This is a genomic window from Streptomyces sp. NPDC000348, assembly GCF_042898795.1.
Taxonomy (GTDB): Bacteria; Actinomycetota; Actinomycetes; order Streptomycetales; family Streptomycetaceae; genus Streptomyces.
In genome coordinates, this window is sequence record NZ_JBIAZD010000003.1 from 200,038 (window position 1) to 313,384 (window position 113,347).

102 protein-coding genes, 3 tRNA genes and 1 pseudogene (1 of these 106 cut by a window edge) are annotated in these 113,347 nt (G+C 71.7%); 58 read left to right on the forward strand and 48 right to left on the reverse strand.

All coding sequences use genetic code 11. The features are described 5' to 3' along the window. Positions 1-228 precede the first annotated feature (228 nt). From dnaN to ACFY3N_RS07820, 9 genes are all read left to right on the forward strand, one after another. A complete protein-coding gene (gene dnaN, locus ACFY3N_RS07780) occupies positions 229-1,359 on the forward strand; it encodes a DNA polymerase III subunit beta (protein WP_030857039.1) in 1,131 nt (376 codons plus the stop codon). Positions 1,360-1,500: 141 nt separating this feature from the next. Beyond that, a complete protein-coding gene (gene gnd / locus ACFY3N_RS07785; RefSeq protein ID WP_390815729.1) occupies positions 1,501-2,376 on the forward strand; it encodes a phosphogluconate dehydrogenase (NAD(+)-dependent, decarboxylating) in 876 nt (291 codons plus the stop codon). Between the two features lie 73 nt (positions 2,377-2,449). After that, positions 2,450-3,571 carry a DNA replication/repair protein RecF gene (recF, locus tag ACFY3N_RS07790; RefSeq protein ID WP_390815730.1) on the forward strand — a complete coding sequence of 374 codons (1,122 nt, stop codon included), beginning with the start codon at positions 2,450-2,452 and terminating at the stop codon, positions 3,569-3,571. Further along, positions 3,568-4,110, forward strand: a complete 543-nt coding sequence (locus ACFY3N_RS07795; RefSeq protein ID WP_390815731.1) for a DUF721 domain-containing protein — start codon at positions 3,568-3,570, stop codon at positions 4,108-4,110. Before recF ends, ACFY3N_RS07795 begins: the two co-directional genes overlap by 4 nt. A 432-nt stretch (positions 4,111-4,542) precedes the next feature. Continuing rightward, complete coding sequence (gene gyrB / locus ACFY3N_RS07800) at positions 4,543-6,603, forward strand: DNA topoisomerase (ATP-hydrolyzing) subunit B (protein WP_390815732.1); 2,061 nt, start codon at positions 4,543-4,545, stop codon at positions 6,601-6,603. A gap of 42 nt (positions 6,604-6,645) precedes the next feature. Next, complete coding sequence (gyrA, locus tag ACFY3N_RS07805; RefSeq protein WP_390815733.1) at positions 6,646-9,240, forward strand: DNA gyrase subunit A; 2,595 nt, start codon at positions 6,646-6,648, stop codon at positions 9,238-9,240. A 17-nt stretch (positions 9,241-9,257) separates the two neighbouring features. Further along, positions 9,258-9,998: a DUF3566 domain-containing protein gene (locus tag ACFY3N_RS07810; RefSeq protein WP_390815734.1), complete on the forward strand. Its 741-nt coding sequence runs from the start codon at positions 9,258-9,260 to the stop codon at positions 9,996-9,998. Positions 9,999-10,119: 121 nt separating this feature from the next. Further along, positions 10,120-10,196: transfer RNA gene (locus tag ACFY3N_RS07815), tRNA-Ile, on the forward strand. A gap of 260 nt (positions 10,197-10,456) precedes the next feature. Next, a complete protein-coding gene (locus tag ACFY3N_RS07820) occupies positions 10,457-10,813 on the forward strand; it encodes a DUF1330 domain-containing protein (RefSeq protein ID WP_390815735.1) in 357 nt (118 codons plus the stop codon). Between the two features lie 281 nt (positions 10,814-11,094). Here ACFY3N_RS07820 and ACFY3N_RS07825 read toward each other — a convergent pair whose 3' ends face one another. After that, positions 11,095-11,463: a DUF6344 domain-containing protein gene (locus ACFY3N_RS07825; protein WP_390815736.1), complete on the reverse strand. Its 369-nt coding sequence runs from the start codon at positions 11,461-11,463 to the stop codon at positions 11,095-11,097. 338 nt (positions 11,464-11,801) lie between these two features. On the opposite strand from ACFY3N_RS07825, the gene ACFY3N_RS07830 reads away from it, so the two are divergent. After that, positions 11,802-11,930, forward strand: coding sequence for a DLW-39 family protein (locus tag ACFY3N_RS07830; RefSeq protein ID WP_003999697.1), 129 nt, complete (start codon positions 11,802-11,804; stop codon positions 11,928-11,930). 138 nt (positions 11,931-12,068) lie between these two features. Further along, complete coding sequence (locus ACFY3N_RS07835) at positions 12,069-13,409, forward strand: hypothetical protein (protein ID WP_390815737.1); 1,341 nt, start codon at positions 12,069-12,071, stop codon at positions 13,407-13,409. A gap of 37 nt (positions 13,410-13,446) precedes the next feature. Here ACFY3N_RS07835 and ACFY3N_RS07840 read toward each other — a convergent pair whose 3' ends face one another. Further along, a complete protein-coding gene (locus ACFY3N_RS07840; protein ID WP_390815738.1) occupies positions 13,447-14,991 on the reverse strand; it encodes a protein kinase in 1,545 nt (514 codons plus the stop codon). A gap of 83 nt (positions 14,992-15,074) precedes the next feature. Further along, on the reverse strand, positions 15,075-15,623 hold the full coding sequence (locus tag ACFY3N_RS07845) for a helix-turn-helix domain-containing protein (protein ID WP_390815739.1): 549 nt from the start codon (positions 15,621-15,623) through the stop codon (positions 15,075-15,077). A 182-nt stretch (positions 15,624-15,805) separates the two neighbouring features. Between ACFY3N_RS07845 and ACFY3N_RS07850 the strand changes: the two genes are divergently transcribed. Further along, a tRNA-Ala gene (locus ACFY3N_RS07850) sits at positions 15,806-15,878 on the forward strand. 124 nt (positions 15,879-16,002) lie between these two features. Here the strand turns inward: ACFY3N_RS07850 and ACFY3N_RS07855 are convergent. Beyond that, positions 16,003-16,704, reverse strand: a complete 702-nt coding sequence (locus ACFY3N_RS07855; protein WP_390815740.1) for a DUF5324 family protein — start codon at positions 16,702-16,704, stop codon at positions 16,003-16,005. 339 nt (positions 16,705-17,043) lie between these two features. Between ACFY3N_RS07855 and ACFY3N_RS07860 the strand changes: the two genes are divergently transcribed. Then, positions 17,044-17,571: a peptidylprolyl isomerase gene (locus tag ACFY3N_RS07860; protein ID WP_390815741.1), complete on the forward strand. Its 528-nt coding sequence runs from the start codon at positions 17,044-17,046 to the stop codon at positions 17,569-17,571. A 104-nt stretch (positions 17,572-17,675) separates the two neighbouring features. Continuing rightward, complete coding sequence (locus tag ACFY3N_RS07865; protein WP_390815742.1) at positions 17,676-18,563, forward strand: rhomboid family intramembrane serine protease; 888 nt, start codon at positions 17,676-17,678, stop codon at positions 18,561-18,563. Positions 18,564-18,841: 278 nt separating this feature from the next. Here the strand turns inward: ACFY3N_RS07865 and crgA are convergent, their stop codons facing one another. Then, on the reverse strand, positions 18,842-19,096 hold the full coding sequence (crgA, locus tag ACFY3N_RS07870; protein WP_053635432.1) for a cell division protein CrgA: 255 nt from the start codon (positions 19,094-19,096) through the stop codon (positions 18,842-18,844). A 141-nt stretch (positions 19,097-19,237) separates the two neighbouring features. Between crgA and ACFY3N_RS07875 the strand changes: the two genes are divergently transcribed. From ACFY3N_RS07875 to ACFY3N_RS07895, 5 genes are all read left to right on the forward strand, one after another. Beyond that, the gene (locus tag ACFY3N_RS07875; RefSeq protein WP_390815743.1) at positions 19,238-20,017 is read left to right on the forward strand and encodes a DUF881 domain-containing protein; all 780 of its coding nucleotides are present in this window, start codon (positions 19,238-19,240) and stop codon (positions 20,015-20,017) included. A 197-nt stretch (positions 20,018-20,214) separates the two neighbouring features. Next, on the forward strand, positions 20,215-20,376 hold the full coding sequence (locus ACFY3N_RS07880; protein WP_040906698.1) for a hypothetical protein: 162 nt from the start codon (positions 20,215-20,217) through the stop codon (positions 20,374-20,376). After that, a complete protein-coding gene (locus ACFY3N_RS07885) occupies positions 20,373-21,047 on the forward strand; it encodes an aminodeoxychorismate/anthranilate synthase component II (protein ID WP_390815744.1) in 675 nt (224 codons plus the stop codon). The genes ACFY3N_RS07880 and ACFY3N_RS07885 overlap by 4 nt, the downstream gene beginning before the upstream one ends. Further along, positions 21,044-22,171: a class E sortase gene (locus ACFY3N_RS07890; RefSeq protein ID WP_390815745.1), complete on the forward strand. Its 1,128-nt coding sequence runs from the start codon at positions 21,044-21,046 to the stop codon at positions 22,169-22,171. Before ACFY3N_RS07885 ends, ACFY3N_RS07890 begins: the two co-directional genes overlap by 4 nt. A 13-nt stretch (positions 22,172-22,184) precedes the next feature. Then, positions 22,185-22,943 carry a class E sortase gene (locus ACFY3N_RS07895; RefSeq protein WP_390815746.1) on the forward strand — a complete coding sequence of 253 codons (759 nt, stop codon included), beginning with the start codon at positions 22,185-22,187 and terminating at the stop codon, positions 22,941-22,943. Between the two features lie 90 nt (positions 22,944-23,033). Here ACFY3N_RS07895 and ACFY3N_RS07900 read toward each other — a convergent pair whose 3' ends face one another. The 7 genes from ACFY3N_RS07900 to ACFY3N_RS07930 form a co-directional block, all read right to left on the reverse strand. Next, complete coding sequence (locus tag ACFY3N_RS07900; RefSeq protein WP_390815747.1) at positions 23,034-24,074, reverse strand: restriction endonuclease; 1,041 nt, start codon at positions 24,072-24,074, stop codon at positions 23,034-23,036. A 183-nt stretch (positions 24,075-24,257) separates the two neighbouring features. Next, positions 24,258-26,261 carry a Stk1 family PASTA domain-containing Ser/Thr kinase gene (gene pknB, locus ACFY3N_RS07905; protein WP_390815748.1) on the reverse strand — a complete coding sequence of 668 codons (2,004 nt, stop codon included), beginning with the start codon at positions 26,259-26,261 and terminating at the stop codon, positions 24,258-24,260. Positions 26,262-26,429: 168 nt separating this feature from the next. Further along, positions 26,430-27,905 (reverse strand): peptidoglycan D,D-transpeptidase FtsI family protein, encoded by a 1,476-nt coding sequence (locus ACFY3N_RS07910; protein ID WP_390815749.1) that lies wholly within the window; start codon positions 27,903-27,905, stop codon positions 26,430-26,432. Further along, positions 27,902-29,338 carry an FtsW/RodA/SpoVE family cell cycle protein gene (locus tag ACFY3N_RS07915; protein WP_390815750.1) on the reverse strand — a complete coding sequence of 479 codons (1,437 nt, stop codon included), beginning with the start codon at positions 29,336-29,338 and terminating at the stop codon, positions 27,902-27,904. Before ACFY3N_RS07915 ends, ACFY3N_RS07910 begins: the two co-directional genes overlap by 4 nt. A gap of 27 nt (positions 29,339-29,365) precedes the next feature. Further along, a complete protein-coding gene (locus ACFY3N_RS07920; protein ID WP_390815751.1) occupies positions 29,366-30,910 on the reverse strand; it encodes a Stp1/IreP family PP2C-type Ser/Thr phosphatase in 1,545 nt (514 codons plus the stop codon). Positions 30,911-31,051: 141 nt separating this feature from the next. Continuing rightward, a complete protein-coding gene (locus ACFY3N_RS07925) occupies positions 31,052-31,561 on the reverse strand; it encodes an FHA domain-containing protein (protein WP_390815752.1) in 510 nt (169 codons plus the stop codon). A 10-nt stretch (positions 31,562-31,571) separates the two neighbouring features. Next, complete coding sequence (locus ACFY3N_RS07930) at positions 31,572-32,408, reverse strand: FhaA domain-containing protein (RefSeq protein WP_390815753.1); 837 nt, start codon at positions 32,406-32,408, stop codon at positions 31,572-31,574. Between the two features lie 497 nt (positions 32,409-32,905). Between ACFY3N_RS07930 and ACFY3N_RS07935 the strand changes: the two genes are divergently transcribed. Next, a tRNA-Leu gene (locus ACFY3N_RS07935) sits at positions 32,906-32,989 on the forward strand. Positions 32,990-33,229: 240 nt separating this feature from the next. On the opposite strand, the gene ACFY3N_RS07940 is transcribed toward ACFY3N_RS07935, so the two are convergent. Together ACFY3N_RS07940 and ACFY3N_RS07945 are read right to left on the reverse strand one after the other, a co-directional pair. After that, positions 33,230-35,674 carry an FtsX-like permease family protein gene (locus ACFY3N_RS07940; protein WP_390815754.1) on the reverse strand — a complete coding sequence of 815 codons (2,445 nt, stop codon included), beginning with the start codon at positions 35,672-35,674 and terminating at the stop codon, positions 33,230-33,232. Beyond that, on the reverse strand, positions 35,668-36,414 hold the full coding sequence (locus tag ACFY3N_RS07945; protein ID WP_390815755.1) for an ABC transporter ATP-binding protein: 747 nt from the start codon (positions 36,412-36,414) through the stop codon (positions 35,668-35,670). Before ACFY3N_RS07945 ends, ACFY3N_RS07940 begins: the two co-directional genes overlap by 7 nt. A 180-nt stretch (positions 36,415-36,594) precedes the next feature. Here ACFY3N_RS07945 and ACFY3N_RS07950 point away from each other — a divergent pair, with 180 nt between their 5' ends. Then, a complete protein-coding gene (locus tag ACFY3N_RS07950) occupies positions 36,595-37,878 on the forward strand; it encodes a sensor histidine kinase (RefSeq protein WP_390815756.1) in 1,284 nt (427 codons plus the stop codon). A gap of 23 nt (positions 37,879-37,901) precedes the next feature. Continuing rightward, the gene (locus ACFY3N_RS07955) at positions 37,902-38,534 is read left to right on the forward strand and encodes a response regulator (RefSeq protein WP_390816056.1); all 633 of its coding nucleotides are present in this window, start codon (positions 37,902-37,904) and stop codon (positions 38,532-38,534) included. Here the strand turns inward: ACFY3N_RS07955 and ACFY3N_RS07960 are convergent. Then, entirely contained in the window at positions 38,519-39,487 is a 969-nt protein-coding gene (locus ACFY3N_RS07960; RefSeq protein WP_390815757.1) for an NAD-dependent epimerase/dehydratase family protein, read from the reverse strand. The genes ACFY3N_RS07955 and ACFY3N_RS07960 overlap by 16 nt on opposite strands. Further along, entirely contained in the window at positions 39,484-40,443 is a 960-nt protein-coding gene (locus tag ACFY3N_RS07965; protein ID WP_390815758.1) for a ScbA/BarX family gamma-butyrolactone biosynthesis protein, read from the reverse strand. Before ACFY3N_RS07965 ends, ACFY3N_RS07960 begins: the two co-directional genes overlap by 4 nt. Positions 40,444-40,697: 254 nt before the next feature. On the opposite strand from ACFY3N_RS07965, the gene ACFY3N_RS07970 reads away from it, so the two are divergent. The 4 genes from ACFY3N_RS07970 to ACFY3N_RS07985 all read left to right on the forward strand — a co-directional run bounded on the left by ACFY3N_RS07970 (position 40,698) and on the right by ACFY3N_RS07985 (position 44,257). After that, positions 40,698-41,354 carry a ScbR family autoregulator-binding transcription factor gene (locus ACFY3N_RS07970; RefSeq protein WP_390815759.1) on the forward strand — a complete coding sequence of 219 codons (657 nt, stop codon included), beginning with the start codon at positions 40,698-40,700 and terminating at the stop codon, positions 41,352-41,354. 151 nt (positions 41,355-41,505) lie between these two features. Continuing rightward, on the forward strand, positions 41,506-42,945 hold the full coding sequence (locus ACFY3N_RS07975; RefSeq protein ID WP_390815760.1) for a DUF2252 domain-containing protein: 1,440 nt from the start codon (positions 41,506-41,508) through the stop codon (positions 42,943-42,945). A 90-nt stretch (positions 42,946-43,035) separates the two neighbouring features. Beyond that, entirely contained in the window at positions 43,036-43,875 is an 840-nt protein-coding gene (locus tag ACFY3N_RS07980) for a hypothetical protein (RefSeq protein WP_390815761.1), read from the forward strand. A 52-nt stretch (positions 43,876-43,927) separates the two neighbouring features. Further along, positions 43,928-44,257, forward strand: a complete 330-nt coding sequence (locus ACFY3N_RS07985) for a rhodanese-like domain-containing protein (RefSeq protein WP_390816057.1) — start codon at positions 43,928-43,930, stop codon at positions 44,255-44,257. A gap of 55 nt (positions 44,258-44,312) precedes the next feature. Here ACFY3N_RS07985 and paaE read toward each other — a convergent pair whose 3' ends face one another. From paaE to paaA, 5 genes are read right to left on the reverse strand one after another with little or no spacing between them, the layout of a single operon-like run. After that, positions 44,313-45,371 carry a 1,2-phenylacetyl-CoA epoxidase subunit PaaE gene (gene paaE, locus ACFY3N_RS07990; RefSeq protein WP_390815762.1) on the reverse strand — a complete coding sequence of 353 codons (1,059 nt, stop codon included), beginning with the start codon at positions 45,369-45,371 and terminating at the stop codon, positions 44,313-44,315. Continuing rightward, positions 45,371-45,913, reverse strand: coding sequence for a 1,2-phenylacetyl-CoA epoxidase subunit PaaD (gene paaD, locus ACFY3N_RS07995; protein ID WP_390815763.1), 543 nt, complete (start codon positions 45,911-45,913; stop codon positions 45,371-45,373). The genes paaE and paaD overlap by 1 nt, the downstream gene beginning before the upstream one ends. Continuing rightward, positions 45,907-46,644 carry a 1,2-phenylacetyl-CoA epoxidase subunit PaaC gene (paaC, locus tag ACFY3N_RS08000; RefSeq protein WP_390815764.1) on the reverse strand — a complete coding sequence of 246 codons (738 nt, stop codon included), beginning with the start codon at positions 46,642-46,644 and terminating at the stop codon, positions 45,907-45,909. The genes paaD and paaC overlap by 7 nt, the downstream gene beginning before the upstream one ends. After that, positions 46,641-46,928 (reverse strand): 1,2-phenylacetyl-CoA epoxidase subunit PaaB, encoded by a 288-nt coding sequence (paaB, locus tag ACFY3N_RS08005; protein ID WP_030820009.1) that lies wholly within the window; start codon positions 46,926-46,928, stop codon positions 46,641-46,643. The genes paaC and paaB overlap by 4 nt, the downstream gene beginning before the upstream one ends. Continuing rightward, on the reverse strand, positions 46,925-47,932 hold the full coding sequence (paaA, locus tag ACFY3N_RS08010; RefSeq protein WP_390815765.1) for a 1,2-phenylacetyl-CoA epoxidase subunit PaaA: 1,008 nt from the start codon (positions 47,930-47,932) through the stop codon (positions 46,925-46,927). Before paaA ends, paaB begins: the two co-directional genes overlap by 4 nt. A 301-nt stretch (positions 47,933-48,233) precedes the next feature. On the opposite strand from paaA, the gene ACFY3N_RS08015 reads away from it, so the two are divergent. Genes ACFY3N_RS08015 through ACFY3N_RS08025 form a run of 3 tightly spaced genes read left to right on the forward strand, consistent with a single transcriptional unit; the run spans position 48,234 to position 51,086 of the window. Then, positions 48,234-49,070, forward strand: coding sequence for a DUF5819 family protein (locus tag ACFY3N_RS08015; RefSeq protein ID WP_390815766.1), 837 nt, complete (start codon positions 48,234-48,236; stop codon positions 49,068-49,070). Further along, positions 49,067-50,296, forward strand: coding sequence for an HTTM domain-containing protein (locus tag ACFY3N_RS08020; RefSeq protein WP_390815767.1), 1,230 nt, complete (start codon positions 49,067-49,069; stop codon positions 50,294-50,296). Before ACFY3N_RS08015 ends, ACFY3N_RS08020 begins: the two co-directional genes overlap by 4 nt. Positions 50,297-50,306: 10 nt before the next feature. Beyond that, a complete protein-coding gene (locus ACFY3N_RS08025; protein ID WP_390815768.1) occupies positions 50,307-51,086 on the forward strand; it encodes a TrmH family RNA methyltransferase in 780 nt (259 codons plus the stop codon). A gap of 172 nt (positions 51,087-51,258) precedes the next feature. Here the strand turns inward: ACFY3N_RS08025 and paaN are convergent, their stop codons facing one another. Next, the gene (paaN, locus tag ACFY3N_RS08030; RefSeq protein ID WP_390815769.1) at positions 51,259-52,950 is read right to left on the reverse strand and encodes a phenylacetic acid degradation protein PaaN; all 1,692 of its coding nucleotides are present in this window, start codon (positions 52,948-52,950) and stop codon (positions 51,259-51,261) included. Between the two features lie 161 nt (positions 52,951-53,111). Between paaN and ACFY3N_RS08035 the strand changes: the two genes are divergently transcribed. Both ACFY3N_RS08035 and ACFY3N_RS08040 read left to right on the forward strand, forming a co-directional pair. Next, positions 53,112-54,626: a 3-hydroxyacyl-CoA dehydrogenase gene (locus ACFY3N_RS08035; protein ID WP_390815770.1), complete on the forward strand. Its 1,515-nt coding sequence runs from the start codon at positions 53,112-53,114 to the stop codon at positions 54,624-54,626. Continuing rightward, entirely contained in the window at positions 54,623-55,213 is a 591-nt protein-coding gene (locus tag ACFY3N_RS08040; RefSeq protein ID WP_390815771.1) for a TetR/AcrR family transcriptional regulator, read from the forward strand. Before ACFY3N_RS08035 ends, ACFY3N_RS08040 begins: the two co-directional genes overlap by 4 nt. Positions 55,214-55,221: 8 nt before the next feature. Here ACFY3N_RS08040 and ACFY3N_RS08045 read toward each other — a convergent pair whose 3' ends face one another. After that, complete coding sequence (locus ACFY3N_RS08045; protein WP_390816058.1) at positions 55,222-55,707, reverse strand: Lrp/AsnC family transcriptional regulator; 486 nt, start codon at positions 55,705-55,707, stop codon at positions 55,222-55,224. Positions 55,708-55,890: 183 nt separating this feature from the next. On the opposite strand from ACFY3N_RS08045, the gene pdhA (ACFY3N_RS08050) reads away from it, so the two are divergent. The 6 genes from pdhA (ACFY3N_RS08050) to ACFY3N_RS08075 all read left to right on the forward strand — a co-directional run bounded on the left by pdhA (ACFY3N_RS08050) (position 55,891) and on the right by ACFY3N_RS08075 (position 63,018). After that, positions 55,891-57,030, forward strand: coding sequence for a pyruvate dehydrogenase (acetyl-transferring) E1 component subunit alpha (gene pdhA / locus ACFY3N_RS08050; protein ID WP_390815772.1), 1,140 nt, complete (start codon positions 55,891-55,893; stop codon positions 57,028-57,030). Next, positions 57,030-58,034, forward strand: coding sequence for an alpha-ketoacid dehydrogenase subunit beta (locus ACFY3N_RS08055; RefSeq protein WP_390815773.1), 1,005 nt, complete (start codon positions 57,030-57,032; stop codon positions 58,032-58,034). Before pdhA (ACFY3N_RS08050) ends, ACFY3N_RS08055 begins: the two co-directional genes overlap by 1 nt. After that, positions 58,034-59,479, forward strand: a complete 1,446-nt coding sequence (locus ACFY3N_RS08060; RefSeq protein WP_390815774.1) for a dihydrolipoamide acetyltransferase family protein — start codon at positions 58,034-58,036, stop codon at positions 59,477-59,479. Before ACFY3N_RS08055 ends, ACFY3N_RS08060 begins: the two co-directional genes overlap by 1 nt. Before the next feature lie 85 nt (positions 59,480-59,564). Continuing rightward, entirely contained in the window at positions 59,565-60,575 is a 1,011-nt protein-coding gene (locus tag ACFY3N_RS08065; protein ID WP_390815775.1) for an NTP transferase domain-containing protein, read from the forward strand. Further along, positions 60,575-61,927 carry a molybdopterin molybdotransferase MoeA gene (locus ACFY3N_RS08070; protein ID WP_390815776.1) on the forward strand — a complete coding sequence of 451 codons (1,353 nt, stop codon included), beginning with the start codon at positions 60,575-60,577 and terminating at the stop codon, positions 61,925-61,927. Before ACFY3N_RS08065 ends, ACFY3N_RS08070 begins: the two co-directional genes overlap by 1 nt. Further along, positions 61,924-63,018, forward strand: coding sequence for a potassium channel family protein (locus ACFY3N_RS08075; protein ID WP_390815777.1), 1,095 nt, complete (start codon positions 61,924-61,926; stop codon positions 63,016-63,018). The genes ACFY3N_RS08070 and ACFY3N_RS08075 overlap by 4 nt, the downstream gene beginning before the upstream one ends. Before the next feature lie 30 nt (positions 63,019-63,048). Here ACFY3N_RS08075 and ACFY3N_RS08080 read toward each other — a convergent pair whose 3' ends face one another. Both ACFY3N_RS08080 and ACFY3N_RS08085 read right to left on the reverse strand, forming a co-directional pair. Further along, positions 63,049-63,897: an ABC transporter permease gene (locus tag ACFY3N_RS08080; RefSeq protein WP_390815778.1), complete on the reverse strand. Its 849-nt coding sequence runs from the start codon at positions 63,895-63,897 to the stop codon at positions 63,049-63,051. Further along, on the reverse strand, positions 63,894-64,916 hold the full coding sequence (locus tag ACFY3N_RS08085; RefSeq protein WP_390815779.1) for an ATP-binding cassette domain-containing protein: 1,023 nt from the start codon (positions 64,914-64,916) through the stop codon (positions 63,894-63,896). Before ACFY3N_RS08085 ends, ACFY3N_RS08080 begins: the two co-directional genes overlap by 4 nt. 177 nt (positions 64,917-65,093) lie before the next feature. Between ACFY3N_RS08085 and ACFY3N_RS08090 the strand changes: the two genes are divergently transcribed. Next, positions 65,094-66,077 (forward strand): NAD(P)H-quinone oxidoreductase, encoded by a 984-nt coding sequence (locus ACFY3N_RS08090; protein ID WP_390815780.1) that lies wholly within the window; start codon positions 65,094-65,096, stop codon positions 66,075-66,077. A gap of 134 nt (positions 66,078-66,211) precedes the next feature. Here ACFY3N_RS08090 and ACFY3N_RS08095 read toward each other — a convergent pair whose 3' ends face one another. Further along, complete coding sequence (locus tag ACFY3N_RS08095) at positions 66,212-66,523, reverse strand: hypothetical protein (RefSeq protein WP_390815781.1); 312 nt, start codon at positions 66,521-66,523, stop codon at positions 66,212-66,214. A 578-nt stretch (positions 66,524-67,101) separates the two neighbouring features. Between ACFY3N_RS08095 and ACFY3N_RS08100 the strand changes: the two genes are divergently transcribed. After that, positions 67,102-67,647, forward strand: coding sequence for a bacterial proteasome activator family protein (locus ACFY3N_RS08100; protein WP_390815782.1), 546 nt, complete (start codon positions 67,102-67,104; stop codon positions 67,645-67,647). Between the two features lie 116 nt (positions 67,648-67,763). Here ACFY3N_RS08100 and ACFY3N_RS08105 read toward each other — a convergent pair whose 3' ends face one another. Beyond that, positions 67,764-69,404 carry a protein kinase gene (locus tag ACFY3N_RS08105; protein ID WP_390815783.1) on the reverse strand — a complete coding sequence of 547 codons (1,641 nt, stop codon included), beginning with the start codon at positions 69,402-69,404 and terminating at the stop codon, positions 67,764-67,766. Between the two features lie 346 nt (positions 69,405-69,750). Here ACFY3N_RS08105 and ACFY3N_RS08110 point away from each other — a divergent pair, with 346 nt between their 5' ends. The 4 genes from ACFY3N_RS08110 to ACFY3N_RS08125 all read left to right on the forward strand — a co-directional run bounded on the left by ACFY3N_RS08110 (position 69,751) and on the right by ACFY3N_RS08125 (position 75,369). Further along, the gene (locus tag ACFY3N_RS08110; protein WP_390815784.1) at positions 69,751-71,388 is read left to right on the forward strand and encodes a protein kinase; all 1,638 of its coding nucleotides are present in this window, start codon (positions 69,751-69,753) and stop codon (positions 71,386-71,388) included. A gap of 352 nt (positions 71,389-71,740) precedes the next feature. Next, positions 71,741-72,967, forward strand: a complete 1,227-nt coding sequence (pdhA, locus tag ACFY3N_RS08115) for a pyruvate dehydrogenase (acetyl-transferring) E1 component subunit alpha (RefSeq protein WP_390815785.1) — start codon at positions 71,741-71,743, stop codon at positions 72,965-72,967. A 1-nt stretch (position 72,968) separates the two neighbouring features. After that, a complete protein-coding gene (locus ACFY3N_RS08120) occupies positions 72,969-73,961 on the forward strand; it encodes an alpha-ketoacid dehydrogenase subunit beta (protein ID WP_390815786.1) in 993 nt (330 codons plus the stop codon). Positions 73,962-73,971: 10 nt separating this feature from the next. Next, positions 73,972-75,369 (forward strand): dihydrolipoamide acetyltransferase family protein, encoded by a 1,398-nt coding sequence (locus ACFY3N_RS08125; RefSeq protein WP_390815787.1) that lies wholly within the window; start codon positions 73,972-73,974, stop codon positions 75,367-75,369. A 79-nt stretch (positions 75,370-75,448) separates the two neighbouring features. On the opposite strand, the gene ACFY3N_RS08130 is transcribed toward ACFY3N_RS08125, so the two are convergent. Together ACFY3N_RS08130 and ACFY3N_RS08135 are read right to left on the reverse strand one after the other, a co-directional pair. Next, positions 75,449-76,447 carry a BRO family protein gene (locus ACFY3N_RS08130; RefSeq protein WP_390815788.1) on the reverse strand — a complete coding sequence of 333 codons (999 nt, stop codon included), beginning with the start codon at positions 76,445-76,447 and terminating at the stop codon, positions 75,449-75,451. A gap of 311 nt (positions 76,448-76,758) precedes the next feature. Continuing rightward, the gene (locus tag ACFY3N_RS08135; RefSeq protein WP_390815789.1) at positions 76,759-77,658 is read right to left on the reverse strand and encodes a D-alanyl-D-alanine carboxypeptidase family protein; all 900 of its coding nucleotides are present in this window, start codon (positions 77,656-77,658) and stop codon (positions 76,759-76,761) included. 194 nt (positions 77,659-77,852) lie between these two features. Here ACFY3N_RS08135 and ACFY3N_RS08140 point away from each other — a divergent pair, with 194 nt between their 5' ends. Both ACFY3N_RS08140 and ACFY3N_RS08145 read left to right on the forward strand, forming a co-directional pair. After that, positions 77,853-78,506, forward strand: coding sequence for a GntR family transcriptional regulator (locus ACFY3N_RS08140; protein ID WP_390815790.1), 654 nt, complete (start codon positions 77,853-77,855; stop codon positions 78,504-78,506). After that, entirely contained in the window at positions 78,503-79,795 is a 1,293-nt protein-coding gene (locus tag ACFY3N_RS08145; protein ID WP_390815791.1) for a nitrate/nitrite transporter, read from the forward strand. Before ACFY3N_RS08140 ends, ACFY3N_RS08145 begins: the two co-directional genes overlap by 4 nt. 163 nt (positions 79,796-79,958) lie before the next feature. Here the strand turns inward: ACFY3N_RS08145 and ACFY3N_RS08150 are convergent, their stop codons facing one another. Next, entirely contained in the window at positions 79,959-80,783 is an 825-nt protein-coding gene (locus ACFY3N_RS08150) for a maleylpyruvate isomerase family mycothiol-dependent enzyme (protein ID WP_390815792.1), read from the reverse strand. Positions 80,784-80,966: 183 nt separating this feature from the next. On the opposite strand from ACFY3N_RS08150, the gene ACFY3N_RS08155 reads away from it, so the two are divergent. Further along, complete coding sequence (locus ACFY3N_RS08155) at positions 80,967-81,761, forward strand: carbon-nitrogen family hydrolase (RefSeq protein WP_390815793.1); 795 nt, start codon at positions 80,967-80,969, stop codon at positions 81,759-81,761. Between the two features lie 112 nt (positions 81,762-81,873). On the opposite strand, the gene ACFY3N_RS08160 is transcribed toward ACFY3N_RS08155, so the two are convergent. The 4 genes from ACFY3N_RS08160 to ACFY3N_RS08175 form a co-directional block, all read right to left on the reverse strand. Further along, on the reverse strand, positions 81,874-82,368 hold the full coding sequence (locus ACFY3N_RS08160; protein ID WP_390815794.1) for an LURP-one-related/scramblase family protein: 495 nt from the start codon (positions 82,366-82,368) through the stop codon (positions 81,874-81,876). Between the two features lie 125 nt (positions 82,369-82,493). Continuing rightward, a complete protein-coding gene (locus ACFY3N_RS08165; RefSeq protein WP_030215226.1) occupies positions 82,494-82,745 on the reverse strand; it encodes a DUF6458 family protein in 252 nt (83 codons plus the stop codon). Positions 82,746-82,826: 81 nt separating this feature from the next. Next, positions 82,827-84,125 carry a M18 family aminopeptidase gene (locus ACFY3N_RS08170; RefSeq protein WP_390815795.1) on the reverse strand — a complete coding sequence of 433 codons (1,299 nt, stop codon included), beginning with the start codon at positions 84,123-84,125 and terminating at the stop codon, positions 82,827-82,829. 118 nt (positions 84,126-84,243) lie between these two features. Then, positions 84,244-86,070: an acyl-CoA dehydrogenase gene (locus tag ACFY3N_RS08175; RefSeq protein WP_390816059.1), complete on the reverse strand. Its 1,827-nt coding sequence runs from the start codon at positions 86,068-86,070 to the stop codon at positions 84,244-84,246. A 163-nt stretch (positions 86,071-86,233) separates the two neighbouring features. Here ACFY3N_RS08175 and ACFY3N_RS08180 point away from each other — a divergent pair, with 163 nt between their 5' ends. The 3 genes from ACFY3N_RS08180 (at position 86,234) to ACFY3N_RS08190 (ending at position 88,196) form a co-directional block, all read left to right on the forward strand. Continuing rightward, positions 86,234-86,698, forward strand: a complete 465-nt coding sequence (locus tag ACFY3N_RS08180) for an SseB family protein (protein WP_390816060.1) — start codon at positions 86,234-86,236, stop codon at positions 86,696-86,698. Positions 86,699-86,836: 138 nt separating this feature from the next. After that, a complete protein-coding gene (locus ACFY3N_RS08185; RefSeq protein WP_390815796.1) occupies positions 86,837-87,829 on the forward strand; it encodes a pirin family protein in 993 nt (330 codons plus the stop codon). A 91-nt stretch (positions 87,830-87,920) separates the two neighbouring features. Next, entirely contained in the window at positions 87,921-88,196 is a 276-nt protein-coding gene (locus tag ACFY3N_RS08190) for a hypothetical protein (RefSeq protein ID WP_390815797.1), read from the forward strand. 20 nt (positions 88,197-88,216) lie between these two features. On the opposite strand, the gene ACFY3N_RS08195 is transcribed toward ACFY3N_RS08190, so the two are convergent. Further along, positions 88,217-90,340 (reverse strand): SpoIIE family protein phosphatase, encoded by a 2,124-nt coding sequence (locus ACFY3N_RS08195; protein ID WP_390815798.1) that lies wholly within the window; start codon positions 90,338-90,340, stop codon positions 88,217-88,219. Positions 90,341-90,485: 145 nt separating this feature from the next. Between ACFY3N_RS08195 and aspS the strand changes: the two genes are divergently transcribed. Then, the gene (gene aspS / locus ACFY3N_RS08200) at positions 90,486-92,249 is read left to right on the forward strand and encodes an aspartate--tRNA ligase (protein WP_390815799.1); all 1,764 of its coding nucleotides are present in this window, start codon (positions 90,486-90,488) and stop codon (positions 92,247-92,249) included. Positions 92,250-92,339: 90 nt separating this feature from the next. On the opposite strand, the gene ACFY3N_RS08205 is transcribed toward aspS, so the two are convergent. After that, positions 92,340-93,827: a polysaccharide pyruvyl transferase family protein gene (locus ACFY3N_RS08205; protein ID WP_390815800.1), complete on the reverse strand. Its 1,488-nt coding sequence runs from the start codon at positions 93,825-93,827 to the stop codon at positions 92,340-92,342. A gap of 166 nt (positions 93,828-93,993) precedes the next feature. After that, positions 93,994-94,359 carry a PH domain-containing protein gene (locus tag ACFY3N_RS08210; protein WP_217127308.1) on the reverse strand — a complete coding sequence of 122 codons (366 nt, stop codon included), beginning with the start codon at positions 94,357-94,359 and terminating at the stop codon, positions 93,994-93,996. 305 nt (positions 94,360-94,664) lie between these two features. On the opposite strand from ACFY3N_RS08210, the gene ACFY3N_RS08215 reads away from it, so the two are divergent. Further along, complete coding sequence (locus tag ACFY3N_RS08215) at positions 94,665-96,008, forward strand: polysaccharide lyase family 1 protein (protein ID WP_390815801.1); 1,344 nt, start codon at positions 94,665-94,667, stop codon at positions 96,006-96,008. A 188-nt stretch (positions 96,009-96,196) separates the two neighbouring features. On the opposite strand, the pseudogene ACFY3N_RS08220 reads toward ACFY3N_RS08215, so the two are convergent. The 5 genes and pseudogenes from ACFY3N_RS08220 to ACFY3N_RS08240 form a co-directional block, all read right to left on the reverse strand. Beyond that, positions 96,197-96,562, reverse strand: a pseudogene (locus ACFY3N_RS08220) (hypothetical protein); the annotation flags it as partial. Then, a complete protein-coding gene (locus tag ACFY3N_RS08225; protein ID WP_390815802.1) occupies positions 96,556-96,813 on the reverse strand; it encodes a hypothetical protein in 258 nt (85 codons plus the stop codon). The gene ACFY3N_RS08225 and the pseudogene ACFY3N_RS08220, both read right to left, overlap by 7 nt. After that, positions 96,810-97,157, reverse strand: coding sequence for a hypothetical protein (locus ACFY3N_RS08230; protein ID WP_390815803.1), 348 nt, complete (start codon positions 97,155-97,157; stop codon positions 96,810-96,812). Before ACFY3N_RS08230 ends, ACFY3N_RS08225 begins: the two co-directional genes overlap by 4 nt. A gap of 89 nt (positions 97,158-97,246) precedes the next feature. Beyond that, on the reverse strand, positions 97,247-98,206 hold the full coding sequence (locus ACFY3N_RS08235) for a helix-turn-helix domain-containing protein (protein WP_390815804.1): 960 nt from the start codon (positions 98,204-98,206) through the stop codon (positions 97,247-97,249). A gap of 291 nt (positions 98,207-98,497) precedes the next feature. Continuing rightward, positions 98,498-98,929 (reverse strand): ATP-binding protein, encoded by a 432-nt coding sequence (locus ACFY3N_RS08240; RefSeq protein WP_390815805.1) that lies wholly within the window; start codon positions 98,927-98,929, stop codon positions 98,498-98,500. A 157-nt stretch (positions 98,930-99,086) separates the two neighbouring features. On the opposite strand from ACFY3N_RS08240, the gene ACFY3N_RS08245 reads away from it, so the two are divergent. Both ACFY3N_RS08245 and ACFY3N_RS08250 read left to right on the forward strand, forming a co-directional pair. After that, complete coding sequence (locus ACFY3N_RS08245; RefSeq protein WP_390815806.1) at positions 99,087-99,968, forward strand: helix-turn-helix domain-containing protein; 882 nt, start codon at positions 99,087-99,089, stop codon at positions 99,966-99,968. Beyond that, a complete protein-coding gene (locus tag ACFY3N_RS08250; RefSeq protein WP_390815807.1) occupies positions 99,965-100,174 on the forward strand; it encodes a DUF397 domain-containing protein in 210 nt (69 codons plus the stop codon). The genes ACFY3N_RS08245 and ACFY3N_RS08250 overlap by 4 nt, the downstream gene beginning before the upstream one ends. A gap of 67 nt (positions 100,175-100,241) precedes the next feature. Here the strand turns inward: ACFY3N_RS08250 and metG are convergent, their stop codons facing one another. Both metG and ACFY3N_RS08260 read right to left on the reverse strand, forming a co-directional pair. Continuing rightward, complete coding sequence (metG, locus tag ACFY3N_RS08255) at positions 100,242-101,858, reverse strand: methionine--tRNA ligase (protein ID WP_390815808.1); 1,617 nt, start codon at positions 101,856-101,858, stop codon at positions 100,242-100,244. Positions 101,859-101,957: 99 nt separating this feature from the next. Beyond that, positions 101,958-103,883: a VWA domain-containing protein gene (locus tag ACFY3N_RS08260; RefSeq protein WP_390815809.1), complete on the reverse strand. Its 1,926-nt coding sequence runs from the start codon at positions 103,881-103,883 to the stop codon at positions 101,958-101,960. Between the two features lie 253 nt (positions 103,884-104,136). Between ACFY3N_RS08260 and ACFY3N_RS08265 the strand changes: the two genes are divergently transcribed. Continuing rightward, a complete protein-coding gene (locus tag ACFY3N_RS08265) occupies positions 104,137-106,212 on the forward strand; it encodes a PhoX family protein (protein ID WP_390815810.1) in 2,076 nt (691 codons plus the stop codon). Positions 106,213-106,343: 131 nt separating this feature from the next. Here the strand turns inward: ACFY3N_RS08265 and ACFY3N_RS08270 are convergent, their stop codons facing one another. Next, complete coding sequence (locus ACFY3N_RS08270; protein ID WP_390815811.1) at positions 106,344-107,255, reverse strand: hypothetical protein; 912 nt, start codon at positions 107,253-107,255, stop codon at positions 106,344-106,346. A gap of 222 nt (positions 107,256-107,477) precedes the next feature. Beyond that, positions 107,478-107,921, reverse strand: a complete 444-nt coding sequence (locus ACFY3N_RS08275; protein ID WP_390815812.1) for a hypothetical protein — start codon at positions 107,919-107,921, stop codon at positions 107,478-107,480. Between the two features lie 190 nt (positions 107,922-108,111). Here ACFY3N_RS08275 and ACFY3N_RS08280 point away from each other — a divergent pair, with 190 nt between their 5' ends. Together ACFY3N_RS08280 and ACFY3N_RS08285 are read left to right on the forward strand one after the other, a co-directional pair. Continuing rightward, positions 108,112-109,242: a PP2C family protein-serine/threonine phosphatase gene (locus ACFY3N_RS08280; protein WP_390816061.1), complete on the forward strand. Its 1,131-nt coding sequence runs from the start codon at positions 108,112-108,114 to the stop codon at positions 109,240-109,242. 62 nt (positions 109,243-109,304) lie between these two features. Next, the gene (locus ACFY3N_RS08285) at positions 109,305-110,384 is read left to right on the forward strand and encodes a hypothetical protein (protein WP_390815813.1); all 1,080 of its coding nucleotides are present in this window, start codon (positions 109,305-109,307) and stop codon (positions 110,382-110,384) included. A 298-nt stretch (positions 110,385-110,682) separates the two neighbouring features. Here the strand turns inward: ACFY3N_RS08285 and ACFY3N_RS08290 are convergent, their stop codons facing one another. Continuing rightward, a complete protein-coding gene (locus tag ACFY3N_RS08290; RefSeq protein ID WP_390815814.1) occupies positions 110,683-110,847 on the reverse strand; it encodes a hypothetical protein in 165 nt (54 codons plus the stop codon). A 97-nt stretch (positions 110,848-110,944) separates the two neighbouring features. Here ACFY3N_RS08290 and ACFY3N_RS08295 point away from each other — a divergent pair, with 97 nt between their 5' ends. Then, on the forward strand, positions 110,945-112,288 hold the full coding sequence (locus ACFY3N_RS08295) for a helix-turn-helix domain-containing protein (RefSeq protein WP_390815815.1): 1,344 nt from the start codon (positions 110,945-110,947) through the stop codon (positions 112,286-112,288). A gap of 68 nt (positions 112,289-112,356) precedes the next feature. Next, positions 112,357-113,097, forward strand: coding sequence for a GAF domain-containing protein (locus tag ACFY3N_RS08300; protein ID WP_390815816.1), 741 nt, complete (start codon positions 112,357-112,359; stop codon positions 113,095-113,097). 121 nt (positions 113,098-113,218) lie between these two features. On the opposite strand, the gene ACFY3N_RS08305 is transcribed toward ACFY3N_RS08300, so the two are convergent. Then, a protein-coding gene (locus tag ACFY3N_RS08305; RefSeq protein WP_390815817.1) for a hypothetical protein crosses the window boundary here: on the reverse strand, positions 113,219-113,347 show its 3' end. Its footprint extends 684 nt past the window's final position; only the last 129 of its 813 coding nucleotides appear in the window; the start codon falls outside the window, past its right edge; the stop codon is at positions 113,219-113,221.

The following is a 113,347-nucleotide window of genomic DNA, read 5'->3' on the forward strand; positions in this document are numbered from 1 at the left end:
CCAACTAGAGAGAGCGAGGAATTCGTTTCGAAGGGGGCCCTGTGCACAACTCGCTGTCTCGGCCCCGACCGCCACTCGGCACGACTTGACCCCGAGGGGCACCTACTGTCAGTGCGGTGCGTCAGACTGGTCACCGGTGTCCTTCCCCTCCCAGGGGCTGACGACACCGAGTCAGACGACGAAGCCAGGCAGGGCGAGAAGCGCCGGCAACAGCAGGAGGCGGCAACAGTGAAGATCCGGGTGGAACGCGACGTACTCGCGGAGGCAGTGGCCTGGGCGGCGCGCAGCCTCCCGGCCCGTCCGCCGGCCCCTGTCCTCGCCGGCCTGCTCCTGAAGGCCGAGGACGGCCAGCTGAGCCTGTCCAGCTTCGACTACGAGGTCTCCGCGCGGGTGTCGGTGGAGGCGGAGGTCGAGGAGGAGGGCACGGTCCTCGTCTCGGGCCGTCTGCTGGCCGACATCTCCCGCGCCCTCCCCAACCGGCCGGTGGAGATTTCCACAGACGGTGTACGGGCGACGGTGGTGTGCGGCTCCTCGCGGTTCACCCTCCACACACTGCCTGTGGAGGAGTACCCGGCCCTGCCGCAGATGCCGAACGCGACGGGCACGGTCCCCGGCGAGGTCTTCGCCTCCGCCGTGCAGCAGGTCGCCATCGCGGCCGGCCGTGACGACACGCTGCCCGTCCTCACCGGTGTGCGCATCGAGATCGAGGGCGACACCGTCACGCTGGCCTCCACCGACCGCTACCGCTTCGCGGTCCGCGAGTTCCTGTGGAAGCCGGAGAACCCGGAGGTCTCCGCGGTCGCCCTGGTGCCCGCCAAGACGCTCCAGGACACCGCCAAGGCGCTGACCAGCGGTGACCAGGTGATCCTGGCGCTGTCCGGCTCGGGTGCGGGCGAGGGTCTGATCGGTTTCGAGGGTGCCGGCCGCCGTACCACCACGCGCCTGCTGGAGGGTGACCTCCCGAAGTACCGGACGCTGTTCCCGACCGAGTTCAACAGCGTCGCCGTGATCGAGACCGCCCCCTTCGTGGAGGCCGTCAAGCGCGTGGCCCTGGTCGCCGAGCGCAACACCCCGGTGCGGCTGAGCTTCGAGCAGGGCGTGCTCATCCTGGAGGCCGGTTCCAGCGACGACGCACAGGCTGTGGAAAGGGTCGACGCCCAGCTGGAGGGCGACGACATCTCGATCGCCTTCAACCCGACGTTCCTGCTGGACGGTCTGAGCGCCATCGACTCACCGGTGGCCCAGCTGTCCTTCACCACGTCGACCAAGCCGGCGCTGCTCAGCGGCCGTCCGGCGGTGGACGCCGAGGCGGACGATGCCTACAAGTACCTGATCATGCCGGTGCGGCTCAGCGGCTGAGTGCCGTCCCGAGCGAAGTCACAGGTGAGGGCTGCGTATGAGCGCGTATGCCCACAGATGTGCACGCGCGTCCGGGTTTAGGCTCGGACGTCGGCACGTACGTGCCGACACGCCACGTCGTATACCTAAGGATCACAACTGATGGAGCTCGGTCTCGTCGGCCTCGGCAAGATGGGTGGCAACATGCGCGAGCGGATTCGCCGCGCGGGTCACACCGTCTTCGGATACGACCGCAACCCGGACCTCGCCGATGTCCACAGTCTGCAGGAGCTGGTGGACAAGCTCAGCGGCCCCCGTGTGGTGTGGGTGATGGTTCCGGCGGGCGAGCCGACCCAGTCCACGATCGACGAGCTGGCCGAGTTGCTCGAGCCGGGTGACGTCGTCGTGGACGGCGGCAACTCCCGCTGGACGGACGACGAGAAGCACGCCGGGGAGCTGGCGGCCAAGGGCATAGGCTTCGTCGACTGCGGTGTCTCGGGCGGCGTCTGGGGCCTGGAGAACGGTTACGCGCTGATGTACGGCGGCGACGCGGAGAACGTCGCCAAGGTGCAGCCGGTGTTCGACGCGCTCAAGCCGGAGGGCGACTTCGGCTCGGTGCACGCGGGGAAGGTCGGCGCGGGCCACTTCGCGAAGATGGTCCACAACGGCATCGAGTACGCCATGATGCAGGCCTACGCCGAGGGCTGGGAGCTGCTGGAGAAGGTCGACTCGGTGACGGACGTCCGGGAGGTGTTCCGCTCCTGGCAGGAGGGCACGGTCATCCGCTCCTGGCTGCTCGACCTGGCGGTGAACGCCCTGGACGAGGACGAACACCTCGAGGGGCTCCGGGGTTTTGCACAGGACTCCGGTGAGGGACGCTGGACCGTGGAGGCCGCCATCGACAACGCGGTCCCGCTGCCGGCGATCACCGCCTCGCTGTTCGCGCGGTTCGCCTCGCGCCAGGAGGACTCGCCGCAGATGAAGATGATCGCGGCGCTGCGGAACCAGTTCGGCGGCCACGCGGTCGAGAAGAAGTAGTCCACAGGGCACGTCCCGTATCCACAGGACCGTACGGCGGTCCGCAACGCCGGGGGAGGTCGGCGGAACGACCATGCACGTCACGCATCTGTCGCTGGCCGACTTCCGGTCCTACTCCCGGGTCGAGGTCCCGCTCGACCCGGGGGTGACGGCCTTCGTCGGGCCCAACGGGCAGGGCAAGACGAACCTGGTCGAGGCGGTCGGTTACCTCGCCACCCTGGGCAGTCACCGGGTCTCCTCCGATGCCCCGCTGGTCCGTATGGGTGCCGACCGTGCGATCGTCCGGGCCCAGGTGCGGCAGGGCGAGCGGCAGCAGCTGGTCGAGCTGGAGCTGAACCCGGGCCGCGCCAACCGTGCCCGTATCAACAGGTCCTCGCAGGTCAGGCCCCGGGACGTGCTGGGGATCGTCCGTACGGTGCTGTTCGCGCCCGAGGACCTGGCCCTGGTCAAGGGTGATCCCGGTGAGCGGCGCCGGTTCCTGGACGAGCTGATCACCGCGCGCTCCCCGCGCATGGCCGGTGTCCGCTCCGACTACGACCGGGTGCTCAAGCAGCGCAACACCCTGCTGAAGTCGGCCGCGCTGGCGCGCCGGCACGGTGGCCGCACTCTGGACCTGTCCACGCTCGACGTGTGGGACCAGCACCTGGCGCGTGCGGGTGCGGAGCTCCTGGCGCAGCGACTGGATCTGATCGGGGCGCTCCAGCCGCTGGCCGACAAGGCGTACGAGCAGCTGGCGCCCGGTGGCGGGCCGATCGCCCTGGAGTACAGGCCGTCCGCGCCGGGTGAGGCCCATACGCGCGAGGGTCTGTTCGAGCAGTTGACGGCGGCCCTGGCGGAGGCGCGCAAGCCGGAGATCGAGCGGGGTGTCACCCTGGTCGGTCCGCACCGTGACGACCTGCTGCTCAAGCTGGGCCAACTGCCCGCCAAGGGGTATGCCTCCCACGGCGAGTCCTGGTCGTACGCGCTGGCGTTGCGTCTGGCCTCCTACGACCTGCTGCGGGCGGAGGGGAACGAGCCGGTGCTGGTGCTCGACGACGTCTTCGCCGAGCTGGACGCGCGGCGGCGTGAGCGTCTGGCCGAGCTGGTGGCGCCCGGTGAGCAGGTCCTGGTGACCGCGGCGGTCGACGACGACGTGCCCCATGTGCTGGCGGGTGCGCGGTTCGCCGTGGCCGGGGGGACGGTGGAGCGCGTATGAGCGGGCCGGACACGCCTGCGGGGGGTGCCGGGCAGGCTCCTGAGCCGTCCGGTGTCGACCTCGCGCGTGTGGCGTTGCGCGCGGCCAGGGAGGCGGCGCGCGCGCGTGGGGACGCGGCGCAGCAGCGGAAGCAGGCGCGGCGCGGTGGTCTGCGTTCCGGCGCGCGGGCCGACCGGCGTGATCCGATGGCGCTCGGTCCGGCGATCAGCCGGTTGCTCTCCGAGCGTGGCTGGGAGGCCCCGGCCGCGGTGGGCGGGGTGATGGGGCGTTGGCCCGAGATCGTCGGTGGGGACGTGGCCAAGCACTGTGAGCCGGAGCGGTACGACGAGGACGAGCGGGTGCTGGTCGTGCGCTGCGACTCCACGGCGTGGGCGACGAATCTGCGGTTGCTCGCGCCGACTCTGGTGGCGCGTCTGAACGAGGACCTCGGGCACGGCACGGTGCGGTTGATCAAGGTGGTCGGTCCTGGTGGTCCCGCCCGTCGTTTCGGGCCCCTGCGGGCTCCCGGGAGCACGGGTCCGGGGGACACGTACGGGTGATCCGGCGTCCGTTCCGGGCCCTTCAGCCGTACGTGATGGACATCACAATCTCGGTCTCGGCGGTGCCGTTCCGCCGTCGGTGCCCGTTTCGTCGTGGCACCGCACACGGTTGCGAATCGCCACCTGACTCCTAAGTAGCCAAGGGTTGACGGCCGGAAGCGCTGAGTGCCCTCGTGGGGCTCTTGGAGCCCCCATCCGCATATCGGGAGTCGGACGAGACCGGTTGAGGGCGGCACATGCGGACTCAGGTACCCGCAAACCCCCATCGATGTCAGTGCTACCGGTAGAATGGAAGACAATCCCGCCCCGAACGTGGGGACCGCCCGGGAAAAGCTGAGCAACGCTGATCAAGGCTTACCAACGCAACATGCCGCAGCCGCTCCGGCAACCTGCCGACGAGCCCGGCTCGTGCTGTGCCAGAAAGGGCGCTTCGTGGCCGATTCCGGCAACCCCAACGAGAACATCCCGTCCACCGACACCGGCGTCAGTGACGCGGCGAGCACCTCGGCCGGCGAGGCCGCCGCGTCGTACGACGCGAGCGCCATCACCGTCCTCGAGGGCCTGGACGCGGTCCGTAAGCGACCCGGTATGTACATCGGGTCGACCGGCGAGCGGGGACTGCACCACCTCGTGCAGGAGGTCGTCGACAACTCGGTCGACGAGGCGCTGGCCGGTCACGCGGACACCATCGACGTTACGATCCTGGCGGACGGCGGCGTCCGCGTCGTGGACAACGGCCGCGGCATCCCGGTGGGCATCGTCCCCTCCGAGGGCAAGCCCGCCGTCGAGGTCGTCCTGACCGTGCTGCACGCGGGCGGCAAGTTCGGCGGCGGCGGCTACGCGGTCTCCGGCGGTCTGCACGGCGTGGGCGTCTCCGTGGTCAACGCGCTGTCGACGCGGGTCGCCGTCGAGGTCAAGACCGACGGCCACCGCTGGACGCAGGACTACAAGCTGGGTGTCCCCACCGCGCCCCTCGCCAAGCACGAGGCCACCGAGGAGACCGGGACGTCGGTCACCTTCTGGGCCGACGGCGACATCTTCGAGACCACCGAGTACTCCTTCGAGACGCTCTCCCGGCGCTTCCAGGAGATGGCGTTCCTCAACAAGGGGCTGAGGATCAACCTCGCCGACGAGCGTGAGTCGGCGAAGGCGACCGCCGGTGCGGACGAGGCGGGCGAGGACGAGAAGTACGAGGTCAAGGCCGTCTCGTACCACTACGAGGGCGGCATCGTCGACTTCGTGAAGTACCTCAACTCCCGCAAGGGAGAGGTGGTGCACCCCACCGTGATCGACCTGGAGGCCGAGGACAAGGACAGGCACCTGTCCCTCGAGGTCGCGATGCAGTGGAACGGCGGCTACACCGAGGGCGTGTACTCCTTCGCCAACATCATCCACACGCACGAGGGCGGTACGCACGAAGAGGGCTTCCGTGCGGCGCTCACCTCGCTCATCAACAAGTACGCGCGGGACAAGAAGCTGCTGCGCGACAAGGACGACAACCTCACGGGTGACGACATCCGCGAGGGTCTGACCGCGATCATCTCGGTCAAGCTGAGCGAGCCGCAGTTCGAGGGCCAGACCAAGACCAAGCTGGGCAACACCGAGGTGAAGACCTTCGTCCAGAAGGTCGTCTACGAGCACCTCAACGACTGGCTGGACCGCAATCCCAACGAGGCCGCGGACATCATCCGCAAGGGCATCGCGGCGGCCACCGCGCGTGTGGCGGCCCGCAAGGCGCGCGACCTGACCCGTCGCAAGGGCCTGCTGGAGTCGGCGTCGCTGCCGGGCAAGCTGTCCGACTGCCAGTCGAACGACCCCACCAAGTGCGAGATCTTCATCGTCGAGGGTGACTCCGCCGGCGGTTCGGCCAAGTCCGGCCGCAACCCGCAGTACCAGGCGATTCTCCCGATCCGCGGCAAGATCCTCAACGTCGAGAAGGCGCGCATCGACCGGATCCTGCAGAACCAGGAGATCCAGGCGATGATCTCCGCGTTCGGCACGGGTGTGCACGAGGACTTCGACATCGAGAAGCTCCGCTATCACAAGATCATCCTCATGGCGGACGCCGACGTCGACGGCCAGCACATCAACACGCTGCTGCTGACGTTCCTGTTCCGCTTCATGCGGCCGCTGGTCGAGGCCGGGCACGTGTACCTGTCCCGTCCGCCGCTCTACAAGATCAAGTGGGGCAGGGACGACTTCGAGTACGCGTACTCCGACCGCGAACGCGACGCGCTGATCGAGATGGGCCGCAACGCCGGCAAGCGCATCCGCGAGGACTCCGTGCAGCGCTTCAAGGGTCTCGGTGAGATGAACGCCGAGGAGCTGCGCGTCACCACGATGGACCAGGAGCACCGGGTCCTCGGCCAGGTCACCCTGGACGACGCCGCCCAGGCCGACGACCTGTTCTCGGTCCTCATGGGCGAGGACGTCGAAGCCCGCCGCGCGTTCATCCAGCGCAACGCCAAGGACGTCCGCTTCCTCGACATCTGAGTCGGTCTCAGCTGACCGCACCAGGAAGGATTTTCACCAGCAATGACCGACGAGAACACTCCTGTGACGGCGCCCGAGGGTGACGCCCCGGCCATGCGCGTCGAGCCCGTCGGGCTCGAGACGGAGATGCAGCGCTCCTACCTCGACTACGCGATGTCCGTCATCGTCTCGCGTGCGCTGCCGGACGTCCGTGACGGACTCAAGCCCGTGCACCGCCGCGTGCTGTACGCGATGTACGACGGCGGCTACCGCCCCGAGCGGGGCTTCTACAAGTGCGCCCGCGTCGTCGGCGACGTCATGGGCAACTACCACCCGCACGGCGACACCTCCATCTACGACGCCCTGGTGCGCCTCGCCCAGCCCTGGTCGATGCGGATGCCGCTCGTCGACTCCAACGGCAACTTCGGCTCGCCGGGCAACGACCCGGCGGCGGCCATGCGGTACACCGAGTCCAAGATGGCGCCGCTGGCGATGGAGATGGTCCGCGACATCGACGAGGAGACCGTCGACTTCACGGACAACTACGACGGCCGGTCCCAGGAGCCGACCGTCCTGCCGGCCCGTTTCCCGAACCTGCTGATCAACGGCTCGGCCGGCATCGCGGTCGGCATGGCGACCAACATCCCGCCGCACAACCTGCGCGAGGTCGCGGCCGGCGCCCAGTGGTACCTGGAGAACTTCGAGTCCTCGCACGAGGAGCTGCTGGACGCGCTCATCGAGCGCATCAAGGGCCCCGACTTCCCGACCGGCGCCCTCGTGGTCGGCCGCAAGGGCATCGAGGAGGCGTACCGCACGGGCCGCGGCTCGATCACCATGCGCGCGGTGGTCGAGGTCGAGGAGATCCAGAACCGCCAGTGCCTGGTGGTCACGGAGCTGCCGTACCAGACCAACCCCGACAACCTCGCGCAGAAGATCGCCGACCTGGTGAAGGACGGCAAGATCGGCGGCATCGCGGACGTCCGCGACGAGACGTCGTCCCGGACCGGCCAGCGCCTGGTCATCGTGCTGAAGCGGGACGCGGTCGCCAAGGTCGTCCTGAACAACCTCTACAAGCACACCGAGCTGCAGTCGAACTTCGGTGCCAACATGCTGGCGCTGGTCGACGGCGTGCCGCGCACGCTCTCGCTGGACGCGTTCATCCGGCACTGGGTGAACCACCAGATCGAGGTCATCGTCCGCCGTACGCGCTTCAGGCTGCGCAAGGCCGAGGAGCGGGCGCACATCCTGCGCGGCCTGCTGAAGGCCCTGGACGCCATCGACGAGGTCATCGCGCTGATCCGGCGCAGTGACACCGTGGAGATCGCGCGCGGGGGCCTGATGGACCTCCTGGAGATCGACGACATCCAGGCCAACGCCATCCTCGAGATGCAGCTGCGCCGGCTGGCCGCCCTGGAGCGCCAGAAGATCGTCCAGGAGCACGACGAACTCCAGGAGAAGATCAACGAGTACAACGAGATCCTCGCCTCCCCGGTCCGCCAGCGCGGCATCGTCAGCCAGGAGCTGGCCGCGCTCGTCGAGAAGTACGGCGACGACCGCAAGACGAAGCTGATCCCCTACGAGGGCGACATGTCCATCGAGGACCTGATCGCCGAAGAGGACATCGTCGTCACGGTCACGCGCGGCGGCTACATCAAGCGCACCAAGACCGACGACTACCGGGCCCAGAAGCGCGGCGGCAAGGGGGTGCGCGGCACGAAGCTCAAGGAAGACGACATCGTCAACCACTTCTTCGTGTCCACCACCCACCACTGGCTGCTGTTCTTCACCAACAAGGGCCGGGTCTACCGGGTGAAGGCCTACGAGCTGCCCGACGCCGGCCGGGACGCGCGCGGGCAGCACGTGGCGAACCTGCTGGCCTTCCAGCCGGACGAGACGATCGCCCAGATCCGCGCGATCCGCGACTACGAGGCGGTGCCCTACCTGGTCCTGGCCACCAAGGCGGGCCTGGTGAAGAAGACGCCGCTGAAGGACTACGACTCCCCGCGCTCGGGCGGTGTGATCGCGATCAACCTGCGGGAGCAGGAGGACGGTTCCGACGACGAACTGATCGGCGCCGAACTCGTCTCGGCCGACGACGATCTGCTGCTGATCAGCAAGAAGGCGCAGTCGATCAGGTTCACGGCGACCGACGACACGCTCCGTCCCATGGGCCGTGCGACCTCGGGTGTCAAGGGCATGAGTTTCCGCGAGGGGGACGAGCTGCTCTCGATGAATGTTGTTCGACCCGGTACGTTCGTGTTCACTGCCACAGACGGCGGGTACGCGAAGCGGACCGCCGTCGACGAGTACCGCGTCCAGGGTCGCGGCGGCCTCGGCATCAAGGCTGCCAAGATCGTCGAGGACCGCGGCACCCTCGTCGGCGCGCTGGTGGTCGAGGAGACCGACGAGATTCTCGCCATCACGCTGTCAGGTGGTGTGATTCGTACGCGAGTCAACGAGATCAGGGAAACCGGCCGTGACACCATGGGCGTCCAACTGATCAATCTGGGCAAGCGCGATGCCGTGGTCGGCATCGCCCGTAACGCCGAGGCTGGACGCGAGGCGGAGGAAGTCGACGGCGACGTGGCCGTGGACGAGACCGCCGACGGGGCTGCGTCCGCCGGCACGGACGAGGGTGAGGCGCCCTCGTCCGAGTAGCACGAGGAGTGAGCAGCGTGAGCGGAGCCACGGGCGCCGGACCGGCCGGTACCAGCAGGGGGACGGACGGCGGCGGCCGTGGCTCCGCCGCGCGGGCAGCGGACCCGCAGACGACCAATCTCAAAGCGATCAAGGTGCCCGCCAAGGACACGTCCTCGTCCGACCGGCGGGGATCCCAGGGGGGAACCGTGACGGACACCCGAGGCCCGCAGCAGGCCGCGCCCGACCAGGGCGCCGCTCAGTCGGCCTCACCGCTGCCGGGGGAACGGCAGTCGCAGCAGTCGGGCCCGTACCACCCGCCGCAGGCCTACTCTGCGGAGTCCGGTGCGGCGGCCGGCCGGACCGGCGCGGTACGGCGCCCCCGCACGGGGGCGAGCACCACCCCGCGCGTGCGCAAGGCACGTCTGCGGGTGTCGAAGGCCGACCCGTGGTCGGTGATGAAGGTCAGCTTCCTGCTCTCCATCGCGCTCGGCATCTGCACGATCGTCGCGTCCGCGGTGCTGTGGATGGTCATGGACGCCATGGGCGTGTTCTCGACGGTCGGCGGCACGATCTCCGAGGCGACCGGTTCCAACGAGTCGAACGGCTTCGACCTCCAGTCGTTCCTGTCGCTGCCCAACGTCCTGATGTTCACGACGATCATCGCGGTCATCGACGTCGTCCTGGCGACGGCGCTGGCGACGCTCGGCGCGTTCATCTACAACCTCTCCGCGGGGTTCGTGGGCGGTGTCGAGCTGACGCTGGCCGAGGACGAGTGAGCTGCTCACAGCGGTTTCCCCGCCTGCTCCGGCGGCCTCGCGGCAACCGATTTTGGGACTGCCCCGGTCGTGCGCTAATCTTCAGGAGTCAGCGCGCGGGACACACCCCGCAAAGCGCGGCGGGGCTATAGCTCAGTTGGTTAGAGCGCATCCCTGATAAGGATGAGGCCACAGGTTCAAATCCTGTTAGCCCCACCAGCGTGAAGAACCCCCGGTCTCCATGGCCGGGGGTTCTTCATGTCCACGGCTGATATCAGCCGACGCGCACGCCGACCGCGGGTCCGTGGCCGGCGCGCGCGGGGTGCTTCCATCCCGTCCACCGCCGGCCCGGGCGGAGCCGGGCGGGCACGGCTCCTGGCGTCGCGTCCCGTCCGGCGCTTACCTCGAAGGTAATCGCGATGTACGGGGAGCGTGGCTACGTTCGAGTGGTCGTACCGAAGCGAACGAAGGAAGCGGACGTGCCCGCATATGGCTTTGCGCACCTACGTGATCGCCGTCACCACCCGGACATCCTCGAGTACCTGGAACGCATCCAGGACACCCTGGACCCGTTCCACGGCCGCTTCCTGGTGCACGGCCCACCGGATGAGGTGGTGGAGGGAAGCTGGCCGGGCAGCATGGTGCTGATCGGGTTTCCTGGTCTGGCCGAGGCCCGCGCCTGGTACGCGTCCCCCGCGTACCAGGGGATCCTGCGGCTGCGGACCGACCACATCGAGGGAGACGTCGTGTTGGTGGAGGGCGTGGGCCCTGGATACGACCCGGGTGAACGTGCGGCGAAACTCCGGGCGGAGACGACCGGGGAGCAGGCCCGGTAAGCCGCGCGGGCTTCGCCGACGGCGAGGCACGGCAGGGTGACGAAGACGGACCCGAGCGCTGCCATGGCCGCCCCGGTCCATCCGTCCGCCCCGCAGGGGGAGGACTGCAGCATCCGGCGCAGGGGCTGACGTCCGCGCCCTGCCGTGGACAACGAAGAGGACCCCGGTCGGATGTCGACCGGGGCCCTCCGGTGTCGGCTCGGGCCGTGGTGCTGTACGCAAGTTCGCCAGGACTCGGGAAAGCGGCGACGGCACGAGGAAGGGCGGGAAAGGTCCCGCGATCAGCGCTGGAGGGGGATGCGGCCGGTGACGGGTTCCGCGTGGGTGGACTCCGTGTCGTCGGAGCAGTCCGCGGAGTCGGACTCCGCCGTCGTGTCCGAGAGGGGACGGTGCCGGCAGCTGGGAGACTTGCCGTGGGCCTCGGCGTGGATGCGCTGTTTCATCGTCGGGGGCAGGGCCTTGATCAGCGACCAGGACCAGAGAGGTGCCGTCGGCGCCGAGATGTTCGGGGCGCTGTCGCTGTTGCGCGTCTCGTCGGTCTGCGGTACGGCCGCGGAGGCGGTCGTGGTGATGAGTCCGAGCGCCGTGCACAGCGCGAGGAAGGCGGTGACGATGGCGTTCCACAGCTTCATGACCTTGTTCCGGGCCATGGCCCCTCACTTTCGGGTTGGGCGATTTGCGTACTTTCCTCATGATGTGTATGGGGCTCGCGAAGTGGTGGACCGACGCCCGTGGCGCGCGGATGTTCAGATGAACACCACACGGATGGGTGCATAAGCGGCGAAAAGATTCCAAAGTGGCGGAGAAGTCTTCAAAGTGACCGTCCGTGCGGGCGTGGTCACCCTCCGGCCGGATCACCGCACCCCGCTCCTACTGCGCCGCGCGGGAGGGCAGTTGAAGGGGCGACGCAGGTCACCGATCGGTATCGACCGGTGTGTATAGTCGGGCGGCAGAGGTCCCCTACGTCAAGGAAAGACGAGGTCGCGCGGTGAAGAAGCTTCTCCTGGTCGCACTGGCCGCCATCGGCGGGCTCCTCGTGTACCGCCAGATCCAGGCGGATCGCGCCGAGCAGGATCTGTGGACGGAGGCGACTGACTCCGTGCCCACGGGTTCGTGAGTACCGACATCCGACGCTGAACAGACCCCGGCCGCCCACGCGGTCGGGGTTTTGTGTGGAGCGGGTACGTGTCGGCGGGCCCCGTCCGCGGGCAGGATGGGCGCGGTGCGACGTCCGGGCGACGACGAGGGGTGGCGCGTGAGGGGACGGTGGGGTACGGCCCGGGCCGGGCACGGCGGGCCCCCGGCCGGCGGACGCGCGGGCGTGGTGACGCTCGCCTCCGTGATGGCGCTGGGACTGGCCGGCGTGCTGCCGGGGCGGGCGGCCGTCGCGGACGAGGCCGCCGAAGGCACCGGGACCTACGCCTTCGCCGAGGACGCGCGGAGGATCGACGGCACCGCGAGCACCGCGGACGCCCTGGAACTGGAGCCCGGCCACACCTACCGGAGCACCCTCCCGGCGAGCGGCGCGGTCCACTACCGCCTCGAACTCGACGGCACCACGAGCACCTACGCCTCCGCCACCGCCGTCCCCCCGGCCGGCCGCACCGCCTCCGTCATCGACGGGGTGAAGGTGTCCGTGCAGGACGGCGAGGGCCGCTCCTGCGACGTGGACACGGCGAGCTTCGGCGCCGCCGGCAGCCCGCATCCGGTCGCCGCGTGGGCCATGCGGGAGATCTCCCCCAGGAGGTCCCTCTGCCAGGAGGCCGGTACGTACTACCTGAGCGTCGAACGCGTCGACCCGGACGGGGAGGGCTCCTCCCCCGGCCCCTGGGAGACGGAGCTCACCGTGGTGTCGGAGCCCCCTCTGGAGCGGGCCGGCGCGACGACCGCGCCGAAGGAGTGGAACTCCGCCCCGCCCCAGCCCCTCACGGGGAAGCCCGAACGGCGCTCCGGCGGCGCGGGCTTCACCCGGGCCGCCCCCGTCGGCCAGGGAGTCTGGCGGGACGACATCCGCCCCGGCCAGACACTCTTCTACAAGGTCCCCGTCGACTGGGGCCGGCAGCTCTACGCCACCGCCGAACTGGGCAGTTCGGCCACGGGCGGCAGCGGCTACGCCGCCGCCGCGCTGGACCTGGACCTCTACAACCCCGTACGCGGTCACGTCGTGGACGTCGGCGTCGGCTACGACGGCGGCCCGAAGGCGGAGAGCCTCGCGCCCCTCCCGCCGGTCGCGTACGTCAACCGGCACGCCGTCGGCCGCCAGACCGGGGCGATGCGGTTCGCCGGCTCCTACTACCTCGTCGCGCACCTCTCGGCCGCGGTGGCGGACGACTTCGGCGACGGACCCGTTCCGCTGACCCTGCGGGTGCGGCTGAGCGGCACGGCGCAGGACGGGCCCGGATACGCGGGGGAGTCCGTGCCGCCGGACGTCTTCACGGTCACGGGGGCGGACCGGGAGGCGGCGGCCGAGGGCGAGGCCACCGGCGACGACACCGCCTTCCGGGCGCTCGCGGTGGGCGGCATCGGCACGGGCACCGCGCTGCTGGCGGGGCTCGGGGTGTGGACGCTGGCGGCCCGGCGGCGGGCCGCGCCGTGAGCCGTGGGCGTTCCGTGGACGGCGCGGGCAGCGGCGCTCAGACGCGCGTGAGGGCCCAGAACCCCACGGCGTAGCAGGCCAGGGCCAGGAGCAGCAAGGGAACGACCACCCGCGCCGGAGGGCCGGGGCGGCGGCTGCGCCGACGGTGGCTCCGAGGGGCGGTGGACCCGTGCCGCGACAGTGCCTCGCTCGGAGGCGGAGCCTGAGCGGCCCGGGCGGTGTATTCCGCGGTGGAGGCGTCGGGATACGCGGTCGGCCGTGGCAGGGGGGCCCGCAGCCGATGCGTGGGGTCGTGGGGGGAGAGGTGGGGGACGGGGCCGGCCGCCCGGTGCTGCACCGGCGCACGGGGGGCCTGTTCCGGGGGTGGCGGAGGGTGCACGGGGGAGGAGGTGATCATGGTTCGGGGCGGAGGCAGGGGGAAGCTTCCGGTGTCCGACATACCGGGCGACCGCGGGGAGGCGCCGGACGCGGGGCCCGGACGCGGATCGGCGGGTACGAGGCCCCCACCCCCCTCCGGGGGTGCGCCGAGCGCCCTCGAGTCGGTTCCGGCACTGACGTCCGCCGCCGTGGCCGCCCGGACGGATCCGGGGCCGGGCGTGCTGGCGGAGGCGCCCGCACCACCCGCCTCCCGGCCGGATCCGGTGCCGGGCGAAGAACCCCGCTCCTCCTCCGGAGCCGTACGCCCCACGCCCGGAGCCCGCTTCAGCGGACCGTCCGCGGCGAACCCCGGGGGCAGAGGCCCCAGTTGGTCGAAGATCTCGATCAGTTCGTCGTCGGGGCCGGGCTCCGGAAGAAGCTCCGCGGCAGCCGCGAGCGCCTTCCGCGCCCCCGTGGCCGTGCGGAACCGCGCCTGCGGATCCGGCTGGAGCAGCGAGGCCACCACCTGCCACAGCGGCTCGGGGATGCCCTGGGGCGCGCCGGGCGTCCCGTGCTCGGCGAAGTACTGGACGAGGGCCTTGGCGTCCGGTTTGGCGCCCTCCAGCAGGTACAGCGCCACCAGGCCCACGGCGAAGAGGTCTGCGGGGAAGTCCGGCTCCGAGCCCATCAGCTGCTCCGGCGCGAGATAACCCGGTGTGCCCACCACCAGGTTGGTCTCGGTCAGCCGGGGCTCACCCAGCCGCATCGCGATGCCGAAGTCCGACAGCCGCAGCCGCGGCCTGCCCGTGCCGGTGGCCTCCAGGAGCACGTTGGCGGGCTTGATGTCCCGGTGCACGACGTCCTCCGCGTGCACCGCGGCGAGCCCGGCCAGCAGCTGGTCGAGCAGGGTGCAGACGAAGGCCGGCGGCAGCGGACCGTAGTCGCCGACCAGGTGAACCAGCGAACCGCCGGTGACCAGGTCCATGGTGAACAGGACCTTGTCGTCGTCGGCAGCCCAGCTGGTGGGCGCCAGGACATGGGGATGATCGATCCGCAGCGCCTGCTCGCGCACGAAACGGAGCAGGGAGTGGGCGTCGCTCTGCAGCAGGACCTTGGCGGCCACATAACGGCGGCGGCGATGGTCCCAGGCGCGCCAGACGGCACCGACACCCCCGCGCCCGATCGGATCGACCAGTTCGTACCGGCCGGCGAAGACCTCACCCATCGCTGTGCGTCGCCCCTCCCCTGCGGTGTCCCCCGTCTTCCGCGCCCCGGCGGCTGAACCCCCTTCGGCCGCCGGGCGGGGAATCAGTTCTGGTGGGACTGGTAGTGCGTGACCGCGTCGGAGGTGCGGCCCGCGCCGTAGACCCGGAGGAACTCTGCCAGTTCGGGGTGCGTGGGGGCGAGGGTGTCGGCGGCGTCGATGATGTCGCCGGCGGCGGCCACCGAGCGCAGCAGGGACTGGATCTCACGGACCACCCGCTTGACCGTGGGCGCTCCCGAACCGCTCGTCGTCTGCGTGGTGTTGCTGAGCACCGAGCCCCCCTGCGACTTCTTGATCTCGTCCATGCGCTCGGTCGCCTCGGCCGCGCTCACACTGCCGTCCGCGACCTGCCCCGCCAGGTCCTGCAGCAGCTGCACCCGCTGCACCACAGCGGGATTTCCGATCTTCGCCCGCTGGCCGCTCATCAGCTGCGACAGCATCGGCGCGGACAGCCCCAGCACTCCCGCGAGACGAGCCTGGTTGAGGCCCAGATCGTCTATCAGCCTGCGGAAGAGCGCCCCCAGCGGCTCCCCGTACCAGTTCCGCTGCAGTTCCCGCGCTCTCGCGGTGGCTTCCTGCTGTGCGGCGTCCATTGCGTCTCCCCATCGCTTCCCCAAGAACCGCGGTTCGCTGTAGCGAACCACGTCCGAGCATCTTACGGAGAGTGGTCGGCCACGGGGACCCCCAATCTTTTTGCGGAATCCCCGGGGGGACCCGGTACTCTGGTCTCGGGCGCCCACCGGGATGCAGTTCTCGCAGGTGGACGCTTTCCTCCGGGGCCTTAGCTCAGTTGGTAGAGCGCTGTCTTTGCATGGCAGATGTCAGGGGTTCGACTCCCCTAGGCTCCACATTCGGACCCCTCTCACCTGCGGAAACGCGGTGGGAGGGGTCCCTTGTTTCACGTGAAACGGCGCGGTGGGGCAGGAGACGCCCAAGTCTCCTGCCCCACCGCGCCGTTGGCGCCCTCGCGCCTCAGCTCTGGTCGTCGCGCCGGGCGGTCTCCTCGGCCTCCTTGGCCTCGACCTCCGGGTCGAGCGTGGCACCGCTGCTGCCGTCCACCGACGTCAGTTTCGCCGACCCCGACGACACATCCGTCGCGGCCGGCGGCTCCACCAGCCAGTCCGGGTTGGCCTGCTTGTCCCACCACTTCCAGACAGCGAAGGCGCCCCCTGCCACGGCACCCAGAATCAGGACCGTCCTCGCGGCACGGCCGGCCCTCGCCCGCCGCTGCTGCTTGCGGACCAGCTTCTGGATCTGTCGCGCCGAAACCTGGCCGCGCAGCGCGGCCAGCGCGGCCGCGCCACGGGCCGTCGCCTCGTCCCGCGCGGGACCGGCGGCGGCCACCGCCTGCTCGATCATCGGACGGGAGTAGTCCGCCGCCTGCCGGGCGACCTTGCGGGTGCGGTCGGCCGCCTGGTGGGCGGCCTGGTCGACCTTCGGCGGCACATGCGTCCGGGCCTGCTCCAGATACGGCTGCACACGGGCGCCGTACTGGACTCGGGCGTGGCCGGCGGCCTGCGTCACCACGGGCGTGAGCCGTACGCGGGCCTCCTGTGCGTAGTGCGCGGCCCTGACCTTGGCCGTGTCGGCGTAGGGCGCCACCACTTCCGCGGCGTGCAGCACGCTGTCCTTCGCCGAACCGGTCGCGGCGCGCACGCTGTCGATGCGGGTCACGGGTTCCTCCTCCTCGGTGGCGTACGGTATTTCGACTTTCCACCCTTTTACGGATCATGCCTGCCGGGTCGCCACGCGGCATGCGTGGACGAGCATCCGGGTGCCTGTGAACGTGATCGATGGTGTTATCGGATGTGATGGCGGATGAATTCGGGGCAACGGGAGCTTGTCGTCGACAATGCCACGGATCGCCGCCTCGCGCCCCCGGCACAGGACCACTCACCCGGTTTTCCGCAGGCGGAACGGCCCGGTCACCCCTCTGTGAACGGGCGCCGGGCGACTGCGCGCCCCGTCCGTGCGAGGATCAGGGAGTCACGGAAAGACAACGGAAGGCACATCGTGGCTGAGCAGCTCAACGCCACCCTGAAGACCAATCACGGCGACATCCAGGTCCGGCTCTTCCCGAACCAGGCGCCGATCACGGTCAAGAACTTCGTCGAGCTCGCCAAGGGCGAGCGGGAGTGGACCCACCCGCAGACCGGTGCGAAGACCACGGACAAGCTCTACGACGGCACGGTCTTCCACCGGGTGATCAGCGGCTTCATGATCCAGGGCGGAGACCCGCTGGGCAACGGCACCGGCGGTCCCGGCTACCAGTTCGAGGACGAGTTCCACCCGGACCTGCGCTTCGACAAGCCCTACCTGCTGGCCATGGCCAACGCGGGCCCGGGCACCAACGGCTCGCAGTTCTTCATCACCGTCGCCCCGACGGCCTGGCTGAACCGCAAGCACACCATCTTCGGCGAGGTCACCGACGCCGCCAGCCAGAAGGTCATCGACGCCATCGCGTCCGCGCCGACCAACCCGCGCACCGACCGCCCGGTGAACGACGTCGTGATCGAGTCGGTCGAGATCCACGAGGGCTGAGCACCCCGCCCCCGGAGTGCGAAAGCCCGCGAAGGGAACCAATCGCCCCGCCCATCCGTAAGGATGGGCGGGGCGGGGCTTTTCCACACGACCTAGGGGATCCCATGGACGACCAGGCTTCCGGCAGCCCGCAGGACGCCCAGCGCGTCCCCGTCTGCTACCGCCACCCGGACCGCGAGACCGGAATCCGCTGCACCCGGTGCGAGCGCCCGATCTGCCCCGAGTGCATGGTCGACGCCTCGGTCGGGTTCCAGTGCCCGGAATGCGTCCGTAGCGGTTCCGGCACGGGACACGCGCCCACGGCCTCCGTGCCCCGCACGATCGCCGGTGGAACCGTCGCCGCGGACCCCCGCCTGCTGACCAAGATCCTCCTCGGGATCAACCTCGCGGTGTTCATCGCCGTACGGGCCCGGCCGTCCCTGCTGGACCCCCTCGTGCTGGTCGGCGTCTGGCCGCCGGCACCGTTCACGCCCACCGAGGGGGTGGCCGAGGGCGAGTGGTACCGCATGGTCACCTCGATGTTCACGCACGAGGAGATCTGGCACATCGCCTTCAACATGCTCGGCCTGTGGTGGCTCGGCGGCCCGCTGGAGCAGGCCCTGGGGCGCGCTCGCTATCTCGCGCTCTATCTGATCTCCGGCCTCGCGGGCAGCGCGCTGACGTATCTGCTGGCCGCGGGGAGCACGGCCTCGCTCGGCGCGTCCGGCGCGATCTTCGGCCTCTTCGGTGCGACCGCCGTACTGATGCGCCGGCTCAACTACGACATGCGTCCGGTCGTCGCCCTGCTCGTGATCAACGTGATCATCACGTTCGGCTGGGGCAACATCGCCTGGCAGGCCCACATCGGAGGGCTCGTCGCCGGTGTCGTGATCGGGTACGCCATGGTGCACGCCCCGCGGGAGCGGCGGGCGCTGGTGCAGTACGGGACGTGTGCGCTGGTGCTCACCGTGATCGTCCTGATGACCCTGCTGAGGACGGCTCAGCTCACCTGACCACAGGGTTTGTCCACAGTCGGTGGCGGATCTTGTGCACAGGGTGCGGTAAGGGCCGTGCATCGGGTGATCGACCGGCGTCTTCGCAGGTCAGGATGCCGGCGAACAGATTTTCGGTTACCGGTATTTCTGTCACACCGGTGTCAACGTCCCGAAAGTTATCCACAGATCGAGTCTCCTATCCACATGTGGACAAGTGCTGTGGATAACTCAGGGGACAACCCTGCCCAGAGCTGTGGAACAGCTCTGGGCAGGGGAAGCTCACCGCGTGGCGAGCGTTACTTCCACTGGGTGGAGACGCCGAATCCGGCGGCGATGAACCCGAAGCCCACCACGATGTTCCAGTTGCCCAGGGCGTCGATGGGCAGCGATCCGTCGGTGACGTAGAAGACGACGATCCAGGCCAGCCCGATGAGGAACAGGGCCAGCATCACCGGCGCGACCCAGGCGCGATTGGTCAGCTTGATCGCGGTCGTCTGCTTCGCCGGCGGCGGCGTGTAGTCGGCCTTCTTGCGGATACGTGACTTCGGCACGAGGGTCTCTCCTGTCGATGCGCTGCGTGGCCGCGCAGGGAACTGGGTCGGGCTCGGAGCAGCGTACAAGGGGACTCTGAGCGCTCCCCCGGGCGTCCGTTAGCGTAGTGCTTCCGCGGCGCCGAAGGAGATAAGGGTACGTTGAGCAATTCTGCCGACTTTCCCGGGAAGGAATCCAGTCCTGCCCGCGGACGCCGTCCGAGGCCCGTGCGGATCCTCACCGCGGGCGTCTTCGCGCTGGCGGGACTCATCTTCTTCACCAGCTTCGACACGGCCAAGGGCACCAACATCCGCACGGACGACTCGCTGTTGAAGCTCTCCGACCTGATCCACGAGCGCAGCCGCAAGAACGGCGAGCTGGAGGAGGCCAACGGAGCGTTGCGCGATGACGTGGAATCCCTCGCCGAGCGTGACGACGGCAGCACCAAGGCGGAGGACGACAAGCTCGCCGATCTGGAGGAACGCGCCGGCACACAGAAGCTCGAGGGCGAGGCGATCACGGTCACCCTCGACGACGCGCCGCCGGACGCCACCGCCAAGCTCCCCGGCTATCCCGAGCCGCAGCCTGACTACCTGGTCATCCACCAGCAGGACCTGCAGGCCGTGGTGAACGCGATGTGGCAGGGCGGCGCCGAGGGCATCAAGGTCATGGACCAGCGGCTGATCTCCACCAGCGCGGTGCGCTGTGTGGGCAACACCCTGATCCTGCAGGGCCGCGTCTACTCGCCGCCGTACAAGATCACGGCGGTCGGTGACCCCGAGAAGCTGAAGAAGGCGCTCAGCGCTTCGCCGGCGATCCAGAACTACATGGTGTACGTCAACGTCTACGGGCTGGGCTGGCAGGTCGAGGACAACGGGACCGTGACCCTGCCCGGCTACTCGGGCACGGTGGACCTGCACCACGCGAAGCCCGTGGAGTAGCGGCCCGTCCCGGTTTCACGTGGAACATGCCCGGACATCGAGGTGATCGGCCCCGAGCCACGTACTCGTGGGTGCACGAGGCCGGGTCCGTCCTGTTCCCGCACAGCCCGCGGAGGCCGGGAAAACGGGGGCGTCGCGCCGTTAGTCTGTTGGCGTACGGCGTGGGTCTGGTGCCGTGGTACGACGGAAGGGACGGCATGTACAGCTGGATCTGGCGGCATCTGCCGGGCAACGGATGGGTGCGGGCGCTCCTCTCACTGGTGCTGATCACCGCCGTGGTCTACGTCCTCTTCCAGTACGTCTTTCCCTGGGCCGAGCCGCTGCTGCCCTTCAACGATGTGACGGTGGACAACCAGTGAGCACGCGCATTCTCGTCGTCGACAACTACGACAGCTTCGTCTTCAACCTGGTCCAGTACCTGTACCAGCTGGGTGCCGAGTGCGAGGTCCTGCGCAACGACGAGGTGTCGACGGCGCATGTGCGTGGGAGCACCTCCCGCTCGGGCGGAGCCGAGAGTGGGGGAGGCTTCGACGGGGTGCTGCTGTCCCCGGGGCCCGGTACTCCCGAGGAGGCCGGCGTCTGTGTGGACATGGTGCGGCACTGCGCGTCCACCGGGGTGCCGGTCTTCGGTGTCTGCCTCGGCATGCAGTCGATGCAGGTGGCGTACGGCGGGGTCGTGGGCCGTGCGCCCGAGTTGCTGCACGGCAAGACGTCGCCGGTGGAGCACGGGGGCAAGGGCGTCTTCGCGGGCCTGCCCTCCCCGTTCACGGCGACCCGCTACCACTCGCTGGCCGCCGAACCGGCCACGGTGCCGGCGGAGCTGGAGGTCACGGCCAGGACGCCGGACGGCATAGTGATGGGGCTGAGGCACCGTGAACTCCCGGTCGAAGGCGTGCAGTTCCATCCCGAGTCGGTGCTGACCGAGCACGGCCACCGGATGCTGGCCAACTGGCTGGTGGAGTGCGGCGACGAGAGCGCGGTGGCGAGGTCGGCGGGGCTCGCCCCGGTGGTGGGCAGGTCCTCGGCGTGACCGCGCTGCGCCCCGAGCGCGAGTCCGGCGCCGGCGCCTACGGGGGCGCCGGCGAACAGGGCACCCCGTACGGCGGGCAGCCGTACGGGGCGCCGGGTGCGTACGGGGACGGCCGGCACGACGACACGACGTCCGGCTCCGGTGGCGGTGCCTTCGGGAGCACCGCGTATCTGCCGCCGGTCGACGAGGAGACGGTGGCGCTGCGGATCCCCGAGCCGCCGGAGCGAACGGCGCGTGAGGAGCCCGCGTCGGCTCCTTTAGGAGCGTCGGGCGGGCGGGCGGCCCGCAGGAAGGCCGCCAGGAAGCGTCACGGGCGCCGTGGAGGCTCTCACAAGGCCGCGGAGGGCCCCGGTGCGGACACAGTCCGGGACGGGACTCCAGGGGCGTCTGAAGGGGCGTCACGGGCGCCGCTGTCGAGGGTGGAGGCGCGTCGGCAGGCGCGGGCGCGCAAGGCGAGTCCGGCGGTCGTCGCGAGCCGGGCGATCGGCGAGGTGTTCATCACCTGCGGTGTGCTCATGCTGCTGTTCGTCACCTACCAGCTGTGGTGGACGAACGTGCGGGCGCAGGCTCAGGCCGGCAAGGAGGCCAGCGACCTCCAGGACGACTGGGCGAGCGGCGAGCGCAAGCCGGGGGCGTTCGAGCCGGGGCAGGGCTTCGCGCTGCTGCACATCCCCAAGCTGAACGTGGTGGTGCCGATCGCGGAGGGCATCAGCAGCAAGAGGGTGCTCGACCGCGGCATGGTGGGGCACTACGCGGAGGGCGCGCTGAAGACGGCGATGCCGGACGCGAAGACCGGGAACTTCGGGCTCGCGGGCCATCGCAACACGCACGGGGAACCGTTCCGGTACATCAACCGGCTGGAGCCGGGCGACCCGATCGTGGTGGAGACGCAGGACGAGTACTTCGTCTACAAGACGGCGTCGATGCTGCCGGTGACACCGCCGAGCAATGTGAGCGTCCTCGAACCGGTGCCGAAGGGCTCGGGCTTCACCGGGCCCGGCCGCTACATCACGCTGACCACGTGCACGCCGGAGTTCACCAGCAAGTACCGCTTGATCGTCTGGGGCAAGATGGTCGAGGAACGGCCGCGCAGCAAGGGCAAGCCGGATGCGCTCGTCAGTTAAGGGCAGAGGGAACGTGGCATCCACCACCGACGACACCGCAGAACACGCCGACGCGCCCGCGTCCTCGTCCCCTCCGGGGCGCCGCCGTCCGGGGCCGGTGGCGATGGTCGTCAGCTTCTTCGGGGAACTCCTCATCACCGCGGGCCTGGTGCTCGCCCTGTTCGTCGTCTACTCGCTGTGGTGGACGAACGTCGTCGCCGACCGCGCGGCGGGCCGGCAGGCGGACAAGGTCCGCGACTCCTGGTCCCGGGGGGCCGACGGCGGCGACGGCCCCGTCTCCTACGACAGCGGGAACGGCATCGGCTTCCTGCACGTGCCCGCGATGAGCGGTGACGAGATCCTCGTCGAGAAGGGCACGTCGATGAAGGTCCTCAACGACGGCGTCGCCGGCTACTACACCGACCCCGTGAAGGCGACCCTGCCGACCTCCGGCAAGAAGGGCAACTTCTCCCTCGCCGCCCACCGGGACGGGCACGGCGCGAAGTTCCACGGCATCCACAAGATCGAGAAGGGCGACCCGATCGTCTTCGAGACGAAGGACACGTGGTACGTCTACGAGGTCTACGGCATCCTCCCCGAGACCTCGAAGTACAACGTCGACGTCCTCGGGAAGATCCCGAAGGAGTCCGGCAGGAAGAAGGCCGGCCACTACATCACGCTGACCACCTGCACCCCGGTGTACACCAGCACGTACCGGTACATCGTGTGGGGCGAACTGGTCCGCACGGAGAAGGTGGACGAGGAGCGGACACCGCCGGAGGAACTGCGCTGAGTCCCCCTGCCGAGGGGGGCGATTGCCTACCATGGCGAAGGCCCGAAGCCGCAACTTGCTCTTGCGGCTTCGGGCCTTCTGCTCATGGGCCTAGCGCAGCGCCTTCAGCCGTGACCCGGCGCTCCACGCCTCCAGTTCCTCACGGTTCACGGTGAGGACCCCGCTCAGGTCGGCGATCGCCTGTGCCTCGTGGCTGAAGGAGGACGTGGTGACGAACAGGGCGACGTCGACGCGTTCGACGGCTCGTGCGGCTCCGGCGAACCTCTGCATGTCCGAGCTCGGCACGTGGCGGTGGCCCGCCCGGTTCTTGCACTGGACGGCGACGGTGCGGCCGTCGGCCGTGCGCGCGGTGATGTCGATCCCCCGGTCGACGTGGGCCTGTCGTACGACGACGTCGCTGCAGCCGTCCCGGCGCAACAGATCGGCGACGTGACGTTCGAACGCCTGCCAGGTCATGGCCGCGATGGAATCCCTGACCCGGTCTGCCGGGCGCCCTTCCTCCAGACCGCTGATCCGGCGGTGGTGCCGGCACAGCCTGCGCTCGACGTCCTCGATGTCCTCGCGGAGCGCGACGAGTTCGCGGCGGTGTTCACCGGATGCGGCGATCAGGGCGTTGAACATCGGCACGACGGTCTTGCCGAGGATGTGGGTGATGCGCCGGTCGATGCGCTCGTCGAGTGAGTCGAGTGCTGTGGAGGACGAGTTTTCCACAGGCTGTGTACGCGCCAGGTACTCCATGTCGAGCAGATAGGTGCGTACCTGACGGGCGACATGGCTGTCGCGGAGGAGCATGGCGACGTTGAGGACGGCTCGCCGGGAGTAGAGGGTGAGGCTCGACCGGGGCTGTGGATAACCGCCGGGAAAGAGTGACAGGATGTCACGCTTAAATTGTGCGAGCTCAGGGCCTTGGAGTGTCCTCATTCCACTGCAGGACAGTTCCTCGCGATGTCGCGCCTTGAGTTGACGGATCGCCTCGGTGGTGACGCCGAAGTACGCCGCCACCATCGCCGTCGTCACATGCATCCCGTCCGGCAGCAGTGACAAGGCCTTGACCTTGTCGAGTACGTCCGTGCGGTCCAGCACGCTGCTGCGTAGCGTCTGTGATTCCAGCAGTACGGATTCCGTGATCACCTTCTGCCCCTTCGATCTTGGTGCCCGGGGCAGAACCCGGATGCCCCACCCCACCCGGTCAACGAGTGGTGAAAGGCGAAGACACGAACGGAGCAAGGACGCATGTGCGGGGCGGGTGACGACGGGAGCCCCGGCACCCTCCGGAGAGGGTGCCGGGGCTCCCGTCGTGCGGGGTGCCGCGCGTCAGTCGTCGTCGCGGCCGCCGGTGAGGCCGCCGAAGATGCCGCCGTTGTCGCCCCCGTTGTCGCCGCCGCCCTGGGCCACGGTGACCAGGCTGACCGCCGTGCCCTTGTCGACCGGGTTGCCCTGGCCGGGGCTGGACGCGACGACCCTGCTGTTGTCGTCCTGGGAGCCGGCGATGTTGCCGACCACGAGTCCGGCCTGCTCGATCATCTTCCGCGCGTCCTTGAGGGTCGCGTTGTTGACGTTCGGGACCGCGACCTGCTGGTTCTCCTTGGCCTTGCCGATCTGGATGGTCACCTGCGAGTTCTTGGCGAGCTGGGTGCCCTGCTGGGGGTCGGTTCCGATGACCTTCCCGACCAGGTTCTGGTTGTCCGTCTCCACCTCGACGCAGTTGCCGACGAGCCCGTTGGCGGTCATCTGTGCCACGGCCTCGTCACAGGTCCTGTTGGTGACGTCGGGCACGGTGGACTTGTCCGCCTCCTTGGCGACGGTGAGGGTGATGGTGCTGCCCTTCTCCTGCTCCGTGTCGCCCTCGGGGTCCTGTCCGATGACCACGCCGGGGGTCTGGTCGGACACCTCCGTCTCCTGCTCGACCGTGAAGCCCTTCTCCTCGAGCTGGGACTTGGCCTTCTCGTAGGTGAGACCCTGCACGTCGGGCACGGTCACCTTCGGCGCCCCGGTGGAGACCGTCAGGTTGACGGTGGAGTCCTTGTCGACCTTGGTGCCCGCCGCGGGGTCCTGGGAGCAGATCTTGCCCTTGCTCTGGTCCTCGCAGGGCTCCTCTTTGAAGGTGAGCTTCAAGTCGCCGTTGACGGCCAGTTGTTCGGCGTCCGCTTTGGTCTCACCGACGAAGTTCGGGGTCGCGACCATGTCGTTGTCCACGCCGCCGCTGCCGCTGATGGCCCAGCGGCCGATCAGGATCGCGCCGATGAGGACCAGGACACCCGCCACGACCAGCAATATCGTCGAGGTGTTGTTCTTCTTCGGCTGGCGGCGCCGGCTCTGGCGGTCGTCGTAGCCGAAGCCGCCGTCGTCCGGGTTCATGGGCGGCAGCATCGAGGTGGCCGCCCCGGGGCCGGCGTCCGAGCGCAGTGCCGTCGTCGGCTGGTCGTCGGGGTAGCCGCCGTAGCCGACCGCGCCCAGTGCGGCGGTCGCGGCGACGGGCTGGCCGTCGAGGCAGGCCTCGATGTCGGCGCGCATCTCGTCGGCCGACTGGTACCGGTAGTCGGGGTCCTTGACCAGCGCCTTCAGCACGATCGCGTCCATCTCGGGCGTGATCTCGGGGTCGAAGACGCTCGGCGGCTGCGGTTCCTCCCGTACGTGCTGGTAGGCGACCGCGACCGGGGAGTCGCCCACGAAGGGCGGCCGGACGGTCAGCAGCTCGTACAGCAGGCAGCCGGTGGAGTACAGGTCGGAGCGCGCGTCGACCTGCTCGCCCTTGGCCTGCTCCGGCGAGAGGTACTGCGCGGTACCGATGACGGCCGAGGTCTGGGTCATCGTCATGCCGGAGTCGCCCATCGCGCGGGCGATGCCGAAGTCCATGACCTTGACCTGGCCGTTGCGCGTCAGCATGACGTTGGCCGGCTTGATGTCGCGGTGGACGATGCCGGCCCGGTGGGAGTACTCCAGGGCCTGGAGGATGCCGATGGTCATCTCCAGCGTCCGCTCCGGCAGCAGCTTGCGGCCGCTGTGCAGGAGTTCGCGGAGGGTGGAGCCGTCGACGTACTCCATGACGATGTACGGGATGGAGACCCCGTCGATGTAGTCCTCGCCCGTGTCGTAGACCGCGACGATCGCGGGATGGTTGAGCGAGGCGGCCGACTGGGCCTCCCGGCGGAACCGGGCCTGGAAGGACGGGTCGCGCGCGAGATCCGCGCGCAGCGTCTTCACCGCCACCTGGCGCCCGAGCCTGGTGTCATGCGCGTGGTAAACCTCCGCCATGCCACCACGGCCGAGCACCGGGCCCAGCTCGTACCGGCCGCCGAGGCGACGCGGCTCTTCCATAGCTACTACCAGCCCTCTCCGTCGGTCCCGGGCGGCACACGCGTGCCGCCGGAGGCTGCCGTCCGGGCCTACCGTACCCGGCTCTTTTTGTGTGACTTGGCCAAGTGCGTCAGCCGATACGGGACCGGTACCGCAACGTGCACCGATGTGAAGCAGACGTGACCGGGGTCACTGCTTGCCCTTGACGACCGCCTCCATCACGCTCTTGGCGATCGGTGCGGCGAGGCCACCGCCGGAGATGTCGTCGCGCACGGCGTTCTCGTCCTCGATCACGACCGCGACGGCGACCGGCGAGCTGCCGTCGCTGTTCTTGGCGTAGGAGATGAACCATGCGTAGGGGTTCTTGCTGTTGTTCTCACCGTGCTGGGCGGTGCCGGTCTTGCCGCCGACGGTGACGCCGGGGATCTGCGCGTTGGCTCCCGTGCCGTCGTTGACGACCGTCTCCATCATCGACTGGAGGGTCTGGGCGGTCTTCGCCGACATCGGCCGGCTCATCTCCTCCGGGTCCGTCTTCTCGATGGTGTCGAGGCTGGGGGCCTGGAGTTCGTCGACCATGTACGGCTTCATCAGGGTGCCGTTGTTGGCGACGGCCGCGGAGACCATGGCCATCTGCAGCGGGGTGGCGGCGGTGTTGAACTGGCCGATGGAGGAGAGCGCGACCTCGGAGGGGGCCATGTCCTCGGAGAACACCGAGGCGCTGGCGCGGACCGGGGTGAACTGCTCCTCGGTGAAGCCGAACTTCTTGGCCATCTCGAGCATCTTCTCGTTGCCGAGGTCGGAGCCGACCTTGCCGAAGACGGTGTTGCAGGACACCCGCAGCGCCTCCCGGAGGGAGACATCCTTGCACTGGATGCTGCCCTCGTTCTTCAGCTCGGTGGTGGTGCCGGGCATGGTCCACGGCTGCGGGGAGTCGGTCTTCTGGTCCGCGTCCTCGTAGAGCCCGTTCTCGAGCGCGGCGGCCGCGGTGAGGACCTTGAAGGTGGAGCCGGGCGGGTAGACCTCGCGCAGTGCCCGGTTGAGCATCGGGTCGTCGGGGTTGTTCTTCTTCTGGAGCTTCTTCCACGCCTCGGCGTCGGTGTCGAGGCTGTCACCGGCGATCGTGGACGGGTCGTACGACGGGAAGGAGGCCAGCGCGAGGATCTTGCCGGTGGACGGTTCGATCGCGACGACGGAGCCCTTGCCGCCCTGCTTCTTCAGGCCCTGGTAGGCGGCCTTCTGCGCGGCGCCGTCGAGGGTGGTGACGACGTTGCCGCCTTCCTTGTTCTTGCCCGTGAGCATGTCGAGCGTGTTGCGGAAGAAGAGGCGGTCGTCGTTGCCGGTGAGGATGCCGTCCTCGATGGACTCCAGCTGGTTGGCGCCGAAGGCCTGGGAGACGAAGCCGGTGACCGGCGCCCACATGGCGCCGTCCTTGTAGGTGCGCTTGTACTTGAAGTCGCCCTTGGTGGTGGTGTGTCCGGTGATCGGCTCGCCGTCGACGATGATGTCGCCGCGCGGGGACGCGTAGCGTTCGATGGCGACCCGGCGGTTGTGCTCGTCGGTTCTCAGCTCGTCGGCCTGGACGTACTGCAGCCAGTTGTCCCGGACGAGCAGGGTGAGGATGAGCAGGCCACAGAAGATCGCGATCCGGCGCAGGGGCTTGTTCACGGGCGGACCACCTGGGTCATCTCGGCGTCGGGGTTGGTGGCGGGCGCGGGAGCCGGGCGGCGTGCCGTGTCGCTGATCCTGAGCAGGATGCCGATCAGCGCCCAGTTGGCGATGACGGAGGAACCGCCGTACGCCAGGAACGGCATCGTCATACCGGTCAGCGGGATCAGGCCCATGACGCCGCCGGCGACGACGAAGACCTGGAGCGCGAAGGCGCCGGACAGGCCGATGGCGAGCAGCTTGCCGAACGGGTCGCGGGCGGCGAGGGCGGTGCGCACGCCGCGCTCCACGATCAGTGCGTACAGCAGCAGCAGCGCCATCAGGCCGGCCAGGCCCAGCTCCTCGCCGAAGGTGGCGAGGATGAAGTCGGAGTTGGCGGCGAACCGGATGAGCTCGGAGTGGCCCTGGCCCCAGCCGGTGCCGAGGGTGCCGCCGGAGCCGAAGGCCCACAGGGCCTGCATGGCCTGCTCGGAGTGGCCGGCGACGCCCGCGCGGGAGAGCGTGTACTCCTTCATCGGGTCGAGCCAGGCGTCGACGCGCTGCTGGATGTGCGGTTCGAAGCTGGCGACGCCGACGGCGCCGACGGCGGACATCAGCAGACCGAAGACGATCCAGCTGGTCCGCTCGGTGGCGACGTACAGCATGATCACGAACATGCCGAAGAACAGCAGCGAGGTGCCGAGGTCGGTCTCGAAGACCAGGATGAGGATCGAGACCATCCAGACGACCAGGATGGGGCCGAGGTCGCGGCCGCGCGGCAGGTAGAGGCCCATGAAGCGGCGGCTGGCCAGGGCGAGCGCGTCGCGCTTCACCATCAGGTAGCCGGCGAAGAAGATCGCCAGGACGATCTTGGCGAACTCACCGGGCTGGATGGAGAAGCTGCCGACCTGGATCCAGATCTTGGCGCCGTAGATGTTCTTGCCCAGGCCCGGTACCAGGGGCAGGAGGAGCAGGAACAGCGCGCCGAGCATGGAGATGTACGTGTAGCGCTGCAGGACGCGGTGGTCCTTGAGGAAGACCAGCACGCCGATGAACAGGGCGATGCCCATCGCGGTGTACATCAGCTGCCGGGGTGCGGCGGTGCCGGCCTGCTGGATGTCCTGCAGCAGTTCGGACTGGTCCAGCCGCCAGATGGCGACGAGTCCGAGCCCGTTGAGCAGGGTGGCCAGCGGCAGCATCAGCGGGTCCGCGTACGGCGCGAACTTCCGTACGGCGAGGTGGCCGACGCCCGCCAGCAGGCCGAGGCCCAGGCCGTAGCTCAGCAGCCCGGCGGGCACCTCGTCGTTGAGGGCCAGTCCCACGTTGGCGTAGGCGAAGACCGGGATGACGACGGCGAACACCAGGAGCGCGAGCTCGGTGTTGCGCCGGCTGGGGGCGCCGATCGCGCCGATCGTGGACGTGTGCTGCGTCGACGGGTTGGTAGTACTGCTCATCGTGTGACAGGGCCTCTCACGGCTTGCCTACTGCTTACCGCACAGCGAGACGACCTTCTGCTCCTCCTCCGAGAGGCTGGGGCCGGGGCTGGGAGTGGGTGCGGCGGTCGTGGACGGGGGCGTGGACTGCTCCGGGGCCTTCGCCGAGTCCGAGGGGTTCGGCGAAGGCGAGGCCTTGGACGTGAAGGAGGCGGGTGTGGTTCCCGTGGTGCCTCCGGCCTCGCCCTCGCCGGTCTTCGCGTTCTTCTCGCTCTCGGCGGAGCGCCGCTCGGCCTGCTTCTTGCACGCGGAGGCCTGTACCGACAGTTCCTCGATCTTCGCGCGGGCGCCGTAGAGGTCGCCTTCGGCGATGGTCGCCTCGACCAGCTTGCGCTGGTAGGGCGGCAGGTACTTGAGTTCGATCTCGGGGTGGTCCTTCTCGACCTCGGAGAGGGAGACCCAGGCCAGGTCCTGGCTGATGCCCTGGTACAGGGCGACGTGTTCGCCGTTGGTGCCGACGTAGTACTGCGTCTGGGTCCAGCGCCAGCCGCCGTACAGGCCGCCGCCGAGGACGGCGAGTGCGAGCAGGCTGTAGACGGACCGCTTGAGCCAGCGGCGGTTCTTGCCGGGCTTGACGAAGTCGTCGTCGCCGTAGGCGAATCCGTCGGTGGGGATGAAGCCGGTGATGTCGCCGCTGCCGGGCGGGCCGAACTCGCCCCCGCCGCCCTGCTGGCGCCTGCGGCCGAGACCGGAGGCACGGCCGGCGGGGGTCTGCATGATGCCGTTGTCGGAGAGCTGGTTCTGGTTCTCGGCCACGGCGCCGACCACGACCGGGGTGTCGGACAGCTGGCCGGCGAGGGTGTCGCCGGTGTCGAGGTCCAGGACGTCGGCGACGATCACGGTGATGTTGTCGGGGCCGCCGCCGCGCAGGGCCAGCTCGATCAGGTTCTGGACGGTCTCCTCGGGGCCCTGGTAGCTGGCCAGAGCGTCCTCGAGGGTCTGGTGGGAGACCACGCCGGACAGGCCGTCGGAGCAGATCAGGTACCGGTCGCCGGCCCGGACCTCGCGGATGGACAGGTCGGGTTCGACGTGCTCGCCGCTGCCGAGGGCCCGCATCAGCAGGGAGCGCTGCGGGTGGGTGGTGGCCTCCTCCTCGGTGATCCGGCCCTCGTCGACCAGGCGCTGCACCCAGGTGTGGTCCTGGGTGATCTGGGTGAGGACGCCGTCGCGCAGGAGGTAGGCGCGGGAGTCGCCGACGTGCACCATGCCGAGGCGCTGACCGGTCCACAGCAGGGCGGTCAGGGTGGTGCCCATGCCCTCGAGCTGGGGGTCCTCCTCGACCATCATGCGCAGCTGGTCGTTGGCGCGCTGGACGGCGGTGCCGAGCGAGGTGAGCAGGTCGGAGCCGGGGACGTCGTCGTCGAGGGCGACGATGGTGGAGATCGCCTCGGAGGAGGCGACCTCGCCGGCGGCGGCGCCGCCCATGCCGTCGGCGATGGCGAGCAGGCGCGGACCGGCGTAACCGGAGTCCTCGTTGCCCTCCCGGATCATGCCCTTGTGCGATCCGGCGGCGAAGCGCAGGGACAGACTCATGCGCACCTCGCCCGTCGGCTCCGGGTACAACCGGTCGTGTCGAGCCACACTGCCCACCCTCCGGTCGGGAGCGCGCCGGGACCCTGGGTGGGCACCCCCGCTGCGTGCTCGCTCCGCTCGCGCTCATTCATTGGTGTAGCACTACTTCCGCAGCTCGATGACGGTCTTGCCGATGCGGATCGGTGCGCCCAGCGAAATCGGTGTGGGGGTCGTCAGCCGGGTCCGGTCCAGGTAGGTGCCGTTGGTGGAGCCCAGGTCCTCGACGATCCACTGGCCGTCGCGGTCCGGGTAGATCCTGGCATGGCGGCTGGAGGCATAGTCGTCGTCCAGCACGATCGTGCTGTCGTGCGCCCGGCCCAGGGTGATGGTCTGACCCTGGAGGGCGACGGTGGTGCCGGTGAGGGTGCCCTCGGTCACGACCAGCTTGGTGGGGGTGTTGCGGCCGCGGCGGCCGCCGCCGGACTGCTGGCGCTGCTGTGGAGGTGCCTGGCGGGCGGCCTGCTGCGGCCGGCCGGCGTCCCGCCGTGATCCGCGCTGGGTGACGCGAGTGCCGAACAGGTCACTCCGGATGACCTGCACGGCCACGATCACGAACAGCCACAGTACGGCCAGGAACCCGAGCCGCATGACCGTGAGGGTCAGCTCTGACATTGCCCCCGCTTCACCCTTCGGCTTGCCTATAGATAACGGTGGTGCTGCCCACGACGATCCGCGAGCCGTCGCGGAGCGTAGCGCGGGTGGTGTGCTGCCCGTCCACCACGATGCCGTTGGTGGATCCGAGATCCTGGATCGTCGAGGGCGTTCCGGTCCGGATCTCGCAGTGCCGGCGGGAGACGCCGGGGTCGTCGATCCGCACGTCGGCTTCGGTGCTGCGGCCCATCACGAGGGTGGCGCGGGAGATCTGGTGGCGGGTGCCGTTGATCTCGATCCAGTAGCGGGTGCGTCCGCCGGCCGCGGCGGGGGGCCGCTGGCCGCCCGCGGGCTGCGGGTAGCCGTAACCGCCGCCGGGCGGCGGCGCGGCCGGCATGGGCGGGGCGCCCGTGGGGCCGGCCGGCGGGTAGCCGTAGCCGCCGGGGCGGCCGGTCGGCGGTGCGCCGCCGGGAGCGCCGGGGGTCTGGCCGACGGAGGAGGCGAGCGTGCGGCTGCGGACCCGGTACAGGCCGGTGTCGAGGTCGTCCGCCTTCTCCAGGTGGACCTTGATGGGGCCCATGAAGGTGTAGCGCTGCTGCTTGGCGTAGTCGCGCACCATGCCGGCGAGCTCGTCGCCGAGCTGGCCGGAGTACGGGCTGAGCCGCTCGAAGTCCGGGGTGCTCAGTTCGACGATGAAGTCGTTGGGTACGACGGTCCGGTCGCGGTTCCAGATGGTGGCGTTGTTGTCGCACTCCCGCTGGAGCGCTCCCGCGATCTCCACGGGCTGGACCTCGGACTTGAACACCTTGGCGAAGGTGCCGTTGACCAAACCCTCGAGACGCTGCTCGAACTTCTTCAGGACTCCCATGAGGCACCTCCTCCGTCGCTGCCGTCCTGTGCACTGCCCGGCGCACCGTTTCGCGCACCGCCTACCTGGTACTGCTTACTGATCGTATCCACGCGCCGGTCGATCGGCTGGTTCCCCCTGTCGGCCCGGTCGACGGATGTCGACGCCTGACGAAGTTCCCTCCGGAGCCCCTCTTCGAACTCCTTCGGCCGTGCTCGTGCGCGTGGTTCTGCCATGGATCGTAGAGGGGGCCGCAGACCAGTGTCCCGCACCCGGCTGTGGACTCCGTCCGGCTCCCGTACAGACGGGGACCACCGGTACGAGGTTGATACGTGAGGCGGTCACCGCCGCGACATCAGGGGCCGCGGGGCGGCCGGCCGGGGCGGTCCGGGCTCGTCGGGGCCGGTGGGAGCGGTCGCGGGGAAAGGGATGTGAATCCATCCCGACCAGCGTGCTAATGTTCTCGATGTCGGAAGGCGCAGGGCCCCAAGGGGCAAGGCCCGGAAGACACACCCAATGCGCGGGTGGCGGAATAGGCAGACGCGCTGGATTCAGGTTCCAGTGCCCGCAAGGGCGTGGGGGTTCAACTCCCCCCTCGCGCACACCGTCGAACGGGCGGCATCCATCGGATGCCGCCCGTTTCGCGTGCTCGGAGCGGGTGCGGCGGCCCGGTGGCGTGTGAGGAACATCTCATGATCATTTTCGTCGTGGAGGGGCGTGCCGCTCCCCTCCGGGGCGCTTTCCGGGGCCTTTGCGAGGCATGGGGAGGGGCGGGCATCCGGAGCGGATCCCGTGGGCCCGCTCACGGATGCCCGCCGGTTCCCCTGCGGTTGCCGGTGGGGTCACTCGCGGATGCCCGCCGATTCCAGCGCGGGCCGGCGCAGGGCGAGGGCGGCGGGGACGACCGCGGAGACCGTGGCGAGCACGGCACAGGCGGCCGTGACGGCGGCGAGGACGGACCAGGGAAGGACGATCGTGACGGGGGCCGAGAGCAGGGCCAGCGCTCCCCACATTCCGGCCAGCTGGAGCGCGGCCACGGTCACGCCCAGGACCGCGCCGACCGCGACCACCGTCAGCGACTCCGCGCCCACCACGCGCAGCACCTGCCCCCGCGTGGCCCCGGCCAGCCGCAGTACCGCGAGCTCGCGCACCCGGCCGGAGGTCGCCATGACCATGGTGTTGGCCAGGGAGATGCCCGTGTAGAGCAGGGCGATGCCGAGGACCAGCAGGAGGCCGTGACGGGTGGTGCGTTCGCTCCCGGCGGCCGAGGCGGCCGCCCACCGGCCCCCGGTGCGGACCTGACCGCCGAAGGGCCGCACCGCCCGCTCCAGACCGGCGGCCACCACGCGTGCGTCGGCGCCGTCCGCGAGGGCGACGTCCACCCGGTCCACGCGCGCGCCCGGCGCGTTGGCCCGGGTGACGTAGACGCCGTTGTCGCCGGTGCCGGTGGTCATCACCGCGGCGATCCGCAGCGTCCGCTCCGTGCCGTCCCCGAGCCACACCCGCACGCGCTCTCCGACCGTGTGCCGCTCCCACTCCTCGTTGACGACGACCGAGCCGTCGTCGAGGTCGGTGACCTTCCCCGCGGCGAGCGGCAGCCGCGCGGTGGCGGCCGGCGCCCCGGGGTCGACGGCCCGGGCCTCGGACCTGATCAGCGCCACGCCCTCCTCCAGGACGTACACCGCGCTCGGCGCACTCGCCGACACCCGCGCGCCGGGCACCGCGCGCAGCCGGTCCAGGGTCCGCGCGTCGAAGGCCCCGTCACCCGCGGCCGTGACGACGAACGCCGCGGTGGTCCGCTTCCGCGCCTCGGCGGCCCCGGCCCGGTCCAGGGTGGCGATGGCGCCGAGCAACGAGCCCGCGAGGGCGACCGTGACCAGCACGGGCGCCGCCACCGCGGTCGTACGGCGCACCCCGGCGGCCGCGTTCTCGCGCACCAGCATGCCGACCGCTCCCGGGAACCGGGCCGACAGCCGGGTCAGCGGCCCCACCGCCGGCGGGGCGAGCAGCGCGGCGGCGGTGATCAGCAGCATGGGCCGGCCGACGTAGGTCTTGCGGTGCAGCAGGTCGCCCGGATCGCCGAGCAGCGTCACGGCGAGCGTCACCCCGGCGGTCAGCAGCAGGGCCGTGCCGCACAGCCACCGCCCCCGCGTCATGGCCCCGCTGTCGGCGGACGCCTCGCGCAGCGCTTGGAGGGGGCCCGTGCGCCCCGCCCGCCAGGAGGCCGCGACGGCACCGCTCAGGGCGACGAGGAGCCCCGTCCAGAACGCCGCGTGGTACGGCCACCGGGCGTCGCCGATGGTGAACCAGCCCGGCGCCAGCTCCACGTCGACCACCCACGCGGCCAGCGAGGGCGCCGCGTACCCGCCGAGCCCGCAGCCGGCGGCCGAGGCGAGCACCCCGACCAGCAGGGCCTCGCAGAGGACCGTGCGCCGTAGCTGACCCGGGGTGGCCCCGATGGTGCGCAGCAGCCCGAACTCCCGGCGCCGCCGGTCGACCGCGAAGGCGAAGGTGGACGCCACCACGAACACCGAGACGAAGGCGGAGACCCCGCCCGCCGTGCCGAACAGGGCGTTCATCGCGGTCAGCGCCTCGCTGTCGCGCTCGGGATCCGCGTCGGCGTACCGGCGGTCGTCCCCGGTGAGGACCCGGACGCCCGCGGCTTCGCGCACCGCCTCCCGTACGGCCGCCGGGTCGGCGTCCACGACCAGCTGGTCGACGGACGGGTGCAGCTCGGCGGCGCGCGCGTCGGTGTGGAAGACGGCGTGCTCGAAGCCGCGGCCGGCCACGGTGCCCACGACCCGCACGGTGCCGCGGTCCGTGCGCACCCGCGTGCCGGGCCGTGCCCAGCCGCCGCTGACGACGACCTCGTCGTCCGCGCGGGGCGCACGGCCCGCCTCGACGGCGTACGGGGCGAACGCGGCGGTGGACCAGGGGTGGCCGGTCAGCTCGCCGGGGGCGCCCTCCGCCCGGACGGGGTAGGAGCGGTCCTCGACGACCGTGCCGAGCCGGCGCAGCTTCGCGACGGTCGTCGCCGGCACCGCGCGCGGGTGCGCCAGTCGCTCGGTCTCCTCACCGTTCGGCGTCGGTACGCGCAGCGTGTCCGCGCCCTTGACCACGGCCGGGGCGGCGGCGAACCGCTGCGGTGCCCGTGCGGGAGCGTCCAGGGAGGAGGCGAGGGCGAGTCCCATGACGGTGAGGAGGGCCACGCCCAGCGCGAGGGCGGTGAAGCTGCCGGCGAAGACGGTCCACCGGGCGCGCAGGGTGCGCAGGGCGAGGCTCAGCACGGCGCGGCCTCAAGACCGGTCATCCGCGCGGCGACGGCGTCCGCGTCCGCCCCGGCCAGCTCGCCGTGGACGCGGCCGCCGACCAGGAAGACCACGCGGTCGGCGCAGGAGGCGGCCACCGGGTCGTGGGTCACCATGACGACCGTCCGTCCCTCGTGGTCGGCCATGCCGCGCAGCAGCGTGAGCACCTCGCGTCCGGTGCGGGAGTCCAGTGCGCCGGTCGGTTCGTCGGCGAACAGCACCGCGGGGCGGGTGACCAGGGCGCGGGCCAGGGCGACGCGCTGCTGCTGCCCGCCGGACAGCTCGGCGGGCCGGTGCCGGGCGCGGTCGCCGAGGCCGACCTGGTGGAGCGCCTGACGGATCCGGGCCCGCGGCACGCGCCGGCCGGCCAGCCGCAGCCGGAGGGCGACGTTCTGCTCGGCGGTCAGCGCCGGCAGCAGGTTGAACGCCTGGAAGACGAAGCCGATGCGTTCGCGGCGCAGCAGGGTCAGCCGTCTCTCACCGAGCCCGGTCAGTTCGGTGCCGTCGACGGTGACCGAACCCGAGGTGGGCCGGTCGAGTCCGGCGGCGCACTGCAGCAGCGTCGACTTGCCGGAGCCGGACGGGCCCGTCACGGCGGTGAAACTCCCGTACGGGAAGGCGAGGGAGACCTCGTCCAGCGCGCTCACCGCGCCGTCGCCCGATCCGTACCGCCGGCTCACCCGGCGCAAGGCGATCGCGTCGCCGTTCCTCCGACCCATGTGCCCGCTCCTCTGTCCGGACCCGGCCATTCCGGGCTCGTCGTCCGAGGGACACGAAACCGTCCGGGAGCCGGTCGGCGCAGTGCGGCAGGGGTGAGAAAAGGGGTGGGGCCAGGCATACCCCGAAGACTCCGCCCAGGCCGATGGCCCGGTACGGCGCCGGCTTCTACGGTGATCCGCATGCAGCCCCGGAATCCCTGGCAGGCCATGTCCCGTCCCGGCTACGCGTTGTGCGCGTGGCCGTGGCGCGCGGCCGGACATCTGCTCACCGGCGCGGTGACCGGCGCGGTCGTGCTCGTGGGCCTCGTGGTGTCGGTGGTGGCCGGCGTGGTGCTCGCGCCGGTCCTGGTGGGACTTCCGCTGCTGCTCGGCACCGCCCTCGCGGGCATACCGGTGGCCCGGCTGGAGCGGTGGCGGCTGCGGCTGGCCGACCGCGATCCGGCACCCGACCCGCACCTGCCGCCCGCCGCCCCCGGCCTGCGGGCCTGGCTGACCGCCCGGCTGCGGGAGCGGGCCACCTGGCGGGAGCTCGGTCACGCCCTGCTGTTCGCGGGCCTGCTGTGGCCGGTCGACGCCCTCGCGCTCACGGTCGGCCTGCTCTTCCCGGCGGCCGTGACCGCCACCCCGTTGCTGATGGCCACGGCCGGGGACGGCAGGGAGGCGAAGGTCCTCAAACTGTGGACGGTCACCACCTGGCCGGCGGCGGCCGGTGCCGCCCTGCTCGGGATCGTCCTGCTCGCCCTGGGCGCCTACCTGCTGGGCGTCGCGGCGGGCGCCCGCGCGGGGCTGACCCGGCTGCTGATCGCCCCGCGCGAGACCGGCCTGGACGCCAGGGTGACCGAACTGACCCGGTCCCGGGTGCGGCTGGTGGAGGCGTTCGAGGCGGAACGGCGGCGCATCGAGCGCGATCTGCACGACGGGGCCCAGCAGCGTCTGGTCGCCCTGACGATGACGCTGGGCCTGGCCCGCCTGGACGCGCCGCCCGGGCCGCTCGCCGACCGGCTCGCCGGGGCCCACGACGAGGCGGGCCGGGCGCTTCGGGAACTGCGGGAGCTCATCCACGGCATCCATCCCCGGGTCCTCGCCGACTACGGTCTCGAGGCCGCGGTCGCCGACGCCGCCGACCGGTCCGCCGTACCCGTGGACGTGGAGCTGGATCTCACCGGCCGGCTGCCCGCGCCGGTCGAGGCCGCCGCGTACTTCGTGGTCTGCGAGGCGCTCGCCAACGTCGCCCGGCACAGCGGGGCGAGCCGCGCGCGGGTGGACGGCGGGCACCGCGACGGGCGGCTGCTGCTGGAGGTCCGCGACGACGGACGGGGCGGCGCACGGGCCGGGACGGGCAGTGGGCTGACCGGGCTCGCCGACCGGGTGTCGGTGCTCGATGGCAGACTCACCCTGTCCAGTCCGGTGGGTGGACCGACCCTGCTGCGTGTGGAGATCCCTTGCACCCCCTGCTCCCCCTGACGGACGGCCGGGCACTGCGCGTCGTGCTGGCCGAGGACAGCGTGCTGCTGCGGGAGGGCCTGGCCGGCCTGCTCCAGCGGTGCGGGCACGAGGTCGTCGCGGCGGTCGGCGACGCCGAGGCACTGGTCGCCGAGGTCGGCGGACACGAACCCGACATCGTGGTGACGGACGTCCGGATGCCCCCGGGCTTCCAGGACGAGGGGCTGCGCGCGGCCGTGCGCCTGCGCGCCGAGCGGCCCGCGCTGCCCGTGCTCGTGCTCAGCCAGTACGTGCAGCGCCGGTACGCCTCCGACCTGCTGGACTCCGGCGACGGCACCGGCATCGGCTATCTGCTCAAGGACCGGGTCGGCCAGATCGAGGAGTTCGTGACCGCGCTGAGCCAGGTCGCGGACGGCGGTACGGTGGTCGACCCCGAGGTCGTGCGGCAGCTGCTGCGCCACCGCCGTGACCCGCTGGAGCGGCTGTCCCCGCGGGAGCGGGAGGTGCTGGCGCTGATGGCGCAGGGCAGGTCCAACGGCGCGATCGCCCGCGAGCTGGTGGTGTCGGAGGCCGCCGTCGGCAAGCACATCGGCGGCATCTTCACGAAGCTGGACCTGCCGTTGACGGACGGGACGCACCGGCGGGTCCTCGCGGTGCTGGCCTACCTGCGGGCGTGACCGTGCGGACCGGCCGGACGGTCTCCCCGCCGCCCGGCCGTCACGTACGACCGGTACCAGGGGGCCGACCGCGCGAACGCACGGGCGAACCCCTCACCCGGTGAGCAGTCCAGGTCCTTCCAGAAGCCGTCGTCCGCGAACCAGTGGTCCACGGTGAGCATGTCCAGGTGATGCAGCGCGCGCGGGGACCCGGCGGCCCGGGCGCGGGCGGTGGCCTCGTCCACCGAGGCGCCGTCGCCGGGCCGTTCCACCTGCTCGCACACGGCCGCGAGCAGCTCCGAGGCGGGGACCGGGTCCGGGTGGGCGACGTAGTGGGTGCCGGGGCCGTGGCCGGGGGACAGCGCCGCGGCGACGACCGCCCGGCCCAGGGTGTCGACGTCGATCATCGACTGGAGCGCCTCGCAGCCGGACACGGTCGCGGAGAGCTCCCGCAGCAGTCCCACCAGTCCGGGGACCACCCAGCGGTCGCCCTCGCCGTGCACCAGGTGCGGGCGCAGCACCAGGCCGCCCGCGTCGAGGACGTGCCGTTCGGCCGCCGCGCGGGTGCGGCTGGTGGCGGAGACGGGCGCGATCGGGGCCTCGCCGGGCCGTACGCCCCGGAAGGGGCCCCGGCCGTGGACGGCGGCGGTGCCGACGTACACGATCCGGCGCACCCCGCTCCGGACGGCCTCCTCCACCAGGGCCTTCGTGCCGAGGTCGTTGACCGCGGCGGCGGACTCCGGGTCGCCGCCCACCCGGGAGGCGCAGTGGACGAGGACGTCGACGCCGGCGCAACAGCCGTGCAGGGTGCGCGGGTCGGCGAGGTCGCCGGGCACCGTCCCGGGGACCGGCCGCCCGGGCGGCGTACGACGGGACAGCGCGCGGACGCGGAGGCCGGGGCGTTCGAGGGCCGCCGCGGCGACCCGGCCGCCGATGAAGCCCGTCGCGCCGGTGATCAGGAGGTCGACGGTCACGGCAGGGACCGTACCGGGGCCGTGGGCGCGCAGGTGAGGGTGGCGGCGAAGACGGGCCGGCCGGCCTGGGCGCCCGCCACCCGCACCGTCACCTCGCCCTCGTCCTTGTACAGCACTTCGGTGTCGAGCCGGCAGGGGCTGTCCAGTTCGGCGTAACGGCTGAAGGAGACGGCCAGCTCGGACGGCAGGAAGGGCAGCCGGCCCGATGCCGCGGTCGCGGCCTGACGGGCCGCCTCGAACAGGACCATGCCGGGGACGTGGTCGTTGGGACGCGGGAAGAGGACCGGGTGCCCGGTGTGCGCGCGCAGCAGCCAGGAGCCGGGCCGGTCCGCGGGGGCGAGGACGACGTCCTCCGCGCGGTGGCGGCCCACCAGTCCGGGTGGGACCGGTTCCGGCAGCGGTATTCGGGCCCCCCGGGCGGCCAGCTGGCGTTCCCGCAGGCGGCGGTAGGCGGCCGGGGAGGTGCAGCCGGTGCTGCCGGTGCCGCGGGCGACGAGGCGTCCCGCGCGACGGAACTCCATCGTCGTGCGCATGCCGTTCAGGCCGCGGCCCCGGCGGCGGACCTCGGAACAGACGACGTCGACGGTGACCGGCTCGTCCGCGTCCGCGAGCAGCAGGCGGTCCGGGTCGGTGGAGATGTCCAGGTCCCGCATGACGAAGTGGGTGTCGGCGGGGGCGCCGAACTCCGCGTGGGCGAGGGCCATCGAGGTCTGCCGCAACGTTTCACCAACGATCATCGGATCCTGGCGGCGGTCGTCGACGGGGCCGAAGAAGACGTGGTCGGCGGGCCAGCGGGCGGTGACACGGAAGCGGACGTCCGAGAGCCGGACCCATTCGACCGGGAAGACGTCCGCCGCGCGGGGGCGGTGGGCGAGTTCCGTCGTGACGCGGGTGCGGGCACCGGGGCCGCCGGCGGTGTCCGCGGGCGAGTCCCGCTGCCCGGTCTGATCCTCCATGGTGCGCTCCAGGAATCCGGCTGCGGCGTGAGGAACCCCCGGGATCGACGATCGGCCCCCGGTCGGTTCGCACTAAGATACGGACGAGTTGGTTTTTTTCCAAGGGTGATCCACTCGCCGGAGACGAGCCCACGCGCCCGCACCAGCACGACAGACCGTACGGCGGCTTCACAACGGCTTCACGGCGGCTTCACGCCGACTGCACGGCGCGACCCGAGAGATCCATGAGATCCCCCCAGATCAGGAGGCACCCGATGGCGCGACAGGAGCGCGCGATCCGCACCCGGCGGACCATTCTGGAGGCGGCGGCGGCCGTCTTCGACGAACGCGGCTACACCTCGGCGACCATCGGGGAGATCCTGGAGCGGGCCGGGGTCACCAAGGGCGCGCTGTACTTCCACTTCGGCTCCAAGGAGGAGCTGGCGCTCGGCGTGTTCGAGGAGCAGCTCGCGATCTCCCTGCCGCCCCAGTCCAGCAAGCTGCAGGAACTCGTCGACTCCGGCCTGGTGCTGGCGCTGCGGCTGCGGACCGAGCCGCTGGTGCGGGCCAGCGTCGGACTGGCCCTGGACCAGGGGGCGCTGGGACTGGACCGCACTCCGGCGTTCGGCATGTGGATCGACCAGACCACCCGGACCCTGGCCGAGGCCAAGGCGGGGGGCGAACTGCTGCCGCACGTCGACCCGACGGAGACGGCGGAGCTGCTGGTCGCGAGCTTCTCCGGGGTGCAGCTCCTGTCGCAGTTGCGCTGCCAGCGGCAGGACCTGGAGCACCGGGTCACCGTGCTGTTCCACCACATGCTGCCGGGCGTGGCCGTCCCGGCCGTGCTGGCCCGGCTGGACATCTCCCAGGGCCGCGCCGGGCGGCTGCTCGCCGAGGGGCGGCTGCTGCCGGAGGTGGCGGAAGCCGGGTAGGACCCGGATTTCTCCGCACCGGACGAGTTGTCCACAGGGTCTGACGCGTTTCGGCCACCGGCTGTACGGTCGGCACGATCGATGTCGACGCGTGTGTACGGCACGTATGTGTACGGGGGAGGCGGTCGCCGTGACCGAAGACGTTGCCGGGATGTCCGGGACCCGTGGGCCTGCCGGGGTGGCCGGGACCGGTGGTGCGGCCCTGGTGCGGCGGCTGCCGCGGGTGCCGGGATTCGCCGAGTGGCCCGCCGAGGGCAGCCCCAAGGACGAGGGCAAGGCCCTGCGCGGGCGGGTTCCCCGAGCGGCGCACGCCACCTTCGACCCGGACCCCTCCCGCCCCGACGCCGTGAGCGCCGTCGAGGAGTCCAGCCGCGGCCGGCTGCCCGAGCTCGCGCCGCTCCGGGTGGGCAGGATGACGGCGACGCCGTTCGCCTTCCTGCGCGGATCGGCGGGCCTGATGGCGTACGACCTGGCCCGCACGCCGATGACCCGGATCGGCGCCCAGATCTGCGGTGACGCCCACGCGGCGAACTTCGGTCTCTACGGCGACGCGCGCGGCGGACTGGTCATCGACCTGAACGACTTCGACGAGACGGTGCACGGCCCCTGGGAATGGGACCTCAAGCGGCTCGCCACCTCCCTGGTGCTCGCCGGGCGCGAGGCCGGCGCGGACGAGGACACCTGCCGCGCCGCGGCCCACGACACCGTGGGCGCCTACCGCCGCACGATGCGGCTGCTGTCCAGGCTTCCGGCGCTGGACGCCTGGAACGCCATCGCGGACGAGGAACTGGTCTCCCACACCGACGCCCACGACCTGCTGGGCACCCTGGAGCGGGTCTCCGAGAAGGCCCGCGCGAACACCAGCGGCCGGTTCGCGGCCAGGTCCACCGAGACGACCGGGGACGGCGGACGCCGCTTCGTCGACGCGCCGCCGGTCCTGCGCCGCATACCGGACGGCGAGGCCGCCGCGGTGGCCGCCTCGCTGGAGCAGTACCTCGGCACGCTCCCGCCCGACCGCCACCCGCTGCTGGCCCGGCACGCGGTGCACGACGTGGCGTTCCGCGTCGTCGGCACCGGCAGCGTGGGCACCCGCTCGTACGTCGTGCTGCTCCTCGACCACCGGGGCGAGTCCCTGGTCCTCCAGGTGAAGGAGGCGCGGCCCTCGGCACTCGTGCCGCACCTGCTGACGGCCGGATTCGACGCCCCCGAGGCCGGCCACGAGGGCAGGCGGGTGGTCCACGGCCAGAAGCGGATGCAGGTGGTGAGCGACAGCCTGCTGGGCTGGACGACGGTCGACGGCCGCCCCTACCAGGTGCGCCAGTTCCGCAACCGCAAGGGCAGCGTCGACCCGGCCGCGCTCGCCGCCGACCAGGTCGACGACTACGCCCGGATGACCGGCGCCCTGCTGGCCCGCGCCCACTCCCACAGCGCCGACCCCCGCCTGATCGCCGGCTACTGCGGCAAGAACGACGAACTGGACGAGGCGGTGGCGGCCTTCGCCGTCGCCTACGCCGACCGCACCGAGGCGGACCACACGGACCTGGTGGCCGCGGTGCGGGCGGGACGGATCGCGGCGGAGACGGGGGTGTGAGCGGGCGTCCGGGACGGGCGCGCGCCCCCGGCCGGGGGGTGCGCCGCCGCGGCGGGGCGTGGCGCCCGGCGGGTGGCCTACGCTGTCCGGGTGACGACCTCGGAAGGTGAGCAGAGTGGCGGCGCCGGCGCGGAGCAGACCCCCGGCGGGGGCGGTGCGGCGCGGCCCGAGGAGCGGCTGGAGCAGGCCGTCCGCGTGGCCGAGCAGGCGTTGATCGAGTTCGAGATCGCCGTGGAGACCTTCCGCGTCGAGGTCGAGAACTTCTCCCGGCTGCACGAACAGAAGCTCGGCCCGATGTACGCCCGGCTCGAGGAACTGGACGCCCGGATCCTGGAGGTCAGGGCCGCCCGCAGCGACGATCCCGAGGACCGGCGCCGGGCCGACGAGGCGCGCGCCCGGCTGATGCCCATCCCCGGCGTCGAGGAACTGCTCAACGGCTGGATGGACGGCGACGGCCTCTTCCCCGAGGCCACCGCCATGCTCACCGGCCAGCCGGTGCGGCCCCCGCGGCGGGTGCGGCCCAGCGAGGAGGCCCGCAAGCTCTACCGCGACCTCGCCCGCAAGGCCCACCCGGACCTGGCGCAGGAGGAGAGGGAACGCGCGCGCCGCGAGGAGTTCATCACCCGCGTCAACGCCGCCTACGCCCGCGGCAACGAGGACGAGCTGCGCGAACTCGCCGAGGAGTGGGCCGCGGGACCGGAGCTGAAGCGCGTCCCCAGCGCGGGCGAGGAGCTCTACGCCCGCCTCGAATGGCTCGCCCGGCGCAAGGAACTGCTCACGCTGGTCGCCAGGGAACTGGAGGACGGTGCCATCGGCTCGATGCTCCGCCTCGCCCCGGACGACCCCGACAGGCTCCTCGAGGAGATCGCCGAGCAGCTGCGGACCCAGGTGACCGAACGCGAGGCGGAGCTGGCGGCGCTGCTCGCCTGAACCGGGACCCGCCCGGTCGGGTAGCGTCGGGGGCATGAGTTTTGGAGCTGGTGTGCCCACGGTCCGGGTCGCGGACCTCAAGGACGGCGACTTCCTGCTGGACGTCCGCGAGGACGACGAGTGGAAGGCCGGTCATGCCGCGGGGGCGCTGCACATCCCCCTCAGCGAGTTCGTGGCCCGCTACGGCGAGCTGACCGAGGCCGCCCCGCAGGACGGCCGGGTCCATGTGATCTGCCGCTCCGGCGGACGGTCGGCGCAGGTCACCATGTACCTGGCCCAGCAGGGCGTCGACGCCGTGAACGTGGACGGCGGCATGCAGGTGTGGGAAGCCGCCGGACGTCCCGTCGTCACCGACGGCGGGACGCCGGGACACGTGCTGTAGCGGTCTGCCGGGGCACGTGCCGCAGCGGCCTTCCGCGGAGGCCCGGCGCCTGCTCCTACCGGTCGAAGTCGAGCTCCACCCGCTCCGTCACCGGGTGCGACTGGCAGGCCAGGACATAGCCCGCCTGCGTCTCCTCCGGCTCCAGCGCGAAGTTGCGGTCCATCCGCACCTCGCCCGAGACGAGGAAGGCGCGGCAGGTCCCGCACACCCCGCCCTTGCAGGCGTAGGGCGCGTCGGGCCGGTTGCGCAGCACCGTGTCCAGCAGGGACTCGCCGTCCTGGACGGGCCAGCTTCCGCCGCGTCCGTCGAGCCGGGCGGTGACCGTGCTGTGCGCGGGGGCGGGCGCCGCGGCGACGGCCGCCGTGCCGGCGTCCACGTGGAAGATCTCCTGGTGGATGCGGGAGCGCGCCACACCCAGCCCGCGCAGCGCCCGCTCGGCCCCTTCGACCAGGCCGTACGGCCCGCACAGGAACCAGCCGTCCACCTGTTCCACGGGCAGCAGGACGGGCAGCAGCCCGGTCAGCCGCTCCCGGTCCAGCCGTCCGGACGGCAGCCCCGCCTGCTGCTCCTCGCGGGAGAGGACCGTCACCAGCTGGAGCCGCTCGGGGTAGCGGTCCTTCAGGTCGGCGACCTCCTCCAGGAACATCGTCGAGGCGGTCGTCCGGTCGCTGCGGATCAGGCAGAACCGGGTCCGCGGCTCGCGCGCGAGGAGGGTCGAGACGATCGACAGCACCGGTGTGATACCGCTGCCGCCGACGATCGCCGCGTACCGGCCGGGCGCGGGAGGGAGCGTGAAGCGGCCGGCCGGGGTCATCACCTCCAGCTCGTCGCCGAGGGCGATCTCCTTGAGCGCGTACGTGGAGAAGGCGCCGCCCTCGACCAGCCGGATGCCGACCCGGAGCGTGCTCGGTGCCTCGCCGTCGGGTGCGGGGGAGCAGATGGAGTAGGTGCGCCGGATGTCCTCGCCGTCCGCGGCGCGCCGCAGGGCCAGGTGCTGGCCGGGGGCGTACCGGTACTCCTCGGCCAGGTGCGGGGGGACGGTGAGGGTGAGGGCGACGGAGTCGTCGGTGAGCCGGTCGACCGCGGCCACCCGGAGCCGGTGGAAGCGGGCCATCACAACTCCTTGAAGTGGTCGAACGGTTCACGGCAGGCCAGGCAGCGGCGCAGTGCCTTGCACGCGGTGGACGAGAAACGGCTGAGCAGTTCGGTCTCGGCGGAGCCGCAGTGCGGGCAGTGGACGGGCACCGGCTCGCCCTCCGGCCGGGTCGCGTGGGTGCGCGTCGGGCCCAGCTCCACCCCGACCGGCCCGGAAGCCGTGCGCACACGCGGCGGGGCGATGCCGAACTCCCGCAGTTTGCGGCGCCCTTCCTCCGTGATGTCGTCGGTCGACCAGGCGGGCGCGAGCACTCTGCGCACGGTGACCTCGCGCACCCCGCGCTCGCGCAGCACCCGCTCGATGTCCCGGCTCATCGCCTCCACGGCCGGGCAGCCGGTGTACGTCGGGGTCAGCTCGACCTCGACGGTGTCCGTGCCGCGCGCGTGCACCGCGCGCACGACGCCCAGGTCGCGCAGGGTCAGCACGGGCAGTTCGGGGTCGGGCACCGAACCGGCGAGCTCCAGGAGTTCGGCCTCCAGCGGGGTGAGGGTGGTCACCATGTCGCCCCCGGATGGCTGCGGTGCAGGTGCTGCATCTCGGCGAGCATCCGGCCGAAGGGCTCGGTGTGCAGGCCCTGACGGCCCGCACCGGCCGTCCACGCTCCGGTGCGCGGGCCCTCGGGCACCGTGAGCGTGGCTCGGCGCAGCACCTCCGAGACCCACTCGAGCCAGGCCGTCTCCAGTCCGGCCCGGTCGACGTCCAGGCCCTCGACGGGCTGGAACATCTCTCCCGTGTAGCGCCAGAGCGCGTCCACGGCCCGCTGCATCCGCGCACGGCTCTCGTCCGTGCCGTCGCCGAGCCGCAGCGTCCACTGTGCGGCGTGGTCGCGGTGGTAGGCGGTCTCCTTGACCGCCTTGCCGGCCAGCGGCGCGAACGGGCCGTCGCCGGAGGCCAGTTCGCCGTAGAGGAGGTACTGGTGGGCGGAGAAGTACAGCTGTCGGGCGATGGTGTGGGCGAAGTCGCCGTTCGGCTGTTCCACCAGCTGGAGGTTGCGGAAGGCGCGCTCCTCGCGCAGATAGGCCAGCTCGTCCTCGTCGCCCGCCATCGACAGCAGCATCCGGGCCTGGCCCAGCAGGTCCAGCGCGATGTTGGCGAGGGCGACCTCCTCCTCCAGCACGGGGGCGTGGCCGGCCCACTCGCCCAGGCGGTGGGAGAGCACCAGCGCGTCGTCGCCGAGGGCGAGCGCGGCGGCCGTGCGGTCGGCGGTGTCCTCGGCGGGGGTCGTCGTCACAGGTGCCGCACCCCCTCGGGGATCTCGTAGAACGTCGGGTGCCGGTAGGGCTTGTCGGCGGCCGGTTCGAAGAACGGGTCCTTCTCGTCGGGCGAGGAGGCGGTGACCGCGGAGGACGGGACGACCCAGATCGAGACGCCCTCGCCGCGCCGGGTGTACAGATCGCGGGCGTTGCGCAGGGCGAGCTCCGCGTCCGGCGCGTGCAGGCTGCCGGCGTGGGTGTGGGACAGTCCCCGGCGCGAACGCACGAAGACCTCCCACAGGGGCCAGTCGGTGTGGGTCATGCTCGCGCAGCTCCTGTCTCGCCGTTCGTGTGCTTGGCCGCGTGGGCCGCCGCGGCCTCCCTGACCCAGGCGCCCTCCTCGTGGGCCCGCCTGCGCCGGGTCAGCCGCTGTTCGTTGCACGGGCCGTTGCCCTTGAGGACCTCCCGGAACTCCGACCAGTCGATCGCGCCGAAGTCGTGGTGTCCGCGCTCCTCGTTCCACTTCAGGTGCGGGTCGGGGAGGGTCAGGCCGAGCGACTCGGCCTGGGGGACGCAGATGTCGACGAAGCGCTGGCGCAGCTCGTCGTTGGAGTGGCGCTTGATCTTCCAGGCCATCGACTGCGCGGAGTGCTGGGACTCGTCGTCGGGCGGGCCGAACATCATCAGCGATGGCCACCACCAGCGGTCCACCGCGTCCTGCGCCATCGCGTGCTGCTCCGGGGTGCCCTTGCTGAGGGCCAGCAGCAGCTCGTAGCCCTGGCGCTGGTGGAAGGACTCCTCCTTGCAGATGCGGACCATCGCGCGCGCGTACGGGCCGTAGGAGCAGCGGCACAGGGGCACCTGGTTGGTGATCGCCGCGCCGTCCACCAGCCAGCCGATGGCGCCGACGTCCGCCCAGGTCAGGGTCGGGTAGTTGAAGATCGAGGAGTACTTCTGGCGGCCGGAGTGGAGCTTGTCGAGCAGCTCGTCGCGGCTGGCGCCGAGGGTCTCGGCGGCGCCGTACAGATACAGGCCGTGCCCGGCCTCGTCCTGCACCTTGGCCATCAGGATCGCCTTGCGGCGCAGCGAGGGCGCGCGGGTGATCCAGTTGGCCTCCGGCTGCATGCCGATGATCTCGGAGTGCGCGTGCTGGGCGATCTGCCGGACGAGCGTGGCCCGGTAGGCGTCCGGCATCCAGTCGCGCGGCTCGATCCGCTCGTCGGCGGCGACGGCCGCGTCGAAGGCGCGCTCGTGGCCGGCGGTGTCGCCGGCCGGTGCGTCGTACGCCTGGCTGCCGGCCGTATCGCGGGCGGCTGCTGTCGCCATGAGGTCCCCCTCGACTGGGTGCTTCCCGGAGCACGCTCCCGACCGATCGTTCGGTTCGTGCGATTCCATGGTGAGACGGGTGCCGCGAGGTGTCAACCGCTGTGGATAACCTGCGGGGGCCGCCCGTGGACGGCGGGGCCCGGGCAGCCGTGTGGCGACGGCCACGGAACGGGATCCCGGCGGGACCGTGCCCGGACCGCCGGTGCTGAGTACCGTTCCCTGCGACGCGGCGGAGCGGTGTGCCGGGCCCGCGCGGCGGGGCGGAAGCGGTGACGGACCGGGATCGGTGGATCGGGGCGGGATGAACGCGTACGACAAGGGCTCGGACGCCCGGCACGGGCCCGCCGGGCGGGGCGTGCCCGACCCGCGCCCCGCGCTGCCCGGCCCCGCGTCGCCGGTGGACCCGCCGGGGCCGCGGACCCCTCCGCCCGATTCCGGGCCGTCCGTCGGGCCGTCCGCCGGTCCGTCCGTCGGTCCGTCCGCCGGTCCGCCCGCCGGGGTGGCCGAGCTCTCCCTGCCCTACCGGATCTGCGCCGCGACGGCGCTCGCGGTCGTCGCGGCCGTGGTCTGTGTGCACCTCGGCATGACGTTCCTGCACGTCGCGCCGGCGAACACGGTCAGCAAGGAGCACGGCGAGACGGTCGAGGACTGGATCTACCCGGAGTTCGAGCAGAACTGGAAGCTGTTCGCGCCGAACCCGCTGCAGCAGAACATCGCCGTCCAGGTGCGGGCCGAGGTCCGCACGGCGGACGGGGGGACACGGACCACCGGCTGGTACGACCTGTCCGCACAGGACGGCCGCGCCATCGACGGCAACCTCCTGCCCAGTCACACCCAGCAGAACGAGCTGCGCCGCGCCTGGGACTTCTTCGTCGCCACGCACGACGACGACAACCGGCCGGTGGGCCTGCGCGGTGCGCTGTCCGAGACGTACCTGCGCCGGATCACGGTGCTGCGCCTCGACCGCGCGGACGCGGCCGGCCCGGGCGGCACCGTCGAGCGCGTCCAGATCCGCTCACGGACCACGCCTGTGCCGCCGCCCGAATGGAGTGGGGAGAAGATCTCCGCCACACCCGTGTACCGCACGCTGCGCTGGTGGTCACTGCCCGAGGACGAGGCCCGGGGAGGTGTCGGGTGAACCACCGCTCACCGGCCCTGTCCCGCGCGGTCGCCCGCGTCACCGACTCCGCGCTCGGCCCCCACCAGACCGCCGTCGTCCGCATCGGCCTCAGCCTGACCTGGCTGCTGTTCCTGCTGCGCGAGTTCCCCCACCGCCAGGAGCTGTACGGCCCCGACGGTCCCTGGAGCTGGGACCTCGCCGATCAGCTGGTCGCGACGAACGGCGCCTTCACACCGTTGCTGTGGTCGGACGGCCAGGTCTGGTTCGAGGCCGTCTACGCGCTCGCCGTGCTGTGGAGCTTCCTCCTGCTGCTCGGCTGGCGCACCCGCACCATGTCGGTGCTGTTCATGGTGGGCGTGCTGGCGCTGCAGAACCGCAGCGTCTTCATGGGGGACGGCGGCGACAACGTCCTGCACCTGATGTCGATCTACCTGGCGTTCACGCGCTGCGGTCAGGTCTGGTCCCTGGACGCGCGGCGTGCGCGCCGCGCGGCCGGGGCACGCGCGCGCGGCGAGCGGCCGCGCGACCGGGTCGGCCCGGTGCTGTGGGGTGCGCTGGGCTTCCTGCTGCTCACGGCGGCACTGACGGGCCGGCCGGACGGCGACCGGTTCATACCGGCGCTGCTGTGGACCGTGTGGCTCGCGCAGGCGCTGTGGTGGCTGGTCGGTCGCCGCGCGGCGACCGGGCAGCCGCGGATCCTGCTGGACGTCGTCGCGAACGTCGTGCACAACGGCGCGCTCCTGGTGATCATGGCCGAGGCGTGCCTGATCTACGCCACGGCCGGCTGGTACAAGGTCCAGGGCTCCCGCTGGCAGGACGGCACCGCCGTCCACTACCCGCTGCACCTGGAGTACTTCTCCCCCTGGCCGGCCCTCGCGGACCTGCTGTCGGCCAGCGGCACGATGGTGATGCTGGTGACCTACGGGACGGTCGCCGTGCAGGTCGCCTTCCCGTTCACGCTGTTCAACCGGCGGGTCAAGAACGTCCTGCTGGCCTTCATGATCATGGAGCACGCGGTCATCGCGGTCGTGCTCGGACTGCCCTTCTTCTCCCTGGCGATGATCGCGGCGGACGCGGTCTTCCTGCCGACGGCCTTCCTGCGCCGCCTCGGGAACCTCGCGGCGCGTGCGCGTGGCCGGCTGCGCCCGCGCGGGGCGTGGGTTCCGCGGCCGCGGCCCCCGGCCGGGGAGGACCCGGTGGAGGCCGCCCCGGCGCCCGGCGGGGTGCCGGACCCGCGCACGTAGGCTGCACGTCATGACCGACACCGCTCCCGAGGCCCCGGCCGGCCTCGTGTCCGCCTGGCACCGCCTGGCCGGCACCGCCGTGCTGCTCGACGGCTTCCACGCGCTCAAGCACGCCGTGCGCTTCGGGGCCGAGGTCCGGATGGCGCTCACCGCGGACCGGGCCGGCGCGCTCGCGCTCGCCGACGAGCTGGCCGGGGACGTGCGGGACACGCTGGCGGAGCTGCTGACCGAGGTGCCCCACGAGACGTACGCCGCTCTCGTGCCGCGCCCGCACCCCACCGCCGTGGCCGCCCTGGCCGTACGCCCCTCCCGCGCGGGCAACCTCGAGAAGCTGGCGCACACCCCGCGCACCGCGCCCGTGGTGGTCCTGGACAATCCGCGCAACCTCGGCAACGCGGGCGCGGTGATCCGGCTGGCCGCCGGTTTCGGGGCGACCGGAGTCGTCACCACCGGCACGCTCGACCCCTGGCACCCCACCGTCGTACGCGGCGGGGCGGGGCTGCACTTCGCCACCGCCGTGGAGCGGCTGACCGTCGACGAACTGCCGCCCGGGCCGGTCTTCGCGCTCGACCCGGAGGGCGCGGACATCCGCTCGCTGAAGCTGCCGGACGACGCGCTGCTGGCCTTCGGGTCCGAGCGCAGCGGACTGTCGGCGGAGCTCCGCGCGCGGGCCGACCATCTGGTGGCGCTGCCGATGCGCCCCCAGGTCTCCAGCTACAACCTCGCGACCAGTGCGGCCATGACGCTGTACCACTGGAGCGCCACCGGGGGCGCTCCCCACGTCGGCTAGGCCTGTCGTCACACTCCCGTCGTCCGCCCGGAGGGCGGGCCGCGCGGCGTCGGGTGCGTGTTCCCGGCGTGCCGGGCCCCGACCCTCGTACCGGATGTACTCGGGTCGGGGCCCGGTGCGGCGAGAGTGCGTGCACGGCGTCGCGCGGCAGACGGGAGTTCGACGACAGGGTCTAGGCCTCCCGGCGCACCTCGACCACCCGGAACCGGTTGGCCACGAACGCGCCGTCGCACAGGGCCGCGTTGGCCGCCGGGTTGCCGCCGGAGCCGTGGAAGTCGGAGAAGGCGGCCGTCTGGTTGACGTACACCCCGCCGGTGAGGTTCAGGGAGAGCTGGGCGGCCTCCTCCAGGCAGACCTCCCGCACCGTCTCCTCGACCTCCGGGGAGGTCGTGTACGCGCCGACCGTCATCGCACCCTTCTCGCGGATCGTGCGCCGCAGCAGCTTCGCCGCGTCGTCGGCCGAGTCGACCGCGACAACGAAGGAGACCGGTCCGAAGCACTCGCTCATGTACGCGGCCTCGGCGTCCGGCTTGGCGCCGTCGAGCTTCACGATCACTGGTGTGCGCACCACCGCGCCCGGGAACTCCGGGTGGGCGATCTCGCGGGAGGCGAGGGCGACCTCGCCGAGCCCGGCGGCGGCCTCCAGACGGGCCTTGACGTCCGGGTTGACGATCGCGCCCAGCAGCGCGTTGGCGCGCGCGTCGTCGCCGAGCAGACCGTCGACCGCCTTCGCCAGGTCCGCGGTGACCTCGTCGAAGGACTTGGGGCCCTGGTCGGTGGTGATGCCGTCGCGCGGGATCAGCAGGTTCTGCGGGGTGGTGCACATCTGGCCGCTGTACAGCGACAGGGAGAACGCCAGGTTGGCCAGCATCCCCCGGTAGTCGCCGGTCGACTCCACGATCACCGTGTTGACGCCGGCCTTCTCGGTGTACACCTGGGCCTGGCGCGCGTTGCCCTCCAGCCAGTCGCCGAACTCCGTGGAGCCGGTGTAGTCGATGATCCGGATCTCCGGACGGGTGGCCAGCGTCCTGGCGATGCCCTCGCCGGGCCGCTCGGCGGCGAGCGCCACCAGGTTCGGGTCGAAGCCGGCCTCGGTGAGCACCCGGCGGGCCACCCGGACGGTGAGCGCGAGCGGCAGCACCGCGCGGGGGTGCGGCTTGACCAGCACCGCGTTGCCGGTGGCGAGGGAGGCGAACAGGCCCGGGTAGCCGTTCCACGTCGGGAAGGTGTTGCAGCCGATGACCAGGCCGATGCCGCGCGGGACCGGGACGAACCGCTTGGTGAGGGCGAGCGGGTCGCGCTTGCCCTGCGGCTTGGTCCACTCCGCGGTGTCGGGTGTGCGGACCTGCTCCGCGTACGCGTAGGCCACCGCCTCCATGCCGCGGTCCTGCGCGTGCGGGCCGCCGGCCTGGAACGCCATCATGAACGCCTGGCCGGAGGTGTGCATGACCGCCTGGGCGAACTCCATGGTCCGGTCGCTGATCCGCTTGAGGATCTCCAGGCAGACCACCGCGCGGGTCTCCGCGCCCGCGTCCCGCCAGGCCCGCATCCCCGCCTTCATGGCGGGCAGCAGCTCGTCGGGGTCCGCGTGCGGGTAGCTCACGCCCAGCTCGATGCCGTACGGGGAGGTCTCGCCGTCCACCCAGCCGTCCGTGCCGGGCTGGCCGAGGTCGAGGCGGGTGCCGAGCAGGGCGTCGAAGGCGGCCTTGCCCGCCGCCATGTCCAGGCTGCCGTTCTCCCCGTAGGCCTTGGGGTGCTCGGGGTGGGGCGACCAGTACGCGCGCGTGCGGATCGCTTCCAGCGCCTGGTCCAGGGTGGGGCGGTGCCGGGCGATCAGCTCGTGCGCGGTGAGTTCGGCGGCCATGCGGGACCAACTCCTCGTCTCAGGAACTCTTCGTCGAGCTCATGGACCTGTGCGGAAACGTAGGCAGGAAAGGGCAGTCAGAGTTAGAGTAACCGAACGATCGGTCGGGACAAGGGGGTCCGCCGCATCTGTGGACAACCCCGTGCGGGAGGATCGCGCACATGACAGCACTCGACCTCAGCAGTCCCGTGGCCGTGGTCGGCACCGGCACCATGGGACAGGGAATCGCCCAGGTCGCGCTGGTCGCGGGCCATCCGGTGCGGTTGTACGACGCCGCCCCGGGGCGGGCCCGTCAGGCGGCCGAAGCGATCGGCGCCCGGCTCGACCGGCTGGTGGAGAAGGAGCGCCTCACCGCAGCCGAGCGGGACGCGGCCCGTGCCCGTCTGCGGCCCGTCGAGGAGCTCACCGGACTCGCCGGTTCCTCCCTGGTCGTCGAGGCCGTCCTGGAGCGTCTCGACGTCAAGCGGGAACTGCTGCGCGCGCTGGAGGACGTCGTCTCCGACGACTGTCTGCTCGCCACCAACACCTCCTCCCTTTCGGTCACCGCGATCGGCGGCGCCCTGCGCGTGCCCGGCCGCTTCGTGGGCCTGCACTTCTTCAACCCCGCGCCGCTGCTGCCGCTCGTCGAGGTCGTCTCCGGCTTCGCCACGGACGTCTCGTACGCCACGCGCGCGTACGAGACGGCCCGCGCCTGGGGCAAGACGCCCGTCGCCTGCGCGGACACCCCCGGGTTCATCGTCAACCGCGTCGCCCGGCCCTTCTACGCCGAGGCCTTCGCGGTGTACGAGTCACAGGGCGCGGACCCGGCCACCATCGACGCGGTCCTGCGCGAGTCGGGCGGTTTCCGGATGGGCGCCTTCGAGCTGACCGACCTCATCGGCCAGGACGTCAACGAGTCCGTCACCCACTCGGTCTGGCAGTCCTTCTTCCAGGACGTGCGCTTCACCCCCTCGCTCGCCCAGCGCCGCCTGGTCGAGTCCGGCCGCCTGGGCCGCAAGAGCGGCCGGGGCTGGTACGACCACCGGGACGGTGCCGAGCGCCCCGAGCCGCGCACCGCGGAGCCCGCCGAACCGCCCGCGTACGTGGTCGCCGAGGGTGATCTGGGGCCCGCCTCGGACCTGCTCGCCCTGATCCGCGAGGCGGGGATCCAGGTGCGCGAGGAGGACGAGGACAACGGCACGCGCCTGGTGCTGCCCGGCGGCGGCCGGCTGGTGCTCGCCGACGGCCGGACCTCCGTGGAGTTCCGCGACGTCGTCTACTTCGACCTCGCCCTCGACTACCGCGCGGCCACGCGCATCGCCCTGTCCCACGCCCAGGACACCTCCCCGGCGGCCGTCGCCGAGGCCACCGGACTGTTCCAGGCGCTCGGCAAGAAGGTCAGCGTCATCGGGGACGTCCCCGGGATGATCGTCGCGCGGACGGTGGCGCGGATCATCGACCTCGCGGTCGACGCCGTCGCCAAGGGCGTCGCCACCGAGGAGGACGTCGACACCGCGATGCGGCTGGGCGTGAACTACCCCCTGGGTCCCTTCGAGTGGAGCCGCCGCCTCGGCCGCGGCTGGGCCGGCGCCCTGCTGGACGAACTGCACGGGATCGATCCGTCCGGCCGCTACGCGCCCTCCCTGGCGCTCCACCGGTACGCGTGCGCCTCCCGCAAGCGGGAGGACACCCCGTGACCACCGCCAGGCGCGACACCTACACCCCGGAGACGCTGCTGTCCGTCGCCGTCCGGGTGTTCAACGAGCGGGGCTACGACGGCACCTCCATGGAGCACCTCTCCAAGGCCGCCGGCATCTCCAAGTCGTCGATCTACCACCATGTGGCAGGCAAGGAGGAACTGCTGCGCCGCGCGGTGAGCCGGGCCCTGGACGGGCTCTTCGCCATCCTCGACGAGGAGCACGCGCGCGTGGGGCGCGCCGCCGAGCGGCTGGAGTACGTCGTGCGGCGCATGGTCGAGGTGCTGATCGCCGAGCTGCCGTACGTGACGCTGCTGCTGCGGGTGCGCGGCAACACGGACACCGAGCGGTGGGCGCTGGAGCGGCGGCGCGAGTTCGACCACCGGGTGGCGGCGCTGCTGAAGGCGGCGGCGGCCGACGGGGACGTGCGCGAGGACATAGAGGTGCGCCTGGTGACCCGGCTGGTCTTCGGCATGATCAACTCGATCGTGGAGTGGTACCGGCCGGACGGGCGCGGCATGAGCGAGCGCGAGGTGGCCGACGCGGTGGCCCAGCTGGCCTTCGGGGGGCTGCGCAAGGTGTCCTGAGGACGCCCTCACCCCTGCGGCTCCAGGTCCTCCTCCTCGAACACCAGCAGCGTGCGCGTGCTCAGCACCTCGGGGATCGCCTGGAGCCGGGTGAGCACCAGCTCGCGCAGCGCCCGGTTGTCGGGGGTGTGCACCAGCAGCAGGACGTCGAAGTCTCCTCCCACCAGCGCGATGTGCGAGGCGCCCGGAAGCTGCCGGAGCTGCTCGCGGACCGTGCGCCAGGTGTTCTGGACGATCTTCAGGGTGATGTACGCGGACGTCCCGTGACCGGCCCGCTCATGGTCGACGCGGGCCCCGAAGCCGCGGATGACACCGTCCTCGACCAGCCGGTTGATGCGCGCGTACGCGTTCGCGCGGGAGACGTGGACCCGCTCGGCCACCGAACGCACGGAGGCGCGGCCGTCCGCCTGGAGCATCCGCAGGATGTCCTGGTCGATGGCGTCCAGGGGCCGCGCGGGAGCGAGCGGCACGGTCCCCTCCTGGCCCTCGGCCATTTGTTCAGCTGCCACCCGCCCCCACCTCTCCGCCGTGGACGTCCTGCGTCCATCTCAGAATGTGGAGAACCGTTTGTCCACAGCCTGGTGCCACCCGTAGCCAAAATGTGCCGACGACCGAACAATCGGTTGGTGAGGCGCGTCACACGCCGCGCCTCCGACATCCCACGAGGAGGTGCCGTCATGACGGTCATGGAGCAGCGGGGTGCCTACCGGCCGACCCCGCCGCCCGCCTGGCAGCCCCGTACCGACCCCGCCCCGCTGCTGCCGGACGCGGAGCCGTACCGCGTCCTCGGCACCGAGGCCGCCGCCGGGACCGACCCGGAGCTGCTGCGCCGGCTGTACGCGGAGCTGGTGAAGGGCCGCCGCTACAACGCGCAGGCCACCGCCCTCACCAAGCAGGGCCGTCTCGCGGTCTACCCCTCCAGCACCGGCCAGGAGGCCTGCGAGGTCGCCGCCGCGCTCGTCCTCCAGGAGCGCGACTGGCTCTTCCCGAGCTACCGCGACACCCTCGCCGTCGTCGCGCGCGGGGTGGACCCCGTCGAGGCCCTCACCCTGCTGCGCGGCGACTGGCACACCGGCTACGACCCCCACGAGCACCGCGTGGCCCCGCTGAGCACCCCGCTCGCCACCCAGCTGCCGCACGCCGTCGGTCTCGCCCACGCCGCCCGCCTCAAGGGCGACGACGTGGTCGCGCTCGCCATGGTCGGCGACGGCGGCACCAGCGAGGGCGACTTCCACGAGGCGCTGAACTTCGCCGCCGTCTGGCAGGCCCCGGTCGTCTTCCTCGTCCAGAACAACGGCTTCGCGATCTCCGTACCGCTCGCCAAGCAGACCGCGGCCCCGTCGCTGGCCCACAAGGCCGTCGGCTACGGCATGCCCGGCCGCCTGGTGGACGGCAACGACGCCGCCGCCGTGCACGAGGTCCTGGCCGACGCCGTACGCCGCGCCCGCGCGGGCGGTGGTCCGACCCTGGTCGAGGCGATCACGTACCGCGTGGAGGCCCACACCAACGCCGACGACGCCACCCGCTACCGCGGCGACGCCGAGGTCGAGACCTGGAAGCGGCACGACCCGATCGCGCTGCTGGAGCGCGAGCTGACCGGGCGCGGACTGCTCGACGAGGCCGGTGTCGAGACCGCCCGTCAGGACGCCGAGACCCTGGCCGCCTCCTTGCGCGCCCGCATGAACGAGGACCCGGAGCTCGACCCCATGGACCTCTTCGCCCACGTCTACGCCGAGCCCACCCCGCAGCTGCTGGAGCAGCGCGAGCAGCTGCGGGCCGAGCTGGCGGCCGAGGCCGAACCGGAAGGGGCGCAGTGATGACCACCGTCGCCGTCAAGCCGGCCACCATGGCACAGGCCCTCACGCGCGCCCTGCGCGACGCCATGGCCGCCGACGCGTCCGTGCACGTCATGGGCGAGGACGTCGGCACCCTCGGCGGTGTCTTCCGGGTCACCGACGGACTCGCCGAGGAGTTCGGCGCGGACCGCTGCACGGACACCCCGCTGGCCGAGGCGGGCATCCTCGGCACGGCCGTGGGCATGGCCATGTACGGGCTGCGGCCGGTCGTGGAGATGCAGTTCGACGCGTTCGCCTACCCGGCGTTCGAGCAGCTCGTCTCGCACGTCGCGAAGACGCGCAACCGCACGCGCGGGAGGATGCCCCTGCCGCTCACCGTCCGCGTCCCCTACGGCGGCGGCATCGGCGGGGTCGAGCACCACAGCGACTCCTCCGAGGCGTACTACATGGCGACTCCGGGGCTCCATGTCGTCACGCCCGCGACCGTCGCGGACGCCTACGGGCTGCTGCGCGCCGCCATCGCCTCCGACGACCCGGTCGTCTTCCTGGAGCCCAAGCGGCTCTACTGGTCGAAGGACTCCTGGAACCCACAGGAGCCGACGGCCGTTGAACCGATAGGCCGTGCGGTGGTGCGGCGCTCGGGGCGGAGCGCCACGCTCATCACGTACGGGCCGTCCGTACCCGTCTGCATGGAGGCGGCCGAGGCGGCCCGGGCCGAGGGCTGGGACCTCGAAGTCGTCGATCTGCGCTCCCTGGTGCCGTTCGACGACGAGACGGTGTGCGCCTCGGTACGGCGGACGGGGCGCGCGGTCGTCGTCCACGAGTCGGGTGGCTTCGGCGGCCCGGGCGGGGAGATCGCGGCCCGGGTCACGGAGCGCTGCTTCCACCACCTGGAGGCGCCGGTGCTGCGTGTGGCCGGGTTCGACCTGCCGTACCCGCCGCCGATGCTGGAGCGCCACCACCTGCCCGGTGTGGACCGGATCCTGGACGCCGTGGGGCGTCTGCAATGGGAGGCCGAGAGCTGATGGCACAGGTGCTGGAGTTCAAGCTGCCCGACCTCGGGGAGGGGCTCACCGAGGCGGAGATCGTGCGCTGGCTGGTCGAGGTCGGTGACGTCGTCGCCGTGGACCAGCCGGTCGTCGAGGTCGAGACGGCCAAGGCGATGGTGGACGTGCCTTGCCCCTACGGGGGTGTCGTCACGGCCCGCTTCGGCGCGGAGGGCACGGAGCTGCCCGTCGGCGCTCCGCTGCTGACGGTGGCGGTGGGCGAGCCGGCCGACGGCCGCCCGGCCGGGGACGCGGGCCCCGCCGAATCCGAGGGCGGCCGCGACCGGACCCCCGCCGCCGAGGGCTCCGGCAACGTCCTGGTCGGCTACGGCACCGCTCAGGCACCGGCCCGGCGCCGCCGCGTCCGTCCGCCGCGGGCGGTTCCCGCCGCGTCCGCGACCCCCACCGCGTCCGCGACCCCCGCCGCCCCTTCCGTACACGTGGCGAACGGACGGCCCAGGACCGCGCAGCCCGCCGCCGCGCAGGCCCGCACCCCGGGCGCGGTGGACGGCCCCGTCCCCGTGATCTCGCCCCTGGTGCGCAGGCTGGCCCGGCAGAACGGCCTGGACCTGCGGGAGCTGACCGGTTCCGGCCCCGAGGGGCTGATCCTCCGCGCGGACGTGGAGTACGCCCTGCGTGCCGCCGCCGCCCGGGGCCGTACGGGCGCGACGGCCGGCGAACCGCACGCGCGGGCCGGCCGGGCGGACGCGCCGGCACCGGCCGCGGACTCCCCGGGCGTCACCCGTGTCCCCCTCAAGGGCATCCGCGGGACCGTCGCCGACAAGCTCTCCCGCAGCCGCACCGAGATCCCCGACGCCACCTGCTGGGTGGACGCCGACGCGACCGAACTGATGCGGACCCGCGCCGCGATGAACGCCTCCGGCGGGCCGAAGATATCCGTCATCGCCCTGCTGGCCCGCATCTGCACCGCCGCGCTCGCCCGCTTCCCCGAGCTCAACTCCTCGGTGGACACCGGGGCCAGGGAGATCGTCCAGTACGCGGACGTGCACCTCGGCTTCGCCGCGCAGACCGACCGGGGGCTGGTCGTCCCCGTCGTCCGGGACGCGCACACGCGGGACGCGGAGTCGCTCACGGCGGAGTTCGCGCGGCTGACCGAGGCGGCCCGGACCGGGACGCTGACGCCCGCGGAACTCACCGGCGGCACCTTCACGTTGAACAACTACGGCGTGTTCGGCGTCGACGGCTCCACACCGATCGTCAACCACCCCGAGGCCGCCATGCTCGGCGTCGGCCGCATCGTCCCCAAGCCATGGGTGCACGAGGGCGAGCTGGCGGTGCGGCAGGTCGTGCAGCTCTCGCTCACCTTCGACCACCGGGTCTGCGACGGCGGCACCGCGGGAGGCTTCCTGCGGTACGTGGCGGACTGCGTCGAACAGCCGGCGGTGCTGCTGCGGACGCTGTGAGTCCGCTTCGAGCCACCGGTCTCTCCGACCGTGTCCCGGCGCCCCCGCGTTCCCGGTGATCGCGGGGGGCACGCATACTCGGAGGGTGACCGAGTATCAGCCACCCGGCGATTCCTCCGGTGATCCTCCCGGCGGTCCCCCCGGGGGCCCCGACTCCGCGTACGACGCCGTCGTGCTCGCCGGTGGCGCCGCCCGGCGGCTCGGGGGAGCGGACAAGCCCGGCGTGCGGGTGGGCGGACGGGCGCTGCTCGACCGGGTGCTCGCGGCCTGCGCCGACGCCCGGACCACGGTGGTCGTCGCCGGTCCCCGCCCCACCGCCCGGCCCGTGCTCTGGGCCCGCGAGGACCCCCCGGGCGGCGGACCCCTGGCCGCGCTCGCCGCCGGGCTCCGGCACACCACGGCCGACCACGTCGTCGTGCTCTCCGCCGACCTGCCCTTCCTCGGTCACCGCACCGTGCGAGGACTGCTGACGCCCCTTCGCCACGGCACCGCCGACGGCGTGCTGCTGACCGACTCCGACGGCCGGGACCAGCCGCTCGTCGCGGCGTACCGGACCGGGTCCCTGCGCCGCGAACTGGCCGTGCTCACCGGCCGGCACGGCGAGCTGACCGGGCTGCCCCTGCGCCGGCTGACCGGTTCGCTCGATCTCACCCGCATCTCCGACCCGGTGGCGTCCTTCGACTGCGACACCTGGGACGACATCGCCACCGCCAGGGCACGCATCAGGGAGCATGGACACGTGTTGGATGAATGGATCTCCGCAGTCAAGGACGAGCTGGGCATCGACCTGGACGTCGACACCGGCGTACTGCTCGACCTCGCCCGCGACGCCGCCCACGGGGTGGCCCGGCCCGCCGCACCGCTGACCACCTTCCTCGTCGGCTACGCGGCCGCCAGGGCGGGCGGCGACCGGGAGGCCGTCGCCGAGGCGGCCCGCAAGGCCGCGGCGCTCGCCCTGCGCTGGGCCGACGAGGAAACCCCCGACAGCCCGGCCACCGCAGACACCGCGGGCACCGTGTCTTCCGGCGTCGAACCCGGCGTCGAACCCGGTGACGTGGCGCCCGACGCCACCCCCGACACCCGCCCGGACGCCTGATGACCGCGCGCGCCACCCGGGCCGACGAGAACGCCGACGACCTCGACGTCGAGGAGGCGCTCGCCCTCGTGAAGAAACACCCCGGCCCCGCTCCCGCCACCCCCCGCCACCCGCACCACGACGCCACCGCCTGGACCGACGCCCGGGCCGTCGCCGAACGCGCCCCGTGCCGCGGCACCGGCGGTCGCCCCGGTCACCTGGCCCCGGCCGCCGTCCCCCTCGCCTCCGCCCTGGGCCTCACCCTCGCAGTCCCCCTCACCGCCCTCACCGACCTGCCCTCCTTCGACACCTCCGCGATGGACGGCTGGGCGGTCTCCGGGCCCGGTCCCTGGTCCCTGCGGGACGAGGGCGTCCTCGCCGGGCACGCCGCGCACCCGCCGCTCACCGACGGCGAGGCCGTCCGCATCGCCACCGGCGCCCGCGTCCCCCCGGACACCACCGCCGTACTCCGCAGTGAGCACGGCCGCACCGACGACAAGGGCCGGCTGCACGTCACCGGCGCCACCCGTCCGCCGCACACGGTCACCCACGGCCAGGACATCCGCCCCCGCGGCCAGGAGTGCCGCAGCGGCGACCAGCTGCTGCCCGTGGGCACCCCGGTGACCCCGCCCGTGCTGGGCATGGCCGCCGCCGCCGGATACGACACGCTCACCGCCGTCCCCCGCCCCCGCGTCGACGTGTTCGTCCTCGGCGACGAACTGCTCGGCGAGGGCCTGCCGCACGACGGGCTGATCCGGGACGCGCTCGGCCCGCTGCTGCCGTCCTGGCTGCGCGCGCTCGGCGCGGAGGTGACCGCAGTACGCCGGGTCGGCGACGACGAAGAGGCGCTGTACGAGGCCGTCACGGCGTCCGACGCCGATGTCGTCGTCACCACCGGCGGCACCGCCGCGGGTCCGGTCGACCACGTACACCCCACGCTGCGCCGCATCGGCGCCGACCTCCTCGTGGACGGCGTCAAGGTGCGCCCCGGCCACCCCATGCTCCTGGCCCGCACCAAGGACGACCAGCACCTCGTCGGTCTGCCCGGCAACCCCCTCGCCGCCGTCTCCGGTCTGTTCACGCTCGCCGAGCCCCTGCTGCGCACCCTCGCGGCCCGCCCCGCCCCCGAGCCGTACACGCTGCCGCTGCGCGACGGGGTGCAGGGGCACCCGCACGACACCCGGCTGGTCCCCGTCGCCCTGCGCGGCGACCGGGCGCTGCCGCTGCTCTACAACGGCCCGGCCATGCTGCGCGGCATCGCGGCGGCCGACGCGCTCGCCGTCGTACCGCCCGGCGGGGCCCGGCCCGGCCAGGAGGCGGAACTGCTCGACCTGCCCTGGACGTCCGGGGGCATCGGGGTGTGTTTCACGTGAAACTTCCGGGTCAGGACGCCATCGCCCGCCAGGCGGACGAACACCTGGTGACCCACCGGGTGAAACTGCCGAGGAAACTGGTGGAGCACCCGATCCGCCAGGTCGCCAAACGACTGTCGTGGGCCCTGGTGGTGCTGGTGGTGACGGCGTTCATCGTCTACGCCGACCACGACGGCTACAACGACAACTCCGACGGATCCATCGATCTCCTCGACGCGTTCTACTACGCGACCGTCACCCTCTCCACCACCGGGTACGGCGACATCACGCCGGTCAGTGACGCCGCCCGGCTCACCAACATCTTCGTCATCACGCCGCTGCGCGTGCTGTTCCTGATCATCCTGGTCGGCACCACCCTCGAGGCCCTCACCGAACGCACGCGGGAGGAGTGGCGACTGAACCGCTGGAGGTCCGCGTTGCGCGATCACACCGTCGTCGTCGGGTTCGGCACCAAGGGCAGGTCCGCGATCAAGACCGTCTGCGCGACCGGGCTCAGGAAGGAGCAGGTCGTGGTCGTCGACCCCAGCGCGAAGGCGATCGACGCGGCCACGGCGGACGGCTACGCGGGTGTCATAGGGGACGCCACGCGCAGCGAGGTGCTGAAGCGGGCCGAGGTACAGCGGGCCCGGCAGATCATCATCGCGACGCAGCGCGACGACACGGCCGTCCTCGTGACGCTGACGGCGCGGCAGCTCAACCGGGGCGCGAAGATCGTGGCCGCGGTGCGCGAGGAGGAGAACGCCCCGCTGCTGAAGCAGTCGGGAGCCGACGCGGTCATCACCAGCGCCAGCGCGGCCGGGCGGCTGCTCGGACTGTCCGTGCTCAGCCCCTCGGCCGGCATGGTCATGGAGGACCTCATCCAGCAGGGTTCCGGGCTCGACATCGTGGAGCGGCCGGTCATAAAGGCCGAAGTGGGCAAGACGCCCCGCGAGGTCGGCGACCTGGTGGTGAGCGTCGTCCGCGGGCACCGGGTGCTCGGCTACGACGACCCGGACGTCGGGACGCTGGAGCTGACGGACCGCCTGATCACGATCGTGCGGGCGACGCCGGGCACGCAGATCGCGCCCGACATCCGCCCGCTCCGCGGCTGAGGCCGGCTGCTCCCGGTCGTAGGGCCGCGTCTACTTCCGGTTGTACAGCCGCATCGTGACCGGCCCGAAGACCACCACGAACAGTCCGGCCCAGCCCAGCGTCCAGGCGATCTCGTCGGCCGGCCAGTCACCCGCCATCAGTCCGCGCACCGCGGACGCCAGGTGCGTGACGGGGCTGTTGTTGACGAACGCCTGGAGCCAGCCGGGCATGGTGCGCGGGTCGACGAAGACGTTGGACAGGAAGGTGAGCGGGAAGATCACCATCATGCTGACGCCCATCACCGACTTCTCGGTGCGCAGCATCAGCCCGAACATGGTCCAGATCCACGAGAAGGCGAACGAGAACAGCACCAGCAGCGCGATCCCGGCGAGCACTCCGGCCACCCCGCCGTCGGCGCGGTAGCCGAGGATCATGCCGACGGTCAGCATCACGACCGACGCGATGGTGTAGCGCAGGGCGTCGCCGAGCAGATAGCCGACCATCGTCGACGGCCGCCAGATCGGCAGGCTGCGGAACCGGTCGAAGACGCCCTTCTCGATGTCCGTGTTGACCGAGACGCCGGTGTACATGGTGATCATCACGACCGACATCACCAGGATGCCGGGCAGCAGGAACTGGATGTACTCCTTCGGCGACCCGGCCAGAGCCCCGCCGAACAGGTACGTGTACATCAGCACCATCATGATCGGGAACGCCGTCACGTCGAACAGCTGCTCCGGCACATGCTTGATCTTCAGGATCGCCCGCCAGCCGAAGGTCAGCGAGGCCGACCACGCGCCGGGCCGCGGCGGCCGCTCCTCGGCGACCAGCAGTTCGGCGAGGGAGTCGGTGCGCACCGGGGCGAGCTCGGCGCTCTCGGTGGTCGTCGTGGTGCTCATGCCGCCACCTCGTCCTTCGGGTCGTGGGAGCCGTCCTGGCCGGATGCGTGCGTGTCGTGGCCGGTGAGGGCCAGGAACACCTCGTCCAGGCTGGGCTGGCCGAGTGAGAAGTTGTCGACGGTGACGCCGGCGCGGGCCAGTTCGCCCAGCGCGCGGGCGGCCTGTTCGGCGGCCGTGTCGCGGTTCGCGGAGGCGGCGAGGCGGGCGGTCAGCGCCACCGGGTCGGGCTCGGTCTGCACCCGCGCGTCGAGGACGCGGCGCAGCAGGTCGGCGGCGAGCGGCCGCTGCCGTGGATCCCGCAGCCGCAGATGGACGGATCCGGCGCCGACGGACGCCTTCAGCTCGCCCTTGGTGCCCTCGGCGATCACCTTGCCCCGGTCGATGACGGCGATCCGGGACGCCAGCTGGTCGGCCTCGTCCAGGTACTGCGTGGTCAGCAGCACCGTGGTGCCCTGGGCGACGACCGCGCGCACGATGTCCCACACCTGATTGCGGCTGCGCGGGTCCAGGCCGGTCGTCGGCTCGTCGAGGAACAGCAGGTCGGGGGTGTTGAGGATGGACGCGGCGATGTCGATACGGCGCCGCATGCCGCCGGAGTAGTGCTTGACCTGCTTCCCGGCCGCGTCCGTGAGGCCGAAGGCCTCGAGGAGCTGGGCGGCGCGGGTGCGGGCGGCGGGCTTGCGGTGGCCGAGGAGCCGGCCCAGCAGGACCAGGTTCTCGGTGCCGGTGAGGTCCTCGTCCACGGACGCGTACTGGCCGGTGAGGCTCACCCGGCCGCGCACCTCGTCGGCCTCGCGCACGATGTCGTGACCGAAGACATGGGCCTCGCCGCCGTCGGGCCGCAGGAGGGTGGCGAGCATCTTCACGGTGGTGGTCTTGCCGGCGCCGTTCGGTCCGAGGACTCCGTACACCGTGCCGGCCGGCACGGTGAGGTCGACGCCGTCGACGGCCCGTGTCCCGCCGAAGGTCTTGACCAGGCCCGCGGTCTCGATCGCCGGGCCGGACGTCTGCGTGCTCATGCTTCGGGTCCTTCCGCATGCTTGGGCTACGCATGGACAGACTTTTACGATCGCCCGAACTCATCGCTCCCGCACGAGGATGTCCGGGGACCGGTCCCGCGGCCGAGGAAAGGGGCGACCCGGGTCGTGGGACGCGGTGCACCGGACCCACCACACCCCAGGAGTACCGTCCCCCTCATGTATGCGATCACGATTCCCGAACCCGGTGGGCCCGAGGCGCTGGTGTGGGAGGAGGTCCCCGACCCCGTGGCCGGCCCCGGCGAGGTCCTGGTCGAGGTGGTGGCCGGTGCCGTCAACCGGGCCGACATCCTCCAGCGGCAGGGCTTCTACGACCCCCCGCCCGGCGCCTCCCCCTACCCCGGCCTCGAATGCTCCGGACGGATCGCCGCGCTCGGCGACGGGGTGAGCGGATGGGCCGTCGGCGACGAGGTCTGCGCGCTGCTCGCCGGCGGCGGCTACGCGGAGAAGGTCGCCGTCCCGGCCGGGCAGCTGCTGCCCGTCCCCCGGGGGCTCACCGTCGACCGGGCCGCGGCGCTCCCGGAGGTCGTCTGCACGGTCTGGTCGAACGTCTTCATGGTCGCCCACCTCCGCCCCGGCGAGACCCTTCTCGTGCACGGCGGCTCCAGCGGCATCGGCACGATGGCGATCCAGCTCGCCAAGGCCGTCGGCGCGCGGGTCGCCGTCACCGCCGGCACCGCGGAGAAGCTGGAGCGCTGCGCCGAGCTCGGCGCCGACATCCTGGTCGACTACCGTGAGCAGGACTTCGTCGCCGAGCTGAAGAAGGCCACCGACGGCGCCGGCGCGGACGTGATCCTCGACAACATGGGCGCCGCGTACCTGGACCGCAACGTCCAGGCCCTCGCCGTCAACGGCCGGCTCGCCATCATCGGCATGCAGGGCGGTGTGAAGGGGGAGCTGAACATCGGCGCCCTCCTCGGCAAGCGCGCCGCCATCAGCGCGACCTCGCTGCGCGCCCGGCCCCTGGAGGAGAAGGCGGCGATCGTGGCGGCGGTACGGGAACACGTCTGGCCGCTCGTCGCCGACGGCCGGGTCCGCCCCGTCGTCGACCGGGAGATCCCGATGCCGGACGCGGCCACCGCCCACCGGGTCGTGGAGGACAGCGGCCACATCGGCAAGGTCCTGCTGATCACGCCGAACTGATTCCGGACGGCCGGGCCGGGGTCCGCCCCCGCTTCCGGCGCGGCATGCCGGCCGCGTCCTGCGGGGCGGGTTCCCGCCCGGTGCGGCACCGCCCCGCGCGTGCCGCCCCGGCCCGTCAGGACCCCGTCCGGCGCTCAGGACGTGCCGCGCCCCTGGCGCATGCGCAGGGCCACGAAGGCGAGGCCGAAGCCGAGTCCGATGAGCATCAGACCGCTGCCGAGCGGCAGGATGCGCAGCACGGGCTCGGCGGAGGCGGCCGCGTCCGGCTCCGCCGCCCGCGAGGTCGCCGAGGGCACCGGAACCGCCGCCTGCGACGTCGGGGTCCGCGGGACGGTGTCGCCTTCGCCGGGTGCCCGGGTCACGGTCCCGTCGTTCTCCGGGCGCGGCACGCCGGCCGCGTCCGGCCGCTCGCGCACGCCCTCGGCGCGTTCGGGCTTCCGGGGCACGGCATCCGCGTCCCCGTCGTCCGCACCGTCCCGGCCGCCGTGCCCATGCTCCCGCGCCTCCCGCGCCTCCCTCTCGACCCTCTCGTGCCGCCCCGGCCGGTCCCGGTCCTCACCCGGCCGGCCCCGGTCCTCACCCGGCCGGTCCCGGCCCTCACCCGGCCGGCCCCCGGCCCGCGACGGCTCCCCGGAGGGCGACGACCGGGGCGATGACGGGGACGACGAGGACGAAGTGGACGACGGGAACGACGGGGACGGGGGCGAGGGGACGGCGCCGACCCCGTACGTCACCTCCGCGCCGGGGGACGCCGCGGCAGGGCCGTACGGCATCACCGCCGCCCCCGTGACCAGAACAACCGTCGTCCCCACTGCACGCAGCCATGGAGTCACGACCGTGACCTCCCGCGCCGACCGGTGCTCGGTCGCACCGTCGGCAAGATGGGCCGGATGGACGCCCAACAGCCTGTCATTCCAGGATGTTTCCGGCATTCCGGATGCGCCCGTCAGGGGGACCCCCGGAAGAACCCCCGCTTCCGGGGGCACCGCCGAAACGGCACACGGCCGTGCGCGACAATGGCGGCATGGAGATGCCGAGGAACGAACGGTCGCCGGAGAATCCGCAGATCCTGGTCGTCGGCCAGGACGGCATGGCGCTCGGCGCCGGCGCCGGCGCCGGAGACGAGGACTCCCGCGAGACCCCGCTCACGGAACAGGTGGAGCAGCCGGCGAAGGTCATGCGGATCGGCAGCATGATCAAACAGCTGCTGGAGGAAGTGCGCGCGGCTCCCCTGGACGAGGCCAGCCGGGTCCGCCTCAAGGAGATCCACGCCAGTTCGGTGAAGGAACTGGAGGACGGCCTGGCCCCGGAGCTGGTCGAGGAGCTGGAGCGGCTCTCCCTCCCCTTCACGGACGAGACCACCCCGAGCGACGCCGAGCTGCGGATCGCGCAGGCCCAGTTGGTGGGCTGGCTGGAGGGCCTGTTCCACGGCATCCAGACCACGCTCTTCGCCCAGCAGATGGCCGCGCGCGCCCAGCTGGAGCAGATGCGCCGCGCCCTTCCGCCGGGCGTCGGCGACGGTCAGGAGGACTCGCACCTGGGCGGCCGCTCGGGCGGCCCGTACCTGTGACCGCCCCGCCGTCCCCGCCCGGGAGAAAAAGAAACGGACGACACGGACGACACGGATGACGAAGGGGCCCGGCATCGGATGCCGGGCCCCTTCGCCGCGAACGCGCACGGCCGGGATCAGGACGGGGGGTTGCCCGTCGAGACCTTGAGCGTGATCTGCGGCATGTCCTCGGGGTCGACGTCCGTGCCCGCCGGCGGGAACTGGTCCCGGACGGAACCCTCGCCGTAGGTGTTCTCGTCCACGTCGAGGACCTTGAAGTCGCCCCAGCCGGCGGCCTGGAAGCACTCCTTGACCGACCCGATGTACTTGAACTTGAAGTTCGGCATCCGGATCTTGTCGGGGTCGTTGTACGACTCCTCCGGCTCCTCGCACTCCTCCGTGTCGATCGTCTTCGACGTGTCGGGCCCGCGGTAGCCCGCCGCCGTGCTCGCCGACGCCGACGCAGAGGCGGTGCCGTCGCCGCCGGCCTGCGGGTCCTCCTCGCCGCCGTTCGTCATCAGCGCCGCGATCAGCCCGCCGACGGCGACGAGCGAGACGACGATCGACCCGATGACCACCGGCTTGTTCCGGCCGCCGCCCGGGCCGGACGTCCGGGGCGTGAGGTCGTACGGCGGCGGGGTCTGCGGCCCCGGCTGCGGCGCGTACGGCGACGGGGCGTGCGGCTGGTAGCCGGCCTGCTGCGGGTAGCCGTACGCCGGGGAGGGCGCGGGCGGCGCCGGGGTGCCGTACGGGTGGGGTGCCGGTGTCGGCCGGTACGGCGTCTGCACGTTGCCCGTGGGGGCCGGGGTCGCCCGGTCGACCGGCGGGAACACCGCGGAACCGACGCCCGCGCCGCTCTGCGCCTGCGTACCGGGGACGATGCTCGGCGGGGCCGCATGGAAGGACTGCGCCACCCGCAGGCACTCCCCGCGCATGGACTCCGCGCTGGGGAAACGTTCGTTCGGGTTCTTCTTCAGCGCGCGGGCGATCAGCGCGTCCACGGCCGGCGGCAATGAACGGTTGATCGAGGACGCGACCGGCGGCTCCTCCTGGACATGCGCGTACGCGATGGCCAGCGGCGAGTCCGCGTCGAACGGCAGCCGCCCGGTGACCAGCTGGAACAGCATGATGCCGACCGAGTACAGGTCGGAGCGGGCGTCCACGCCCCGGCCGAGCGCCTGCTCCGGGGAGAGGTACTGCGGGGTGCCGACGACCATGCCGGTCTGCGTCATCGACGTCACGCCGGACTGCATGGCGCGGGCGATGCCGAAGTCCATGACCTTGACCACGCCGCGCTTGGTCATCATCACGTTGCCCGGCTTGATGTCGCGGTGGACCAGCCCCATCTCGTGGCTGATCTCCAGGGCCGCCAGGACGTCCGCGGTGATCTTCAGCGCCTTGTCGGCGGGCATCGCACCCTGCTGCCGCACGTCCTCGTCGAGCACGGACCCCAGCGGACGTCCCTCGACGTACTCCATGACGATGTACGGCGTCGTCATGCCGTCCACGTCGTCCTCGCCGGTGTCGAAGACCGAGACGATGTTGGTGTGCGTGAGCTTCGCCACGGACTGGGCCTCGCGGCGGAAGCGCTCGCGGAAGGCCTGTTCCCGGCCGAGTTCCGTGTGCAACGTCTTGATCGCGACCTGGCGGTCGAGCACGCTGTCGTAGGCGAGGTGGACCGAGGCCATGCCGCCCTGGCCGAGCAGGTCCCGCAGTTGGTAGCGTCCGCCGGCGAGCGCCCGCCCCGCGCCTCGGCCCTGTGCGCCCTGCTGGCTCATGTTCCGCGTCCCCCGTAGCCTCTCCGGCGTCGCCGTCGGTGGCCGATCCGTCGTAGATCCCATGCGCTATTCCCGGCCAAGTCTGCCCCAGGCCACTGACACGTCAAGCGCGGTGCCCGTTCCGTGACCGTACGCGAAAGAAGCGTCGCGGAAGCGTTACAGCGGTCGTACTGCCGGTACACGGAATTTGCACGACAGTACGGAGTACGGGTTTCATGGCCGGTCCGTCTCGTGCCGGTGCTGGCAGCCCGTCCCGGACCGGGGGCACACGCTGAGGCTGTAGCGTGGCCGACGAAGACCGTAACAACACCGCGCGCACCGCGGGCAGAAACGACGGCGAGGACTGATGGCACAGCAGCAGCGCGCTCAGGGCCCGTCCGACCCCGAGGCGACTGGCGGCGGCATCTCGGACGCGCCGGACAACTGGGGCAACGGCGGGCTCGTCGGCGACGGCCGGTACCGGCTGACCCACAGGCTCGGCCGGGGCGGCATGGCCGAGGTGTTCGCCGCCGAGGACGTACGTCTCGGCCGCACGGTCGCCGTCAAGCTGCTGCGCGCCGACCTCGCCGAGGACCCCGTCTCCAAGGCGCGCTTCACGCGCGAGGCGCAGTCGGTGGCCGGTCTCAACCACCACTCCATCGTCGCCGTGTACGACTCCGGCGAGGACGTCGTCGGCGGCCAGTCGGTGCCGTACATCGTGATGGAGATCGTCGAGGGCCGCACCATCCGCGACCTGCTGATGAACGCCGAGGCCCCGGGCCCCGAGCAGGCGCTGATCATCGTCTCCGGTGTCCTGGAGGCGCTCGCCTACTCGCACCAGCACGGCATCGTGCACCGCGACATCAAGCCGGCCAACGTCATCATCACCCACAACGGTGCCGTGAAGGTGATGGACTTCGGCATCGCCCGCGCGCTGCACGGCGCGTCCACGACGATGACCCAGACCGGCATGGTCATGGGCACCCCGCAGTACCTCTCCCCGGAGCAGGCCCTCGGCAAGGCCGTCGACCACCGGTCCGACCTGTACGCCACCGGCTGCCTGCTGTACGAACTGCTGGCGCTGCGGCCCCCCTTCACCGGTGAGACGCCGCTGTCGGTGGTCTACCAGCACGTCCAGGACATCCCCACGCCCCCGTCGGAGGCCTCGGACGCCTGCCCGCCGGAGCTGGACGGGCTGGTCATGCGCTCCCTCGCCAAGGAGCCCGACGACCGCTTCCAGACGGCCGAGGAGATGCGCGGACTGATCCAGTACGCGCTGCAGATGCTCTACGAGCAGGGCGGTCACACCGGCACCTGGAACACCGGCCCGGTGGAGACGCACGAGGGCCCGCGCACCCCGGCGGCCGGCTTCGCGGGCACGGCCGCGATGCCGCACCCGGACGTCTCCGGTACGGCGGCGATCCCGCAGCCGATCCTGCCCGCCGGGTACGGCAGCGGGGACGACGGCGGCTTCGAGGGGCACGGCAACAAGGGCAGCGGTCGCGGCAAGCTGTGGATCCTCGCGGTGCTCGCGGTGATCGCCGTCGCGGCGGGTGTGGCGCTGGCGATGAACGGCGGCGGAGGCGGGGGCGGGGAGAAGCCCGAGACGTCCCCGTCCGTGACGCAGTCCACCGAGGACGAGAAGACCAGCGAGAGCCCGAGCGACGAGGCGACCGAGGAGACGACCGACCCGGGCACGGAGACCGAGACCGACCCGGGCACGGGATCCGGCGGGAACTGGGACCAGCCGTACACGCCGCCCGTGACGCCGTCGGAGACGGAGACGGAAGCGCCGAGCGACCCGCCGACCACCACCCAGCCGACCGAAACGGGCGGTACCGACGCGGGCGGCACGGACGCCGGTGGCACGGACGCGGGCGGCACGGACGCGGGCGGTACCGACGCGGGCGGCACGGACGCGGGCGGTACCGACGCGGGCGGCACGGACGCGGGTACCGACGCGGGCACCGACACCGGGACCACCCTCGGGAACGTGGGCGGCTGAGCCGCCCTCCGCGGCACGGCTCCGCCCCCGCGGACGACACGAAACCCGACCCTTCCCGTGCCCGGGGTGGCCGGGATAACGTGCCGTTGCTCCGGCCTCCTGCGAGGCTGTGACCAGCGCGCCTTCACCGCCTTCCCCGATTTACTTGGAAATCCAAGCAAAATCGCAGGTCAGAGGGGTTTCACAGAAATGTGGAGCACTGGGTAACGTGCCTTTTGCAGGGCGCTCGCCGGGGCACCTGTCACGCCTGTTCCCGGTCGAGTGGCACCCACCCCGTGCCCGGTGGTCGAGAACAGGTGAGCCGCACTGGCCTACCGGCAACCCCGGGGGCCGGACCGACGGAGGAGCACACGTGACCGTGGAGAGCACTGCCGCGCGCACACCGCGACGCAGCGCCGGAACGAAGGCCGGCACCACCGGCACCAAGCGCACCACCAGCACCACCAAGAAAGCCGCCGGCGCCACCAAGAAGGCGGCGGGCGCCAGGAAGAGCGCCGAGCCCGCCCTCGTCCAGCTGCTGACGCCCGAGGGCAAGCGCGTCAAGAACGCCGAGTTCGACCGGTACGTCGCCGGCATCACCGCCGACGACCTGCGCGGTCTCTACCGCGACATGGTGCTCACCCGTCGCTTCGACGCCGAGGCCACCGCCCTGCAGCGCCAGGGCGAGCTGGGCCTGTGGGCCTCGCTGCTCGGGCAGGAGGCGGCGCAGATCGGTTCCGGCCGGGCGCTGCGCGACGACGACTACGTCTTCCCCACCTACCGCGAGCACGGCGTCGCGTGGTGCCGCGGGGTGGACCCGACCAACCTGCTCGGCATGTTCCGCGGCGTGAACAACGGCGGCTGGGACCCCAACGGCAACAACTTCCACCTGTACACGATCGTCATCGGCTCGCAGGCCCTGCACGCCACGGGCTACGCGATGGGCGTCACCAAGGACGGCGCGGACAGCGCGGTCATCGCCTACTTCGGCGACGGCGCGTCCAGCCAGGGCGACGTGGCCGAGGCCTTCACCTTCTCCGCGGTCTACAACGCCCCGGTGGTGTTCTTCTGCCAGAACAACCAGTGGGCGATCTCCGAGCCGACCGAGAAGCAGTCCCGCGTGCCGCTCTACCAGCGCGCACAGGGCTTCGGCTTCCCGGGCGTCCGCGTGGACGGCAACGACGTGCTGGCGAACCTGGCCGTCACCAAGTGGGCCCTGGAGCGGGCCCGCGCCGGTGAGGGCCCGACGCTGGTCGAGGCGTTCACGTACCGCATGGGCGCGCACACCACCTCCGACGACCCGACCCGCTACCGGGGCGACGAGGAGCGCCTGGCCTGGGAGGCCAAGGACCCGATCCTGCGCCTTCGCCGCTATCTGGAGGCTTCGAACCACGCGGACGAGGGATTCTTCGCGGAACTGGAGACCGAGAGCGAGGCGTTGGGCAAACGAGTGCGCGAAGCGGTCCGTGCCATGCCGGATCCGGACCACTTCGCCATCTTCGAGAACGTGTACGCGGACGGACACGCGCTCGTGGACGAGGAGCGTGCGCAGTTCGCCGCCTACCAGGCGTCGTTCGCGGACGCGGACGGGGGTAAGTGACATGGCGGAGACCGTGACATCCAAGAACATGGCCCTGGCCAAGGCGATCAACGAGTCGCTGCGGCACGCCCTGGACGCGGACCCCAAGGTCCTCGTCATGGGCGAGGACGTCGGCAAGCTCGGCGGCGTGTTCCGGGTGACGGACGGACTGCAGAAGGACTTCGGCGACAGCCGCGTCATCGACACCCCGCTCGCCGAGTCGGGCATCGTCGGCACCGCGATCGGCCTGGCCCTGCGCGGTTACCGGCCGGTGGTGGAGATCCAGTTCGACGGCTTCGTCTTCCCGGCGTACGACCAGATCGTCACGCAGCTCGCGAAGATGCACGCCCGCTCGCTGGGCAAGGTCAAGCTCCCCGTCGTCGTGCGCATCCCCTACGGCGGCGGCATCGGCGCGGTGGAGCACCACTCGGAGTCCCCGGAGTCGCTGTTCGCCCACGTGGCGGGCCTGAAGGTGGTCTCCCCGTCGAACGCGTCGGACGCGTACTGGATGATGCAGCAGGCCATCCAGAGCGACGACCCGGTGATCTTCTTCGAGCCCAAGCGGCGCTACTGGGACAAGGCCGAGGTCGACACCGAGGCGATCCCGGGCCCGCTGCACACCGCGCGCGTGGTGCGCGAGGGCACGGACCTCACCCTCGCGGCGTACGGCCCGATGGTGAAGCTCTGCCAGGAGGTCGCCGGCGCGGCGGCCGAGGAGGGCCGCTCCCTGGAGGTGCTGGACCTGCGCTCGGTCTCCCCGATCGACTTCGACTCCCTCCAGGCCTCGGTGGAGAAGACGCGCCGGCTGGTCGTCGTCCACGAGGCACCGGTGTTCTTCGGTTCCGGCGCGGAGATCGCCGCGCGGATCACGGAGCGCTGCTTCTACCACCTGGAGGCCCCGGTGCTGCGGGTGGGCGGCTACCACGCCCCGTACCCGCCGGCCCGCCTGGAGGAGTCCTACCTCCCGGACCTGGACCGGGTGCTCGACGCCGTCGACCGCTCGCTGGCGTACTGAGGAGAGGGCCGTGACGACGATGACGAACGCGTCCGTACGCGAGTTCAGGATGCCGGACGTGGGCGAGGGCCTCACCGAGGCCGAGATCCTCAAGTGGTACGTCCAGCCGGGTGACACGGTCACCGACGGCCAGGTGGTCTGCGAGGTCGAGACGGCGAAGGCGGCCGTCGAACTGCCCATCCCCTACGACGGCGTGGTCCGCGAGCTGCACTTCCCCGAGGGCACCACGGTGGACGTGGGCACGTCCATCATCGCGGTGGAGGTCGCCGGCGGCGCGGCCCCGGCGGCGGAGACCCCTGCCCCTGTCTCCGCCCCCGCATCCGCCCCCGCCGCGGAACCCGAGGAGCAGCCGGCGGCCCGCCAGCCGGTCCTGGTCGGCTACGGGGTGGCGACGTCCTCGACGCGCCGCCGCCCCCGCAGGGCGCCGGCCCCGGACACCGCTGCCCGGCAGGAGCTGAACGGGCACGCCCCGGCGGCCCCCGCCGCGGGAGGTGCGCCGCGTCCCCTGGCGAAGCCCCCGGTGCGCAAGCTGGCGAAGGACCTGGGCGTCGACCTGGCGACGGTCACCCCGACCGGCCCGGACGGCATCATCACCCGCGAGGACGTCCACGCGGCGGTGACGCCCGAGCCGCAGGAGCCGACGGCCCCGGCGGCCGTAGCCACCACCCCCGCCCCCGCTCCCGCCGCCCCGGTGTCGTACGACACCGCCCGCGAGACCCGCGTCCCGATCAGGGGGGTCCGCAAGGCCACGGCGGCGGCGATGGTCGGCTCGGCGTTCACGGCACCGCACGTCACGGAGTTCGTGACGGTCGACGTGACGCGCACGATGAAGCTGGTCGAGGAGCTCAAGCAGGACAAGGAGTTCACGGGCCTGCGCGTGAACCCCCTCCTGCTGATCGCCAAGGCCCTGCTGGTGGCGATCAGGCGCAACCCGGAGATCAACGCGTCGTGGGACGAGGCGGCCCAGGAGATCGTGGTCAAGCACTACGTCAACCTGGGCATCGCGGCCGCCACCCCGCGCGGCCTGATCGTCCCGAACATCAAGGACGCCCACGCCAAGACGCTGCCGCAACTGGCCGAGTCCCTGGGCGAACTGGTGTCCACGGCCCGCGAGGGCAGGACCTCCCCGTCCGCGATGCAGGCGGGCACGGTCACGATCACCAACGTCGGCGTCTTCGGCGTCGACACGGGCACGCCGCTCCTCAACCCCGGCGAGTCCGCGATCCTCGCGGTCGGCGCGATCAAGCTCCAGCCGTGGGTCCACAAGGGCAAGGTGAAGCCCCGCCAGGTCACCACCCTGGCCCTCTCCTTCGACCACCGCCTGGTCGACGGCGAGCTGGGCTCCAAGGTCCTGGCCGACGTGGCGGCGATCCTGGAACACCCGAAACGGTTGATCAGCTGGGCCTGACGCCCGCGAACCGCTAGGTTCATGGGACAGGAGGGGCGCCGCAACGTGGTTTTGCGGCGCCCCTCCTGCTGTCCCGGAATCAGACCTGCTGGAGTACGTACACCGGCGCCCCGCCCTCGGCCCCACCCCGCGAGCGAATACAGGCGTGCGTGCGCAGCAGCCTCAGACACTCGTTGACGCGCCGCACGGAAAGCCCCGTACGGGCGGCGATCGACTCCAGCGGCTCGCGCAGCTCACCCTGCTCGACGAGCACCGGGGCGATGACCACGGCCACCGCCCATACGTCCTCGGTCACGGACAACCGCTGCCGCCAGTCGGCCAGTACCGACTCGGTGGTGGGCGACGCGGCGAGGTGGCCATGGTGAGGCCGATGCCGGAGGACGAGGGTGTCGAACCGGTCGGCGATGCGCTCCAACGCCCGGACCATGGCCTGCTGCACGGCGAGGGTGGACTGCTGAACGGAGAGCGTGGCCTGTTGCGTGGCCAGCATCTCCCGTTGCATGGTCAGCATCTCTTTTTGCAAAGTGATCGATTCGCGCTGCCCGTTCGCCAGCTCCTCGTCCAGCTGAAGGTTGTGCGCCTCCAGCCGGACGATGGCCTCGGCGACCTGCTCCGGCATGGCGTAGGCGATGGGGGCGCCGGGTTCGGCGGGCTGCACCTCGGCCTCCGTCAAGGTGTAGTGCCCTTCCTGCTGCACTGCTTCGATCACCTCGGCCACCCACTGTTTGAAGGGTGCGCAGGCCGGTTTCGTACAGGCGTTGACGAGCAGGATCAGACCTTGCAGATCGATGAGCTGAAGGTCTCGACGCCAGTTCCGACCTGCGGGAATGCTGAGACAGTGACTTCCAGTCACTGTCTCGAGATTGTCTCGATGGTCCTCCGGAACATGGTCGAGGAGCGCCTTGCGGGGGGTGGTGTATCCCAGCGACTTGCAGACGTCCACCGCTGGGAACCAGTGGCTTCCGTTCGGCATGGTCAGCCGCCGGACCCGTTCCCCGGTCGCCGCGTAGACGAAGTCGCTGATGTCGATGGCCCCGGTCCGGTCGGCGGAGCCGGACTGCTTGCTGGGTTCGTTCATGTGAATTACCTCCGCTGCGGAACGTAGAGCGGGGCGGAACGCATATGCCAGCCAGTTCGATGATGTTCACGACTGCGAGCGAAAGTAAACGGAAGCGCTGCGGCGGCTCATGACGACGTGTATGGCGGGCGTCCGGGGCGACGGCGAGATCGTCGGCGCGGTGACATTTCTCAGCACCGCTCTCCACCTGCGTAAACGCTGAGACCGTAAGCTCCGGTTACGGTCTCGGACATCTCTCGGCGTTCCCGCGACGAAGGCATGGGAAAGGGGCCCACCCGGCGCGGGTGGGCCCCTTTCCCGGTTCAGCGGTGTCAGATCTTGCCGAAGCCGTAGCCCAGGAGCTTCTTCGCGTCCTTCTCGCGCTGGGTGGCGGAGGAGGAGGCGAGGACCGTGCCGATGACCGTCTTGCCGCCCCGCGTCGCGGCGAAGACCAGGCAGTACTTGGCCTCCGGGCCGGAGCCGGTCTTCACGCCGATCGTGCCGCTGTAGCTGCTGAGCAGCGTGTTCGTGTTGGTCCACGGCGCCATCGTGCGGATGCTGCCCGTCTTGGTCGTCGTCTTCGCCGTGTACTTCTTCGTCTTCACGATCGAGCGGAACGTGGAGCTCTTCATCGCGCTGCTGGCGATCTTCGTCAGATCGCGCGGCGTCGAGTAGTTGCTGCCGTTCCCGATGCCGTCGAAGGAGTCGAAGTGGGTGTTCTTCAGACCCAGCTTCGTCGCCTCGGAGTTCATCTTGCCGATGAACGACTTCACGCGGGCCGCACGCGTCGTGCCCGAGCCGAACTTGTCCGCCAGCGCGTACGCCGCGTCGCAGCCGGACGGCAGCATCAGCCCGTACAGCAGCTGGCGCACGGTGACCTTGTCACCGACGATCAGCCGCGCCGACGAGGCGTTGTTCTTCACGATGTAGTCGCTGTACGCCTTCTGGATCGTGACCTTGGAGTCCAGGTTCAGGTTCTTCTGCGCCAGCACCACCTTCGCGGTCATGATCTTCGTCGTCGAACCGGTCGAACGACGGGTGTCCGCCGCCTTCGTGTACAGCGACTTGCCGTTCGCGTTGTTCATCACGAAGCCGCCCTTGGCGACGATCGTGGGCGCGGCGGCGGCCTGCGCGGGCGCCGCGTAGAGGACTCCGGAGGCGATCACGGCGCCGGTGGTCACGGCGACGCCGGCGGCTCTGCGGATACGGATGCCCTGAATGTCGATCTTCAAGTCGAATACCCCGATTACCTGGAATGGCCTTGCTCTGCGGCCAAGTTGAGGTGCGGCCCATAAGGGGGCCGCGTTTTTCTGACGCGCGGCGCATGCGGATGGTTGTGCGCGAGTCGGCGTTCTCTTCCGACTTCTCCGAGTCCGTATCGTGGATGGATTCTTCCATGCGTACGTGTTGTATCTATCCTGTTCGCATGAGTACGGCCGCCGTGAGGCAACCACCCGCCACCGACCGCGTCTACACCCACGTCAAGCAGGGCGTCCTGGAGCGCCGTTACGAGGGCGGGACGCTGCTCACCGAAGGTGAGCTGGCCGAGGCCGTGGGGGTCTCGCGGACCCCCGTGCGTGAGGCGCTGCTGCGGCTGGAGGCCGAAGGGCTGATCAAGCTCTACCCGAAGAAGGGCGCCCTCGTCCTGCCCGTCTCCGCGCAGGAGATCGCCGACGTCGTCGAGACCCGGCTGCTCGTCGAGGAGCACGCCGCCAGGAAGGCCGTGCCCGCGCCGCCCGGGCTCATCGAGCGTCTCGAGGAGCTGCTCGCCCGGCAGAAGGAGCAGGCCGCCGCCGGCGACTTCGCCGCGGCGTCCGTCACCGACCGGTGCTTCCACGCCGAGATCGTCCGCAGCGGCGGCAACGAGATCCTCTCCCGCCTCTACGACCAGCTCCGCGACCGCCAGCTGCGGATGGGCGTCGCCGTGATGCACTCCCACCCGGACCGCATCGCCAAGACCCTCGCCGAGCACGGGGAGATCCTCCGGGCGCTGCGTTCCGGTGACGCGGAGGCGGCCGTCGAGGTCGTCCACCGGCACGTCGGCTGGTTCTCCCACCTGGCCCGGGGGGAGGTGCGATGAGCGGCACCCTGCCCGGGGATCCTCCCGGCGGACGGCGCGCCCTCGCGGTGTGGGGGATCGGCGTCTCGGTCTACTTCGTCGCCGTCATCTTCCGCACCTCGCTCGGGGTGGCCGGCCTCGACGCCGCCGACCGCTTCGACGTGGGCGCCTCCGCCCTGTCCACCTTCTCCATCCTCCAGCTGCTGGTCTACGCGGGCATGCAGATACCCGTCGGGCTGCTGGTCGACCGGCTCGGCACGAAGAGGGTGCTGGGCATCGGTGTCGTGCTGTTCACGGCCGGGCAGCTCGGCTTCGCGTTCTCACCGTCGTACGGCATGGCGCTCGCCTCGCGGGCGCTGCTCGGCTGCGGTGACGCGATGACGTTCATCAGCGTGCTGCGGCTGGGCACCCGGTGGTTCCCGGCCCGGCGCGGGCCGCTGGTCGGGCAGATGGCGGGACTGGCCGGCATGGCGGGCAACCTCGTCTCCACGCTGGTCCTGTCCCGGCTGCTGCACGGCATCGGCTGGACGGCGGCGTTCGCCGGGAGCGCGGTGGCCGGTGTCGTGGTGTTCGTGCTGCTCCTGCTGTTCCTCAAGGACCACCCCGAGGGGTACGGGCCGAAGCCGGTTCCGCACCAGGGCGCCGCCTACGTACGCCGTCAGATCGCCGCCTCCTGGCGGGAGCCGGGGACGCGGCTCGGACTGTGGGTGCACTTCACCACCCAGTTCCCGGCGATGGTGTTCCTGCTGCTGTGGGGCATGCCGTTCCTGGTGGAGGCGCAGGGGCTGTCCCGGGCGGCCGCCGGTGAGCTGCTCACCCTCGTCGTGCTGTCCAACATGGTCTTCGGGCTCGTCTACGGCCAGGTCATCGCCCGGCACCACGGGGCACGGCTGCCGCTGGCGCTGGGGACGGTGGGGGCGACGGCGGTGGTGTGGGCGGCCACCCTGGTCTATCCGGCGGACACGGCGCCGACGTGGCTGCTGGTGGTGCTGTGCGCGGTGCTGGGGGCCTGCGGGCCGGCGTCGATGATCGGGTTCGACTTCGCCCGGCCGGCGAATCCGGCCGAGCGGCAGGGGACGGCGTCGGGGATCACGAACATGGGGGGCTTCGTGGCCTCGATGACGACGTTGTTCGCGGTCGGTGTGCTGCTGGACGCGACGGGGGACGACTACGGCGTCGCCTTCTCGTCCGTGTTCGTGCTGCAGGTGCTGGGCGTCACCCAGATCCTGCGGCTGCGGGGGCGTGCGGCGCGGGTCGAGCGGGAGCGGCTGGTCGCGAGCCGGGTGAGCTCGGTGCACGTGCCCGTGTGACGGCGCCCGCTGTGGGGGCTGGGCGGGGGTGGGCCGCGCGGCCCGGTGCTTGCGGGGTACCGGCGCGCCCACCCTCCCCCACTCCCGGCTCCGCTCGAGCGGGGACCCCCGTCCGCCCCTCGGCACGACTGCCCGTGGTGGCGAGGGGCGGGGGTGCCGCCGGCTACGGGGTGACCGCGAAGTGGCGGAGGATCGCCGCTGCCAGGTCCTGGTCGCCCTCCGTCTTCACCCGGTCCGTCACCGCTTCCGCCGTCACCCGGCCACAGGCCAGGCGGACGTAGGTCTCCCAGTCGAGGACGAGGGCGGCGACCGGGCCGAGGGCCGGTGCCGTCTCCAGGGTGCCCCGGCCCTGGATGTCGACGCGGATCGTGCGCAGGAACTCCACCGGGCCGTTGACGTCGATGACCACGGCCGAGCTGCGCGGCGCCTGCGCCAGCTCGGCGACCACGCGCGGCAGCTCGGCCAGCAGCACGTCACGGGCGACGTACGCGCCGGGGGAGTCGAGGTTGCCGGGGCGGCCGAGGGCCGTGCGCAGGTCCTGCTCGTGCGCCCACACGGCGAAGGCGTGCCGGCGCATGGACTCCTCCAGCGTCAGCTCCGTGCCGAGCGGGCCGCGCACCTTGGCGCCGGGCTCGCGGTTCTCGTTCCGCAGCTGGCGGTTGCGGCGGATGATCATGAGTTCCAGCTCGGAGGTCATCTCCGGCGCCGTGTGGTGGCGGCGCACGTCGACCTGCATCTCCATGTACCGCTGGTGGTCGTTGGTGACGTGGAACAGGTCGCGCGGCAGCGAGTGGATGGGGCGGGGGTCGCCGTACATCTCGGAGTCCAGGCCGATGACGTGCGAGACCACATCGCGGACCGACCAGCCCGGGCACGGCGTCCGCCGGTTCCAGTCGGCCTCCGGCAGCGACTGCACCAGCTCGGATATCGACTCGATGGAGTGGGTCCAGGCGTCGGCGTAGGGCTGGAGGGTGGGATGCAGGCTCACGGAAACGGGACCCCTCGGCGGTCGGTACACGGGCAGGTTGTGGCGGCGGTGCCAGTGGGCGGTGGCTGCACCAGGTGGGTATCTCGGGTCGCTAAGTTACGCTGCTGTGAGGCACCCCGGCAGTGCTTTCGTGTGACGATCGTAGGCCCGTGTGCGCGGGTCGAATGCCAGGACGGTGGTAGTGTGCGCGCTTCCTTGCTCCAAGTCGCCGTGAATGAGGGCGAATCGGTCGAATCGCGTCGGCGTCGGGTCGCCGGAATGGTGCGGGATCAGGCCGGGGCCGATCTCGTCGTGCTGCCGGAGCTGTGGACCACGGGCGCGTTCGCGTACGAGGAGTTCGCCGCGCAGGCGGAACCGCTCGAAGGACCGACGTTCGAGGCGATGGCGAAGGCCGCGAGCGACGCGGGTGTGTGGCTGCACGCGGGCTCGATCCCCGAGCGCGACCCGGACGGCCCCCTCTACAACACCTCGCTCGTCTTCTCCCCCTCCGGCGACCTGGCCGCCGCCTACCGCAAGATCCACCGCTTCGGCTTCGACAAGGGCGAGGCCGTGCTGATGGGGGCGGGCGACACATTGGTGACGGTCCGTCTGCCGCACACCGTCGTCGGTGTGGCGACCTGCTACGACCTCCGTTTCCCCGAACTCTTCCGCGGGCTCGTCGACGCCGGCGCCGAGACCTTCGTCGTCCCGGCGGGCTGGCCGGAGCGCCGCCGGTCCCACTGGACGCTGCTGGCCCGGGCGCGGGCGGTGGAGAACCAGGCGTTCGTCCTCGCGTGTGGAACGGCCGGGACGCACGCGGGGGTTCCGCAGGCGGGTCACTCGATCGTGGTCGATCCCTGGGGCGAGGTCCTGGCGGAGGCGGGCCCCGGCGAGGAGGTCCTCACCGTCGACTTCGACCCGGCCACGGTGGCGGGCACCCGCGAACGCTTCCCGGCCCTCAAGGACCGCGTCCTGGGCCTGGACCGCCCCCGCCGCTGACCGGGACCCAGGGGGTGCCGTTCGGATCTTGCCGGGATCGCGGGCCCCGGCACCGCCCGGACCGGCTGCAGGACGCCGTTTCCCGGAGTCGGCCCGGTCCGGACGACGCCCCCTAGTCCTCCTGCTCCTTCTCCGCCAGGTGGATCACGCACACCGCCACCGCGATCAGCAGCGCCGGGTCCGCGTCCTCGCGCACGACGTCGACGGCGTAGGTGTCCCGCACGGTCAGCAGACGCCGGGAGACCACGGCGAGCAGTTCGCCGTCGTACTCGACGGCGAACTCCCGGTCGAGGATCCGTCCGCCGACGTCCAGTTCGGTGCCGCCGTCCGCCAGCGCCACCCGGTAGTGGTTGCGCAGCAGTGACAGCCGTTTGCGCCGGACGGTCGCCAGCGGTTCCCCGCCGCGCTCGATCACCATCGTGTCGCGCAGGGCGAGCATCTTCCGGCGGATGTCGATGAGGACGCGGCCCCCGGTGTCCTTCAGCTCGAAGGTGTCCCGCAGCCGCATGGCCTTGCCGTCGACGAGGAAGACCTTGTTCCCGTGGTCGTCCTCGATCCAGTAGTCGTCCCCGATCCCGAGGATCCGGTCGCGCACGAGGAATCTCATGCCGCCAGCCCTTCCCCGCGCCCGCCCCCGCGACGCGGGCGTTGGGCCGGGGGACTGACGCGCTCCGGGCGCGACGAGGGCGCGGGGATCCGTCCCTCGCACCCTGTCGTGCGGTGACCGTCCCGTCAGACCCCGTACCCGTCGCTGTAGCCGTCGCGGGTGTGCGGGCGGGTGGTGTCGTCGACGACCGGGGTGGCGGGGGGTACGACGACCCGCCGACGCCGGGCGATGCTGCTGAAGGTCGCGACGCCGATCAGACCGACGATCATGAAGATGACGCCGACCAGGTCAAGGTTGACACCCTGCATGTCCCAGTCGGTCGCGAACGTGAGGATTGCTCCCACGGCGATGAGGATGATGCATCCGCCGAGGCCCATGAGTGTCGCCTCCCTGTCCGGTGTTTCCGGTGCGAACCGGGTACCCGGGCGGACGCCACCCATGCGCCGCAAGGCAGTTGACTAGCCGTCGAGGAACGCGACGAGGGCGTTCGCCAGCAGGAACGGGTCCTTGGCGCCGCACAGTTCGCGGGCGCTGTGCATCGACAGGATGGCCACGCCGATGTCGACGGTCCTGATGCCGTGCCGGGCCGCGGTGATCGGGCCGATGGTGGTGCCGCACGGCATCGCGTTGTTGGAGACGAAGGACTGGAAGGGGACGCCCGCCTTCTCGCAGGCCGCCGCGAAGACCGCCCGGCCGGAACCGTCCGTGGCGTAGCGGTTGTTGACGTTGACCTTCAGGAGGGGGCCGCCGTCGACGCGCGGGTGGTGCGTCGGGTCGTGCCGCTCCGCGTAGTTGGGGTGGACGGCGTGACCGGTGTCGGAGGAGAGGCAGACGGAGCCGGCGAAGGCGCGGGCCCGGTCCTCGTACGACCCTCCGCGCGCGAGCACCGAACGCTCCAGGACGCCGCCGAGCAGCGGGCCGTCCGCGCCGGTGTCGGACTGGGAGCCGTTCTCCTCGTGGTCGAAGGCGGCGAGGACGGGGATGTGGGAGAGGCCGGAGCCCCGGCCCGCCACGGCGGCGAGCGCGGCCGTGCCGGCGTGCACGGAGAGCAGGTTGTCCATGCGCGGACCGGCCACCAGCTCGCGGTCGCGGCCCAGGTAGGCGGGCGGCTCGACCGAGTGGACCATCAGGTCCCAGCCGGTGACCTCGCCGGACGGGAGCCCGGCGGTCTCCTCCAGGAAGGCGATGAGGTCGCCGTCGCGGACGTCGTCGCCCGTGCCCCACACCGGCTGCATGTGCCGCTGCTTGTCGAGCTTGAGGCCGTCGGCGTTGACCGAGCGGTCCAGGTGGATGGCGAGCTGGGGGACCCGCAGCAGGGGACGGTCGACGTCGACCAGGCGGGTGGAGCCGTCCCGCAGGGACAGCCGGCCGGCCAGGCCCAGGTCGCGGTCGAGCCAGGAGTTGAGCAGCGGCCCGCCGTAGATCTCCACGGCCACCTGGCGCCAGCCGTGCGCCCCGCTGTCGGGCCGGGGCTTGACGCGCAGGTTGGGGGAGTCGGTGTGGGCGCCGACGATCCGGAAGGGGGTGTGCGCGTCGGCGCCCTCGGGGACGTACCAGGCGATGATCGCGCCGCCGCGCAGCACGTACTTGCCGCCCGACGACCCGTCCCAGGCCTCCGTCTCCACGACCTGCCGGAAGCCCGCCTTCTCCAGCCGCTCGGCGGCGTTCGCCACGGCGTGGTACGGCGTGGGGCTCGCCGCCAGGAAGGACATCAGGTCGTCGGTGTGGCCGCGGTCGAAGCGGGAGGGTGCGCTCATGGGTTCACCTTAACGAGGACGAGGGCCCGCTTCCCTGTGCGGGAGCGGGCCCTCGCCGGGGTCCGGCCGGGTCTCGTGGGGGTCTGTCCCGGGAGGTCCGGGAGGGTCCCGGAAGGAGCTAGAACGCCGCCTCGTCCAGTTCCATCAGGTCCAGCCCGACGCCCTCGGCGACCTTGCGGGCCAGGGTGACGCCGGGCAGGACGTCGGCCGCGAAGAACTTCGCCGCCGCGATCTTGCCGGTGTAGAAGGCCCTGTCCTTCGCGGAGGCCGTCGGGAGCTTCTCGGCGGCGACCGCCGCGCCCCTGAGGAGCAGGTAGCCGACGATCACGTCACCGGAGGCCATCAGCAGCCGGGTGGTGTTCAGGCCCACCTTGTAGATGTTCCTGACGTCCTGCTCGGTGGCCGCGAGGTCGGTGAGCATCAGGCCGACGATGGCCTCCAGCTCGACGGCCGCCCTGGCCAGGTGCTCGCGGGCCGCGCCGAGCTCCTCGCCGCCCTCGCCGAGCGCCAGGAACTTCTTGATGTCCTCGGCGAGCGAGTTGAGGGCCGCGCCCTGGTTGCGGACGATCTTCCGGAAGAAGAAGTCCTGGCCCTGGATCGCGGTGGTGCCCTCGTACAGGGTGTCGATCTTGGAGTCCCGGATGTACTGCTCGATCGGGTACTCCTGGAGGAAGCCGGAGCCGCCGAAGGTCTGCAGCGACTGGGCGAGCTGCTCGTAGGCCTTCTCGGAGCCGTATCCCTTGACGATCGGCAGGAGCAGGTCGTTCAGCGCGTGCTCGGTGGAGGCGTCCTCGCCGTTCGCCTCCTTGACCTGGATGGCGTCCTGGACGGAGGCGGTGTACATCACCAGGGCGCGCATGCCCTCCGCGTAGGCCTTCTGCGTCATGAGGGAGCGGCGGACGTCCGGGTGGTGCGTGATGGTGACCTTGGGGGCCGACTTGTCCATGAAGTTGGCCAGGTCGGGGCCCTGGACGCGCTCCTTGGCGTACTCCAGCGCGTTGAGGTAGCCGGTGGAGAGCGTGGAGATCGCCTTCGTGCCGACCATCATGCGGGCGAACTCGATGATGCGGAACATCTGGCGGATGCCGTCGTGCTTGTCGCCGATCAGCCAGCCCTTGGCGGGGTGCTTGTCGCCGAAGGTCATCTCGCAGGTGTTGGAGGCCTTCAGGCCCATTTTGTGCTCGACGTTGGTGGCGTAGACGCCGTTGCGCTCGCCCGGCTCGCCGGTCTCGAAGTCGAAGAGGTACTTCGGGACGAGGAAGAGGGACAGGCCCTTGGTGCCGGGGCCGGCGCCCTCGGGGCGGGCCAGCACGTAGTGGAGGATGTTCTCCGACATGTCGTGCTCACCGGACGTGATGAACCGCTTCACGCCCTCGATGTGCCAGGAGCCGTCCTCCTGCCGCACGGCCCTGGTGCGGCCGGCGCCCACGTCCGAGCCGGCGTCCGGCTCGGTGAGGACCATCGTGGAGCCCCACTGCCTCTCGGTGGCGATCTTCGCGATGTGCTTCTGGACCTCGTTGCCCTCCTCGAAGAGGATGCCGGCGAACGCGGGACCGGAGGAGTACATCCACACCGCCGGGTTGGCACCGAGGATGAGCTCGGCGTAGGCCCAGATGAGCGAGCGGGGGGCGGTGGTGCCGCCGATCTCCTCGGGCAGGCCCAGGCGCCAGTACTCGGAGTCCATGAAGGCCTGGTAGCTCTTCTTGAAGGACGCCGGGACCGGCGCGGTGTTGGTCTCCGGGTCGAAGACCGGGGGGTTGCGGTCGGCGTCGGTGAAGGACTCCGCCAGCTCGTTCTCCGAGAGGCGGGTGAGCTCCTCCAGGATGCTCCTGGCGGTCTCGACGTCCATCTCCTCGAACGGACCCGTGCCGTACAGCTTGTCGCGCCCGAGTACTTCGAAGAGGTTGAACTCGATGTCGCGGAGATTCGACTTGTAGTGCCCCATGGCGACGGCTCCGTTGGAGAGGTATCGGCGAGGCACTGACTCCTCGCAGCTGATTCACGTACCGGCAAGTAGCTCCGATGATGCTACCCGTCGGTAATAAGAAGCAACCCCGATCCGGACATCTGTGACCCAGCCCTCTCGCCGGGTCAGTAATGTGTGCGGCATGTACGGCTACGACCAGAGCGCGGGGGCGCAGCAGGGTTACGCCCCGCCGCAGCAGCAGATGCCGGGCGGGTACGGGCAGCAGGCGCCGCTGTACCCGGAGCCGTCCGCGCCCTCGCTCGCCGACGCGGTGCGCGCGTTCACCACCGGGCAGCTGGCGGCCGAGGACTTCCAGCAGGTCTTCGCCACCTCCAAGGTCTACTGCCCGCGCGGCGACAACCCCGGATTCCTCGCCCTGCACAACACCCAGCAGCCGGTGATCCCGATGTTCACCTCGCTCAAGGAACTGCGGCGGTACGCGGGCAAGGAGTCCAAGTACTTCGTGATCACCGGCGCCGAGGTGATCGACCTGCTGCCCACGGGGTACGGCTTCGTGCTCGACATGGAGGGCGAGCACCGGATGGTGTTCGACGCGAAGGCCGTGGAGCAGATGGTCGAGTTCGCGATGCGCCGCATGTACGGCTGAGGCCGTCGTCGCGCGGACGGCCGACCCGCACCGCTTCCGACACCGGGCCCGGAGGGAATGTCCTCCGGGCTTTCGTCGTTCGGGGTGGCAAGAAGTTCAACGCTCAACTAAAGTGGGCGTACCCGAGGAGGTACCGACATGCCTGCAGTGACCGTCGAGAACCCGTTGACGCTGCCCCGCGTGACCGCATCCGCCGACGCCGTGGCACGCCCCGTGCTCACCGTCACGACCGCGCCGAGCGGTTTCGAGGGCGAGGGCTTCCCGGTGCGCCGGGCCTTCGCCGGGATCAACTACCGCCATCTCGACCCGTTCATCATGATGGACCAGATGGGCGAGGTGGAATACGCCCCCGGAGAGCCGAAGGGGACGCCCTGGCACCCCCACCGCGGCTTCGAGACCGTCACCTACATCATCGACGGGATCTTCGACCACCAGGACAGCCACGGCGGTGGCGGCACCATCACCAACGGCGACACCCAGTGGATGACGGCCGGCAGCGGCCTGCTCCACATCGAGGCGCCGCCGGAGCAGCTCGTCATGTCCGGCGGTCTCTTCCACGGGCTCCAGCTGTGGGTGAACCTCCCCGCCAAGGACAAGATGATGGCGCCGCGCTACCAGGACATCCGGGGCGGCAGCGTCCAGCTGCTCACCTCCCCCGACGGCGGCGCGCTGCTGCGCGTCATCGCCGGTGAGCTGGACGGTCACGAGGGTCCCGGCGTCACGCACACGCCGATCACGATGGTGCACGCGACGCTGGCGCCGGGCGCGGAGATCACCCTGCCCTGGCGGGAGGACTTCAACGGCCTGGCGTACGTCATGGCCGGGCGCGGATCGGTCGGCGCCGAGCGGCGTCCGGTCCACCTGGGGCAGACCGCGGTCTTCGGCGCGGGTTCCTCGCTGACCGTCCGCGCGGACGAGAAGCAGGACTCCCACACGCCGGACCTGGAGGTCGTGCTGCTGGGCGGCAAGCCGATCCGTGAGCCGATGGCGCACTACGGCCCGTTCGTGATGAACACCCGCGACGAGCTCCAGCAGGCCTTCGAGGACTTCCAGAAGGGCCGGCTCGGAACGGTCCCCGCCGTGCACGGGATGTCCGAGGACGGACCCGCGTCCGGCAGCAACGGCGCCTGAGGACTGCCCGCGTCCGGCAGTGACCCCGGCCGCGTACGGACACGACGATGTCCGTACGCGGCCGGATCGCTGAGGAGAGGACGGGGCACCGATGGGTGAGCGCCGGGTACGGACGATGCTGCGGCAGATGGAGACGGGGGAGCCCGTACGGGTCACCGGCGCCATGGCGACCACGACGAAGCTCGCCCGGCTCACCGCCATGGCCCAGCAGTTCGGCTACGCGTACGCGGACGTACGGCAGGACGGCGGACCGCAGGGCAACCAGTACGTGGTCGTGATCGTGCCCGGCCCCGACCCGGAGGGCCGACCGCGGTACCTGCCGCCGGGCGGCCGGCTTCCCGGGCACGGGAACCCCTTCGCGGGGTGAGCGGGTACCGGTCCGGCCGTTCAGCGGGGCCCGGCCCCCTCCGCCTCGTACAGCTCGAACCAGATGCTCTTGCCCGTGCCGCGCGGGACGACGCCCCAGGAGTGGGCGAGGATCTCGATCAGGACCAGGCCGCGTCCGGAGGACGCCAGCTCGCCCGGCCTGCGCAGGTGCGGCAGGTCGTCGCCGGTGTCGCTGACCTCGACGCGTATCCGGCGGCCGCCCTGCCCGTCGGTGACCTCGGCGAGCAGCAGGGCGTCGGTGTCGGTGTGCACGAGGACGTTGGTGAGCATCTCCGACAGCAGCAGCACCGCCGAGTCCACCTGGTCCGGTGAGGGCCAGTCGTGCAGCAGTTCGCGCAGCTGCTGCCGGGCCACCGAGATCCGCTCGGGCTCGGTCTGCGCGACCGTGAACATGGTGCGGCGCACGGGAGGCCGCACCGTGTCCGGTTCCGTGTCGCAGCCGCACCCCTCGCCCCGTCGGCACAACAGCATCAGGGCGATGTCGTCCTCGCGGCGGTCGGCGAGCGGGCCGGTGGTGTGGTGCGAGGAGGGGCCGTGCACCGCCTGGACCAGGGCGTCGGCCAGTTCCTCCTGGTCGCCCTTGTGCTCCTCCAGGACGGTGCGCAGCCGCAGCCAGCCGGTCTCCAGGTCGTGACCGCCGGTCTCGATCAGCCCGTCCGTGCAGATCAGCATCGTCTCGCCGGCCTCCAGGACGAGCCGGGTGGTCGGGTAGTCGGCGTCCGGGTCGATGCCCAGCGGCAGCCCGCCCGCCGTCGGCCGGTTCAGCACCGTCCCGTCGGCCATGCGGATCATCGGTTCCGGGTGCCCGGCGCGGGCGATCTCCAGCACTCCGCTCACCGGGTCGACCTCGACGTACAGGCAGGTCGCGAAGCGGAACTCGGCGGGGTCCGCCCCGTCGGTCCCGTGCAGGAAGCGGGAGGCGCGGGACAGTACGGCGTCGGGCCGGTGCCCCTCCGAGGCGTACGCCCGCAGGGCCGTCCGCAGCTGGCCCATCAGCCCCGCGGCCCGTACGTCGTGGCCCTGGACGTCCCCGATGACCATCGCGAACCGTCCGCCGGGCAGGGGGATCACGTCGTACCAGTCGCCGCCGACCTGGAGCCCGCCGCCGGTGGGGACGTAGCGGGCGGCGACGCTCATGCCGGGGATGTCCGGGCCGAGCTTCGGCAGCATCGTGCGCTGCAGGTCCGCGTTGAGCGCCCGCTCGCTCTCGGCGGTGCCCGCGCGGGACAGCGCCTGCGCCAGCATCCGGGCGACCGTGGTCAGCACGGAACGCTCGTCGGGGGTGAACGCGACCGGGTGGGAGAAGGCCGCCAGCCAGGCGCCCATGGTGCGGCCGGAGGCGGTCAGCGGCAGGTACGCCCAGGACCGCCGTCCGAAGTGCTGGACGAGCGGCCAGGTGAGCGGGTAGCGGGTCTCGTACTCCTCGGGGGAGGAGAGGTAGACCGCGCGGCCCGTGCGCACCGCCTCGGCGGCCGGGTAGTCCGTATCCAGCGTCATGGAGGTGAACGGGCGGCTGGAACCGGGATCCTGCCCGTGGTGGCCGATGATCGTGAGGTGGTCGCCCTCCACGCCGAACACGGCCAGTCCGTCCGGTGAGAAGCCCGGCATCGACAGGTTGGCGGCGACCCGCAGCACCTCCTGCGTCGACCGCGCCTCCGCCAGCGCCCGGCCCGCGTCCAGCAGGAACGCCTCCCGGGAGCGCCGCCAGTCGCCGGTGACGGCCCCGCGTCCGCCGGGCGCGCCCGGCGCGGGCTCGGCGACCTCCTGGAGGCTGCCTATCAGGACGTACGCCTTGCGGGAGCGGTCGAAGGAGGGCCTGGAGCGGCTGCGCACCACCCGGACGACCCGGTTCTGGCCGTCCATGATCCGGATCCGCACCTCGGCGAGGGTGCCCTCGGCGACGGCGAGCCGGACCACCCCGGTGACCTCGTTCCAGTCGACGGGGTGCAGCCGGGCGCGGACCTGGGCCTCCGTGAGCGTGACCGGTTCCGCGGGCAGCCCGAGCAGCCGTGCCGCCACGGCGTCGACCGTGACCAGCCCGGCCGCGGTGTCCCAGTGCCACAGTCCGGTGTCGAGGGCGGCGAGGACGTCCCCCAGGACGGACAGGGGCTCACCAGTGCGCATTGGACCACTTTATGAAGACCGTGCCGAAAAGTGCCACTGTGTCCCTGCGGTAATGACGGAGAAGCGATCTCGGGGCGGCCGGTAGGCTTGGGGGGAGTTTCACGTGAAACGAAGACCCCGATCCGCGAAGGCTGGATGAACGACGATGCATCGGTACAGGTCCCACACCTGCGGCGAGCTCCGCGCCTCTGACGTCGGCACCGACGTCCGGCTGAGTGGCTGGCTGCACAATCGGCGCGACCTGGGCGGCATCCTCTTCATCGATCTGCGCGATCACTACGGCATCACGCAGCTCGTGGCCCGCCCGGGCACCGAGGCGTACGACGCGCTGGACAAGCTCTCCAAGGAGACCGTGGTCCGCGTCGACGGCAAGGTCGTCTCGCGCGGCACGGAGAACGTCAACCCCGAGCTGCCGACCGGTGAGGTCGAGGTCGAGGTCTCCACGGTCGAGGTGCTGGGCGCCGCCGCCCCGCTCCCCTTCACCATCAACGCCGAGGACGGCGTCAACGAGGAGCGGCGCCTGGAGTACCGCTTCCTGGACCTGCGCCGCGAGCGCATGCACCGCAACATCCTGCTGCGCACGTCGGTCATCTCGGCGATCCGCCGGAAGATGACGGCACTGGGCTTCAACGAGATGGCGACACCGATCCTGAGCGCCACCTCCCCCGAGGGCGCCCGCGACTTCGTGGTCCCCTCCCGTCTGAACCCCGGCAAGTTCTACGCGCTGCCGCAGGCCCCGCAGCAGTTCAAGCAGCTGCTGATGATCTCCGGCTTCGACCGCTACTTCCAGATCGCGCCCTGCTTCCGTGACGAGGACGCCCGCGCGGACCGCTCGCCGGGCGAGTTCTACCAGCTCGACGTCGAGATGAGCTTCGTCGAGCAGGAGGACGTCTTCCAGCCGATCGAGCAGCTCATGACCGAGCTGTTCGAGGAGTTCGGCAACGGCCGTCACGTGACGTCCCCCTTCCCGCGGATCCCGTTCCGCGAGGCGATGCTCAAGTACGGCTCCGACAAGCCGGACCTGCGCGCCAAGCTCGAACTCGTCGACATCACCGACGTCTTCGAGGGCTCGGAGTTCAAGGCCTTCGCCGGCAAGCACGTACGCGCCCTGCCGGTGCCGGACGTCTCCGGCCAGCCCCGCAAGTTCTTCGACCAGCTCGGCGACTACGCGGTCTCCCAGGGCGCGAAGGGCCTGGCGTGGGTGCGCGTCGGCGAGGACGGCGCGCTGACCGGCCCGATCGCGAAGTTCCTCACCGAGGAGAACGTCGCCGAGCTGACCAAGCGGCTCTCGCTGGCCGCCGGCCACGCGGTGTTCTTCGGCGCGGGCGAGTTCGACGAGGTCTCCAAGATCATGGGCGCGGTGCGGGTCGAGGCCGCCAAGCGCGCCGGCCAGTTCGAGGAGAACGTCTTCCGCTTCTGCTGGATCGTCGACTTCCCGATGTACGAGAAGGACGAGGAGACCGGCGCGATCGACTTCTCGCACAACCCGTTCTCGATGCCGCAGGGCGGCCTGGAGGCCCTGGAGACCCAGGACCCGCTGGACATCCTCGGCTGGCAGTACGACATCGTCTGCAACGGCGTCGAGCTCTCCTCCGGCGCGATCCGGAACCACGAGCCGGAGATCATGCTCAAGGCGTTCGAGATCGCCGGCTACGACCGTGAGACGGTCGAGGAGAAGTTCGCCGGCATGCTCCGCGCGTTCCGCTTCGGCGCCCCGCCGCACGGCGGCATCGCGCCCGGCGTGGACCGCATCGTCATGCTGCTCGCCGACGAGCCCAACATCCGCGAGACCATCGCCTTCCCGCTCAACGGCAACGCCCAGGACCTGATGATGGGCGCGCCGACCGAGCTGGAGGAGGCCCGCCTGAAGGAGCTGCACCTGACGGTGCGCAAGCCGCAGCCGAAGTAACCCCGGCAGCACGACGGCGAAGGGGCCCGGAACCGCACGACGGTTCCGGGCCCCTTCGCGGTGCGGCCGTCCGTGCATGCCGCCGTGCCGTCAGCTCCTGCCGCCGGCGGACAGCTTGCGGGTGCGGCGGCGCAGGGCCGGGCCCAGCCGGACCAGGAGGCGCTTGTCGATGCCGGTGACCCTGCGTTCCACGGCGGTCAGGGCCTTGCGGGTGGCGGCCAGTTCCCCGGCGAGGGCGTCGAGCTTCCGCGCGGTCTCGTCGGCACGCTTTTCGGCCTTGGCGAGCCTGCCGCGCAGGTCCTTGCTCTCCCTGGCCTGTTTGCGCGCCTGTTCCCCGGCCGCCGTGATCTGCTCGCGCAGCCGGCTGAGGCGGTAGCGCATCTGTCCGTCGTCCGAGCCGTCCCAGACCGGCATGGACGCGGGCAGCTCCAGCTCCGCCATGCGGGCGTCGAAGGCGGCGCCGCCGTCGCCGTGCGTGTAGGTGTTCTTCAGGCCGTTGCGGTCCAGGAACGCGACGATCCGGTCGAACCGCTCGCCGTGGCCCTTGAGCATCGCCGAGAAGTCGGCCTCCTCGTACAGCTCCCGCGGGTCGGTCCCTGCGGGCAGGCCGCCGAGCTGCCGGTGCGGGATGTCGAAGTACCGGCACAGCTCCAGGGTGCGGGAGTCGTGCGTGAGGACGACGCTCGGGGTGCCCGCCAGCAGGGCGGCGACGTTGCCGTGGATGCGGGTGCCGTAGGCGAAGTCGTAGCCGCGCAGTTCCTCGATCCAGGTCGCCGGGTCGAGCGGCATGCGCACCTTGTTCTCGCGCAGCAGCGGGTGGCTGAGGTGGCGCGGGAAGGGGTCCTCGACGCCCCGCTCGGGCGTGGTGTCGCCCCAGAGCAGCAGCTCGGCGTCATCGGTGTGCTGCGCGTAGTACGTCAGGTGCGGGTAGTGCTCCCAGGCGTGCCGGGCGATGCCGGAGATGTCGCCGACGGGTATCGCGTCCGGAGAGAGGTTGACGGCGATGCGGGAGTCGGCCGTCAGCTCCGCGGTGCGGATCTCGGGGAAGGTGTCGCCGTACAGGAACATCGACGGGCAGCCGATGATGTCGACGTCCTTGAAGCCGAGGTCTTTCAGGTAGCGGGCGGTGAGCTCGCCGCGGACGCCGATGGAGGCGGAGCGCTCCAGGACGGCGGAGGCGAAGCGCCGGACCGACGCCTCCATCGGGCCGAGCCAGCCGGTGTCGTAGTCGTCGGGGGCCTGGGCGCCGACGCCGAAGACCACCACCGGGATGGTGAGCTGCTCGATCAGGGTGGAGAGCCGGTCCAGCGAGGCGTGGAAGGTGGGCCGGAAGGCGTTGGCGAGCGGGACGACGAAGACGTCGTACTGCTCGTTGATCTCGGCCGCGCGGCGCGCCGACGGGTCGGTGGTGATGCCGTTGGAGGTCACCTCGGTGTCCGGCGCCGACAGCATCTTGTGGGCGGAGTCGCTGAAGATCAGGTTGCCCGTGTTGGTGCCGATCAGGTTCTGCTGGATGAACTCCGTCGGGGAAGCGACGCGGAACGGGCTCTTCCCGGAGCGGATGAGGATGCGCTTCACGTCGTTCCCTTGTACGCGGGCGGACTCGGGTGCGGACCGGGTCCGTGAAGACCGCAGGCGCACACCCGTGTGTCAGACGTCAGTTCGATGGTGCGACACACGGGTGACAAAACCTTATACGCCGGTAAATGAACGGTGAAGCAGGTGCTGCGGGGGTGTGGAGCGGCTACCGCGCCACGAACTGGGTGAGGATCGCCTGGACCTCGTAGATGTCGACGCCCTTGGTGAAGGTCTTCTGGATGGGGGTCGGGGAACCCGAGATCCAGATCTTCAGTTCGGCGTCGAGGTCGAAGGTGCCGGCGGTCTCCACCGCGAAGTGGGTGATGCTGCGGTACGGGACGGAGTGGTACTCCACCTTCTTGCCGGTGATGCCCTGCTTGTCGACCATGATCAGGCGGCGGTCGGTGAACAGGATGGTGTCGCGGATCAGCAGGAACGCGGCGTGCACCTGCTCGCCGTGGCCCAGCAGACGGGCGTAGTCCTGCTGCGCCTGGGCCGGGTCGACGGTGTGCGCGTTGCCGAAGAGTGCCATGGACGGGTCCCCCCACGTGAGCGGTGACGGCCGGACATCGGCCGCCTTCACGCGATCTTCGCAAACGGAAGGGCCTGGGAGAAGGCTTCCCTCCGTCCTGGGACGCCGCTGTAGCGAGCGCGTTACGCGGCCGGCTTCCCTTCGAGACGTGGGAAGGGGGCCGCGCCCGGCGTGGACCGCATCATCATGCTTTTCGCCGACGAGCCCGGCCTCGGGGGAGAAAAAATCTCCGTACGCGGCAACCCTTCGCCGGGCGGCGGTCACTGACAGGGTGTAAACCGCTCCTCCCCCCGTAAGGAAGCCCCGTGGCTGCTCGTTCCCACCGCCGGTCCCTCCGCTCCCGTCGTGCCGCCGTCGTCTGTGCGGCCGTCGTGGCCGCGGGAGCCGGCGCCGGCGTCTTCGTGATGAACGCCAACGCCGGGACCGTCGACCTGTACCACCAGACGCTCGCCGCGAAGGACGGCTGGGCGTCCTCCGGTACGGGCACCACCGGTGGCACGAAGGCCGACGCCGCCCACACCTTCACCGTCTCCACCCGCGCACAGCTCGTGAAGGCACTGGGCTCGGTGTCCGACACCACGCCCCGCATCATCAAGGTCAGCGGCACGATCGACGCCAACACCGATGACAACGGCAAAAAGCTGACCTGCGCCGACTACGCCTCCGGCACCGGCTACTCGCTCTCGGCCTACCTCAAGGCCTACGACCCGGCCACCTACGGCCGCTCCAAGCTGCCCTCCGGCACCCAGGAGACGGCGCGCGCCACCGCCCAGTCCAAGCAGGCCAAGAACATCGTCCTCAAGGTCCCCGCCAACACGACGATCGTGGGCGTACCCGGCACGAACGCCGGCCTCACCGGGGCCATGCTCCAGATCCAGAACGTGGACAACGTCATCGTCCGCAACCTGACCTTCGCCGCCACCGAGGACTGCTTCCCGCAGTGGGACCCGACCGACGGCGACGACGGCAACTGGAACTCCAACTACGACTCGGTGTCCCTGCGCGGCGCGACCCACGTGTGGGCGGACCACAACACGTTCACCGACGCGCCGCACTTCGACAGCGCCAACCCGAAGTACTTCGGCCGCGAGTACCAGATCCACGACGGCGCCCTCGACATCACCAAGGGCTCCGACCTGGTGACCGTCTCGCACAACCAGTTCACCAACCACGACAAGACGATGCTGATCGGCGGCAGCGACACCGACAGCGTCGGCAAGCTGCGCGTCTCCCTCCACCACAACGTGTGGAAGGGCATCATGCAGCGCGCCCCGCTGGCCCGCATCGGCCAGATCCACATCTACAACAACTACTACGACGTCACGACCCTCAACGGGTACGCGCCGCAGTACAGCATCAACTCCCGCGCCAAGGCCCAGGTCGTCGCGGAGAACAACTACTGGAAGCTGCCGTCCGGCGCGAAGGCCGCCAAGCTCCTCAGCGGTGACGGAACCGGCTCCGTCAAGGGCTCCGGCAACCTCGTCAACGGCACGGTGACCGACCTCGTCGCCGCCTACAACGCCGCCTCGTCCAAGGACCTGAAGACCACGGTCAACTGGACCCCGGCCCTCACGGCGGGCCTGGAGGCCTCGGCGGGCGACCTGCCGGCGTCGCTGGCGACGACGACGGGGGCGGGCGTGCTCAAGTAGCACCCGAGACGCGCGAGGGCCGGGAGACCACGAGCCCCCGGCCCTCGCGCACCCGTGCCGCGCGGTCCGCCGCGCCACGGACCGTGAGGGGCCCGGGACACGTTCCCGGGCCCCTCACGGCGTCCGCCGGGCGGTCCGAACGCGCATCCCCGGCAGGCAGCGCGGGGAGGCCCCCTGGGCAACCGTGACTACTCGTCTTCGAAGATCTCTGCGGCCGTCGGGGCCGTGACGGCACGCCGGTGCCAGTGGCGCAGGATCTCGAGGTCGTCGCAGCCGGTGACGCGTTCCCGGACCCCTTCGGGGATGTCCATGCCGCGTACTTCCAGGATGTCCAGGACGTCCTCGGCGGCGCGTCGTGCCGCGCCCTCGGCCCGGCCCTCGTCACGGATTTCCTCGGAGAGGTACGACTTGTAAAAGGAGAGGTCCACGGCCACCAGTTTCCTCCACCGGTGTGCGACCGGGTGCTTGCCCAGGCCTTGTGCGACGAGTTCGGTGATCGGGTCGGCGATGCTCTGTGGCGTGTCCCGCAGAACAGTCGTCATTGATTTCAGTACCCCAGGTAGGTGATCTGGACGATGTAGACACGTTCGCCGCGTACGACGACCTGGTATCTGAACATGCCGCCTGGGACGATGACGTCGCCCCCCTTCGGGTCGATGCCCTCGTGGGCCCGGCCGTGAACGTGGACGGCTTCGGCGGCTCTGACCAGCTCGTCCGCCTTCCTCTTCACACCGGCGAGGAAGGCTACGGGTGCGGTGCGGGCGGTTTCCTCCGCACCGAAGGCGTACTCCCACTTCCAGCTCAAGCGCGCACTGCTTTCATGGCTTCGTCCAGGACGGCGCTCAGCTCCCTCAGAGCCTCCCCGGCAATGGCGGGATCTTCGTGCTCCAGCCTGCTCTGTGCCTGCGCGAAGCGGGAGGACAGAGCAGGACGCCGGGCGATCTCGATGTCTCGGGCCCAGGTGAGGACCCAGCTCCGCACAGGGCTCAGGGACTGCCACTCCACGGCTTTGGCGAAGGCGTCGTCCTTTGTGGTCTGCATCTCGTCCAGGCGCCCCGGATCGACCACGGCGAGGGCCGTGCGCAGGGCGTCAGGAGTCTGCTCGGGACGTGGGATCAGCTCGTGTCCGTGATCGGCCTGAGTACTCATGGTGTCCTCCACAGGGTGCCCCGGCCAGGGTATCCGGACGGGGCCACGGAGGAGCCGGACCGGGAACCGGGCAGGCCGCGAGCGGCCTGTCACGGTCGGCCCCGTTCAACGAGGGACGGCTCGTCGGTTCCGGTGTCGGGGGCACCGGAACCGACACACGCTGAGGCGCAGCCCTGGCAGTGGTGGGGGTCGGGGCCACGGTAGGCGTGGTCGCAGGCGTCGCAGTTGCGCAGGGGGTGCCGGACGGGCGGGGGCTGCTCGGGGGCGCGGTACGGCGGGAGGGGTGGGAGTTTGGCCGTCAGGCGGTGGGCCAGGAAGGCGGCGGGCCGGATCAGGGGTTCCAGGGGCAGGTCGCCGGCCAGGGCCTTGCGTACGGCGGTGGGGGTGAGGTTGCGCTCCAGCCAGGCGGCGACGCCGGGGGCGAGGTGTTCGGCGTCGGTGGCGGAGAGCAGCAGGCGGGGGTCCTCGCGGCGGAGGCCGGCGAGGACGTCGGTGGCCGCCCGGAGGAGGTCGGGGAAGGTGTACGAGGGCTTCGGTACGGCGGGGAGGGCGCGACGGCGCGGGGGTTCCTGCTGCGGGGCGGTGGCCGCGCGGCGGGTCGGGGGACGGGCCGGAGGGCTGGGCGCCTCGCCCGGTTCGGGCGGGGTGTCGCGTCGGCCGGGCTGGTTGCAGGAGACGGTGCGGGTGACGAGGCGGCCGGTCGGGGTGCGTTCGCGGATGCGGCGCAGGTAGCCGTGGGTCTCCAGCTCGTTCAGGGCGGCGGCGATCCGGGTCGGGCCCTCGGGGAAGCGGGCGGCGAGGGTCTTGATGCCGACGGGGGTGCCGGTGGGGAGGGACTGGATGTGACAGGCCAGTCCGATCGCCAGCAGGGAGAGGTCCGGGTGCTGGGTGAGGTGGTTGCCGATCACCGTGAAGCGGGCGGTGTGGCGGGTGTTGTCGTGGGTGACGCCGCTGGGGTGGCCCTTCGCGTGGGCGCGCCGGTGGGCGTGGTTTTTCCCGCCGTTACGGGACTGGGCGTGCGGGGGCACGCTAGTGTTTTGGGTGTCCATCGGGAAGCCCTTACTTCCTTGGTGGTCAGGCCCTCGCCGTGGAATGTCACTCCTGGCGGGGGCCGTTTGCATGTCTGAGGCTGTGTGCCGTGTTGCGCTGAGCGTAAGGCAGACAACCTGTGGCATATCCACTCCAGTTGGTGATGTTCACCCGCGCGAGTGAGCGTGCGCCGTGGGCGGGAGGGGTGGGGCTTGGTGGGGTTTCTTTCTCTCCCGTGGTCCTTGGGAAAGACGTCCGACGGCACCGGAACACACGCGATCGGGTTCCGGTGCCGTTGTCGTTTCCGCTGGTCAGCGTGGGGGGAGATCGAGTTCCGCCCATAGGGTCTTACGGGGGACCGGCCCGAGCTCCACGCCCCAGCGGTCGGCGAGGGCCTCGACGAGGAGCAGACCGCGTCCGGACTCGGCGCCGGGGGCGGGAACGCGGCGGCTCGGGAGGTCGTCACCGCGGGTGTCCGTGACCTCGATGCGGAGGGTCGCGCCGTCGGTCAGGAGGGCGAGGCGGAAGTCGCGTCCGGCGAGCCGGCCGTGGGTGGCCGCGTTGACGGCGAGTTCGGCGACGAGGTGTTCGGCGGCCTCGGTGGTGCGGTGGGGCAGCTCCCGGCCGCGCGTCCAGTCCGTGGCGAGCAGCCGGGCGAGACGGGCGCCGCGGGGTGTGGGTGACAGGAGCACGCTGAAGTGGTCGGCGGATGACAGAAGTTGGGTGGACTTTTCGCTGTTCACGGGACCGAGCGTGGCCGGACGTGCTTACCGTGAAGAGTGACAGACCCGGTACGTAGGGTGACTGTCGGTGCTTGTCGGCCGCTGTCCGGACCGTCGGAAAAACCGGCCTGCGAGTAAGGGCGTTGCACAGCACGGCGGTACGACAGAGGGGTGCGGTATGTCGGTGGACGGCGAGGCGGTACGGCTCCGGACCGAGACCGAGGAGGACGAGCCGGGGTGGGAGGTGGACCCGGAGGACGAGTGGGGGGTGGCCGTTCTCACCACCGTGGGACGTCAGTTGAGGCTGCGGCGGGAGGCGATGGGCATGCGGGTCGTCGACTTCGCGGCGGCGGTCAGGTACGGGGACGACCTGGTCTACAAAGTAGAGGGTGGGAAGCGGATTCCCCAGCAGGAGTATCTGCGCAGGGCCGACGAGGTGTTGGGCGCGGGCGGGCTCATCGCGGCGGCGTGGGAGGACGTGAGGAAGGTCCGGTACCCGAAGAAAATTCGGGACATGGCCCGCGTGGAGGCACAGGCGGTCGAGCTGACCGCGTACGGCACCCACAATCTTCACGGCCTGTTGCAGACAGAGGGCTACATGCGTGCACTGTTCGAGATGCGGCGGCCGGCGCACTCACAGGACCAGGTGGAGCGGCTGGTTGGTGCGCGTATGGCCCGCAAGGTGATCTTCGAGCGGGACCCTTCTCCAGAGCTGTGTTTTGTCCAGGAAGAGGCGACGCTCAGGCGGCCACTCGGCGGCAGAATGGTGCTGCGCCACCAGCTGGAGCATCTTCTGGAGCTCGGTCAGATGCGGAACGTCGAGATCCAGGTGATGCCGATCGACCGTGCGGTCCATGCCGGTATGGGAGGCGAGATCCAAGTGCTCAAGTTCGCCGATGGCACGGCAGTTGGCCGAGCCGAAGGAGACTTCGGCAGCCGTCCCGTCACGGAGTTGAAGCATCTTCGGATCATGGAACTGCGGTGTGGCATCATCCGAGCTCAGGCTCTCTCACCAGGGGAGTCGCTGGCCTTCATCGAGCAAGTGCTGGGAGAGACATGATCCGCAAGACGTCTGCTGAGGACGGGTCGGAGCTGCGGTGGTTCAAGAGCAGCTACAGCGACAGCAGCAACAGCAACGAGTGCGTTGAGGTCGCGACCATGCTTGACGCGGTGCACGTCCGTGACTCCAAGAACGTTGAAGGCCCTCAGCTTGCGCTCACGCGCCACGCGTGGGCCGACTTCGTGGCACACGCGTCGGGAAACTGACCCCCTTCAACTGCGCAGAGGCCCGGAAACAAGCCGTTTCCGGGCCTCTGGACGTACGTCACGCGTTCTACGCGGTCGGCTTCTCCTCGAGGCGCGGGAAGAGGACCGCGCCCTTGGTGACCGTCGAACCGGCGGGGAGCAGGCCCCAGGTGCCGGACTCCTGGACCTTCTGGTCGGCGAGGGCGCCGAGGCCGGCCTCCGCGCCGAGGGAGTCCCAGAGCTTCTGCGAGGTCTCCGGCATGACCGGGTTGAGCAGGACCGCCACCGCGCGCAGGGACTCCGCGGCGGTGTAGAGGATCGTCGCCAGGCGGGCCCTGCCCTCCGGCGAGTCGTCCTTCGCGACCTTCCAGGGCTCCTGCTCGGTGATGTAGCCGTTGACCTGCTTCACGAAGTCGAACACGGCCAGGATGCCGCCCTGGAAGTCCAGCTCCTCGCCGATCTTCCGGTCCGCCTCCGCGACCGCCTTGGCCAGGCCGTCGTGGACCGCCTGCTCCGCCTCGCCGTCGGCCGTCGACGCCGGCAGCTCGCCGCCGAAGTACTTGCCGACCATCGCGGCGACGCGGGACGCCAGGTTGCCGTAGTCGTTCGCCAGCTCGCTGGTGTAGCGGGCGGAGAAGTCCTCCCAGGAGAAGCTGCCGTCCTGGCCGAAGGCGATCGCCCGCAGGAAGTACCAGCGGTACGCGTCCACGCCGAAGTGCGAGGTCAGGTCCTGCGGCTTGATGCCGGTCAGGTTGGACTTGCTCATCTTCTCGCCGCCGACCATCAGCCAGCCGTTCGCGGCGACCTTCCCGGGGAGGGGGAGGCCCTGTGCCATCAGCATGGCCGGCCAGATGATCGCGTGGAAGCGCAGGATGTCCTTGCCGACCAGGTGCACGTCGGCCGGGAAGGTGGCCTCGAACTTCTCCGGGTTCTCGTTGTAGCCGACCGCCGTGGCGTAGTTCAGCAGCGCGTCGACCCACACGTAGATCACGTGCTTGTCGTCCCACGGGACCGGCACGCCCCAGTCGAACGTCGAGCGGGAGATGGACAGGTCCTGCAGCCCCTGGCGGACGAAGTTCACGACCTCGTTGCGCGCCGACTCCGGCTGGATGAAGCCCGGGTTGGCCTCGTAGTGGGCGAGGAGCTTCTCGCCGTACTCGCTGAGCTTGAAGAAGTAGTTCTCCTCGCTGAGGATCTCCACCGGCTTCTTGTGGATCGGGCACAGCTTCTGGCCCGCGTACTCGCCCTCGCCGTCGAGCAGCTCGCCGGGGAGCTTGTACTCCTCGCAGCCCACGCAGTACGGGCCCTCGTAGCCGCCCTTGTAGATCTCGCCCTTGTCGTACAGGTCCTGCACGAACTCCTGGACGCGGTCGGTGTGCCGCTTCTGCGTGGTGCGGATGAAGTCGTCGTTCGCGATGTCGAGGTGTTCCCAGAGGGGCTTCCACGCCTCGTCGACGAGCTTGTCCGCCCACTGCTGCGGGCTGACGCCGTTCGCCTCCGCGGTGCGCATGATCTTCTGACCGTGCTCGTCCGTGCCGGTGAGGTACCACACCTTCTCGCCGCGCTGGCGGTGCCAGCGGGTGAGCACGTCGCCTGCGACGGTCGTGTAGGCGTGGCCCAGGTGAGGAGCGTCGTTGACGTAGTAGATGGGGGTCGAGACGTAGTACGCCTTCGCCCCCTGCTTCTCGGATCCAGTGGCCGCCATGGTCGAAATCCTACTGGCCCCGGGGAGGTCGGCTCACACGCGTTTCGGGGGGCGGACGGGGATCCCGTCCGCCCCCCGGGATGAGGGGTGAGGAGGCGGCTACGGGCGCCAGGCCGCCAGTACGCCCTCGTAGAGCTCCTTGTCGGTGAGCTCGCGGGGGGCGGGGCCCGCGTGGAAGAAGGAGGTGTTCTCCGTCTTCAGCCTGCGGAGGTAGTCGAAGGCCTTGTTGTCGTGCTCGCCGAAGGCGACGAAGGAGAAGAAGACGGCGGGGTGGCTCTTCGCCGCGTCGGTGAGGGCCTGGGTGGCGGGGGTCTTGGCGTCCGGCGCGCCGTCCGTCTGGAAGACCACCAGGGCGGGGGTGCCGGCCGGCTCGTCGGCGTGCCGTGCGAGGACGGCCTCGACGGCCGCGTGGTAGCTGGTGCGGCCCATGCGGCCGAGGCCGGCGTGCAGCTCGTCGATCTTGTTCTCGTGGTCGGAGAGGGTCAGCTCGCCGGTGCCGTCCAGCTCGGTGGAGAAGAACGCGACGTGGAGGGTGGCCTCGGTGTCGACGTGGGCGGCGAGGGCGAGGGTCTGCTCGGCGAGGGCCTGGGCGGAGCCGTCCTTGTAGTACGGGCGCATGGAGGCGGAGCGGTCGAGGACGAGGTAGACCTTGGCGCGGGTGCCGGTGAGACCGCGTTCCTGGAGGGCGGCGCCGGCCGCCTCGTAGGCGGTGGTGAGGGTGGGGGCGGTGGAGCGGACGCGGGTGGCGGGGGTTGCGGGGTGTCCGGCCTCGGCCTCGGCTTCGCCTTCGGCCGGGGTTTCGTTCCCACCCGCACCACCCGTGCTGCTTTCGTCGTCGGGTGCGGGTGGCCCCTGCGGGGCGTCCTCGCCGTCGGCGACCGCGGGCTCGTCCTCGACGGCAGCGCCGGCCTTCGCTTCGGGCTCGGCCTCTGCTGCGACCTCGGCTTCCGGTTCGACCTCGGCCTTGGGCTCCGCTTCGTCCTTGGTTTCCGGCTCCGGCTCGGTGGCGGGCTCCGGCTCGGCCTCGGTGGCCTCGGGCTTGGTCTCCGGCTCGGGCTTTGCCTCCGGCTCCGCCTCGGCTTCGGTGGCGGCCTCGGGCTCGGCGTCGGCCACCGGCTGGACCTCGACGTCGGCCTCCGGTTCGGCTTCGGCTTTGGTTTCCGGCGCGGGTTCGGTCTCGGGCTCTGCTTCGACCTCGGCGGCGGGCTCCGCCTCGGTGGCTTCGGGCTTGGTTTCCGGCTCCGGCTCGGCTTCGGTGGCGGCCTCGGGCTTGGCGGCGGCCACCGGCTGGACCTCGACGTCGGCTTCCGGTTCGGCTTCGGCTTTGGTTTCCGGCGCGGGTTCGGTCTCGGGCTCTGCTTCGACCTCGGCGGCGGGCTCCGCCTCGGCGGCTTCGGGCTTGGTCTCCGGCGCGGGTTCGGTCTCGGTGGCGGCCTCGGGCTTCTCCTCAGCAGCCTCGGGCTTGGCTTCCGGCTGGGTCTCGACGGCCTCGGGCGTTGCTTCGGGTTCCGCCTCCGGCTGGACCTCGGGGTCGGTTTCCGGCTCGGGTCCGGCCGCAGGCTTTTCCTCGGCGGTGGGCTTCGCTTCGGGCTCGGCCTCGACGGCGGTTTCCGGTTCGGCTTCCGCTTCTGCCTTGGTCTCCGGCTCGGCCTCGGTCTCGGCGGCAGCCTCGGGCTCCGCCTTCGTCTCCGGCTCGGGCTCGGTTGCCGGGGTTGCCTCGGTGGGGGGTGAGGGGGTGTCCGAGCGGGTGGGGGTGGGGAGGGTGACCTTGTCGAAGGCCGCGGAGACCAGGTCGTGCTCCTCGCGGGGTTCCGGGACGGCGGCCGTGCGGGACGCCGGGGTGGGCTCGGGGGACGGGGACGGGACCTTCGGAGCCGCGGGGGCCTCCGCGGCCGGCTCCGCCGGGGCGGGCGACGCCGGGGACGTACTCGCCGTCTCGGCGGCGTCCGCCGCACCCTCCGCTTCGGCGGCCCTCGCTTTGCGTGACCGTCCGAACGCGTTCCGCAGGAGAGTGAGAATGCCCATGTGCGCAACCCTTCGCGTGAGTTGATGCCCGTCAATCCCTGGCCAGGACGGACACGTAAGGTTAGCGGCCCGCAAGGGCGATCTTGGGCAGGGTTGGGTTTGCGGAATCGTATATGTCAAGGGGGCGATTCGGCCCGGCACGCCTTCCCGAATGCTGCCGCAGGTTCACTCACCGTTCACCCGGGCGCCCGGCTACCGCACGTATGTACCCCTACGGTCACGCTGACACCACGGGTACCCAAGGAGAGAAAACGTGCGAAAGCTGCTGCCGTTGATCGGAACGCCGTCCGGTTCCCACCCCGGCGGCCGGTCCGCCATGACCTGCCGTTTCCGGTGTGGTGACGCCTGCTTCCACGAGGTGCCCAACACCAGCTCCAACGAGTACGTCGGCGACGTCATCGCCGGCGCCCTCAGCCGCCGCTCCATGATGCGCGCCGCCGCCGTCGTCACCGTCGCCGCGGCCGGCGCCGGAGCGGTCGGCGTCGCCGCCGCCCCCGGGGCGCAGGCGGCCCCCGCCGCCAAGGGCGCCCACGGCCAGCCCAAGTCCAAGGGCGCCCGCGGTCTGCGGTTCACGCCCGTGGCCCCGAACACCGACGACGCCGTGACCGTGCCGGAGGGCTACCGGCAGAACGTCGTCATCCGCTGGGGCGAGCCCATCCTGCGCGGCGCGCCCGCCTTCGACCCGGAGAAGCAGAGCGCCAAGGCGCAGGCCGGGCAGTTCGGGTACAACTGCGACTTCCTCGCCCTGCTGCCGCTGCACGGCGAGCGCGACCGGCAGCTGCTCGTCGCCAACCACGAGTACACCGACGAAGTCCTCATGTTCCGGGACTACGACGCCGCCAACCCCACCCGCGAGCAGGTGGAGATCGCCTGGGCCGCGCACGGGCTCGCCGTGGTCGCGGTGGAGGAGGAGCGGCGGAGCGGCAGGCTGACGCCCGTCACCCGGCACCGGCTCAACCGGCGGCTCACCGCCACCTCCGAGTTCCGGCTCACCGGCCCCGTCGCCGGGTCCGACCTGGTGAAGACCTCCGTCGACCCGAGCGGCACCAAGGTGCTCGGCACCCTCAACAACTGCGCCGGCGGCACCACCCCGTGGGGCACGACCCTGCACGGCGAGGAGAACTTCAACCAGTACTTCGCCAACAGCAGCCGCGCCACCGACAAGCGGTACGGCATCGGGACCGGCGCCACCGAGCGCAAGTGGGAGCGTTTCGACAAGCGGTTCGACGTCTCCCAGGAGCCCAACGAGGTGCACCGGTTCGGGTACGTCGTCGAGCTGGACCCGTACGACCCCGACTCCACGCCCCGCAAGCACACCGCGCTCGGCCGGTTCAAGCACGAGGGCGCGACCGTGCGGCTGACGCACGACGGACGCCCGGTCGTCTACACCGGTGACGACGAGCGGTTCGACTACTTCTACAAGTTCGTCGGCAGCAAGCGGATGCGGCACGGCAACAGCCGCTCCGTCCGCGAGCACAACCTCTCCCTGCTCGACGAGGGCACGCTGTACGTCGCCAAGCTCACCGGTGACTCCCCGGCCATCGAGATCGACGGCACCGGCAGGCTCCCGAAGGACGGCGAGTTCGACGGCAGCGGCCAGTGGATCCCGCTGGCCACCGCCACCGCCGACGGAGCCGTCTCGCACGTCGAGGGCATGACCGCCGAGGAGGTCTTCGTCTTCACGCGCCTCGCCGGTGACAAGGTCGGCGCCACCAAGATGGACCGGCCCGAGGACGTCGAGCCCAACCCGGTCACCGGCAAGGTGTACGTCGCCCTCACCAACAACTCCAACCGCGGCAAGGCCGGTTACGCCGCCGCCGACGAGGCCAACCCGCGCAACTCCAACAAGCACGGCCAGGTCCTGGAGCTGACCGAGCGCTGGAACCGGCCGGAGAGCACGGCGTTCGCCTGGTCGCTGTTCCTGGTCGCGGGCGACCCGGAGGACCCGGCGACGTACTTCGCCGGTTTCCCGAAGGACTCCGTCAGCCCGATCTCCTGCCCGGACAACGTCGCCTTCGACGACCACGGCAACCTGTGGATCTCCACCGACGGCAGCGCCCTCGGCTCCCACGACGGCCTCTTCGGCGTCGCCACGCGCGGTGACCGGCGCGGTGAGCTGAAGCAGTTCCTGACCGTCCCGAACGGTGCGGAGACCTGCGGTCCGGTCATCCAGGACCGGCGGGTGCTGGTCGCCGTACAGCACCCGGGCGAGGTGGACGGGGCGACGGTCGACCAGCCGGCCAGCACCTGGCCCGACGGGCCCGGCACGTACGTCCGCCCGGCCGTGGTCGCGGTGTGGCGCGCGGACGGCCGCGACATCGGCGTCTGACGCCGGCGTCCGGGAGGGGCCGGGCACCGGCCCGCTCCTTCCGGCGGTCACCGTGCGACGGGTGCGGGCCGTCCCCTTCCGGGGCGGCCCGCACGTCCGTCACGGTTGCCGGAAGGCGCCGCCCCGGGGCGTCAGGTCCGGGCCCTGGCCGAGGGCCGGGCCGGGACGGGGGCGGGAGCCGGGGGTGTGCGGCGGGGACCGAAGCGGCCGGTCAGCCAGGAGACCAGGGCCACCGTCAGACCCAGGGCGAGGAGGAGCCAGGACGCCGTGCGCAGGGTGGCGGTGAGGGCGTCGTAGACCGCGGCCGCCGCCGGGCGGTGGACGCGGTCGGGCAGGTCGGCCAGGGTGAGCCGGCGGCCGACGGCGGTCGCGAGGGCGAGCAGGGCGCCGCCCAGGGCCGTGCCCAGGCCGGTCGCGGTGAGCGCGCGGCGGCGGCAGGCGGCGACGGCGATCCCGGTGACGGCGAGGACGACGGCCGCGAGCGGCAGCCAGAAGGCGGCGGCGTCCAGCACGTGGTACCCCTTCCGGAGCCCGGCCACCTCCCCGGCCGGCACCACCGCGACCTCGGTGTGCTCGACGGGGATGCGGTGGGCGAAGGGCATGTGGTCGGCGACGAGCCGCGCCCGTACCCGCGCGGTGACGGGCGCGAGGTCGACGGTGACCGGGCCGGGGGCGGCCCGGTCGTCGCGCAGGGCGCGCAGGACGGCGTCGTGGACGGCCCTGTTCCCGGCCTCCCAGGCGGTGCGGAACGCCTCGGTGCGGGTGAAGGAGCGGATCGCCTCGCGCACGAACGGTCCGAGGGTGGGGCCGGCCGCCGTCTCCGGTTCCAGTTCGCGTACGACCTCGTCCACGACGGCGTCGGCCACGGCGTCGCGTACGTCGGGATGGGCGGCCAGCGGGGCCATGGCGGCGACGTAGCGTCCGGTGTCGGCGAGGGCGAAGGCCGCCCAGGCGGCCAGGGTGCCGCAGGGGGTCAGCAGGCAGGCGAGGGCGAGCAGTGCCGCGGAGAGGGCGTTGCGGAGGCGGGTGCGGTGGGGGGCCACGTGGTCAGTCAAGGTGGCGGGGGGTGGGGGCGCGAGTGCTGGGTGGGCGTGCGGGTGTACGCGTGGGCCGAACGGGGGGCGCCGTGCTGGTGCGGGCCGGGGTGGGTCGCGCAGCCCGGCGCCTGCGGGGCGCTGTCGCGCCCACCCGTGCCCACCCGCGCCCACCCGTGCCACCCTGCGGCACGGGTGGGCGCGGGAACGACGGGGCGGGGTGAGGTGGGCTCAGCCCACTCGGTGGCCTTGTGCGTCCTCGTGGGTGTAGAAGCGGTAGAACATCGCCAGGAAGACCCCCGCCGCGACCGCCAGGCCCAGGATCGCGGAGCGCGGGAGGGTCGCGCCGGCGGTCTGGTCGCACAGGAAGCCGACCGCGATGCCGCTGAACGCCGCCCACAGCACCGCGTGCAGTTCGCGCCGCACCTTCGGGGCGAAGGCGAGGAGCGCCATGAACACCAGGGCGAACGCGAGCCCGGTGAGGAAGCCGAACAGGAAGTTCCAGCCGGTGATGGGCCCGCCGAAGCGCCGGGCGGCCGCCGCCCAGTAGCCGTACACGAGCCCGAGGAGGACGGGTATCACGACCTTCGCCACCCTGTGGGTCCGTGCGCTGAAGATGTCGGTCGTGCCGGCCGGCTCGATCGCTCCCCGGGGCCGGGGTGCCGCGTGCGCCATGAGAGCACTCCTCTCTCCTCGCCCCCGCCCCACCAATGCACACCTCCCCGGGCCCGTCGGCAAGTGGAGACCGGATGCGGACGGCACCGCCCCGTGTTTCGCTGGGGCCGTGAGTCCGGGCAGCGGGGGACACGGCCTGCACGACCGGTACCCCCCGGCCGGCCGGCGCGACGTCGTGCACCGGCACGAGATGCTGCAGGTGGGGGGCCGCAGCGTCGCCTGGGTGCCGCCGTTGCTGCTGCTCGTGGCCATCACGGTGGCCGACTACAACACCGGCGGCGAGTTCCGGACCATCTCCTGGATCGTGCTGGTGCCGGGCATCGCCTCCGCGATCTGCGGGGTGTGGGGAACGGTCCTGTTCGCCGTGCTCGCGTTGGCCACGTACACCCTGGTGGACAACGCCTGGCCGCACCAGTTCCAGGCGGGGCTGCCCGACTTCATCCTCGTCGCCGCCGGTGGCGTCCTCGCCACGCTGGCCTGCGTGGTGCGGGTGCGCGGTGAGCGCCGCGCGCTGCACCTGCGGGACGTCACCGAGACCGTACGGCGCACCGTGCTGCGGCCCCTGCCGCCGCGCTGGGGCGGCCTGGAGCACGCCGGGGTCTACCTCACCGCGGACGCCCAGGCCCGCGTCGGCGGCGACTTCTACGACATCCAGCCGGGCCCCCACGGCACCCGGGTGTTCGTCGGTGACGTCCAGGGCAAGGGGCTGGGCGCGGTGGAGACGGCGGCGGTGCTGCTCGGGGCGTTCCGCGAGGCCGGCTACCACGAGGCGGACCTGACGGCGGTCGCCGACCGGCTGGAGGACCGGATGCTGCGGCACCGCGAGTACACCACGGCGCTCGGCCGGGGCGACGGCGACCGCTTCGCCACCGCCGTGCTGCTCGGTTTCCCGGCGGACCGCACCGACGTCGTGGACGCCGTCGTGTTCGGGCACGAACCCCCGCTGGCCGTCGGCCCCGGCGGCGTACGGGCCCTGCCGGCCGACGGGGGTCTGCCGATCGGCTGCCGCGACCTCGCCCCCGGCCCGCCGCCGGTGTGCCGGGTGCCGGTCGCCGCCGACGAGACGCTGCTGCTGGTCACCGACGGCGTGACCGAGGCCCGGGACGGCGCCGGCGACTTCTACCGGCTCGCCGACGACCTGGACCGGGCGGTGGCGGCGGACCCGCGGGTCGTCGCGCCGGTCCGGCTGGTCTCCGTCGTCCGGGACGGGACGCTGCGGCACAGCCGGGGGCACCTGGTCGACGACACCACCGCCTTCGCGGTACGACGGATCCGCGCGCCCGGGGGCGAAGGCCCCGAAGGGGTACGTTCACCTCACTGACATCACCCTTCGCAGCCGCAGCGGTTACCGTGCTGCCGTAGGTGATCGACAGGGAGGGGACCATGCCCGGAACCGTGCTGCTGCTGGCGGCCTCACCGCTGGGCCGCGGCCGGCTGGTGGACGCCGCGTCCGTGCTCCCGGTCCTCGCGGCGGTGCCACCCGCCGTGCTGTCCGGCGCGGACACCGCGAACGTCGTCGAACTCGCCGACCCGCTGGAGCCGCAGGCCGTGCTGACCCGGCTGCGTGCCGCCGCGGCGGCGCCGGGTCCGCTGACCGTGTACGTCACCGGTCAGCTCCAGCTCGACCGCCGCCAGCGGCTGCCGCATCTGGCGCTGGCCCGGACGACCGCGTCCACCGTGCGGTACACCGGACTGCCGTGGCACTGGTTCCGGGAGGAACTGCGGCTGCGTCCGGCGGGCGCGACGACGCTCTTCCTCGACCTGCACGCCGACCCGGAGACCTGGCAGGCGCTGAGCGCGTCGCGGCCGCCGGGCCCGTTCCCGCTCGACTGCGGTCCCGACAACGCCGTCTACGGCCGTGTCGCGCCCCCGCCGTCCCGTCGCGGGGTCGCGGCACCGGCGTACATGAAGGCGGTCGCGACGATCCTGCGCAGCGGATGGCGTCCGCCGGACGAGGAGCTGCACCAGCAGGCGCTGACGCGGATCGCGCCGGAGAGCGCGGGCACCGACCTGCCGCTGGCGCGGCGCGGGCCGGTGCCGGGCGATCCGCACGCGGCCGTCACCGCCGCCGTGCGCTCCGGCCGGCACGCGGACGCCGACGCGCTGGCCGCGCGGCTGGAGCAGGCGGCCGGTCTGGCGCACGGGCCGGCCTCCGAGGAGGCGCTGCACTGGACGGAGGTCCGGGCGGACCTGGCGATGCTGGCCGGGGACGCGGCGCGCAGCTGCCGCACCTGGCTGGCCGTCGCGAGCGCCCGGCTGTCCGCCGGGCAGTCGGCGGACGCGCCCGCCGTGGAGACGGCCGTGGACCGGGCGCACCACCAGTGGGGCCGGATCGGGGACCCGGCCAGGGCCCGCGAACTCGGCGCGGTCCTCGCGGAGTTGCGTGGCCGGGTACCGGGCCGGCGCGAGGGTGCCCTGGACCATGTGCGGCGCCAGCTGAGCCAGTTGCAGACCCAGGGCTGAGCGCCGTCCGGGCCGGCACGCGGAGCCCTGCCCGCTCGACGGGCCGGGCTGCCGGACTCCCGGGCTGCCCGACTTCCCGGGCTTCCGGACTCCCGGGCTGCTTGATTCCTGAGCTCCCCGGCTGCCGGACTTCTCGGGCTTCCGGACTCCCCGGGCTCCCCGACTCTCTGAGCTGCCGGGCTCACCGGACCGCCGGACTTCCGGGCGTGACCGGTGGTCCGAGGTGTCGCGCCCGCTACGGCCCTCGTCGTCCGTGTGCCCGTGTGCCCCCGTGCCCGTGCGGCCGGGACGCGCGTTCCTACCGGACCGCCGCCTCCACCGGTGTCGTGGTCTGCCGCTGCGGCTCGGGGCCGGTGGCCTTGGCCGGGCCCGCGTTGGCCGCCAGGACCAGCGCCGCGACCGCGGCGACGCCCGCGGCGAGGCCACGGGCGTAACGCTCGGTGGTGCGTGTGCGTTCCAGCACGGCGACCTCGCAACAGCGACGGGTTAAGCACGTTTAATCCGCGGTTTAACCTAGGGGCTGTCGGACACGAACGGCAAGGGGCGATGGGGGAGTTGGCGTGGGGGAGCGGGACGAGCCGGCGACCATCGGGCGGCGGGTGCAGCAGTTGCGGGTGGAGCGCGGGCTGACCCAGAGGCAGCTGGCGGAGCCGGTGTACACGCCCGCGTACGTCTCCACGCTGGAAGCGGGACGGGTGCGCCCCTCCGACGACGCGCTGCGGCATCTCGCCGACCGCCTCGGAGTCGCGTTCGACGAACTGGCCACCGGACGTTCCGCCCGGCTCGTGACCGAGCTGCACCTGCGGCTGACCGAGGCGCAGCGCACGCTCGCCGTCGGTGAGGCGGAGGCCGCGGTGGAGCAGTACGCCGGGCTGCTCGCCGAGGCGGAGACGCACGGCCTGGCCGAGGAGCAGGCCGCCGCCCTGCTCGGGCTCGGGGAGTGCGCCCTGGAGACCGGTGAACTGGCCGAGGGCCGCCAGTACTTCGAGGAGGCCGAGGCCCGGCTCGCCGAGGCGCCGCTGCCCGCACGGGTGCCGGCGCTGCGCGGGCGGGCCGTCGCGCACTACCTCGCGGGGGAACTGCGCTACGCGGTCTACCTCCTCGAGTCCACGATCGACGAGCTGAACCGGGGCGGCCTGCACGACCCGGACGCGCTGCTGCTGCTCTACGCCAGCGTGATCGGCCCGTACATGGACATGGGCGCGCACGCGCGGGCCGCGCAGGCGGCGGAGTTCGCGCTGGCGCTCGCGCCGCAGTCCGGCGACCCGGCGCTGGTGGCGCGCATGCACCGGTCGGTGGCCCGCACCCTGCTCGCCGAGGGCCGCCTCGCCGAGGCGGACGCCTCGCTGGCCAGGGCGGCGGAGCTGTACCGCGGGCTGCAGCTCCGTACCGAGCTGGCCAACTGCCACTGGATGCGCGGCTACGTGTACGCGCAGAACGGCGAACTGGAGCGCGCCGAGAAGGAGATGCGCGAGGCGCTGGAGATGCTGTCGGCCAAGCGGGCGTCCCTCTACAGCAGCCAGGTGACCGTCGAACTGGCCGACGTGCTGCACCGGCGCGGCAGCTCCCGGGAGGCGGCGGTCCTGCTGGAGGACGTGCTCGGCGGGCTCTCCCCCGAGCGGGGCGCGGTGCACGCGGCGGCGGCGCACCGGCTGCTCGGGATCATCGCCGAGGACGCCCGCCGGGCGGAGCAGGCCGAGGAGCACTACGTGCGCGCGATGAGCCTGCTGGAACGCGCGGGCGCGGCCGGCGACCTGGCCGACCTGTGCCGCCTCCTCGGTGACCTCCTGCGCCGTACCGGCCGCGTCGAGGCGGCCCTGGACGCCTACCGCACCGGCCTGGGCCACCGCACGGCCCCGGGGACCACGACCCTGGGGCCGGCCCCGGCGCAACCTCCGGTCTGACCGTTTCGGGGTCGGGCGGGCCGGGTAGTCGGGGCTGGTTTCCGGGGGGCGAACGGCCGAAGGAGGCGGTGGGCGTGCGGCCCAGGGACGGCCCCGAGGGCGACCCGGCCCGGGAGGACGAACGGGTGATCGGCGCGATCTTCGCGGAGCTGCGCGGCGCCGGACCGGCCGCCGTGCCGGGGCGGCTGTGCGCGGTGGCCGTCGCACTGCTGCCGGTGGACGGCGCGAGCGTGTCGCTGCGCGGGGCCGGCATGCCCGTGCAACTCGGCGCCTCCGGTCCGCAGGCCGCGCGTCTCGCCCAGCTCCAGGCCACCCTGGGCGACGGCCCCTGCCGCCACGTCCTGGAGTCCGGCGCGCCGGTCCTCGCCCGCGACCTCGCCGCCGCCGGCTGCGCCGACCGCTGGCCCGTCTTCGCCCAGCAGGCGCTCGGCGCCGGTGTACGCGCCGTGTACGCGATCCCCCTCGGCAGCGGCGCCGTCTGCGTCGGCACCCTCGACCTCTACCGCGGCACCCCCGGCGGACTCACCGACGGCCAGCTGCGGGTGGCCCGGCTCGTCGCCGGCGTCATGACGGTGGCGCTGATGGACCTGTCGTACGAGCTCCTGGACGGTGACGAACCCTGGCTCAGCGGGCTGGCCGCCGACCACGACCGCGTCCACCAGGCCGTCGGCATGATCATGGTCCAGCTGGGCGTCGGCGCCGACGAGGCCCTGGCCCGCCTGCGCGCCGCCGCCTTCGCCCACGGCCGCACGGCCCTGGAGGTCGCCCTGGACGTGATCTCCCACCGCCGCCGCTTCGACACGCCCTGAGCGGGTGCCGCCACCCGCCTCGAACCCGTGCCCGCTTCTGGTGGGATCCCGCCTCGAACCCGTGCCCGCTTCCGGTGGGATCCCGCCTCGAACCCGTGCCCGCTTCCGGTGGGACCCCGCCTCAGACCCGTACCCGCGCCTGTCGGCCGACGTCCGTCAGGCGGTCCGCGCCGAGCTGGGTCATCGCCCGGGTGACCTCGGGGAGCACCGTGCCGAGTCCGCCGTTGGTGAGGGTGATCGCGTCCTCGCC

What these genes read in the sequence shown, in the direction of transcription:
- gnd (WP_390815729.1), top strand. Translation starts at nt 1,501, where the DNA reads ATGGAGCTCGGTCTCGTCGGCCTCGGCAAGATGGGTGGCAACATGCGC.
- recF (WP_390815730.1), top strand. Translation starts at nt 2,450, where the DNA reads ATGCACGTCACGCATCTGTCGCTGGCCGACTTCCGGTCCTACTCCCGG.
- ACFY3N_RS07795 (WP_390815731.1), top strand. Translation starts at nt 3,568, where the DNA reads ATGAGCGGGCCGGACACGCCTGCGGGGGGTGCCGGGCAGGCTCCTGAG.
- gyrA (WP_390815733.1), top strand. Translation starts at nt 6,646, where the DNA reads ATGACCGACGAGAACACTCCTGTGACGGCGCCCGAGGGTGACGCCCCG.
- ACFY3N_RS07825 (WP_390815736.1), bottom strand. Translation starts at nt 11,463, where the DNA reads ATGGCCCGGAACAAGGTCATGAAGCTGTGGAACGCCATCGTCACCGCC.
- ACFY3N_RS07840 (WP_390815738.1), bottom strand. Translation starts at nt 14,991, where the DNA reads ATGGGTGAGGTCTTCGCCGGCCGGTACGAACTGGTCGATCCGATCGGG.
- ACFY3N_RS07845 (WP_390815739.1), bottom strand. Translation starts at nt 15,623, where the DNA reads ATGGACGCCGCACAGCAGGAAGCCACCGCGAGAGCGCGGGAACTGCAG.
- ACFY3N_RS07865 (WP_390815742.1), top strand. Translation starts at nt 17,676, where the DNA reads ATGGACGACCAGGCTTCCGGCAGCCCGCAGGACGCCCAGCGCGTCCCC.
- ACFY3N_RS07880 (WP_040906698.1), top strand. Translation starts at nt 20,215, where the DNA reads ATGTACAGCTGGATCTGGCGGCATCTGCCGGGCAACGGATGGGTGCGG.
- pknB (WP_390815748.1), bottom strand. Translation starts at nt 26,261, where the DNA reads ATGGAAGAGCCGCGTCGCCTCGGCGGCCGGTACGAGCTGGGCCCGGTG.
- ACFY3N_RS07915 (WP_390815750.1), bottom strand. Translation starts at nt 29,338, where the DNA reads ATGAGCAGTACTACCAACCCGTCGACGCAGCACACGTCCACGATCGGC.
- ACFY3N_RS07920 (WP_390815751.1), bottom strand. Translation starts at nt 30,910, where the DNA reads ATGAGTCTGTCCCTGCGCTTCGCCGCCGGATCGCACAAGGGCATGATC.
- ACFY3N_RS07925 (WP_390815752.1), bottom strand. Translation starts at nt 31,561, where the DNA reads ATGTCAGAGCTGACCCTCACGGTCATGCGGCTCGGGTTCCTGGCCGTA.
- ACFY3N_RS07930 (WP_390815753.1), bottom strand. Translation starts at nt 32,408, where the DNA reads ATGGGAGTCCTGAAGAAGTTCGAGCAGCGTCTCGAGGGTTTGGTCAAC.
- ACFY3N_RS07945 (WP_390815755.1), bottom strand. Translation starts at nt 36,414, where the DNA reads ATGGGTCGGAGGAACGGCGACGCGATCGCCTTGCGCCGGGTGAGCCGG.
- ACFY3N_RS07950 (WP_390815756.1), top strand. Translation starts at nt 36,595, where the DNA reads ATGCAGCCCCGGAATCCCTGGCAGGCCATGTCCCGTCCCGGCTACGCG.
- ACFY3N_RS07965 (WP_390815758.1), bottom strand. Translation starts at nt 40,443, where the DNA reads ATGGAGGATCAGACCGGGCAGCGGGACTCGCCCGCGGACACCGCCGGC.
- ACFY3N_RS07970 (WP_390815759.1), top strand. Translation starts at nt 40,698, where the DNA reads ATGGCGCGACAGGAGCGCGCGATCCGCACCCGGCGGACCATTCTGGAG.
- ACFY3N_RS07975 (WP_390815760.1), top strand. Translation starts at nt 41,506, where the DNA reads ATGTCCGGGACCCGTGGGCCTGCCGGGGTGGCCGGGACCGGTGGTGCG.
- paaE (WP_390815762.1), bottom strand. Translation starts at nt 45,371, where the DNA reads ATGGCCCGCTTCCACCGGCTCCGGGTGGCCGCGGTCGACCGGCTCACC.
- paaD (WP_390815763.1), bottom strand. Translation starts at nt 45,913, where the DNA reads ATGGTGACCACCCTCACCCCGCTGGAGGCCGAACTCCTGGAGCTCGCC.
- paaB (WP_030820009.1), bottom strand. Translation starts at nt 46,928, where the DNA reads ATGACCCACACCGACTGGCCCCTGTGGGAGGTCTTCGTGCGTTCGCGC.
- paaA (WP_390815765.1), bottom strand. Translation starts at nt 47,932, where the DNA reads ATGGCGACAGCAGCCGCCCGCGATACGGCCGGCAGCCAGGCGTACGAC.
- ACFY3N_RS08015 (WP_390815766.1), top strand. Translation starts at nt 48,234, where the DNA reads ATGAACGCGTACGACAAGGGCTCGGACGCCCGGCACGGGCCCGCCGGG.
- ACFY3N_RS08025 (WP_390815768.1), top strand. Translation starts at nt 50,307, where the DNA reads ATGACCGACACCGCTCCCGAGGCCCCGGCCGGCCTCGTGTCCGCCTGG.
- paaN (WP_390815769.1), bottom strand. Translation starts at nt 52,950, where the DNA reads ATGGCCGCCGAACTCACCGCGCACGAGCTGATCGCCCGGCACCGCCCC.
- ACFY3N_RS08035 (WP_390815770.1), top strand. Translation starts at nt 53,112, where the DNA reads ATGACAGCACTCGACCTCAGCAGTCCCGTGGCCGTGGTCGGCACCGGC.
- ACFY3N_RS08045 (WP_390816058.1), bottom strand. Translation starts at nt 55,707, where the DNA reads ATGGCCGAGGGCCAGGAGGGGACCGTGCCGCTCGCTCCCGCGCGGCCC.
- pdhA (WP_390815772.1), top strand. Translation starts at nt 55,891, where the DNA reads ATGACGGTCATGGAGCAGCGGGGTGCCTACCGGCCGACCCCGCCGCCC.
- ACFY3N_RS08055 (WP_390815773.1), top strand. Translation starts at nt 57,030, where the DNA reads ATGACCACCGTCGCCGTCAAGCCGGCCACCATGGCACAGGCCCTCACG.
- ACFY3N_RS08060 (WP_390815774.1), top strand. Translation starts at nt 58,034, where the DNA reads ATGGCACAGGTGCTGGAGTTCAAGCTGCCCGACCTCGGGGAGGGGCTC.
- ACFY3N_RS08070 (WP_390815776.1), top strand. Translation starts at nt 60,575, where the DNA reads ATGACCGCGCGCGCCACCCGGGCCGACGAGAACGCCGACGACCTCGAC.
- ACFY3N_RS08080 (WP_390815778.1), bottom strand. Translation starts at nt 63,897, where the DNA reads ATGAGCACCACGACGACCACCGAGAGCGCCGAGCTCGCCCCGGTGCGC.
- ACFY3N_RS08085 (WP_390815779.1), bottom strand. Translation starts at nt 64,916, where the DNA reads ATGAGCACGCAGACGTCCGGCCCGGCGATCGAGACCGCGGGCCTGGTC.
- ACFY3N_RS08090 (WP_390815780.1), top strand. Translation starts at nt 65,094, where the DNA reads ATGTATGCGATCACGATTCCCGAACCCGGTGGGCCCGAGGCGCTGGTG.
- ACFY3N_RS08100 (WP_390815782.1), top strand. Translation starts at nt 67,102, where the DNA reads ATGGAGATGCCGAGGAACGAACGGTCGCCGGAGAATCCGCAGATCCTG.
- ACFY3N_RS08105 (WP_390815783.1), bottom strand. Translation starts at nt 69,404, where the DNA reads ATGAGCCAGCAGGGCGCACAGGGCCGAGGCGCGGGGCGGGCGCTCGCC.
- ACFY3N_RS08110 (WP_390815784.1), top strand. Translation starts at nt 69,751, where the DNA reads ATGGCACAGCAGCAGCGCGCTCAGGGCCCGTCCGACCCCGAGGCGACT.
- ACFY3N_RS08120 (WP_390815786.1), top strand. Translation starts at nt 72,969, where the DNA reads ATGGCGGAGACCGTGACATCCAAGAACATGGCCCTGGCCAAGGCGATC.
- ACFY3N_RS08130 (WP_390815788.1), bottom strand. Translation starts at nt 76,447, where the DNA reads ATGAACGAACCCAGCAAGCAGTCCGGCTCCGCCGACCGGACCGGGGCC.
- ACFY3N_RS08140 (WP_390815790.1), top strand. Translation starts at nt 77,853, where the DNA reads ATGAGTACGGCCGCCGTGAGGCAACCACCCGCCACCGACCGCGTCTAC.
- ACFY3N_RS08145 (WP_390815791.1), top strand. Translation starts at nt 78,503, where the DNA reads ATGAGCGGCACCCTGCCCGGGGATCCTCCCGGCGGACGGCGCGCCCTC.
- ACFY3N_RS08160 (WP_390815794.1), bottom strand. Translation starts at nt 82,368, where the DNA reads ATGAGATTCCTCGTGCGCGACCGGATCCTCGGGATCGGGGACGACTAC.
- ACFY3N_RS08165 (WP_030215226.1), bottom strand. Translation starts at nt 82,745, where the DNA reads ATGGGCCTCGGCGGATGCATCATCCTCATCGCCGTGGGAGCAATCCTC.
- ACFY3N_RS08170 (WP_390815795.1), bottom strand. Translation starts at nt 84,125, where the DNA reads ATGAGCGCACCCTCCCGCTTCGACCGCGGCCACACCGACGACCTGATG.
- ACFY3N_RS08175 (WP_390816059.1), bottom strand. Translation starts at nt 86,070, where the DNA reads ATGGGGCACTACAAGTCGAATCTCCGCGACATCGAGTTCAACCTCTTC.
- ACFY3N_RS08180 (WP_390816060.1), top strand. Translation starts at nt 86,234, where the DNA reads ATGTACGGCTACGACCAGAGCGCGGGGGCGCAGCAGGGTTACGCCCCG.
- ACFY3N_RS08185 (WP_390815796.1), top strand. Translation starts at nt 86,837, where the DNA reads ATGCCTGCAGTGACCGTCGAGAACCCGTTGACGCTGCCCCGCGTGACC.
- ACFY3N_RS08190 (WP_390815797.1), top strand. Translation starts at nt 87,921, where the DNA reads ATGGGTGAGCGCCGGGTACGGACGATGCTGCGGCAGATGGAGACGGGG.
- ACFY3N_RS08195 (WP_390815798.1), bottom strand. Translation starts at nt 90,340, where the DNA reads ATGCGCACTGGTGAGCCCCTGTCCGTCCTGGGGGACGTCCTCGCCGCC.
- aspS (WP_390815799.1), top strand. Translation starts at nt 90,486, where the DNA reads ATGCATCGGTACAGGTCCCACACCTGCGGCGAGCTCCGCGCCTCTGAC.
- ACFY3N_RS08210 (WP_217127308.1), bottom strand. Translation starts at nt 94,359, where the DNA reads ATGGCACTCTTCGGCAACGCGCACACCGTCGACCCGGCCCAGGCGCAG.
- ACFY3N_RS08230 (WP_390815803.1), bottom strand. Translation starts at nt 97,157, where the DNA reads ATGAGTACTCAGGCCGATCACGGACACGAGCTGATCCCACGTCCCGAG.
- ACFY3N_RS08235 (WP_390815804.1), bottom strand. Translation starts at nt 98,206, where the DNA reads ATGGACACCCAAAACACTAGCGTGCCCCCGCACGCCCAGTCCCGTAAC.
- ACFY3N_RS08245 (WP_390815806.1), top strand. Translation starts at nt 99,087, where the DNA reads ATGTCGGTGGACGGCGAGGCGGTACGGCTCCGGACCGAGACCGAGGAG.
- ACFY3N_RS08250 (WP_390815807.1), top strand. Translation starts at nt 99,965, where the DNA reads ATGATCCGCAAGACGTCTGCTGAGGACGGGTCGGAGCTGCGGTGGTTC.
- metG (WP_390815808.1), bottom strand. Translation starts at nt 101,858, where the DNA reads ATGGCGGCCACTGGATCCGAGAAGCAGGGGGCGAAGGCGTACTACGTC.
- ACFY3N_RS08260 (WP_390815809.1), bottom strand. Translation starts at nt 103,883, where the DNA reads ATGGGCATTCTCACTCTCCTGCGGAACGCGTTCGGACGGTCACGCAAA.
- ACFY3N_RS08275 (WP_390815812.1), bottom strand. Translation starts at nt 107,921, where the DNA reads ATGGCGCACGCGGCACCCCGGCCCCGGGGAGCGATCGAGCCGGCCGGC.
- ACFY3N_RS08280 (WP_390816061.1), top strand. Translation starts at nt 108,112, where the DNA reads ATGCTGCAGGTGGGGGGCCGCAGCGTCGCCTGGGTGCCGCCGTTGCTG.
- ACFY3N_RS08285 (WP_390815813.1), top strand. Translation starts at nt 109,305, where the DNA reads ATGCCCGGAACCGTGCTGCTGCTGGCGGCCTCACCGCTGGGCCGCGGC.